Below are 113,292 nucleotides of genomic sequence, written 5' to 3'. Positions count from 1 at the left end.
CGGGCTCGAAGGGTTTCGCCAGAAAGGCATCCACCCCCAGCGCCCGCCCCCGGTCCACCTCCACCTGCGTACACGCACTGATCATCGCGACCGGCAACTGCCGGGTCCGCGCATCAGCACGCAACCTGGACGCCGTCTGCAGCCCATCCAGTCTGGGCATCACGACATCGAGAGTGATCACATCGGGTGCCACCTGGTGAACGATCTCCAGGCACTCGGCACCATCGGCCGCGGTCACGACCTCGAAGCCCTCCAGCTCGAGGTTGACCCTGATCAGCTGCCGGATGACCTTGTTGTCGTCGACGACAAGGACCCGGCCGGACAAGCCAGGCACACCCTGAAGAGTAGGCGCGCCCCCGCCCCCGCGTCCGCGTTTTGCCCACTTCCACCCCGTGCGAGGGACCTTTCCCCCACTCCCCTGCGCCCCACCCTCCACATGCGGTATACCCCCCTCCGCTCTCACCCCGCCCTTCCCTCGCGCCTCTCCCGATAACCGTTCATGACCACCCTCCACGAACTGGTAGTGTTCTACCCGTCGCCGCAAGACAGCAGCGACAGGCGCAAGCCCCCGTAGCTCAGGGGATAGAGCAACGGCCTCCGGAGCCGTGTGCGCAGGTTCGAATCCTGCCGGGGGCACCTCGCAAAAGGTGCCAGCAGACCCCGCCATCAGCCGCAGCCGCTGAGTGCGGGGTCTTCGCGTATGCGCAGTCGAACGTCCCCACGGCGGCGTGCACCAGGTCGCGCAGGGTCTCCAGACCTCCTGCGCCTCCCTGTGGAAGCGGAATACTGACAGCCGCTCGAGGGAAGCGGGTGGGGAGCTCTTCCCGCCTCCCCCGAGCAGGCCCCATGGCTACCCTGGGAACATGACCACACGGGAAGAGCTTCACGAGCTCATCGACCGCGTGCGCGATGACGACCTCGACGCCGTGGTACAGACCCTGCGGCCGTTCCTAGGGCCCGCGTCTCGCCCGGCACGGCCCTCGTTCATCGGCATGGGTCGGTCCGGGCACTCCGACACGTCCGCCCGCGCGGATGAGATTCTGCGGGAGACAGGGTTCGGCGAGTGATGTGGTCGACACGGGCCCGCTCGTGGCCCTCGCGGACGCTGACGACGCCCACCACACGGCGTGCGCTCGCTGGTACGACAGCGTCCACCCCCGCAACCTCGTAATCCCTGCGCCGGTCCCATCGCGGAAGCCTGCCATCTGATCGGCACACGCTGTGGAGCCCAGGTGGAGGCCGCGTTCCTGGACGCGCTCGCGGCCGGACAGCTCGGCACCGTCACGGGCGTCATGCCCGACGACGTCGAGCGCATGGCCCACCTCGTGCGTGAGTACGCCAGTCTGCCGCTCGGAGGCACGGACGCGTGCGTCGTTGCCATCGCGGAACGCTGGCAGGCGAAGCAGGTGGCCACCGTCGACCGGCGGCACTTCAGCGTCGTGCGGCCCAACCACGCGCCCGCGTTCGAGCTGTTGCCGTACGACCTGTAGCCTCCGCGCGAGGCCCGGCGTTGGCTGCTTCCTCCTGGCCGTCGATGCAGCCGTGACAGCACTCGGCAGGACTTGGAGGCCCCCGCTACGCGGCCAGGCGGCGGATTCCCGCCCGGCCCGGAGGCACCGCCGTGGCCTGGATCCCGACGACCTCGACGGCGACGCCCCACGCCTCAAGCATCTTGGCCGTCTGCACGAGGGTGACCTGGGAGAACGGGAACAGCGTGTCGGCGGTGAGGTCGGTGCCGTCCTTCAGCAGGATCGCGAAGACGACCTTCGACGGCCGGAACCCCTCCGGCAGAGGCCGACCAGGCCGGGCCGCGGCCACCTTCCGGGCGAACCCGTCCCCGGCCTCCGGCGAGTGCAGCAGGGTCTGTACGGCGACCACGGCCTGGCCGAACAAATGGCTCAGCGCGTCGGAGCCCTTGGCCCGCTTCACCATCACCAGGACGTCGTCCGGGCTCAACAGGTCGCAGATCTCCACACCGTTGCCCCGGTGCAGAGCGCTCCGGACGTTGTCACGGTCGAAGCAGACGTACCCGGGCCGCAGGTCGGGCACCGACTCGTTGTAGTCCCGCTCCTTGTCCCCGAGCACCCAGGCGGGAAGGTCGACCGAGGGCGTGCCGGTGATGAGCCGCGCCACCTGAGAACGAATCGCCTCAAGGTACGCCTCACCGATCTCGTACCACCGCCCGTCCAGCAGGAAGAACCGGCGGGCACCGAGCACCACCTCCGCCTCGATCCACCGCAGCACGCTCGACGTCCAGATGACGTCGCCCTTCTCCGCCCGGGTATGCGCGTAGAGGGTGACGGTGCCGTCCCGGAGCGCGGCGAAGCGCGTTCCCGCCCTGTGCACGCGGGCCCGGTTGAGGACGTACTCCAGGCTGAAGTCGTCAGTGAAGTAGGCCTCCGAGCGGTTGACCTTGGTGGCGAACGCCTGGGCGGCGGCGTAGTCGTCCCAGTGCTCGGACGGGACGGCAACCGCGATACGTCCGTCCGGCACCTCGCCCAGCATGTCGTCGAGCCGCCCCTCCAGCCGCGTGACGAGGTCGGCGTCCTTGACCGGGACGATGTGCTCGACGAACTCCAGCTCCGGAGCCGGCGTCTCGTCCCGAAGGACACGGGCGATGGCCCGGATGTCCGCGACCAGGTCCGGAGCGTCGATACCGAGGCGCATCCGCAGCCCGGTACCGCCCTCGACACTGGTGATCTTCGTACGGTCGTCCTGAGCGATCGTCAGCTGGATCCCGTCCAGCCGACCGCCCAGCCGCCGCACGATCTGCGCGTGCTCCTGGACACCCAGGCTCCAGACCGGAGCGCCGCCGGGCACGAGGGTGATGTCGGTCCGGCCGCCGCCCGGCGTGTGGGAGACCAGGTCACGGATCTGGGCGGGGTCCACCCTGCGAATCACGAAACTCAGCCCGAAGCGCCGGTCCTTGGCCCAGTCGGGCACCAGGCGGAAGCCCTGGTCGTACCCGATGGCGTACACCTCTCCGTCGACCGCGAGCATCAGCAGCCCGGCCGACCGGCTCACCGGCCGCGCCACCTCGCACCCGGTCGTGCGGTTGATCTCGCCGCACCAGCTCGCCACCGGCTGCTCGAAGCTGCCGGTGACCAGCAGCGCCGGAACGCCCAACCACTCCTCGGCACGTGCAGTTCCGCGCCGACAGCGTCAGTCGCACGGGGTCGAGGACGCCGATCATCTCGTCGACCGTGGGGGCGACGCCCGTGAGCCGGTACAGGGTGCTCCGAACCTCGACAGACAGGAATTGTCAGGAAATCATTCCACAACTGGCAGTCTGCGTGCGAGACTCAGCCGGGATCTGACGACCTGAGGAGTTCAAGGCATGACAACGGGGGCCCACGACGGACCGGTTCCGGAAGCAGACTTACGTGGGCAGCGGGCACTGGACCTCCTGGACAAGGCAATCGACATCCAGAGCCCACTGGTGCGCAAGAACATCGCACGGGCCCGCCAGCGGAACCCCGAGGCGACGCCGGCGCGGGTAATCCGAAACCTGGAGCGGATGTACGTCAGCGCCTTGACCGGGACGGGTGCCGCAGTGGGAGGAACCGCGGCCGCGCCCGGCGTCGGTACGGGAGTCGCACTGGCGCTGTCGGCGGGCGAAGCTCTGTCATCTCTTGAGCTGACCGCCCTCTTCGCGCTCTCCATCGCTGAAGTCCACGGAGTCCCCATCGACGAGCTCGAGCGCCGCCGAACGATCGTCATGGGAATCATGCTCGGCGGAACCGGATCCACCACCATTACCAAGATCGCCGAGCGGACGGGGCAACACTGGGGACGTCAGATTGTCGCCAAGGTGCCCCTTGAGACGCTGCGTCAGATCAACAAGGTCCTGGGGAAGAACTTCGTCACGAAGTACGGGACCAAGCAGGGAATCATCGTTCTCGGTCGAGTGGCACCGTTCGGGATCGGCGCTGTGATTGGCGGCGGCGCCAACGCGGCCCTCGCCACTCTGGCCGTGCGAGCCGGCCGTCGCGCATTTGGCCCACCCCCGACGTCGTGGCCCTACCTGACGCACAACGCACCGCCAGCGTCCGAGAACTCACATCGCTGACCTTCGGTGCACTGAAGGGTGTCGAGCGCCCAGCCTCCGTCACCGGAGTCGACTACGGCACCGTGCAGTCAGGCTCCGGGCCATCTGGGCGAGTTAACACGGAACATCCCGTTCGAGTAGCCGACGAGGTGAATGACCGAGGCCGGCGGGGTATTGCAGCGCATACAGGAGACATCAGCGCAACCACGGGGGGATCTGTGGGTGGCGGAAGCATCAGCAGTACGTGTGTGAAGTGCCGCAGCTTCATCAAGGTCGACCAGGACGGCCGCGTGGTCGCCCATGAGAGGCCGCTGAGCCATCTCCTCTGCCATGCCTCCGGCCAGCTCGCCACCCTCGTGTCGGTCGAGTGGGGGCCCGGGCCTCGACACAGCCGGCGGATTGCGGGTGGGGGCAGACGCAGGCGTGACCAGCGGAAGAGGACCGAGTACCTCAAGCCCCCTGAGTGGTTACCGAAGTATCAGGGTGGGCACCTGCCGACGATCGGCTTGCCCGCCAATGGGTGGTTCAGTGTCTGGTTCCCGGCTCACACGTTGTGGGAGCACGAGCGGAAACTGTCCGGCTGGCTCGGAAGCGATCGATCGTTCCGGTGGGACGGCCACGACGGATGCTGGACGGTTGCCAGCGCTCACTTCCCTCGCATGAGCCGGACGCTGCTACGCAGGTACCCGAGCGTCCTCATCGGCCGCGAGTACAACCCGCGTGAAAGGTGCAACTCTTCCTGCCAGAACGCCCAGGGCTTTCTGTGTACCTGCTCCTGCCGTGCCAAGTATCACGGCCGTGGTCAATGGCGAAGCGGGTGGAGGACCCTCGGCGAGTTCAACGGCCGGCGCGCGGGGAGGCCGTGGCACTGGATGGCCGTTGCCAGCTGATCGCCGCGGCACTCGCTCGCGAAGCGAGTCTGCGCAGGGCCCAGCCCCACGCCCCGCACCTGCCGACGGAGCTCGTTCACCGCCCTGCGCGGCCATCTGGACGGGGCGGGGGGAGGAACTCTGGTCGTCAGACAGCGACCACGTGCACGTCCGTCGGCGCGAGGACCGTCAGGTAGGCGTGGATGTCGTCCGGGTCGGTGGTGAAGATCACCGCGCTGCCGTGCCGGGCCGCTGCCAGGGCCACCCAGGCGTCCACCGCGTCCGGCCGCTTCTTCGTCGGCAGGGCCGCCTGCCCCAGAGCGGTACCGATGCGCCGCCAGTCCGCGAGCTCCGGGCCCGTCGCACAGGCCAGACACTCAGGACGGCCTGCCTTCGTCTCGCGCACGGGCGGCTCGGACGTACGGGCCTGCGGGACCGTGCAGTCCTTCAGGACGCCGGACAGGGCGTGCACCAGCGCCGGCTGGGGGCGCCACACCTGGGCGAGCACCGGGCCGAGCACCAGCGCGCGGTGCGGGACCGTGCGCAGCCCCTCGTGGAGAGCCACCGCCTTCGCCTTGCGGTCGGCGAGTGCGATGAGCATGCCGGTGTCGTAGACCGGCACCCGTGCGCTCACGCGGCGTGTCCCGGATGGCGGCCTTGCCGGTCCCGGCCGTGGACGAGGCCCAGGGCCTCCTCGACCTCGCGGCGTTCCTGCTCCGTCAAGTCCGCGGCCGGTTCCGGGGCGGGTTCGGCGGGCAGCCCGTCCGCCGCCTGCTCTGCGCGGGCGATCAGTGCGTCCACCTCGGCGAACTGTTCCTCTATGGCGTCGCTCTCGGCCATCTGGCGCGTTGCGGCATGCACGAGGTATGCCGAGACGTCCATGCCCGCCCGTTCCGCGTGTTGTCTGATGCGTTCGGCCTGGTCCTGCTCCAAGCTGATGGTGATGCGCGTCCTTGCCACGAAGGCATCGTAATACGCGTATGACGACAGTGCTAGTGCGGTCGAGGCGGGCAATCGGCTCGCCCCTCTCCCCAGCACCCCCGTTCCGTATCACCCCCACCGGTATCCGCCGCCCGCCCCGCGCCGTGGACCTGTGATCCGACCACACCCATAGGTGAGAGGGGCGCTTCCTCGGTCGTCACGTGGAGGGTCAATACCAGGAGCGACGACTCCAACGGCGGCAAGGGAGAACGTGCGGCAGCGCCACACCACAGCAGGCGGTCCGCGCCATGCGATGGCCGCCCACCCCCGGCTCGTTCCGGCCCCGGCTCCGGCTCCGGCCGTACAGGCGCGGCTTCCGGGGCCGGTTGTGGGTTCACAAGCCGTGCTGGTCGAGGAGCCGCATCAGGTTTCGTTTGCGCTTCTGGTCGGCGCGCAGGGCGGTCAGGTACGTGGTGAACTCGTCCTGGGTGCCCAGGCGGCGGTGGCAGTCGCGGATGCTCAGCAGCAGGCTGGTCAGCTGCTCATAGATCGCGTTGCCCGTCTCCTTCGTGAGGGGTTCGGCCAGCCGGTGGTAGACGCGGAGCGCGTCGGCGGGGCGGGTGGGGCGGGCCTGGTCGGCGAGAGTGAGCCATTGTTCGTCGTGGGCACCGGTCTCGGTGGCGGCCTCCCAGGCGGCGTCGACGTCCTTGTCGTCGAGCAGGGCGTCGACCAGGACGGAGCTGACGTACCGGGACGGTTGGCGCTGCTCCGCGTCGGCACCCAGCAGGGTCAGCGCCCCGTCGCGTTCAGTCGGCCAGCAGTCCGCGGCCCGTGCGGCGGCTCGTAGTTGCTGGTACGCGAGCAGGGTGCGGCGGGCGCCGAAGTGGTCGCGGCGCAGGGCGACGGCATCGGGGAGCCGGTCCGCCTGGGTGTAGCGGTCGCAGAGGTAGTCGACGAGGGCCGTGTCGACGGCGGCGAGGTCGCGGGCGTCCTGGATGCCGCGTTCCGCCCAGCGCAGGGCCTCGTCGGGGCGCCGGGCGGTGTCCAGTTCGTGGGCGATGACCAGGTGGGTGTGGCCGTTCGGTGACAGGTCGGCCGCGTGCACGGCGATCACCGCGTCGACGTCGCCTCCCGCCTTGGCCACACGCTCCATCAGGTACTTCTCCGCCCAGCCGCGGCGGTTGCCCCGCCACGCCTCGACCGCCGACTTCCGCAGGACGGTCATGCCCTCTTCGCCGAGGATGTCCTCGTAGTCGAGCGGATCGATGTCCGTGAGGCCGTCGTCCACGTCGCCGAGCGCATGACCGACCAGCCAGCGCGCGAGCTCCTCGGGATCGGGGCGTGCCGCACGGCACGCTTCGAGGTGGGCGTCGGCGAGGTCTGTACCGACCTGCCCGAGCCAGCCGTCGGAGTCGTCGACCATCTCCACCGCGTCGGCGAGTGGCTTCATCGCCTCCCGTGCCAGGGTGATCGCGTCGTCAGCCCGGCCCGAACCGGTGAGCGCGCCGATCGCGGACACCGCCTGCCCGGCCTGGTCGGCGTAGGCGCGGGCGTCGGCGTACTCGACGTAGCCGTACTGCGCGAACGGTGAGATGTCCAGCAGATCGCGGATACGGGCGCGGACCGCGGCGAGGTCTCCGCGAGCGCTCGCGGCCCGAAGCTCCAGGCGGCGCCGCAACTGCCGGTCCTCGCCGACCTGTTCCCGCATCAGGGCGAGCAACTCGTCCTTGGACAGGGCGGACAGCCACCCGTCGAGGTCCTGCGCACGGGTCTGGGCCGCCTTCCGCTGCCGCGGCAGGCTCTCCCGCTGGGCGAGCACGCTCAGGCCGAGGGCGACCAGGTGCTTGCAGAAGTTGCCCTCCATGCCGTACGGGCAGTCGCACTCACCGGACAGCCCACCTGGCCCGTCCAGCGTCAGCTCCACCTCGTACCGCTCCGTCCCGTGGACGCTCGCGGTGACCCAGCCGTCACCGACCTCGACCCCGGACACCGCGTCCAAGTAGCCGAGCCCACGCTCGTATGAACGCGGACCGGCCAGCATCTTGAGGTTCGCCTCGGTGAGGCTGCGCATGATACTTCCGATCTGTCGTGGTTGTGCCCTTGATGCTTCGCCAGCCCAGGGAAGGCCAACGCCGCCGCGTACGCTTTCGGTAAGTGGCCGGTGGCAGTAATCCAGCCGCACCACACTCGGCGCGATACCCGGTGCTCCGGGGCTCACGCCCAGCCCTTGAGGTCCTCGACGAAGTCCGTGTAGGAGTCGTTTCTGCCCTCCGGAGCGGAGATCAGGCCGCGCTCCAGCGCCTTACGCGCGACCAGAGGGCCGTCGCTCTCACGAAAGGGCGGTGAGCCGAGCCGTCCTTTGAGCGCTTCCTTGGGATCTCTGATCCGGCCCGTGTCCTTGCCGCGCAACCGAGCCGGAACTTTCCACCTCGGACGTACGTGAGGGAAAGCGTCCGGGAAGAGGAGGAGCCAGCCCTCGGATTCCCAAGCGGCGAGCGCGAGAGCGGTGTGGTGCAACCCGTCGCACTGCCGGCCGAATTCCTCCGTGACCGCGGTACGGACTCTTCTGTAGTCCGGATCGGTGAAACCATCCACGTCCTCGTGGACCACAAACCCGAGAAGCTCTGCCTTCTGCTGGAGCGCCTTGGCCCGCGCCTTTCCGGTAAGTGCCTTCACCGCCGCTGTCAGGTCAGGGCCGGACTTTTTGCGCAGTCGCACGGGGTCGTTGATACGGACCAGCTTGGCGGCCGCGCCTAAGTCGGGACGGTGCGCGCGTATCAAAGCGGCCATGATCTCGCAGTCGTTCTGATCCTCACCGGCGAGGACGATGACTCGGTCCGGCGTACCGCCGCGCCGGCCACCTCCCCGACCTCTGCTGGTCACAACGCGCCCCCGGTGAGGTCGCCGCCGAGCACGCCCGCGAACCACAGTTCGCCGAGTGGCTGGTCGCCGGATTCCTCCACGATCGCTTCGACTTCGCTCACCGTCAGCGCCGGAATGATCGACGCGCCGTCGTCGTCCCGATCGCAGACGACGAACTCGCCGGGACGAAGCCGGTTCACGAGGGCGGGCGAGTGAGTGGCGACGATGAATTGGGTGCGTTCGGATGCTTCCCGAAGCCGCTGCACCACGAGCTCCAGCGCCTGCGGGTGCAACCCATGATCGATTTCCTCGATACAGGTGAAGGCCGGCGGATGCGGGTCGTAGAGAAGGGCGAGCAGCCCGAGCAGCCGGACCGTGCCGTAGGAGGCATCGGCCAGCGGGGTCAGGCGGCGCAGACTGCGCTCGCGCAGGACGACGGTGAGTTGATCGATCGAACCGCCGGCTTCTTCGAATTCGATGTTCTCCAGTTGCGGGAGAACCAGCCGGGCGTCCTCGACCAGATTCTCCCAGATGTCATCCCGACCGCTGAGGCTGATCAGGAACGCGGCAAGGTTCTCGGCGTGGGGCGCCAGCGTCGTCATGTCCGCGGCACGCAACTGAGTGGGCATCCGGGCGGCAGCCACGTCCACATCGAAGACCCGGAAGGAGGAGAGGCGGTCCGCGACGCGGGTCACCTCGTCACCACCGTCTGAGGGGCCGAGCCTGGGGAGTGTGGACAAGCCACTGCTCAGTCTGCGGATACCGAAACTGCTTTTTCGGCCCTCCTGCCTGCCGGCACGTTTGTCGACCACCCTCGCTTCCTCACCGGAGATGGTGATGCGCCGCCCCCGCCCCTGCGTTCGCTTGAATACGAAGCTCTCTTCGCGGGACAGGGTGTAGGCGGCTCGACTGCTGTCCCGGTTCGCGGGAAGGGATCGGCGCCGGATCGTGAGGCTGTATTCGTCGGGCGCGTTGAGTGTGGAGTTGCTCGTCCAGGTCGCCTTCAGCTGCACGCGCATGAAGGTGGGTGGCTTCACGCCACCCCAGAAGGCGGCCTCGTCGAACCCGCCCCGCGCGTCGAGCGCGGGCTGGAGGTCCGTGCGAATGATGTCGGCAAGGAAGTCGAAAACCTTCAGCACGTTCGATTTGCCCACGCCGTTCGGTCCCACCAGCACGGTCAGCGGACCGAGCGGGATGGTCACGTCGCGCAGGCTTCGGAAGTTCTCGACGTGGAGTTCGAGGAGGCGGCTGGGCATGGGATGAACCTATCCGGTGGGCGATCTCGGCAAAGGCAGATCCCGCATCAGTTCAGCCTTCACCGCGCATCGCCCTCACCCCTGAGCGTGGCGGGGGTCGTGCCGCGTTCGCCGCGGTTGTCAGTGGGGCGCCGTACGGTTTTCTTCGTGGCCGGTGACGTCCCTGGCGGCGGAGCCGGCCGCCGACGCGGTACGTCGCGTCGTCGTGCTCTCGGTGGGGGGTCAGTGTGGTGACACGTAAGCGGCAGGGCGTCCTGTCAAGCCCCGCGGCGGGGATTTCCGCCCTGGCGCGGGCGTCGGGAAGAATGCCGGGACGATGACGTCACCAGCTTCCGGCCCGGGCGACATCGGGCACGCGCCGTTCACCCATCTGACCGTGCGGAACGCGGTTTTGTACCGACAGGTGATGCGGGCGTTCCTCGCGGCGAAGGAGCGGTTCGCGGTGCATCTGCGGCCCGAGGACGTGCACGCCTCGCTGCCCCCGGAGCACCGGCCGCCGGAGCTGGACGCGGTGGTGAAGGCCCTGGACAGCCTCGTGGAGTGGGGCAATCTGCGGGCGGATCCGGACACCTCCCGGGTCACCGCGGTCGAGGACTTCTACCGCAAGCGGTTCATCTACCAGCTCACGCAGGCCGGGGAGGCCGCCGAGCAGGCGTTGTCGGTGTACGACGAGGCGCTGGGGCGGCGCGGTGCGCTGCAGGCGGTGGCGCTGCACGACATCGTCACGCAGCTGCGGGCGCTGCTCGTGATCGCCGCCGAGCGGGAGGGGGACGGGCCGGACGCGGCGAAGGCGCACCTGGCGCTGTCGGCGCTGACGGGCCGGTTCGAGGCGCTGGCGGAGAACGCGCGGGCGTTCATGGGGTCGCTGCAGCGCACCATGGATCTGCACGGTGTGGAGGTCGAGGTGTTCCTCGCCTACAAGGACCGGCTGATCCAGTACCTGGAGCGGTTCATCCAGGACCTGATCACGCTGGGCGGGCGGATCGCGGTGCTCATCGGCGAGCTGGAGCAGGACGAGCGGGCCGGTGTGCTGCTGCGGCTGGCGGCGGCCCGTGAGGCGGCCGACGCCGCGCCCGAGGACGCCGAAAGCGCCGAGGAACAGGCGTACGAGCGGTGGACGGCGAAGTGGTCGGGGCTCACCGCCTGGTTCGTCTCGGCGGACGGCCGTGAGTCGCAGGCCCGGCTGCTGCGCGGGCGGGCCCTCGGGGCGATCCCGCAGCTCCTCGCGGTGGTCAGGCAGTTGAACGAGCGGCGGGCCGGGCGTTCGGACCGGTCCGCGGACTTCCGTACCCTGGCCCGCTGGTTCGCCGAGGCCCCGGACGACGAGGCGCGGCACCGGCTGTGGCGCGCCGCCTTCGGCCTGTACTCCGCGCGTCATCTGACCGTGGACGCCGATACGCTGGCCGAGCACACGGCCCACCCGGTGCCCGCGTCCACGCCGTGGGCCGATGCCGAACCGCTGCGCATCAGCCCCCAACTGCGCCGTACCGGCAGCTACGAGCGCCGCGGCCGGGCCCGCCGGGTGCGGGACCGCTCCGAGCAGCGACACCGGCTCGCCGAGATCGCCGCCAGGCAGGCCGAGGAGATCGCCGCCGCCCGGGCCCGGCTCGCGACGGACGGCACCACACGACTGTCCGCGCTGGGAGAGCTCGACCCGGTGGCCTTCGGGCTGTTCCTCCAGCTGCTCGGCGATGCCCTGGCCACGTGGCGGCCCGGTATGACGAGCACCGTGGCGACCAGCAACGACGGCTCGATGGAGATCCGGCTGACGGCGCTCGCCGACGGGACGACGGCCGACATCCGCACGGCGGGCGGGACCTTCCGCGGCCCCGACCACCTGGTCGACATCGCCGACCTCACCGCCCCGGCCGCGCGGGACGGCCACACACCGGCAAAGACGATCGAGGGGGAGCTATGACCACGCCCCTGGGCGAGGTGCTGGACGGCCGGCGCACGGCCGAGGTGCACAAGGCGGCCCGGACGCTGTTGAAGGAGCCGCTGTTGCTGGCGCGGGGCCCGCACGCGGACGAGTTCCGGCTGGTGCGGCAGCACGCCTCCGAGCTGCGCGACTGGTTCGACCGCAACACCGGCTGGTCGCTGCGGGTGGACGCGGAGGCCGCCCGGCTGGCCCGGATGCCCGGCACCTTGGGCGATCCCACCCATCCGGCGCGCGAGGCGTCCCGTGGCCGCGCCGCGTTCACGCGCCGCCGGTATGTGCTGCTGTGTCTGGCCCTGGCCGCGCTGGAGCGGGGTGAGGCGCAGATCGCCCTGGGCCGGCTGGCCGAGCAGGTGGTGCTGGACGCCGCCGATCCCCATCTGGCCGCCGCCGGGGTGCAGTTCACGATGGAGCGCCGCGACGAACGCCTGGACCTGGCGGCGGTCGTGCGGCTGCTGCTGCGCCATGGGGTGCTGCGGCGGGTTGCCGGCGAGGAGGAGGCGTACGTCAGCGGCAGCGGCGACGTGCTCTACGACGTGCAGCGGCGCGTCCTGGCCGGACTGCTGGCCGCCCGCCGGGGCCCGTCGACGATCATCGCCGAGGACTTCGAGGACCGGCTGGCCGAGCTGACCGCCGAGAGCGCGCTGGACAGCGACGAGCTCCGATTCCGCGCGATCCGCCAGCGGCTGACCCGGAGGCTGCTGGACGACCCGGTGCTGTATTACGACGAGCTGACCGACGAGGAACTCGCCTACCTGACCCGCCAGCGTGCCTTCCTCACCGCTCGCATCACCGAGCTGACCGGCCTGGTCGCCGAAGTGCGGGCCGAGGGCATCGCCATGGTCGACCCGCACGACGATCTGACCGACATACGGATGCCGGAGCAGGGCACGCACGGCCACGTCACCCTGCTGCTCGCCGAACACCTGGCGGCCACGGACGGCGAGGTGAGCCGCGCCGGCCTCGAAGGCAAGGTTCGGGAGATGGCCACCGAACACGGTGCGTTCTGGTCCAAGAGCGCCAAGCAGCCCGGCGCGGAGGCGGAGCTGGTCGGCCAGGCGCTGGAGAGGCTCACCGCGCTCGGCCTGGTCGCCGCCACCCCGGGAGGCGTCGTGCCACTGCCCGCGCTCGCGCGGTACGCGGTCGGTGAGACCGTCGTGACGGAGCCGGGACAGGCATCCTCCGGCACACCGCGTGCTCCTCGCACACCCCGCGCCCCCAAGCGAAAGGCACCGCAGTCGTGACCGCCCTGCCCGACCCGACACCCGGCCGGTGGCAGCCGCTGCGCATCGGCCTGGTCGACCTCTTCCACTACGACGCGGAGGAGTTCTGGTTCCGCGACGGCCGCCTCCTGCTGCGCGGCAACAACGGCACCGGCAAGTCCAAGGTGCTCGCCCTGACCCTGCCCTTCCTCCTGGACGGTGACCTGTCCGCGCGCCGGGTGGAACCCGACGCCGACCCGGGCAAGCGCATGGAGTGGAACCTGCTGCTCGGCGGCCGGCACCCGCACCCGGAGCGGCTCGGCTACACCTGGATCGAATTCGGCCGCCGCGACCAGGACTCGGGCCGGGCGCACTTCCGCACACTGCTGTGCGGGCTGAAGGCGGTGACGGGCCGCGGCATCGCCCGCCACTGGTACGCGGTCACCGACCAGCGCGTCGGCGAGGAGCTGACCCTGCTCGACGCCACCGGCACCGCGCTGTCGCGGGACCGCCTGGCCGAGGCCGTCGCCGGCCGCGGCATGGTCCACGACCAGGCGAAGGCGTACCGCAGGGCGGTCGACGAGGCGCTGTTCGGGCTCGGCGAGCGACGCTACGCCGCCCTGGTCGACCTGCTCATCCAGCTGCGCCAGCCCCAGCTGTCCAAGCGCCCCAACGAGACGGCGCTGTCCCGCGCGCTGACCGAGGCGCTGCCGCCCATGGACCAGGCGGTGATCGCCGATGTGGCGGAGGCGTTCCGCTCCCTGGACGAGGAGAAGGAGGAACTGCGAGCGGCCAGTGAGGCCGAACGGGCCGCCTCTGCCTTCCTCGACCACTACCGCCGCTACGCCCGCGTGGCCACTCGCCGGCGGGCCCGGCTGCCGCGCAGCGAACACGCCCGCTACGAACAGCTGCACCGTGACCTGTCCCAGGCGCGGACCGAGCGGGAAGAGGCCGAGCGGCAGCGGGACGAGGCCGCGGAGCGGATCGCCCGGCTGGAAGAGACGGCCGTGCGGCTGACGGCTCAGGACACCGCGCTGCGCGCGGGGCCGGAGATGCGCAGCGCCCGGGAGCTGGAGCAGGCCGCGGCCGATGCGCGGCGCACCGCCGACGAGCGTGCCCGGGCAGAGGCGGACCGGGACCAGGCCGCCCAGGCGAACTCCCGCGTCCTCGGCCGCCTGACGAGCGCCGAAGGGCGGCTGGCGGCGGCCGGGCAGCAGGTCGAGTACACCCTGCGCCAGGCGCGGGAGACGGCCCGGGCGGCCCGGCTCGACGACGTACTGGGGCCCCACGAGGCGGTCCCGGAGGCGGAACTGCGCCACGCGGCGGAGGAGTCGGTGGCACGCCGGAGGCGCACCCTCGACCACGTGGAGGAGCTGGCCGGGCAAGCCGAACAGGCCGCCGGCGAACGGCGGGCCGCCGCCCGCCGCCTGGACGAGGCCCAGACCGAGGCCGCCCACACCGCCGAACGCCGGGCCCAGGCGGAGGCCTCCGCCGCCCAGGCGGGCCGGGACCTGGTGAGCGCCGTACGCGAACATCTCGACCGGTGCACGGAGTTGAGCCTTCCCGACCCGACGGGGCTCCTGGACGCCTTGCACGACTGGGCCACGCATCTGCACGGCCCCGGCCCCGCCCGGGAACAGGCCGCGGCGGCTCACCGCGGGCAGGCCGCGGACCTGGCCGACCGGGCCGCCGCACTCGGCCAGCGGCTGGCCGAGTTGGCCGAGCGGCGCACCGCGGCGAGCAGGGAGCTGGCGGACCTGGAGGCCGGTGGTCAGCATGGGCCGGAGGCACCCCACACGCGTACCCCGGGCCTGCGCGACCGGACTCCCGGATCCCCTCTGTGGAGGCTGGTCGACTTCCACGACCACGTCACTCCGGACGAACGGGCGGGGCTGGAAGCCGCGCTGGAGGCGTCCGGGCTCCTGGACGCATGGGTGTGCCCGGACGGCACCGTTCTGGAGGCGAGCGGGCACGACGTGCTGCTGTCCCCGCTGCCTTCGCAGGCGTCGCCGGCCGGCTCCGTGCTCGCCGACGCGCTGCGGCCCGCCGTCGACCACGGCGATCCCCGGGCCGCGCAGGTCGGTGAACCCGCCGTATCCGCTCTCCTGGCGGCCATCGGTCTCGGGGACACCGGTACGCCCGGCACCTGGGTGGCGGCGGACGGCCGCTTCCGCGTCGGCGCGCTGACCGGCGGCTGGTCGAAGGAAGCGGCCGTGTACGTGGGCGAAGGCGCCCGCGAGGAAGCACGCCGCGCCCGGATCGCCACCCTGCGCGGCGAACTGGACGCCCTGGCCGACAGCACGGCACGCCATGAAGCCGAACGCGCCACGGTGGCCGCGCGCCGGCGCACCCTGGACGCCGAACTCGCCGCCGTCCCCGACGACGCTCCCCTGCGCCACGCCCACGCGGTGGCCGCCGCGGCGGCGGACGCCGCCCACCGGGCCCGTACCCGCGAGGAGGAGCGCGCGGCCGAACTCACCGAGGCGGCCCACCGCGAGGCCGAAGCGGTCACCGCGCTGACCGAGACGGCCGACGCCGTGAACCTGCCCGCCGACCGGCCGTCCCTCACGGCCGTCCGCCAGTCCCTGGCCGACCACACAGCCGCCCTCGCCGCCCTGTGGCCGTCCCTGCGCGACCGCGCCGAGGCGCGACGCGCCGTCGCCGACGAGCGGGCGGAAGCCGACCGGACCGGGGAGCGGGTGACCGAACTGGACCAGCGCATGGCCGAGGCGGCCCGGCTCGCCGCCGCCGCGGACGAACACCACACCACGCTCCGCTCGACCGTCGGCGCGGCCGTCGCCGACCTGGAGCGCCGTCTGACCGAAACCGCGGATGCCCTCGCGTCATGCGAGCGGGACCAGAAGCAGGCCCGTGACGCGTACTCCGCCGCGGACCGCCGGGCCGGCCGTGCCGAGGGCCGCATCGAGCAGTTGGACAAGGACGTCCATGAAGCGGCGGCCACGCGCGCCGAGGCCATCGCCGCGCTCCAGCGGTTCGCGGCCACCGGCCTGCTGACCGTCGCCCTGCCCGAGGCTCCCGTGCCACCGCTGGACGGCGGCGTCTGGGCCGCCACCCCGGCGATCGCGCTCGCCCGGGCGATCGAGGCGGCCCTGTCCGGCACGGACGACTCCGACGGCGCCTGGGAACGCGTGCAGAAGCGGCTCAGCGAGGAGTACAAGAAGCTCCAGGACGTCCTCTCCCGGGGCGGCCACCGCGCCACGGCGCGCATGACCGAGGACGGGATGATCGTCGACCTCGTCTACCAGGGCCGCGAGCGGGCGGTGCCCGAACTGGCCGGGGCCCTGGCCACCGAGGTCGAGGAACTGTCCCGCATTCTGTCGGCGCACGAACGCGAAATCCTGGAGACCCACCTGCTGACCGAGGTCGCCGGCACCCTGCAAGAGCTGATCGGCACCGCCGAGCGCCAGGTACACGCCATGAACACCGAACTTGAGCAGCGGCCCACCTCCACCGGCATGAAGCTGCGGCTGATGTGGCGGCCCTCCCGCAAGGCACCGGCCGGCCTGGCACAGGCGCGGACACGGCTGCGCCAGTCCGCCGACGCCTGGGCGGCCGAGGACCGGGCGGCGGTCGGCGAGTTCCTGCAGGCCCAGATCGCCCGCGCGCAGGCCGAGAACGCCACGGGCAGCTGGCTGGAAGTGCTCACCACCGCGCTCGACTACCGTGCCTGGCACGAATTCGGCATCGAACGCCACCAGCACGGTGCCTGGGTGCCCGCCACCGGTCCGGCCTCCGGTGGCGAACGCGTCCTGGCGGTCTCCGTACCCCTGTTCGCCGCCGCCTCCGCTCACTACGCCACCGCCGCTCCCCACGCCCCGCGCCTGGTCACCCTGGACGAAGCCTTCGCCGGCGTCGACGACGACTCCCGCGCCAAGTGCCTGGGCCTGCTCCACGCCTTCGACCTGGATGTGGTGATGACCAGCGAACGTGAATGGGCCTGCTACCCGCAAGTGCCCGGCATCGCCATCGCCCAGCTCTCCCGCGTCGACGACATCGACGCGGTCCTGGTGACCCGCTGGCAGTGGGACGGCGCCGAGCGGGCACGGGCCCCCGAACCCGACCGCCGCACGGCGACCGTCCCCGCACCGGCACACTCGCCGGGGGGACCCGGCCCGGCCCCCGCCGAGGCCCCCGCCGAGGCCCCCGCGTCCGGCCAGAACGCCCTGTGGGCCTGAGGCTGGGAAGCGGGACCGGCCGTGAAAAGGAAGGACCGACCGTGGCGAGGAAGGGGGACGACCTCCACATGAGCGCATCCGATGCCCCCGCCGGGCGCGTCGACCGCGACCGCCTCACCCGCCTCCTCGGCGACCCGGGCTGTGCCTGGCTGCTGGACCGGATACGCCGCCGCCTGGAACGTGCCGAGCCACTCACCGGCCCGGTCACCCTGGCCGCGCCCACCGACGGCGAGCGCGCCGCCGCCGAACGCCTGCTGGGCCGGGCCCCCGGCGGCGGGCGCTCGCTGAGCGTCCGGCTCGACGCCGTCGACGCCGTTCTGCGCCGCTCCGGCGTCAGTCCCGACGGCCTCGCCGCCGCCGTCATCGCCCTCACCGGGCCCGTCACCCTGCTCAGCGACGTACGCCAACGGGAGGCGGACGCCTGGCAGGACGCGTACACGCCGCTCACCGACGTGTGCTCCGAGCGGCCCGGACTGGCCGACTGGGGCGAGCACCTACGCGCGAGCGGCCTCGTCCGCCGCCTCGCACGCGGCCCGGGGACCGCCCGGTCCCTGCTCGCCTCCACCGCGACGGCGCTGCGGGCCCTGCCCACGGATCCGGCCGTCTCCCTCCCCGCGTTCGCCGCCCGCACCCTCGGCAACGCCCACGCCCTGGACGACGGCACTCCGCTCGCCACCCTCGTCCACTCCGGCATCCGCGCCCTGACCGGCTTCCCCGACGGCACCGGAGCCGAGTGGCGCCGCGAGGCATGGGCCTCCGCGGGACTCCTCAAGGACGCCCTGTCCTCCACCGTCCTGACCCTGGGCCTGCGCGGCACACCCGCGCTCGACTGGGCGGCCGGCACCGGGGAACCGACCGTGCTCACCCTGCGCCAGCTCACCCGCACCCCTCCCCGAGCAACGCCCCCGGTGGTGCGCGTCTGCGAGAACCCGACCGTGCTCGCCACCGCGGCCGACGCCTACGGCCCCGCCTGCCCGCCCCTGATCTGTCTCCAGGGCCAGCCCTCGGCCGCCGCCCTCACCCTCCTGCGCCACCTGCACTCGCACCGGGCGCATCTGCTCTACCACGGCGACTTCGACTGGGGCGGCGTACGCATCGCCGCCGCCCTGCTGCGACGCGTCCCCTGGCGCCCCTGGCGTTACACCGCCGCCGACTACCGCGCAGCCGCCGGCAGAAGCCCCCTGGCACCATCCCTGACGGGCACACCCGCCACCACTCCCTGGGACCCGGACCTGCGGGCCGCCCTCGGCGAACTCGGCGTACGCGTCGAGGAGGAGACCGTCCTCGACGATCTCCTGACCGACCTCGCACCCTGACACCTCAACGGGACCGCCAAGCGCCGCCACCCTCGTGGAAGTGGTCCACGCCCACGTACGCCATCGACGCCATGCTCAGCGCCACCGCGCTCGCCGCCCCCGGACCCGCAACAGTGCTCACCTCCGACCCGGAGGACCTCACGGCGCTGTGCGGCGGACGCGTCACCGTCATCAAGATCTGACGGCGCCCTCGTCGCGCACTGCCGGGCGGGCCCGATACGCACGGCGAAAGCAGCGCGGCCCTTCTCGCACATCGAGCATCTTGGCCGTCTGCACGAGGGTGCCCCGGGAGAACGGGAACAGCGTGTCGGCGGCCACCCTGCGGTGCGTCTTCGCCTGGTCGTCGGCCATGCCGCGACCGGTGATGCCGGCCGGCGCGGGGCATCGGTCATCCGCCGCCCAGCGCGCACGCGAGGCGCGCTGCCGTCGTCGCCCACAGAGCCACCCTGCCCTGGTCATTTCCTTGGCGGTCACGCCCGACAGCCTCCGCGGGACCCGCCGGGCTGTGCCTCAGGTCTGGCTGGACGACCAGGGCCGCATCCGCCGTCAGCAGATCACCATGAACGTGAAGCCCACGGAACGGTCGGACAAATCCGCCGTCCCGCGGAAGATGACAGTGCGCACGCTGATCGAGTTCTCCGACGTCGGCACCGAGGTCGACCCGGAGGTTCCGTCGGCGGGACAGACCACCGACATGACGGGCAAGACCGGCAAGCAGCAGAGCTGAGCGGGCTCAGGGAGAGGCGAGCAGCAGCATCGCCATCGTCAGCTGAGCGAGCCACTGCAACTTGACCGCCCAGGAACGGGCGGTGGAGAACGGCAGCCGCTGCTGGGGGCAGCTTGCGGCGAAGAGGCCCAGCGCCGCCGACACGAGGAACGCGCCGAAGATCACCGGGCCAGGGATGGCGGAGCATTGGTTGCCGTTCGTGATGCAATCGGCGGCGCGCTCCGTCATCAGGGAGAGCACGATGCTGATGATGGCGGTGGGGATCAGCAGGCCGACGCCGACCTTCGCCGCTGTGCGGAGCCTTCGGTCGTGTCCCGCGTCGGGCGTGTCGGCGGCGCTCGGTTCGGCGGAAGCTGTCTCGTTCATCCGTCCACTCAACCGCGGGCGGGGCGGGGACGGATCGCGCCGGGTACTCAGTTCCCGTAGGTAGGCGGACTCAGCTGGGGGCAGCGGAGGTCCGGGGTCGAGGAGTTCGGGGAGCACGTCACCACGGCCAGGGAGAGGAAGGACGTGCGGCCTACGTAGAAGCCCAGGGAGATGTCGCCGCCCTCGGACAGACGGTCCGTGGCCGTGGCCACCAGGCGGGACAGGCGGGCGGTGTCGGCTTCCTGGCGGGAGTGGAAGCCGGGGGCGTGTTCGGTGAGCTGTTGGCCCAGCCAGGTGGCGGCGTCCTTGGGTTCGTGGAAGGTGGCGCGGATGAGGGCGGGGGTTTTGAGGAGCCAGTACGCCGTTTCCATGGGCGGTAGCTCGGAGCGGCGGAAGGTGTCCAGTTGGGTGCGGTAGTGCTCCTCGTCCTCCGGCGTCACGGGGGGCAGGGGGCGGTCGGGGAGGCGGCGGAGGATCTCGTGGTCGAACAGGTCCTTCTCGCCCAGCCAGGAGTACGCGTGGAGGTGCACGCGTCAGCCGTTCCCCGTGAGGGGTTCGGGGAAGGCCCCTGATGGGGTGATGGGGCCTTCCCCCCAAGCCTTACGACACGGTGATCTCGGCTACCGAGTCGTAGAACGACAGGTGGTTCTTGATCTCCGGCACCGCGTCGATCGGCTGCGGGTACGCCCAGACCACGTCGGGGCGCAGTTCGGCTCCGCTGTCCGGGCCGATGTACGTCCAGTACGCCGCCTCGCCCTTGAAGGGGCAGGTGGTGCGGGTGTCGGTGGGCTCGAACAGGGTCAGGTCCACGTCCTCCGGCGGGAGGTAGTAGCGCACGGGCAGGCCCGTCTCGTGGAGCAGCAGCGGGCGGTCCGTCTCGGCGACGACCTGGCCGTCGATGGTGACCTTGACGTGCTGCGTGCCGCGGGTCACGTCCACGCGGTGGCCCGCTCCCGAGCCGGTGTGGGGATGGGGGGTGTGGGTGGACATCGTGTCGTCCTCCTCGGATGGGGTCCGTGCTCAGGTCAACGCTTGCCCTCGGCCGGGGATTCCGTGGTCTCCTCGCGGGGCCAGGGGCGGCCGTCGTGGGCTTCGACCTCGCGGTTGAAGCGGGTCAGGACCTCGCCGAAGCGGGAGAGATCTTCTGGCGTCCAGTCCTCCAGGAGCCGGGCCAGGCTGGTGCGGCGGCGGTCGCGTTCGGCGGTGAGGCGTTCGGTGCCCAGGGCGGTGACGCGGAGTTTGCGGGCGAGGCCGCCGTCGGGGTCGGGGATGCGCTCGACCAGGCCGCCGCGCAGCAGGGTGCCGGTCTGGCGGTTGACGGTGGAGACGTCCAGCTGGAACGCGTCGGCGAGCTGGCCGATCGACATCGCGCCCTCCGCGTCCAGGCGGGAGAGGACGAGGTAGGCGGAGCGGTCCAGGCGGTCGGCGCACGACTCGTCACCGGACGCCTTGCGGTCCCGGGGTGTCAGTACGTGGCACCTGGCGACCAGCATCAATTCGCGTTCCAGCAGTTCCAGCCGCTCCAGCACGCTTCCTCCTCGTCGCCCCCGCTCCATGCAAACAGAAGTGTGCACGATACACATCATGTGTAGGATGCACATCTCCCACTCATCCCTGTTGTACCGCTTGGAGGCCGCATCCGCATGCCCCAGTCAGCCCCACCCCGCGTCGAGGAGCCCTTGAGTGAGGCGCCGACCACCGGCCCGTCGCTCCCGCAGCGCGAGGTCGGTGGCGGTTTCGTGGCGGTGCTCGCGTTCTGCGGCATCGCCGTCTCGGTGATGCAGACGCTGGTCGTCCCGCTCGTGAGCGAGCTGCCGCAGCTGCTGCACACCACCAGCTCGAACGCGTCCTGGGTGGTCACCGCGACCCTGCTCGCGGGCGCCGTCTCGACTCCCGTCATGGGGCGGCTCGGGGACATGTTCGGCAAGCGCCGGATGCTGATGGTCGCGCTGACGCTGCTCGTCGTCGGCTCGCTGACCTGCGCCGTCACCTCCGAGCTGGTGGTGATGGTGGTCGGCCGGGCCATCCAGGGCGGGGCGATGGGCGCCATTCCGCTGGGCATCAGCATCATGCGGGACGAGCTGCCGCCGCAGAAGCTGGGCTCGGCGATGGCCCTGATGAGCTCGTCGCTCGGCATCGGCGGTGCGCTGGGGCTGCCCGCGGCCGCGTTCGTCGCGCAGCACACCAGCTGGCACGTGCTGTTCTACGGGGCCGCCGGGCTGGGCGCGATAGCGATCGCGCTGGTGCTGGCCGTCGTCCCGGAGTCCGCCGTACGCACCCCGAGCCGCTTCGACCTGCTCGGCATGATCGGGCTGACGGCCGGGCTCGTCTGTCTGCTGCTGCCCATCACCAAGGGCGGCGACTGGGGCTGGGCGAGCGGTACGACGCTCGGGCTGTTCGGCGCGGCCGCGGTGATCCTGGCCCTGTGGGGCCTGTTCGAGCTGCGCACCGCCGAGCCGCTGGTCGACCTGCGGACCACCGCACGGCGCCAGGTGCTGCTGACCAACCTCGCCTCGATCATGGTCGGCTTCTCGTTCTACGCGATGTCGCTGATCCTCCCGCAGCTGCTCCAGCTGCCGGAGGCCACCGGTTACGGGCTCGGCCAGTCGATGGTCATGGCGGGGCTGTACTTCGCCCCGATGGGCGTGGCGATGATGCTGGTCTCACCGCTGTCCGCGCGCATCAACGCGGCCCGCGGCCCCAAGGTCTCGCTGATCAGCGGCATCATCGTGATCGGTGCGACGTACGGCGCGGGCCTGGTGATGATCGACCACATCTGGCAGATCGTGGTGCTGTCCACCGCGCTCGGCATCGGCATCGGCATCGCGTACTCGGCCATGCCGACCCTGATCGTCAGCGCCGTACCGGCCCGGGAGACGGGCGCGGCGAACGGTCTGAACACCCTGATGCGGTCCATCGGCATGTCCACCTCCAGCGCGGTGGTGGGGGTGATCCTGGCCCGTCAGACGACGGACTTCGGCGGGGTCGCGCTGCCGAGCAAGGACGGCTTCCAGATGTCGTTCATGGTGGCGTGCGCGGCCTCGGTCGTCGGGCTGGTGATCGCCTTCTGTCTGCCGGGGCAGCGGCGCCCCTCGGAAAGGATCTCGTCCGCGCCGACTGCGAGCGCCCCGGCTCCGACCACACCGGAGGAGCCCGTCGCCGAGAAGGACGTCGCGGAGGACGTGGCCCCCGCCCTCACCGGCAGCGTCATCCACGGCCGGGTCCTCGGTTCCGACGGCGCCCCGCTGGCCGACGCCGCCGTCACCCTGATCGACACCGGTGGCCGCCAGCTCGGCCGTACGGTCAGCGGGCGCGACGGCGGCTACACCGTGGCCGCGCCCGGCGGCGCGAGCGTCGTCCTCATCGGCTCGGCCCCCGGCCACCGGCCGCAGGCCGCCACGCTGCTGGTGTCGGACGTCCCGGTCGCCTGCGATCTGCGGCTCGCCGGTGGCGGCGGGCTGACCGGGTCCGTACGGGCCGAGGGCGGCGGGCCGCTGGTTGGGGCCACCGCCACCGCGACCGGCGCGGACGGCGAGGTGGCGGGCTCGGCGACGGCGGACGAGAAGGGTGAGTTCGCGCTTCCGGAGCTGGCCTCCGGCGCGTACACGCTCACCCTCAGCGCCGACGGACACCGTCCGCACGCCACCCAGGTCGAGCTGACCGCCGGTGAGCCGGTGCGGGTCGACGTGGCGCTGCGGCCCGCGGCCCGGGTCCGGGGCACCGTACGCGACCAGGGCGGACAGCCGCTGGGGGACGCCCGCGTGGCGCTGCTGGACGCCTCCGGCGACGTCGTCGGGCAGTCCATCACGGGCGCGGACGGGACCTTCGGCTTCGAGGGGCTGACCGGTGAGCACTACACGGTGGTCGCCAGTGGTTACGCACCGGCCACCCGGCCCGTCACGGTCGGCGGCGATGCGTCGGAGGCCCGGGACGTGGACTTCCTGCTCAGCCACGGATGAGTGGATCAGCCGTCAGCCCGGTCCGTGGTGACGGGCCGGGCTGACGGCTGTCAGCGGTCGTGAGCATGCGTGAGTCCGAGTACGGGGCGCAGCGGGCGCAGCTCGGACCCGCCCCCGGCGGTGCTGCTCCCGGTCATTCCTCGGGCAGGCTCTCCCACGCCTCGCCCTTGCGGAACAGCTCGTATCCCTCCGCGTCCGCGATCGACTCCGCCTCCGCGCGGCTGCGCACCGAGATCTCGTAGGTGTGGCTGTCGACCGTCGCGTGGACGCCCTTGCCGTCGGTGATCGTTTCGATCGAGTGCGTCTCGTAGATGACGCGCCCCGGCTCGGTCTTGCTCCAGACCACGTGCATGCTCACTGCCATCGGACCACTCCCGAAGACGAGCCCCCTGAATTCAGGGTCTCACGGCACGCGGCTACCGCCTTCCGAAGATCGCCACATGCGCGAGCGCCAGGACCGCGAGCGCTCCCCCGAACCACATGACGCCGACCAGCGCGATCCCGTCCGCCGCCCGGCCGCCGAGCAGCGCGCCCAGCGATATGGCGATGTTGAAGACGCAGACGAACAGCGCCGAGGCCGCCTCCCGCGTGTCCGGCGCCGCGTGCAGCACCCAGGTCTGCGAGGTCACCGAGACCCCGCCGTACGCCAGTCCCCACAGCACCAGCAGCGTGACCGCCCCGCCGAGGGTGCCGCCCGCTACGGGTACGAGCAGGACCGCGGTGGCCAGGACGGTGAAGATGACCATGAGGGTGCGGCGCGGGTCGCGGTGGGCGGTGGCGCCCGCGAGGAAGTTCCCGGCGATGCCCGCCACGCCGTACGCCAGCAGCAGGGTGCTGATCAGCCCCGCCCGTACGCCGGAGACGTCCTCCAGCACCGGGCGTACGTAGGTGTACGCGCCGAAGTGGCCGGTGACCAGCAGCAGCGTGGTGATCAGCCCGACCCGCAGCCGGGCGTTGCGGAACAGCCCCGGCACCTCGCGCAGCCGGATCGTCTCGGTGGCGGGCAGCGGCGGCAGGGTGACGGCGAGGGCCACGGCGATCGCCAGCGCCAGCGCGCCCATCCCGGCGAACGCGGCGCGCCAGTGGACCAGGTCCCCGATGAGCGTCCCGACCGGTACGCCCAGGACGGAGGCGACGGCGATCCCACTGAAGACCAACGAGGTGGCGGGACCCGCCGACTTCTCCGGTACCAGCCGTACGGCAAGCCCCGCGGCCAGGGACCACACCCCGCCGATGCACACCCCGACCAGCACCCGGGACAGCAGCAACACGGCGAAATCAGGGGCGAGGGCGGAGGCCAGGTTGGCCGCCGCGAGGAGTCCCATCAGGCCGCACAGCACCAGTCGGCGGTCGAGGCGGGCGACGGTGACCGCCAGGAGGGGCGCGGCGACCGCGGCGACCAGCCCCGGCACGGTCATGGCCAGGCCCGCCGTACCGGGCGAGACCCGCAGCGCGGAGCCGATGGAGGTGAGCAGGCCGACCGGGAGCATCTCGGTGGTGACGACGGAGAAGGTGCCGAACGCCACGGCGACGACGGCGAGCCAGGCTCTGAGCGGCGAATGCGGCGAATGCGCGGGCGCGGCTGACCCGGATGCGCCTGCCGGAGCGGTGAGTTCCGTGGTAGGGGGCGTGGAATTCGACATGACTCAAATGAACCGCCGCCCCCGGCCGGGAACAACGCCGAAGTCTTCAGTCTTCTATGAGCGAGACTCATGGATCAGTGGAGTGGGTCAGTGGAGTGGATCAGTGGAGGGAGGCCGGTGTCCGGGCTGGAGATGCGCGAACTGGAGTGTTTTCTCGCGCTCAGCGAGGAGTTGCACTTCGGCCGCGCGGCGGAGCGGCTGTACGTGTCGCAGAGCAGGGTCAGCCAGTTGCTGCGCGCGCTGGAGGGGCGGATCGGCGCCCGGCTGCTGGACCGCACCAGCCGACGGGTGCGGCTGACCCCGCTCGGTGAGCGGTTCCTGGCCGACCTGCGGCCCGCGTACGACGCGCTGTCCGGGGCGGTCGAGGGGGCCCGGGGCGCGGCGCGCGGTCTCACGGGCGTGCTGCGCGTCGGCTTCCAAGGGGCCGCCGACGAGCGGGTGATGGCGGCGCTGGCGGCCGTCCGGGAGCGGCATCCCGGCTGCGAACCGGAGACCGTGGAGATCCCGATGGCCGATCCGTTCGGCGCGGTGCGGGACGGCGAGGTGGACGCGGCGATCGTCTGTCTGCCCGTCGAGGAACCGGACCTGGTCCTCGGCCCGGTCTTCTCCCGGCAGCCGCAGACGCTGGTGGTCCGCGCCGGGCACCGGCTGGCGAAGCGAGGGCCGGGGCCGGAGCGGGGCGCGGTGGACGCCGAGGAGCTGGCCGACTGCCCGCTCGTCGCCCCGTCCGACCCCGCCCCGCGCTACTGGCGGGAGTTCATGGCCCCGCCCGTCACCCCCGGCGGCCGCCCGATCCCCCGCGGCCCGCGGGTGCGCACCCTCCAGGAGGGGCTGACGGCGGTCGCGGCGGGCCGGGGCGGGATGCTGCTGTGCGCGCCGACCGCCGAGTACCACGGGCGCCGCGACATCACGCCGCTCCCGGTGGCGGGACTGCCCGACTCGATGCTGGGCCTGGTGTGGCGGCGGGGCGGTGAGACGGCGCGGATACGGGCGCTGCGGCGGGCCGTGGACGAGGAGTGCGGGGCCGGACTGTGAGGCGCCCCCATCAGGCCGTCCAGATCCGCTGGAGCGCCCGGTAGTCGACCACGGCGATGCCCTCCTCACGGAGGATGTCGCGGGCCTGCGGTGACGTCAGGAAGGCGTGGTCGGTGCTGCGGACCTGCCAGCCGCCGGGGTCGGACGCCCGGGCGTGCGCGTCGTCCAGCCCCGGGTGCACGGCCCATTCGCTGAGCCCGGGCGGCAGGTTATGCAGCAGCCGCGCGTAGTGGGCCGCCTTGCCGTCGAGGTCGAGGCTGAAGCTGTCCAGGAACGGGTGGTCGAGGGCGGGGAGCCCGCGCCGCCGCAGCGCGCGCCGCGCGGGTTCGCGCCAGATCCGTGCCGCCAGGCCGTACTCGGCGGCCAGTGTGAGCGTCAGATCGCGGATGTCCTCGCGGCCGCCGTCGGCGAGACAGTGCCAGTCCAGGTGGGCGGGGGCGAGCCCCGCGTCCCGTACGGCGTCGATCTGGGCGCGGAACTCGCGCTCGACCTCCGCCGGGCGGGCCCGGGCCAGCAGCTCCGGGATCCCGGCGTGGTCGTACAGCTCGCCCGCCCCGTTCAGCAGCGAGGGCACCCGCTCCTTCGGCGACAGCGGCCCCCAGGGGAGGCGGGGCAGGTCGCGGACGAGGGTGAGATGGACGCCGAACGGGAGGTGCGGCCGCTCGCGCAGCAGTCGCATCGCGTGCGGCGCCGCCGGGCACGGCACCATCAGGCTGCACGACGCCGCGATGCCGTGCTCGATGGACTCGATGACGGCGGTGTTGACGGCCGGGTACATCCCGAAGTCGTCGGCGTTGAGGAGCAGCGCGCGGGCGTCGGCGGGCAGGCCCAGCAGCTCGGTGGACGTGGCCATCAGAGGGTGTCCCTGCGCATGCACACCCGGGGCCATCGGTCCAGCCCGTGCCCGGCCTCACTGCGCCGAATCTGCCACAGCCCGGGGGTCAGTTCGTCCTCCGTCAGGGTCCGGAAGCCGCAACGGGCCGCGTAGTAGGGGGCGTTCCACGCCACGTCCACGAAGGTGGTCAGGGTGAGCGCGGGGACGCGGTCAGCGGCGGCCCGGGCCGCGACGTGCTCGATCAGCGCCCGGCCCACTCCGCGGCGGGCACTGTCCGGATGCACCGAGATCTGCTCGATGTGCGTGTTCCCGTCGACGGGGTCGGTGATCACGTAGGCCATGGCCCGGTCCCCGTCGTCCACCGCGACCCAGGCCCGCCCGGCGCGCTGGTAGCGCCCCAGCTCCGCCAGGGTCAGCGGCTCGTCGTCGGCGATCTCGTCCATCCCGATGTCCCGGAAGCACCGCCCGGCGGCGCGCTCTATCTCCTGGAGATGGGGAAGTTCCTCGATGGTGCTCGTTCGAATCCGCACCCCACCATCATCCTCCGGATTCCACGGACAAAGGGGTGCCCCCCACCGCCGTGGAGAGCACCCTTTGGCCGTTCTTTCACACGACCGCCCCCGGCCCGGGCCATCCCCACATGACCTCGGCAATTCCGGTGGCGGTGATCAAAAACTTAGCAAGCCATCGGTAACGGGTCGGTGGTGGAATGGTGATCATTGTGGTCCGACTCAACTTCTCCCCGTACGCCGGGCGTCAGACGTCCGTGAAGGGTCGGGGCGGTACCGGCTGTTCGGGTAGGGGCGGGGTTCCGTATAGGGGGGAGCCCGAGGTGGGCCATCACCCATGCCAGGGCTTCAATGGTTGACGCAGGAAACCACTGCGGATCCCCCCACGTGAAAGGCCCCGTTCCACCATGAGCGCGATCCCCCGCGATCCGGCCATGCCCATTCCTCCCGAGGACACCGACCGCACCCTGCACTTCGCGGGGCCCGCCACGTTCGGGCGGGTGCCACGGCTGGATCAGGTCGGCACGACGGATATCGCCGTGGTCGGGGTGCCGTTCGACGCCGGTGTGTCGTACCGGCCGGGCGCCCGGTTCGGCGGGAACGCGATCCGGGAGGCGTCGCGGCTGCTGCGCCCGTACAACCCGGCGCAGGACGCGTACCCGTTCCACTACGTCCAGGTCGCGGACGCCGGTGACATCACCGCCAATCCGCACCACCTCGGCGAGGCCGTCGACGCCATCGAGGCGGGCGCGGAGGAGCTGTTGTGTACCGGCGCCCAGCTGATGACGCTGGGCGGCGATCACACCATCGCGCTGCCGGTCCTGCGGGCGGTGGCCCGCAAGCACGGTCCGGTGGCGCTGCTGCACTTCGACGCGCACCTGGACACCTGGGACACGTACTTCGGCGCCGAATACACCCACGGAACGCCGTTCCGCCGGGCGGTCGAGGAGGGCATCCTCGACACCGCCGCCCTCTCGCACGTCGGCACCCGCGGACCGCTGTACCGCAAGGAGGACCTGGACGAGGACACCAGGCTGGGCTTCGGGATCGTCACCTCCGCCGATGTGATGCGGCGCGGGGTCGACGAGGTGGTGCAGCAGCTCAAGGAGCGGATCGGCAAGCGGCCGCTCTACATCTCGGTGGACATCGACGTCCTGGACCCCTCGCACGCCCCCGGCACCGGCACCCCCGAGGCGGGCGGCCTCACCTCCCGCGAGCTGCTGGAGATCGTGCGCGGGCTGGCCGACTGCCATCTGGTCTCCGCCGACCTGGTGGAGGTCGCCCCGGCGTACGACCACGCCGACATCACCTCCGTGGCCGCCTCGCACACCGCGTACGAGCTGGTCACCCTCATGTCCCGGCAGATCGCCTTCCTGCGGTGGGTGGAGGAGCAGAAGCAGGCGCAGCCGGGGAGGGCTTCCCCGCGGCCCTGGAACTGATCGGCGACCCCGCGGCCGAGGACGTGTCCTGGGACGAACTCGCCATACGGTCCTGCGGGGCCGACGACTCCGGCGACCTCTCCCCCGCCGAGGCGGAATCCCGCTGGCGCTGCCCCCGCTCCCTCGCCGGATTCGCGTCGGCGGCCGCGGAAGCCATCCGTCCGACCGCCTGACGCGCAGGCCGGCCCCTCAGTCCTCCGCCGCGCCCTGCGCGATGGCCTCCTCGACCTCGCCGGTCCGGGCGGCCTCCTCGGCGGCGAAGCGCTGGGCGTCCAGGTGCTGGGCGATCTCCTCGTCCTGGTTCATCAGCAGGTCCAGGTTGCTGTCGCCGAGTTCCAGGACGCCCATGTCGACGTACGCGCGCTGGAGGCGTTCGCCCCACAGGCCGATGTCCTTCACGCACGGCACGATGCGGCTGAACAGCAGCTTGCGGAACATGTGCAGATACGGGGAGCGCTCCGCGTACTCCTCGGCCTCGGCCTTCGGGATGCCCAGGTTCTCCAGGACCTCGACGCCGCGGATCCGGTCGCGCATGAGGTAGCAGCCCTCGATGACGAACTCCTCGCGCTCGCGCAGCTCCGCGTCGGTCAGGTCGCGGTAGTAGTCGCGCAGCGCCATCCGGCCGAACGCCACGTGGCGGGCCTCGTCCTGCATGACGTAGGCGAGGAGCTGCCGCGGCAGGGGCTTGTCGGTGGTGTCGCGGATGAGGCCGAACGCGGCGAGGGCCAGGCCCTCGATGAGGACCTGCATGCCCAGGTAGGCCATGTCCCAGCGGGAGTCGCGGAGGGTGTCGCCCAGCAGCGCCTGGAGGTTGTCGTTGATCGGGTAGACCATGCCGATCTTGTCGTGCAGGAAGCGGCCGTACAGCTCGGCGTGGCGGGCCTCGTCCATGGTCTGGGTGGCGGAGTAGAACTTGGCGTCCAGGTCGGGCGCCGACTCGACGATGCGGGCGGCGCACACCATCGCGCCCTGTTCGCCGTGCAGGAACTGGCTGAACTGCCAGGAGGCGGCGTGGCGGCGCAGTTCGGCCCGCTCCCGGTCCGACATCCGGTCCCAGTGGGGCGTGCCGTAGAGGGCGAGGGACTCGTCGGGGGTGCCGAGCGGGTCGTACGGGTCGACCTCCAGGTCCCAGTCGATCCGCTTCGTCGCGTCCCACTGCTTGTCCTTGCCCTTCTGGTACAGGGCGAGCAATCGGGCCCGGTGGTCGTCGTACTCCCAAGCGAACCGGGCGGCGCCGGCGGCGGGCACCTGCCACATCGGGTCGCCGGGGTCCATGGCGTAGAGGTCCTGTGTCGACACGGCGTCTCCTTCGCCTCGCTGCGCACCAAACATATCCGCGGGGATTGACGAGCTTGCTGACACAGAGTCTCATAAGGGATGTCCAGCCGCGACCATTCCTCCGAGGTGTCTCCAGCGATGACGACCGCGACCGAATCAGCCGCGCCCCGGGACGCGCTCGGGCTCCTCAGGGACCGCGAACGGGTCGCTGAGCGGCTGCTGCTGGCCTCCGCCCGGCACTCGTTCGACCCCGACACCGAGCTGGACTGGGACGCGCCGCACGAGCCGGACAAGTGGTTCTGGCCGCCGGAGCTGGTCTCCCTCTACGGCACCCCGATGTGGCGGCGGATGTCCGAGGAGCAGCGGATGCTGCTGTCGCGGCACGAGGCGGCGGCGCTGGCCTCGCTCGGCATCTGGTTCGAGATCATCCTGATCCAGCTGCTCACCCGGCACATCTACGACAAGTCCCCGACCAGCGCCCACGTCCGCTACGCGCTCACCGAAATCGCCGACGAGTGCCGCCACTCCAAGATGTTCGCCCGGCTCATCGAGAAGGGCGGCACCCCCGCGTATCCGGTGTCCCGGCTCCACCAGAACCTGGGCCGGTTCTTCAAGACGTTCTCCACCACTCCGGGTTCGTTCACCGCCACCCTGCTCGGCGAGGAGGTGCTGGACTGGATGCAGCGGCTGACGTTCCCCGATGAGCGGGTCCAGCCGCTGGTGCGCGGGGTGACCCGGATCCATGTGGTGGAGGAGGCGCGCCACGTGCGGTACGCCCGGGAGGAGTTGCGCCGCCAGATGGTGCGGGCGCCGCGCTGGGAGAAGGAGCTGACCCGCGTCGGCTCGGGCGAGTTCGCCCGGGTGTTCTCGCTCGCCTTCGTCAACCCCCAGGTGTACACGGACGTCGGCCTCGACCGGCGGGCGGCCGTCGCCCAGGTGCGGGCGAGCGGTCACCGCCGCGAGGTGATGCGCAGCGGCGCCCGGCGGCTGACCGAATTCCTCGACGACGTCGGGGTGCTGCGCGGCGCGGGCCGCAAGCTGTGGCAGAGCAGCGGCCTGCTCTAGCGGGTGTCTTGGACCCCGCGGTCAACGGGCCGCTCCTCGGCAGCTTCCCCAGGGCGGTTACGCTGCCAGGCATGACGACGAGCAGTGGCACCGCCCCGGCGGACGCGGACCGGGCGACCGCCGCGCCCCCGGCCACCGTGCGCCGCGGGGCGTACCGCAGGCTCAGCGTCGAGGCGCGGCGCGCCGAACTGATCGCCGCCGCGCTCGGCCTGTTCGCCCACCGCGCGCCCGAGGACGTGTCGCTGGACGACGTCGCCTCGGCCGCCGACGCCTCCCGGCCGCTCGTCTACCGCTACTTCCCCGGCGGCAAGCAGCAGTTGTACGAGGCGGCGCTGCGCAGCGCCGCCGACGAGCTGGAGGGGTGCTTCGAGGAGCCGCGGACCGGCCCGCTCAGCGGTCGGCTGGGCAACGTACTGGACCGCTATCTCACCTTCGTGGACGAGCACGACGCGGGGTTCAGCGCGCTGCTGCACGGCGGCAGCGTGGCCGAGACCTCGCGGACGAGCGCCATCGTGGACGAGGTGCGGCGGGCCGCGGCCGAGCAGATCCTGCTGCATCTGACGGCCGGGGAGCCCGCCGAGGAACCCGGTGCCCGGCTGCGGATGATGGTGCGCACCTGGATCACGGCGGTCGAGGCGGCCTCGCTGATCTGGCTGGACGAGAACAAGCAGCCGTCGGCCCGGGAGCTGCGGGACTGGCTGGTGGACCACTTCGTGGCGCTGCTGACCGCCACCGCGGCCACCGATCCGCAGGCGGCGCGGGTGATGCGGGCGGCGCTCGCCACGGAGCCCGCGCAGGGCCCGGTCGGCACGCTGGTGCGGCGCGTGGCGCCAGTGCTCGGCCAGGCGCGGCACCTGCTGTGAGGGCCATGAGGGCGGCGCGGCGGAAGGTGGCGCGGTGAGGAGCGAGGAGACGCCGTTCGTCGGCGGGCCGCTGGACGGCCGGGTGCTGTCGGTGCTCGTCGGCGCCACGGGGCAGCCGCCGAAGACGTACGAGGTGCCGGTCCCGGACGAGGCCGGTGGACCGCCGACCGTGTACGTCTACCGCCGCGTCCCGGCGGGCACGACGCGGCGGCTGGGGCTGATCCGGGGCTGGCGGTACGAGTACGACCCGGAGGGCAGGCCGGGCGGCGGGCCGAAGTGGCCGTGGTCCCGTTCTTCCTGAACGGTTCACCTCTCTTCGAAGGCTCGGTTCGCCTCCGGGGCGCCACCAGCCGTCCCCCAGCTACCGCTGGGAGGTGCCCCCGCACGGTCGACCGTGCTCGGTCGCTCGTACCTCGCTCCCTGCGCGCGCTTCCCTTTCGACACCGGCGCGCCCCTTCGGCTCACTCGCCACTGCACTCCGCCAGCCGTGACGAGCCCTCCGGACGGGTGACCGTGTTGGGCCGACTCGCCCATCATTCTCCCGAAAGTACGACTGTCACGCCGCGTTCCTGCTGAGGTGGTCGTCGGACCCCTTTCCCGCAGCCGGAGGTGTGAGCCCGTGTCAGGACGGATCGTAGGCTCGGTCTGCGCGGCGGCGATCACCGCGGCCGCGGCGCTCGTGCCGCCCGTACCGGCGGCCACGGCCGCCCCTGCCCAGCCCTCCGCCCGGCCCGCCGACCGGTCCGTCGCCGGGCTGCTCACCCAGCTCAAGACGCTGTACCGGAAGGCGGAGGAGGCGACCGAGGCGTACAACGCGACCGAGGAGAAGCTGCGCAGACAGCGGGCCAAGACCCGGGACCTGACCGAGGACCTCGCCCGCAGCCGCACCGACCTGGCAGCCAGCCGGGAGGACGCGGGGCGGCTGGCCCGCCAGCAGTACCAGGGCCACACCCAGCTCTCCACGTACACCTTCCTGCTGACGCTGCTCACCCCGCACCCGGAGAAGGCCGCCGACCAGGCGCGCGAGCTGGACCGGGCGGCGGTGCGGGAGGCCGCCGTCGTGGAGCGGCTGACCAAGGGCGAGCGGCACGCCGACGCGCTCGCCACCCGGGCCAGGGCCGCCCTGGACAAGCAGCTGTCGCTGAGCGCGAAGAAGAAGAAACAGCGCGACAAGGTCAAGAAGCGGCTCACGAAGATCGAGAAGATGCTCGCCTCGCTGACCACCCGCCAGATCACCCAGGTGGCGGAGAAGGAGCGCGAGGAGACCGACAAGGCGCAGCGCAAACTGATCGCCTCCGGGGTGTTGGGCAACGGCCGGGCCCAGAGCGCCGCCCCGCCGCCGCCCACCCCGGACCCCGGTGCCCAGGGCACGGGCACGGACCCGGGCGGCGGCCAGGACACCGGCGGCGGTCAGGGCTCGGGCGCCGCCCAGACCCCGAGCCGCCCGGCCAGGGGAACGGGCGGCGGCACGGGCGGCGGCACGGGCAACACCGCCACGGTGCCGAAGACCCCCGGGCGCCTCCCGATGGCCTCGGCGTCGGCCGGGCAGCGGGCGCTGCGGTGGGCGCTCAACCAGATCGGCAAGCCGTATGTGTGGGGCGCCGAGGGGCCGAACGCCTTCGACTGCTCGGGGCTGACCTCCCAGGCGTGGGCGCACGCCGGGCGGGTCATCCCGCGCACCAGCCAGGAGCAGTGGCGACGGCTGCCGAGGATCCCGCTCAGCCAGATCCGCCCGGGCGACCTGGTGATCTACAACAAGGGCGCGAGCCATGTGGCGATCTACGCGGGCGCCGGCCAGGTGGTGCAGGCGCCCCGGCCCGGCACCACCGTGCGGCTCTCCCCGCTCGCGTCCAACCCGGTGCAGGGCGTGGTCCGTCCGGGCGCGGGCGGGCGCTAGGAGATGTCCGCCAGGCGCTAGGCTCCGCCCACCGAGGCCAGATAAGCGGCCGCCTTCTCCGGCTCGTAGAAGAAGTGCTCGAAGTCGGACGGGTCGTCGAAGCCGTTGGCGATCCGGTCGGCCACCGGCGGCAGGCCGCCCGCCGCGCCCAGCAGTTCCACGATGTGCTCCGGCGGCGGGGCGAGCATCGCGTTCGTCCACTTGGTGACGTGCTGCGCGGTCGCCCAGTAGCGGTCGAAGGTGTCCCGCATCCACGCGGCGTCGAACGGCCGGTCGCCGTGGGCGACGATGCTGTCCAGGTAGGACGCGGCGCACTTGGCGGCCGAGTTGGAGCCCTGGCCGGTGATCGGGTCGTTGGCGACCACGACGTCGGCGACGCCGAGCACCAGGCCGCCGCCGGGCAGTTCGCCGATCGGGTGGCGTACGGTCGGGGCGTACCGCCCGGCGAGCGTGCCGCCCGCGTCGGTCAGCTCGACCTTGGTGGCCCGCGCGTACTCCCACGGGGTGAACCGCTCCATCAGCTCCAGCGTGGTGGCCAGGTGTTCGGACGGGTCGGTGACGCCCTGGAACGCGTCGACCGGACCGCCCGGGACGCCCTCCCAGAAGAGGATGTCGGCGCGCCCGCTGGTGGTGAGGGTCGGCATGACGAACAGCTCGCCGACGCCGGGGACCAGGTTGCAGCGCACCGCGTCGTAGTCCGGGTGCTCGGGGCGCGGGCCGAGACCGTGCACGTACGAGACGGCCAGCGCGCGCTGCGGGGTGTCGTACGGGGAGCGGGCGGCGTCGCGGCCGAAGAGCGAGACCAGTTCGCCCTTGCCCGCGGCCACCAGCACCAGATCGTGGCTCTGGGTGAAGAAGTCCAGGTCGGAGACGGACACACCGTGGATGACCAGTTGGCCGCCGCGCTGTTCGAACAGCTCCATCCAGCCCGCCATCTTGATCCGCTGGTCGACGGACTGGGCGTACCCGTCGAGCCGTCCGACCCAGTCGATGGCACGGGTGTGCGGCCCCTCGGGCGTCGGCGGCCCGGCGACGGACACACCGAGGCCCTCGATGCGCGGCGCCCGCTCCTCCCAGAAGTTGAGCTTCAGGTCGCGCTCGTGCTGGAGCGCGGTGTGGAACATGCACTGCGTGGACATGACGCGCCCGGAGCGGATCTCCTCAGCCGTGCGGTTGGCCATCAAGGTGACCTCGTAGCCCTCGGCCTGGAGTCCGAGGGCGAGTTGGAGACCGGACTGTCCGGCTCCGACGATGAGTATTTTCCGCATGGCTGTAGCTCTCTCTCAGGCTCAGGACAGGAAGAGGAACGGGGCATTCCATTCCGCGAGCGGAGCTGAGGTTAGTTCACCCGGGTGAGACGTCAACCGCGTGGCCCACCAGGGCGAGCAGCGCGTCCACCACCGTGACCCGCTGCCGCGCGTCCATGGTCACCACCGGTACCCCGGGCGATACGGAGAGCGCGTCCCGGACGTCCTCGGGACCGTAGAGCGGGGTCCCCTCGAAGTGGTTGACCGCCACCACGTACGGCAGGCCGAGAGTCTCGAAGTAGTCCAGCGCCGGGAAGCTGTCCTCCAGCCGCCGGGTGTCGGCCATCACGACCGCCCCGATCGCCCCGCGCATCAGGTCGTCCCACATGAACCAGAACCGCTGCTGGCCCGGGGTGCCGAAGAGGTAGAGCACCAGATCGGATTCGAGCGTGATCCGCCCGAAGTCCATCGCGACGGTCGTGGTCAGCTTCTCGGGCGTCGCGCCGAGGTCGTCCACGTCCTCGCTGGCCTGCGTCATCAGGGCCTCGGTCTGAAGCGGAGTGATCTCCGAGACCGAGCCCACGAACGTCGTCTTCCCGACGCCGAAACCCCCCGCTATCACTATCTTGGTGGCGATCGGTGCCCGCGAACGGTCTGTCTGCCAGCTCTGAAGTTTCTCTTCGGCGCCGGGCATACCGGCACCGGGTATCTCCGACACATGCGGCGGCGTCACCGTCATCGTCTCAGAGTCTGCGAAGTCCAACGAGCACCCTTTCGAGCAACGCGCGATCCGGCTGTCCCGGGCCCCGCCCGGTGCCGTACACACGGATCTTTCCCTGGTCGGCGAGGTCGCTGAGCAGGACGCGTACCACGCCCAGCGGAATCTTGAGCATCGCGGAGACCTCCGCGACCGAACGCATCCTGCGGCACAGCTCGATGATGGCCCGTATCTCCGGCAGCATCCGCGGCCCGGGAGTACCGGCCGTCGGCACCGGGTCACCCGGCCCGTCCACCGGCCCGTCGGCGGGCTCCAGCGACGCCACGAACGTCTCCACCAGCAGCACGTGTCCCGAGCGGGTGCGGCCACCGGTGAGCGAGTACGGACGCACCCGGGCCGGTCTGCGCGCGCCCCGGCCGGACGACTCTGCCGTCACTGCGTCGACTCCAGCGACCTCCGTAGTTCGGAGCGCAGTTCGGGGGTGAGCACATGCCCGGCCCGGCCCACGAACAGCGCCATGTGGTACGCGACGACGGCCATGTCGCAGTCCGGGGTGGCGTGCACCCCCAGCAGCGAACCGTCGCTGATCGCCATGACGAAGAGACTGCCATCGTCCATCGCCACCACCGTCTGCTTGACGCTACCGCCGTCCATCAGCTTCGCCGCGCCGAGCGTCAGACTGCCCAGCCCCGACACGATCGTCGCGAGGTCCGCGGTGGAGCCCTTCGGGCCGTCCTGGGTGGTCGGGGCCGCGGGGGCGGCGGTGTGCCGCGCGTCGGAGGACAGCAGCATCAGCCCGTCGGACGAGACGACGGCCACCGAGCGGACGCCGGGCACCTCCTCGACCAGGCTCGACAGCAGCCAGTGCAGATTACGGGCCTCGGAACTCAACCCGTAGGTACTACTGGGCGCATTCACCCGCGTGCCTCCTCAACCGTGCCGCCCCCGTCCTGCGCCCCCGTTTGCGCCGTGCCCCGCTGCCCGGCCGTGCGCTGCTCTGCGGCCGTGCCCCGCTCTCCGGCCGTGCCCTGCTGCCCGGACGCCGTGCCCTGCTCTCCGGCCGTGTCACGTGCGGCGATCTCGGCCTCCGCGTCCCGTCGGCCGTCCCGCGCACCGCGCTGAAACCCGCCCAGCCTACGCCGCAATTCCTCCGCGTTCACCGACCCCGTCCGCTCCTGCGGGTCGGGGTCGCGGCGGGCCACGTTCCGCGGTGTCCGCTTGGGAAGTCCCTTGTCCGTGCGGCGCAGTTCGCCGGTCGGCTCCGGGGCGCGGGAGTGCTGGTCGGGGCCGATCGCGTACGGGTCGACCGGATCGGCCGGATCCGCCGCGCCGGACGGCTCCGCCGGGCCCCAGGCGTCCGCACCGGCGGGCCGTACGGCGCGGCTGTCGAACGGCGGCTCGCCGCCGGGCACGGTCAGCTCCATCGTGCGTTCGGCGGCGGGCACGGTGGGCTCGGCGGGCGCGGCAGGATCCGTGGCCCCGGGCGTCTGCGCCTTCGGGGTGCGCTTCGGCAGGACCGGCAGCTCCTCCCCCGTGCCGGGGGCCGGGTGCCCGCGCGGCGGCGTCGGCTCCATGCGGTACGGATCCTCGTCCGCGGCGCCCGCCCAGGCCTCGCCGGGTGCCGCCCACGACACCGGCTCGGGGCCCGCGTCCTGCGCGGCGGGCGGCTCCTCGGGGGTCGGCTCGGGACGGCGCTGGCCCGGCACGCCGGTGCCGCCGAGCGGCATGGTCGCCGTGTCACCGGGCACGTCCGCCGCGGCGTCGCCCGGCTCGTCCGCACCGGCCGCGGCGCTTCCGGAAGCCGCGGCGGGGACAGGCGCCCCCGGACGGTCCTGGGACGGGAGGGTGTTGCCGTTGGCCTCGGCCGCGGCGCCCGGGAAGCCCGGGAAGGCGGTCAGGCCGGTGCCGGTCGTGGCGGCGGGCGGGGCGGGCGGGAGCCCGGCGCCGGGCGGGCCCGCCGGGAGGATCCTGGTGGGCAGGACGACGACGGCGGCGATCCCGCCCGGCTGCTGCTCGCGCAGCGACACCCGTACGCCGTGCCGCGCGGCGAGCCGGGTCACCACGTACAGGCCGAGCCCCAGCGGATCGTCCGGCTGCGGGCCCTGGCAGTACTCGGGGACCTTGTCGGCGAGCCGTTCGTTCAGCTCGGCGAGGCGCTCGGGCGTCATGCCGATGCCCTCGTCCTGGACGGAGAGCATGACCTCGCCGCTCTCCAGCAGCCAGCCGGACACCTGCACCGGTACGTCCGGGGGCGAGAACGCCGTGGCGTTCTCCAGCAGTTCCGCGATCAGATGGCTGATGCTGTCCGCGGCGAACCCGGCGACCTGGGCGTGCGGCGGCAGCGACTGGAGGTGCACCCGGTCGTACCGCTCGACCTCGCTGATCGAGGCGCGCAGCACGTCCAGCAGCGGCACCGGGCCGGGGTGGTTCGCCTGGTGCTCGGAGCCCGCGACGATCAGCAGGTTCTCGCCGTAGCGGCGCATGCCGGTGGCGAGGTGGTCGAGCTGGAAGAGCGTTTCGAGCCGGTCGGGGTCCTGCTCCTGCTCCTCCATGGACTCGATGATCGCCAGTTGGCGTTCGATCAGGCCGAGGCTGCGCAGCGCCAGGTTGACGAAGCTGCTGTGGACCCGGGCGCGCAGCCCCTCCAGCCGGGTGGCAACCGCGTCCCGTTCGGCGCGCAGCCCGTCCGCCTCGTCGGCCAGCCGCTGCCGCTCACCGATCAGCCGGGTGCGGTCGCCGTCGAGCCGGGTCAGGCGCTCGTGGTGGCGCAGCGCGGCCTGGTGGAGCTCGTTGACGGCCCGTACGGCGTCGGCGAACTCGTCGTCGCGCCCCTTGAAGGCGATCGGCTCCTCGGCGGCCGGGTCGGCGGCGACCCGGCGGGCGCCGAGCCGCAGCGCGGCCAGCGGGCGGGTCATCGAGCGGGCGCTGTGGATGCTGGTGCCGAGGGCGAGCAGCAGACATGCACCGGCCAGGGCGATGCTCACCTCGAGGGCGGTGACGTCGTCGTCGCGCAGCTGCCCGAGCCGGGTGACCTCGGCGGAGGCGAGCGCGGACTCGGCGCCGCGCATCCGGTCGATGCGGGCGGTCAGGGCGGTTTCGAGGCGGCTCTTGTCGACGAACAGGTCCTGGCCGGAGAGCCGGGGCTGATCGGTGAGCCGGGCGAGGTAGCGCTCGGCGGTGGTGACCTCGGTGCCGTTGACGGTGCGGCCGTAGGCGTCGCGCGCGGAGTCCGGGGCGAGCTGCTGGAAGTCGGCGAGCGCGGACTGCTCCCGCACCTCGGTGCGCTGGGCGGCCGCGGTCAGCCGGTTCCGTCCGCCGTGGTCGGCGAGCGCGGCGAGCAGCAGCCCCCGGGTGGCGGACGCCTGCTCCACGGCGCGGCCGAGCGGGGCGAGCGCGGGGGCCGGGCCGGTGTCGGCGTCGGCCGGGAGCTTGCGGGCGAGGGCGTCGGCGACCCGGTTCAGCGCCTGGACGGCCTCGGTGTACGCGTCGAAGACGTCGAGGGACGATCCCTTGCCGGTCAGGGCCTGCTGACGGATCTCGGGGAGGGTGTCCAGTAACGCGCCGAGGGCGGCCGGGACCCGTCCGCGCACCTCCTCGACCTGCCGGTCGACGCGGGCCCGCTGGTCCTCGGAGACGCCACCCCCGGCGGAGGTGGTGCGGCCCGCGGCGACGAACGCCGTCATCGCGTCGCGCTCGTCGGCGAGGGAGTGGGCGAGGGCCACCGTGCCGCGGTTGGTCTCGGCGAGGTCGACCAGCTCCTGGGCCTCGGTGGCGTCGTCGAGGGCGCCGAGGACGGCGGGGGCACCGGCGGCGAGGACGGCGACGGAGACGAGGGCGACGGACGCGGTCAGCCGGTTGCGGACGCGCGCGGTGCGCCCGCGCGGGGGCTGGGGCTCCGGAGCCTCGGGAACGGGCCCGGCCGCCGGAGGGGTCCCTTCGGCAGACCCCCGCTCGTGCTGATCGCGGGGCTCACTGATGTGCTCGCGCTTGGTGCCCCGAAGCCGCTTCTTCCGCACCGGTGCTCACCATCTTTTCTCGCCCGACCGCTGTGGTTCCAGACCGCTGTGGTTCAGAGGTGACGACGGATCAACTCTTGTGAATCCCCACCCCTGGTGGGGATTCCGACCCTTGCAGGGACGACTCCGGGGCGGATATGCATCACCCACCCGGCCCACCCGAACGAGTGAACCGCATTGCGTAGTTGAGCACCAACTTCCGTCACGGACCATACCCGGCGGCCGAAATTCCCGGGCTGGAAAACGCTTGTCCGTCCTGGCAGGATGCGCATCCCCCTGCCCACCTTCCGCGGCCGCGCCCCGGAACGGGAGCCACCGGTGAGCCACCGGCGGCCGTCCGGCAGACTGACGGCATGCGCATCGAACTGGCGACCGCCCCCGGCGACCCGCGGCGCCCCAACGAGGACTACGCGTCGGTAGCCCTGCCCGCGTCGGGACAGGGCGGCGCGCTCGTGGTGCTGGACGGGGTGACCCCGCCCGAGGGCGACGCCGGATGCGCCCACGGCGTGCCCTGGTACACCACCCGGCTCGGCGGCGCGCTGCTGGAGCTGGCCGGTTCACGGCGGGACGCGTCGCTGGCCGACTGCCTCGCGTACGCGATCGGGCGCACCGCAGAGGCACATAGTTCAACTTGTGACCTTTCTCACCCTCTGACCCCTCAGGCCACCGTGGTCGCGGCGCGCTGGGACGGGGACCGGGTCGAGTACCTGGTGCTCTCCGACTCCGTCCTGCTCATCGAGCGGACCGGGGGCGCAGTGACGGCCGTGCTCGACGACCGCATCGACCGGCTGCGCGCCGAGGGGCGGCGGGTGGGCCCGCTGCGCAACGTCGAGGGCGGCTTCTTCACCGCCGCGGCCGATCCGGCGGTGACCGCCAAGGCGGTCACCGGCAGCCTGCCGCGCACGGAGGTACGGGCGCTGGCGGCCCTCACCGACGGGGCGTCGCGCTGGGTCGAGGTGTTCCACGAGGGCGACTGGGCCGCCTGCCTCGGGCTGCTGCGCAAGGAGGGTCCGCAGGCGCTGATCGACCGGGTGCGGGCGGCGGAGCAGGCCGACCCGGACCGGACGGCCTTCCCCCGGGGCAAGGCCCACGATGACGCGGCGGCCGTCCTCGTCGAGCCGTAGCGGCCCGCGCTCGCGCGACGGTCCGCCCGGTCGGGCCGCGGACGGCGCCACTCGCGGATCCCGGACCACGGCCTGAGCGGCCGCGCCTGTGACGGCCGTCCCCGCAGAGCCGCGGCGCCCGACCCTGCCGGGCCTTCAGCGGCCGCACTCGTGTCACGTGCCCCTGCCGGGCCCTCAGCGGGCACCGGATGCCGCAGCCTTCAGGGGCCGGGTACCGCAGTCTTGAGGCCCGGGTACCGCAGTCGCCACACTCACGTCGCCGGATCCGCGCGGCTCGCGGATCCTGACGTACATGAGCGCCCTACTGCTCCCCCTCCGCGCGGGCCGTCTGCCCGGGCTCGTCGGCTTCCTGCGTACTGTTCAACCGGTGCAGCAGCCGCGCGAGTTCGGCGACCTCGCTGCGCTCCCAGGCGGCGAGCCGGCGGGCGTACCGCGCGCGGCGGGCGATCCGGACCCGTCGGAAGCGGGCCCGGCCCTCGTCCGTCAGCTGCACCAGGAAGGCCCGGCCGTCCGCCGGGTCGGGCGCCCGGGTCACCAGCCCGAGCCCCTCCAGCGCGCGCAGCTGACGGCTCATCGTCGCCTTGCCCACACCGATGTAGGCCGCGAGGTCCGTCGCACGCTGCTCCCCCGCGTCCTCCAGGCGCATCAGCAGCCCGTACGCGGCGGATTCCAGGTCGGGGTGGACCTCGCGGGCCAATTCGCCCGAGGAGGCGCGGGCGCGGCGGAGGAAGACCGCCAATTCGCGCTCCAGCGCCAGGAACGCGTGGTCCACACCAATTCCACCCACGGTGCCGCCCTCGCCCTCCTCGGGGGGCGTTGCCCCGTTGTTGTGCACGTCAGAGCCCTCTCCGCGTTTTCACATCGTGAAAGTTTCTTGCACGCACGGCTGTTACCGCAGCTCCATCAGTATTTCGCAGGATTAGACCAACGGCAGCCCGCCCCGAGTCTTCCCCGTTGCTATCTACGCCCGTAGCGTCATTTATGACATGGCCATCCCAACCGCATGTGTTCCCCGCTCCCCCCACCGAGGCTTCGGAGGCACGCCATGCCTGTGCACAGACCCGGCCCCACCCGGCGCACCCCCAGCGCGCTGATCGGCCTGCTCGCCGCCCTCCTCTCCGCTCTCCTCACCGCGTCCTTCGCGCTGTCCGGCTCCGCGTTCGCCGACAGCGCCGACGACGAGCCGACCGTGAACGGCGGCACGAAGACCATCCCCCACCCCGAGGACGACTGGGCGGGTTCGCAGATCCTCAAACACGAGGGCGGTTCCACGACCGGCGAGACGCCGTCGCCGGCCGACCTGCTCGCCACCGTCGAAGGCGTCGATGTCAGCAGCCACCAGGGCAACGTCGCCTGGTCGACCCTCTGGAGCAGCGGGGTCAAGTTCGCCTACGTCAAGGCGACCGAGGGCACCAGCTACACCAATCCGTACTTCGCCCAGCAGTACAACGGCTCGTACGACGTCGGCATGATCCGCGGCGCGTACCACTTCGCGCTGCCGGACAACTCCTCCGGCGCCGCCCAGGCCAACTACTTCGTGGACCACGGCGGCGGCTGGAGCAAGGACGGCAAGACGCTGCCGGGCGCGCTGGACATGGAGTACAACCCCTACGGCGCCACCTGTTACGGCAAGAGCGCCAGCGGGATGGTCAGCTGGATCAAGGACTTCACCAGCACCTACAAGTCGCGCACCGGCCGCGACCCGGTGATCTACACCTCTACCAGCTGGTGGAAGAGCTGCACCGGCAACTCCAGCGCCTTCGGCAGCATCAATCCGCTGTGGATCCCGCGGTACGGCTCCTCCGTCGGTGAGCTGCCGGCGGGCTGGGGCTTCCACACCATCTGGCAGTACACCTCCTCCGGCCCGACGGTCGGCGACCACAACCTGTTCAACGGCGCGATCGACCGGCTGAAGGCGCTCGCCAACGGCTGAGCCGGGCCCAGCCACACCCCACACACGGGTGCTCCTCGCCCTCCGGTGCACGGACAGGTCTGTCTGTACGCTGGAGGGCACCGGCCGTACCTTCCGGCCCGCCCCTTGCCCCACCCGAGGAGCATGACCATGAGCAGCACCCGGCGGCCCTCCGCCCGCGACCGGATCCTGTCCACCGCGACCGAGCTGTTCGACGCCCACGGCGTGCGGGGCGTCGGAGTGGACCGGATCATCGCCGAGTCGGGCGTGGCCAAGGCGACGCTGTACTCCCACTTCCGCGGCAAGGACGAACTCGTCCAGGCCTATCTGCGCGCGACGGACACCCATTGGCGCGGGGCGCTGACCGAGGCCGCCGCGGCGGCCGGGCCCGATCCGCGCGACCAGCTGACCGGCCTCTTCGACGCGCTGGTCGCGGCGACCGTGCGGGACGGCTTCCGGGGCTGCGCGTTCGTCAGGACCGGGAGCGAGTCGGAGCCGGGCACCGACACGCACGCCGCGACGGCCGAGCACAAGCAGGCCGTACGGGACTGGCTGACCGGGCTGGCCCGGGCGGCCGGGGCCGCCGACCCCGCGCGGCTCGCCCTCCGGATCTCCCTCCTCGTCGACGGCGCGATGGCCGCGGCGGCGCTGGAGCCCAGGCCGGAGTTCGCGGAGGCGGCGCGGGAGGCGGCGCGGGCGCTGGTCGCGGAGGCGTGCCCGGCGCGGGTGTAGGTCCACAAGCACGGACAAGGGCCCGGTCGCACTACATGCGACCGGGCCCTTTCCCTGAACGTCACGCGACTGCGAGGTCCTTCTCGCTCGGCGCCCCGGCCGCCAGCAGCGCGCGGTAGCGCTCCTGGTGTGCGGCGAGCGCCGCGTCGTCCAGCCGATGCGTGCCGTGGACGACGAACGGCTCCTCGTAGCGCATTCCGGTGATGTTCGCGGTCGCGTCGAAGGGCTTGAGCAGCTCGGCGACCGTGAAGCGCTTGAACCCCTCGGGCCGGTACATCTCCTCCGCGGCGCCCGCCGAGGTGGCGACGACCAGCGTCTTGCCGCGCAGGGAGGTGCCGTTCGAGCCGTACGCGAAGCCGTACAGGAACACCTCGTCCAGCCACTTCTTCAGCAGCGGCGGCGCCGAGTACCAGTAGAAGGGGAACTGGAGCACGATCCGGTCGTGCTCCAGCAGCAGCCGCTGCTCCCGCTCGACGTCTATCCGCAGGTCCGGATAGACGGCGTACAGGTCGTGCAGCGTGACGCCGTCCACCGGCCGGGCAGCATCGGCGAGGGCGGCGTTGACGCGCGAGGCGGCGAGGTCGGGGTGGGCGAGGACGACAAGGGTGCGCACGGGTTTCCTCCGCGATGGCGACATGCGAACAGACAGGTCTGTCTGGTGCATCGCACGACGCTACCAGACAGACCTGTCTGCCTACCAAATGAGGGTCAGCCCCGGGGGAATTCGTCGGTCTTCAGCGTCAGCCCGACGACGGTGTCGGTCAGATCGAGTTCCCTGCCGAAGGGCACCGTCAACCGGGTCAGGTAGTCGCCGTCCTTGGGCTCGGTGAAGACGTGACACCTGCCGGTGTAGGGGTCCGCGATCAGACAGACGGGGATCTCAGCCGCCGCGTAAGCCGCCTTCTTGGGGCCGTAGTCGTTCGCGGCCGTACTTTTCGAGATCACCTCGGCGACGAACTCGACGTCCTGACAGCGATACAGCCCCTTGGAGTCCGTGGCCGCACCCTCCGCGATCAGAGTCACATCGGTCGCGAAGCCGTTCAGATGGCCGGGGTAATCGATACGGACATCCGACATGATCCGCTTGCGCGGGTATTCCGTCCGCAGCTGATCGTAGATATTGGCGATGATGTCCCAGTGGGTGGGCCGCTGCGGCGACATGAAGATGTGTCCCTCGACAATCTCAACCTTGATTCCCTCGGGGACGGGCATCTGCTCGAGCCACTCGAACATCATGTCCAAGGTCCGCTCGTCGCTGCTGTCGGCCATCTCGATCCTGTCAGTGTCGATCTGGTCAATCTCCATGACGGTCACCGTGCCGCTCCTCCCCGCCGCATACCGAACGAATGCGGCCGGTTGGTCCAACGATACGCACAGCACACAGGTCACGCGTGGCCCGGAACCCCGTTCGACACGGGATTCCGGGCCACGGCCACCGGCAGCGTCCGTCACGCCGCCACCGGGACCTCCGGGGCGCTCGCCGAGGCGGGCTGGAGGGCCAGCTCCAGGACCTGGCGGACGTCCGAGACCGGGTGGACGTCGAGCTTCTCCAGGACCTCGGCGGGCACGTCGTCCAGGTCCGGCTCGTTCCGCTTGGGGATGATCACGGTGGTCACCCCGGCCCGGTGCGCCGCCAGCAGCTTCTGCTTGACGCCGCCGATCGGCAGCACCCGCCCGGTCAGCGAGACCTCGCCCGTCATCGCCACGTCCGGCCGCACCTGACGGCCCGAGAGCAGCGAGGCCAGGGCGGTGGTCATGGTGATGCCCGCGCTCGGGCCGTCCTTGGGCACCGCGCCCGCCGGTACGTGGAGGTGGATGCCGCGTTCCTTCAGGTCGGCGACCGGCAGCTCCAGCTCCGCGCCGTGGGAGCGCAGGAAGGACAGGGCGATCTGGGCGGACTCCTTCATGACGTCGCCCAGCTGGCCGGTCAGGGCCAGCCCTGCGCCGCCCGTCTCGGGGTCCGCGAGCGACGCCTCCACGTACAGCACGTCGCCGCCCGCGCCCGTCACCGCGAGCCCGGTCGCCACGCCCGGCACGGAGGTGCGGCGCTCGGCCGGGTCCTGCGCGGACTCCGGGGTGTGGTGCGGCCGCCCGATCAGCGGACGCAGCTCCTCCACCCCCACCGTGAAGGGCAGGTCGCGCTTCCCCAGCTCGTGCTGGGCCGCCACCTTGCGCAGCAGCCGCGCGATCGAGCGCTCCAGGGTCCGTACGCCCGCCTCGCGGGTGTACTCCCCGGCGAGCTTGCGCAGCGCCTCGTCCGCCACGTCGACCTCACCCGGCTCCAGACCGGCGCGCTCCAGCTGCCGGGGCAGCAGGTGGTCGCGGGCGATGGTGACCTTCTCGTCCTCGGTGTACCCGTCGAGCCGCACCAGCTCCATGCGGTCCAGCAGCGCCTCCGGGATGGCCTCCAGGACGTTGGCCGTGGCCAGGAAGACCACGTCGGAGAGGTCGAGTTCGACCTCCAGGTAGTGGTCGCGGAAGGTGTGGTTCTGCGCCGGGTCCAGGACCTCCAGCAGGGCCGCGGCCGGGTCGCCGCGGAAGTCGGAGCCGACCTTGTCGATCTCGTCCAGGAGGACCACCGGGTTCATCGAGCCCGCCTCCTTGATGGCCCGTACGACCCGGCCGGGCAGCGCGCCCACGTACGTACGCCGGTGGCCGCGGATCTCCGCCTCGTCGCGGACGCCGCCGAGCGCGACCCGGACGAACTTCCGCCCCATCGCGCGGGCCACGCTCTCGCCGAGGCTGGTCTTCCCGACGCCGGGCGGGCCGACGAGCGCCAGCACGGCCCCGCCGCGCCGCCCGCCGACGACTCCGAGGCCGCGGTCGGCGCGGCGCTTGCGCACCGCCAGGTACTCGGTGATCCGCTCCTTCACGTCCGCCAGGCCCGCGTGGTCGGCGTCGAGCACCGCCTGGGCGCCCGGGATGTCGTACGCGTCCTCGGTGCGCTCGTTCCACGGCAGCTCCAGGACGGTGTCCAGCCAGGTGCGGATCCAGCTGCCCTCGGGGCTCTGGTCGCTGGCCCGCTCCAGCTTGTCGACCTCCTTCAGCGCCGCCTCGCGCACCTTCTCGGGCAGCTCGGCGGCCTCGACCCGGGCCCGGTAGTCGTCGGACTCGTCCTCGGGATCGCCGTTCAGCTCGGCCAGCTCCTTGCGCACGGCCTCCAGCTGCCGCCGCAGCAGGAACTCGCGCTGCTGCTTGTCGACGCCCTCCTGGACGTCCTTGGCGATCGACTCGGCCACGTCCTGCTCGGCCATGTGGTCGCTCAGCCAGGTCACGGCCAGCTTGAGCCGCGCCACCGGGTCGGCGGTCTCCAGCAGCTCCACGCGCTGGGCGACGCTGAGGAACGGCGAGTATCCGGAGTTGTCGGCGAGCTGCGAGACGTCGTCGATCTGCTGCACCCGGTCCACGACCTGCCAGGCGCCGCGCTTGCGCAGCCAGCTGGTGGCCAGCGCCTTGTACTCCTTCATCAGTTCGGTGACGGCACCGGGCAGCGGATCGGGCACGATCTCCTCGACCGCGGTGCCCTCGATCCACAGCGCGGCCCCGGGCCCGGTCGTCCCGGCCCCGACCCGCACCCGCCGCACCCCGCGGATGAGCGCCCCGGGATCCCCGTCGGACAGCCGGCCCACCTGCTCGACGGTGCCGAGCGTGCCGATGCCCGCGTACGTCCCGTCGATACGCGGCACCAGCAGCACCCGTGGTTTCCCGCCATCGGACCGGGCGGCGGCCTGCGCGGCCTCCACCGCGGCGCGTACATCGGTATCGGAAAGGTCCAGCGGTACCACCATGCCGGGCAGCACGACCTCGTCATCGAGCGGCAGGACGGGCAGGGTGAGCGGTGTGGACAGCGAAGCCATGATCTCCCCTTCGGCAGGCAAGTTGAGCTATGCAGACTCAATGCCTGGGCGGCCCCAGGTGTTCCCGAGTCCGTGTTCGCTGTGAGCGATCGCTTGTCCTGGATGCCGTGAACCGCCGCGGGGCTCCCGAGCGATAGAGGAAGCGTGAGACCGTTACGCCCCCTGGGGGCCCATCCGAGCGACGCGGAGCTGCTGCGCGCCGTCGCGCGGGGCGACGCCGACGCGCTCGCCACGCTGTACGACCGGCACGGCGGCTGGCTGCACGCCCGGCTCACCCGGCGCTGCGCCGACCCCGAGACCGTCCAGGAAGTCCTCCAGGACACCTTCGTCACCGTCTGGCGGTCCGCCGCCTCGCACCGCGGCGGCGAGGCGGGCGGCTGGTTGTGGACCATCGCGGCCCGCCGCCTCGTCGACGCCCGGCGCACCGCCGTCCGCACCGCCGAGGCGCAGTCCGCCCACGCCCGCCACGACCCCGACGCGGCGCGTGCGACCACGCCGTCGGCGGAGGACCGGGTGCTCGACGCGCTGGAGTACGGCACCGTCGGCACCGCCCTGGACCGGCTCTCCCCCGAGCTGCGCGCCGTCCTGCGCGCCACGGTGGTGGACGGACTCACCACGCGCGAGGCGGCACAGCTCCTCGGCATCCCCGAGGGCACCGTCAAGTCGCGAGCCCGCCGCGCCCGCCGCGAACTGCGCTCCGTACTCGCCCAGCTGTCCCCGCTGCCCGCGCCGCACCCGCTGGGAGGCACCCCATGACCCCTGCCTGGCATGTGACCCCGGCCCAGGCGGCGTCGTACGCCGACGGCTCGCTGCCGGAGCTGGACGCCTGGTCGGTCGACAAGCACCTGGAGGCGTGCACGCCCTGCGCCGCCCGCGTCTCCGCCGCGGCCCGCGAGGGCACGGCGGCCCCCGCCCTGGCGGCGGTACGGGCCGCCCTGCTGGCCACCGCGGCGCAGGAGGCCGCAAGGGTCGGCGACAGCCCCGGGCACGGCGGCGGCGCACCGGAGCCCGGCGCCCGGCACACCGGCCCGGCTGGCGGGGTGCGCCGGTGGGTCCCCCGTGGGCGGCTCGTCTGGGCCGCGGGGCCCGCGTTGCGGGGACCGTGGCTGGTCTCGTTGCTGGTCATCGCCGTCGGGGCGGTGTGTGCCGCGCGGGCCACCGGGTTCGACGGGGTACGGCCGCTCCTGCTGCTGCTCGCCCCCGTCCTGCCGACGCTCGGCGTCGCCGTGTCGTACGGGCGGCACGCCGACCCGATGCACGAAATCGTCGCCTCCACGCCGTCCGGCGGGCTGCGGCTACTGCTGACCCGTACGGCCGCGGTGCTGGCGGTGTCCGTACCGCTGCTCACCCTCGCCGGACTGCTGCTGCCCGCCACCGCCGGGGGGCCCGGGCCCGCGGCCTGGCTGCTGCCGGGGCTCGCGCTCACGCTCGCCGCGCTCGCCCTCGGCTCGTACGTCGGCTGCCGCGCCGCCACCGGCGCGGTCTCCACCGGCTGGCTGCTGGCCGTCGGCGCACCGGCGGCCGCGGCGCCCGGCGGTGCGCCTCATCTCCTGCCCACCGACGCCCTGGCCGGGTCCCTCGCATCCGTCCTGTCCGGCCCCGCCGCGCAGGGCTGCTGGGTCGCCGCCGCGGCCGGATGCGCGGGACTGCTGGTGCTGCGCCGCACCTCCTTCGACCGTCTGGAGCGCATATGACGACCACCGTGTCCGTCGGCGGGCTGACGGTCCGGCACCGCCGGACCACCGCCCTCGACGCCGTCGACCTCGACTTCGCCACCGGGGTGCACGGCCTGCTCGGCCCCAACGGCGCGGGCAAGACCTCCCTGATCCGCGTGCTGGCGACCGTCGCCGCGCCCACCGCGGGGCGGGTGCAGTTGCTCGGCCACGACGTGGCCGGACACGCGGGCCGCACCGCCGTACGGCGCCGGCTCGGCTATCTGCCGCAGGAGTTCGGGTTCTACCCGGGCTTCACGGTGCGCGAGTTCGTCGGATACGTGGCCTGGCTGAAGGAGATGTCCACCGCGGACGCCGCGTCCGCGGTGGAGCGGGCCGTCGCCCGGGTCGGGCTCGCCGACCGCATCGACACCAAGGTGCGGCGCCTGTCCGGCGGCATGGTGCGGCGCGTCGGCATCGCCCAGGCCATCGTCAACGCACCGGACGTGCTGCTGCTCGACGAGCCCACGGCCGGGCTCGACCCCGAGCAGCGGGTGGACTTCCGGGCCCTGTTGCGGGAGCTGGGCACCACCTCCACGGTCATCGTCTCCACCCACCTGGTGGAGGACGTCGCCGCGGCGTGTACCGAGGTGACGCTGATGGAGTCCGGCCGGGTGGCCTACCGGGGCACCCCCGCCTCGCTGGCGGAGCTGGGCGATGCGGCGGAAGCGGAGGACATCGGCGACAACCCCATCGAACGCGGCTACGCCACGGTCCTGCGGCGCCACCGCGCCGGGGCAGGGGACGGGCGCGACACGGCGGCCGGGCCCGGGTCGGCGGTGGCCCGATGACCGGCCGGGAGCGGCAGGAGGCGTCCGCCGTACGGGGGTCGGCGGACCCACAGGCCGAGGCGGACGGCCCGGCGCGGCGGCCGCGCCCCTTCCGTGGTCCGCTGCGGGTCGAACTCACCCGCTGGTTCGGGCCCGTAGTGGGCGCGACCGTGCTGGTCACGCTGTTGCTCGCCATGGCCGACAAAGCGGACCGCTGGCTCATCGCCTGGATCTCCACCACCGACCACCTGCGAACGGCCGGGTTACTGCTCGGCGGCCCGCTGACGGCCGCCGCCGCGTGCTGGCAGGGCGGGCGGGAGCGGCGGCGGGGGACCGCGGACCTGCTCGCCACCATGCCTCGTACGCCCCTGCGCCGGGCCCTGCTCGCCGCCGCGCCGACCGTCCTGTGGCCGGTCGCCGGGTATCTGCTCACTGCGGCCATCTGCCTGGTCGCGACCTGGCGGTACGCAAGCTACGGCAGCCCGTGGGTGTCCCTGATCGCGGCGGACGCGACGGCGCTCGGTGCCCTCGGAGTGCTCGGCTTCCTCGCGGGCCGCATCGTCCCGTGGCGGCTCGCTCCGCCTCTGGTGGCCGTGAGCACGTATCTCGCCCTGGGTCTGCCCGGGTACTCCGAATCCGCTGTCACCTGGCTGTCCCCCGTGCTCGACGAATTTTTCTTCACGGACCGCCCGCTGTGGTGGTGCGCCCCGGTCTCCATGATGTGGACGGCCGGGCTGGCGGGGGCGGCCCTGCTGGCGTACGCCGCCCGCCGCCGTGTCGTCGCGCTCGTACCGCTCGCCGCTGCCGCCACCGCCGCGGCGCTGCTGATGCAGCTGGGTACCGAGGGCCCGTGGCGGCCCGACCCAGCCGCTGCCGCGCTCGTGTGCGACGACGGAACGCCCCAGGTGTGCGCGTCGCGGGTACACGCCCGGATGCTGCCCGGCGCGTCGGCGGCGCTGGCGGGCCTGTCGGCGAAGCTGCGGGGCGTACCGAACGCGCCCGTTCGCGTCGTCGAGAACGAGACCTGGGCGGCCCGCAAGACCGACGCGCGGGTGTCCGGTTGGGACACCTTCTTCCACCGCAACCGGATCACCGAGCCGGAGCTGTTCGCGCACAACGCTGCCGCGGACGCGGCGGCTCCCACCTCCTGCCCGGACCCCGAGGCCCGCTCCCGGTCCGACGACATTGGTTCGGCCGTCGTCGACTGGCTGGCGCCGATGCCGGGGTGGGACGACCCGGTCTTCGGGCCGCCCCCACCGCTCTACACCCGCACCCTCACCAGGCTGCGGACCATGCCCGAACAGGAGCGCACCCGATGGCTCGGCGACTACCTGGCCGCCGCACGCTCCTGCCGCCTCGAACGGGTGACGGCCCCATGAGCGTGCTGTCGTACGCACGGTCGCGGGCCCTGCCGCTGACCGCCGCCGCCCTGGCCGCGGCCGCCGCGGTGAGTGCTTGGTGCGCCGACTGGCTGAAGTCCCAACCCGAGTTCGGCGCGCAGGCGCGGCTGCCGGTCGTCGTCCTCGCGCCGCTGCTCGCCTCGGCCGCGATCGGGGCGAGCCTGTACACCCACTCCGAGGAGCTGGACCGCACCGCCGTGCGCCCCTGGTGGCCCCGTCGCCTCTGTCAGCTGCTGCTGCTCACGGCGCTGGCGGCGGCACTGCTCGCCGCGGGGGTGCGGGGCCACCCGGAGCAGTTCGGGGTACCGGCGATGGTCCGCAACACCATGGCCGCGACGGGGGTGACGGCCCTCGCCGCTGCTCTGATCGGCGCGCGACTGAGTTGGCTGCCGGTACTGGCGCACACCAGTGCGATCTACCTGACGGCGGGACGCGATCCGGGTGGCTGGCGCGCTGTCTGGGCCTGGTCGGTGCAGCCGGGCCCCGAGCGGGCGGCGTGGTGGACGGCGGGCGTGGTGTTCGCCGTCGGCACGGCCGTCTACGTGGTGCGGGGCGCCCGCGCGGAGGGTCCGGCGCCGCGCCGTTGAGCCACCCGGCGGATGTGGCGCCAGCAGGCGACGCCGATCAGGAGGGCGAGGGCGTGGCCCCAGTCGGTGAGGGGGTCGAAGTGCATCAGGCTTCCGGCGATCAGCGCCGCGCCGATCCCGCCGGTCAGCGCCCAGCGTGGCCGGGGCGGGAGCAGTCCGGCGAGGGCTCCGGCGCAGGCGATCAGGCCGTAGCTGACGCCGTAGTCGAGGCGGCGCAGCGAGCTGTCGGGGAGGTGGCCGACGGCGACGGACGCGGCGACCGGGATCTCGGTGAGCAGCGTGGCGAGGACGTGACCGAGCAGGAACACCCCGGCCGTGCGCAGTCCGCCGACGCGGCGCTCCAGCGCGCCGAGCACGAGGAGGAAGAGGACGAGATACGGCGAGGTGATGCCGCCGACCACCCACAGTGCGCTGGCCAGCAGGGTCAGCAGCGGCCGCTGGGACAGGTTGGAGACATCGGTGCTGGAGACGGTGAGCAGGTCGTGGACGGTGCGGGGGTCGCCGAGGTGGGCGTAGAGGCCGGTGCCGAGGAGGATCAGGGAGTAGGAGAGGGAGAAGGGCATCCCGGTGGGCACCTTAAGGAGCGCGGTCCACCCGGGGACGCGGGGCACGCCGGGCCGTTCCACCGATGCCGTCACCACGGGCCCCCTTCCCTCGCCGCGCGCGCACGCGGCGCATATCCGCGCTGAACGCTCAACAACCACCGGCCCGTGAGTCATCTCACCGGTCCCGCGATGTGAAGGCCGCCACATCTGCCGACTCATCTATCGGTTGGACCGGCGGGTCGCCGCGGCGCGAGGATGAGACCGTCAGCCCACGCGAAGAAGCCGAGGAAGCCCGGGAGGACCCGCCCCATGCAGCCGCCGTACGACATCGCCGACGACCGGCCGGTCACCGTCGACCGCCGGGAGGGTCCGTACGGCGAGGTGGTTCTGCGGCGGCGAGGAGAGGGCGGCGGGAACGGCGGCCGCGGGGACGGTGCCGTCTTCGAGATCATCGCCAACGGGTGCTTCCTCATGGACACCTCCGACGGCCGCTCCGAGCGCCTGCTGATCCGTGCCGCGCTCGGCGCGCTACCGGACGACCGCCCCTCCCCCGCGCTGCTGATCGGTGGCCTGGGCGTGGGGTTTTCGCTGGTCGAGGCGGTGTCCGAGCCGCGTTGGGGGCGGATCGCGGTGGTCGAGCGGGAGGCGGCGGTGATCGACTGGCATCGGGACGGGCCGCTGGCGGCGGTGTCCGGCGAGGCGCTCGCCGATCCGCGCGCGGAGATCGTCCACGCCGATCTGGTCGCCCATCTGAGCGACGCCGGAGAGGGCGCGGAGCCCTACGACGCACTGTGTCTGGACATCGACAACGGACCCGACTGGACCGTCACCGAGGACAACGGCGGGCTGTACTCCCCCGCCGGGCTCGCCGCCTGCGCGGCCCGCCTCGCCCCCGGCGGAGTGCTGGCCGTCTGGTCGGCCCAGCCGTCGCCCGCGTTCGAGCGGGCTCTCCGGAATGCCGGGTTCACGGGGGTGCGTACGGAAGAGATCACCGTTGCCCGGGGTGTGCCCGACGTGGTGCATCTCGGGATTCGAGGCGCGTAGCCGAGCCGCGTAGGCTGCCCTTACGCTTGCTTGCCTACGAAAAGTGGCCGGTTCATGACCAGACGCGGAAGACGTGGGTTTCGGCACACGCGTGACGGTAGGCGGCCGCGGATTCATGGGAACGACGCAGGGGCGGGCGTATGGAGCAAATGCACAACGGCCACAACGGGGGCGCCACGACCACCCCGGGCGCACAACGCCGGATCCTCGTCGTCGAGGATGACCCGACCATAGTGGACGCCATCGCGGCCCGTTTGCGGGCCGAAGGATTTCAGGTACAGACGGCCGCGGACGGTCCGGCGGCCGTGGACACGGCCGAGGCGTGGCAGCCGGATCTGCTCGTCCTCGACGTGATGCTGCCGGGCTTCGACGGCCTGGAGGTCTGCCGCCGCGTGCAGGCGCGGCGGCCGGTGCCGGTCCTGATGCTGACCGCCCGGGACGACGAGACCGACATGCTGGTCGGGCTCGGGGTCGGCGCCGACGACTACATGACCAAGCCGTTCTCGATGCGCGAGGTGGCGGCCCGGGTGCACGTACTGCTGCGCCGGGTCGAACGGGCGGCGCTGGCCGCGAACACCCCGCGCAGCGGGATCCTGCGGCTGGGCGAGCTGGAGATCGACCACGCCCAGCGCCGGGTGCGGGTGCGCGGCTCGGACGTCCATCTGACGCCGACCGAGTTCGACCTGCTGGTCTGTCTGGCGAACAGCCCGCGCGCGGTGCTCTCGCGGGAGCAGCTGCTGGCCGAGGTGTGGGACTGGGCGGACGCCTCCGGCACCCGGACCGTGGACAGCCACATCAAGGCGCTGCGCCGCAAGATCGGCGCGGAACGGATCCGTACGGTGCACGGCGTCGGCTACGCCCTGGAGACGCCCGCGGCATGAGGAAGCCTCCCGGGACACCGTGGGCTCTGGACCGGCATCTGCGGCGGGTCCGGAGCCTGCCCCGGAGCGAGCGGATCCGCACCACCTGGAGCCGGGTGTGGAAGGCGCTGCGGCCGTTCGACCCGTACCGCTCGGTCAAGGCGGCGCTGGGCGCGCTGGTCATCGGGTCGGTCATCATCACGACCCTGCTGGTGTTCGCGGCCATGCACTCGGACACCGAACTGCGCGTGATCACGGTCTTCTCGATCATCGCCTCGCTGCTGATCACCCAGTTCGTGGCGCACGGGCTGACCGCCCCGCTGGACGAGATGACCTTGGTGACCAAGGCGATGGCGCACGGCGACTACACCCAGCGGGTGCGGGCGGCCCAGCGCCGGGACGAGTTCGGCGACCTGGCCAGTTCGTTCAATCGGATGGCGGCCGACCTGGAGGCGGTGGACACCCACCGCAAGGAGCTGGTCGCCAACGTCTCGCACGAGCTGCGCACGCCGATCGCGGCGCTGCGCGCGGTGCTGGAGAACGTCGTGGACGGGGTCTCGGAGGCGGACCCGGAGACGATGCGGGTCGCGCTGCGCCAGACCGAGCGGCTGGGGCGGCTGGTCGAACAGCTGCTGGACCTGTCGCGGCTGGACAACGGCGTGGTGCCGCTGCACGCGCGCACCTTCGAGGTCTGGCCGTATCTGGCCGGGATCCTCAAGGAGGCCAGCATGGCCAAGGGCGCCGACGCGGGCTCGGGCAAGCACACCCGTAAGGACGTCCACCTCGACCTCGACGTCTCGCCGCCGGAGCTGACCGCGTACGCGGACGCCGAGCGGCTGCACCAGGTCATGGCCAACCTGATCGACAACGCGATGAAGCACAGCCCGGCGCACGGCCGGGTCAGCGTGCGGGCGCGGTGCGGTGAGGAGCCGGGGAGCCTGGAGCTGGAGGTGCAGGACGAGGGCCCGGGCATCCCGGAGGCGGAGCGCCACCGGGTGTTCGAACGCTTCAACCGGGGCAGCCTCTCGCCGAACCCGGCGGGCCCGGCAGGTCCGGCGCCCGGCGCCCGTCCGCGGCCCGGTCAGGGCAGCGACGGGGGGACCGGTCTGGGGCTGGCCATCGCGCGCTGGGCGGTTGATCTGCACGGCGGACGCATCGGAGTGGCTGAATCCCCTCGGGGCTGCCGGATCAAAGTCACCCTTCCGGGGGACGTCCAGAGATCAAAATTGACGTAAAGTCGGTGTTGGAAGCGCACATCTGAGCGGTGTGGCTGCGCTTTTGCGTGTCCACATGCTGGACGGTTACAGCGGAACCACGTGTGTTTCCCGCCACGCCATGCGCTGAAACCCGCCGATGAGTGTGACTTAGACGACGATGACCAGTGCGGCCTGCACGTAAGGGGTCAAGAGGCGTAGCCTTTATTCCCGCTGTCCACCACCTTGTGAAGCGGAAGAGGGCGGTTACCGCCGTGTCGCCACAGTCCCCCAACACCTCGAGCGTCTCGACCGACGAGCAGGACGGGCAGGGAAGTAGCCCTGCCGCTGCCTTCGGCCCCAATGAGTGGCTCGTCGACGAGATCTACCAGCAGTACCTCCAGGACCCGAACTCGGTCGACCGAGCCTGGTGGGACTTCTTCGCCGACTACAAGCCGGGCCAGGACACCGGTTCCGCGGTGGCCGCGCCACCACAGGGAGTGACCGGAGGCGCTGCCCCGGCTCCCGCCGCGAAGGCCCCGGCCCCGGCCAAGCCCGCGGACGCGGCCCCGGCCGCGAAGCCCGCGGACGCCCAGCCCGCGGCTGCCCGGCCCGCCGCCGCTGCTCCGGCGCCCGCGAAGCCCGCCGCGGCCCCCGCGGCGAAGGCTCCGGCCCCGGCCAGGCCCGCGCCGGCCAAGCCGACCCCCGCCGAGCCCACGGTCTCCGCGAAGCCCGCGAAGGCCGAGCCGGCCGCCGGTCCCGAGCTGGTCACGCTGCGCGGCCCGTCCGCCGCCGTCGCGAAGAACATGAACGCGTCGCTGGAGCTGCCGACGGCCACCTCGGTCCGCGCGGTTCCGGTCAAGCTGCTGTTCGACCAGCGCATCGTGATCAACAACCACCTCAAGCGCGCCCGCGGCGGCAAGGTGTCCTTCACGCACCTCATCGGCTACGCCATGGTGCAGGCGCTGAAGGCGATGCCCTCGATGAACTACTCGTTCACCGAGAAGGACGGCAAGCCGACCCTGGTCAAGCCGGAGCACATCAACCTCGGCCTCGCCATCGACCTGGTCAAGCCCAACGGCGACCGCCAGCTCGTCGTCGCGGCGATCAAGAAGGCCGAGACGCTGAACTTCTTCGAGTTCTGGCAGGCCTACGAGGACATCGTCCGCCGCGCCCGCGCGAACAAGCTGACGATGGAGGACTTCACCGGCGTCACCGCCTCCCTCACCAACCCCGGCGGCATCGGCACCGTGCACTCCGTGCCGCGGCTGATGCCCGGCCAGGGCCTGATCGTGGGCGTCGGCGCGATGGAGTACCCCGCCGAGTTCCAGGGCACCTCCCAGGACACCCTGAACAAGCTGGGCGTCTCCAAGGTCATGACGCTGACCAGCACCTATGACCACCGGGTGATCCAGGGCGCCGCCTCCGGCGAGTTCCTGCGGATCATGAACCAGCTGCTGCTCGGCGAGAACGACTTCTACGACGAGATCTTCAAGGCGCTGCGCATCCCCTACGAGCCGGTCCGCTGGCTCAAGGACATCGACGTCAGCCACGACGACGACGTCACCAAGGCGGCCCGGGTCTTCGACCTGATCCACGCCTACCGGGTCCGCGGCCACGTCATGGCCGACACCGACCCGCTGGAGTACCGCCAGCGCAAGCACCCCGACCTCGACATCATCGAGCACGGGCTCACCTTGTGGGACCTGGAGCGCGAGTTCGCGGTCGGCGGCTTCGCGGGCAAGTCCATGATGAAGCTGCGCGACATCCTGGGCGTGCTGCGCGACTCGTACTGCCGCACCACCGGCATCGAGTTCATGCACATCCAGGACCCGAAGCAGCGCAAGTGGATCCAGGACCGCGTCGAGCGCAGCCACGACAAGCCGGAGCGCGAGGAGCAGCTGCGCATCCTGCGGCGGCTCAACGCGGCCGAGGCGTTCGAGACCTTCCTCCAGACGAAGTACGTCGGCCAGAAGCGGTTCTCCCTGGAGGGCGGCGAGTCCGTCATCCCGCTGCTGGACGCGGTGCTGGACGCGGCCGCCGAGTCGCGCCTGGACGAGGTCGTCATCGGCATGGCCCACCGCGGCCGCCTCAACGTCCTCGCCAACATCGTCGGCAAGTCGTACGCGCAGATCTTCCGCGAGTTCGAGGGCAACCTCGACCCGAAGTCGATGCACGGCTCCGGCGACGTCAAGTACCACCTGGGCGCCGAGGGCACCTTCACCGGCCTCGACGGCGAGCAGATCCAGGTCTCGCTGACCGCCAACCCCTCCCACCTGGAGGCGGTGGACCCGGTCCTGGAGGGCGTCGCCCGCGCCAAGCAGGACATCATCGGCAAGGCCGGCACGGACTTCACCGTCCTGCCCGTCGCCCTCCACGGCGACGCCGCCTTCGCCGGTCAGGGCGTGGTCGCCGAGACGCTGAACATGTCGCAGCTGCGCGGCTACCGCACCGGCGGCACCGTGCACATCGTCATCAACAACCAGGTCGGCTTCACCGCCGCCCCGGCCGCGTCCCGCTCCTCGATGTACGCCACCGACGTGGCGCGCATGATCGAGGCACCGATCTTCCACGTCAACGGCGACGACCCCGAGGCCGTCGTCCGCGTCGCCCGGCTGGCCTTCGAGTTCCGCCAGGCGTTCAACAAGGACGTGGTCATCGACCTCATCTGCTACCGCCGCCGCGGCCACAACGAGACCGACAACCCCGGTTTCACCCAGCCGCTGATGTACGACCTGATCGACAAGAAGCGCTCGGTGCGCAAGCTCTACACCGAGTCGCTGATCGGGCGCGGCGACATCACCCTGGAAGAGGCCGAGCAGGCGCTCCAGGACTTCCAGGGCCAGCTGGAGAAGGTCTTCACCGAGGTCCGCGACGCGGTCTCGACCCCGGCCCAGCCCGAGGTCCCCGAACCGCGGCCGGAGTTCCCGGTCGCGGTGCAGACGGCGGTCTCCCAGGAGGTCGTCAAGCGGATCGCCGAGTCCCAGGTCAACACCCCCGACCGGATCACCGTCCACCCGCGGCTGCTCCCGCAGCTCCAGCGGCGCGCGGCGATGATCGAGGACGACACGATCGACTGGGGCATGGGCGAGACCCTCGCCATCGGCTCGCTGCTCATGGAGGGCACCCCGGTCCGGCTCGCCGGACAGGACTCCCGCCGCGGCACCTTCGGCCAGCGCCACGCGGTGCTCGTCGACCGCGAGACCGGCGACGACTACACCCCGCTGCTCTACCTCTCCGAGGACCAGGCCCGCTACAACGTCTACGACTCGCTGCTCAGCGAGTACGCGGCGATGGGCTTCGAGTACGGCTACTCGCTGGCCCGCCCGGAGTCGCTGGTCCTGTGGGAGGCGCAGTTCGGTGACTTCGTCAACGGCGCGCAGACCATCGTCGACGAGTTCATCTCGTCCGCCGAGCAGAAGTGGGGCCAGACGTCCGGCGTCACGCTGCTGCTGCCGCACGGCTACGAGGGCCAGGGGCCGGACCACTCGTCGGCCCGGATCGAGCGCTTCCTCCAGCTGTGCGCGCAGAACAACATGACGGTCGCCATGCCGACGCTGCCGTCGAACTACTTCCACCTGCTGCGCTGGCAGGTCCACAACCCGCACCACAGGCCGCTGGTCGTCTTCACCCCGAAGTCGATGCTGCGCCTGAAGGCCGCGGCGTCGAAGACCGAGGAGTTCACCTCCGGCGCCTTCCGCCCCGTCATCGGCGACGAGACGGTGGACCCGGCGGGCGTCCGCAAGGTGATCTTCTGCTCCGGCAAGGTCTACTACGACCTGGACGCGGAGCGTCAGAAGCGCGGTGCGCAGGACACGGCCATCATCCGGCTGGAGCGGCTCTACCCGCTGCCGGGCGCCGAGGTCCAGGCCGAGATCGCCAAGTTCTCGGGCGTCGAGAAGTTCGTCTGGGCGCAGGAGGAACCGGCCAACCAGGGCGGCTGGCCGTTCATGGCGCTCAACCTGATCGACCACCTGGAGCTGGCGGTCGGCGAGGACGTCCCGGCGGCCGAGCGGCTGGTCCGCGTGTCGCGTCCGCACTCGTCCTCGCCCGCGGTGGGGTCGAACAAGCGGCACCAGACGGAGCAGCAGGCGCTGGTGAACGAGGCCTTCGAGATCTGAGGGTCCCTGTACGCACCGGAAGGCCCGGCTCCCGCGCATCGCGGGGCCGGGCCTTCCGGCGTACGGCGTTGCTAGATCGGCAGCGGCTCGAAGTCCCAAAGGGGCCGGATGCGGTCACGGGCCGCCACGGTCTCGGGATGGTCCGGCCCCAAAACGGTGTTCAACCCGCGCACGGCCACCTCCTCGACCACATCCGCCTCGTCCCGTCCGCCGCGGATCGCGCGCAGGTCCGCGGCCAGCGCGACCTGGGCCAGCAGGGTCAGCGGATGCCGCTCCCCCAGCACCTTGGCGGCCCGGTGTGCGGTCTCCCGGCTCATCGCGCAGGCGTCTGTGGGTGACTGGATCGCCGAGGCGTTGAGCGCGATGCCCAGCGTCCAGGGGTGGCGGGGCCCGAGCGCGGTAGTCATGTCCGCCAGGGTCTCTTCCAGCGCCCGCGCCCTGTCGTCCGCTCCCATGAGGACCAGCGCGCGGTTCGCCCGCGCTCCGATGGTGTAGGGATGCCGGGCCCCCAGCCATCCGTCGTAACGGGCCGCCAGGCGCTCGCTGATCTCCGCCGCTTGCCCCAGGTTCCCGGTTCGCCGCAGGTTGCGGGCGAGACCCGAGGCGATCACAAGGGATGCCGGGGCCTCTGCGCCGAGTACACGCTCCGCGCGCCGGCACACGTCGCGGATCCGGCGCAGGCCGGTTTTCGTGGCGCCATACGACCACTCGCACAATCCGCGGTGATACGCGGCGACCAGCGTCCACGGGTGCTCATCACCCAGGACCTCGCGATGCCGCTTGCCACTGGCCTTCTGGAGGAGCAGGGCGTCCTCGTAGCGGCCGGAAAGCCGTAGATCGTAGGCGAGGTCGGTCTCGGCCGACAGAGTCGGCAGCGCCCCCGGGCCCAACTCGTCCCGTAGGCCCTCCAAGACGATTCCGGAGATCTCCGCGGCCTCGGCGCAGCGGCCGAGCATCCGCAGCGAACGTGCCACGCTCCGGTGGCCGAGCCACGCATCCAAGCCGCCGTCCGGGAAGCGCACGGCACACAGGTCGCGTTGCTGGCAGGCCAGCTGGTGGGCCTCGTCATAGCGGCCCAGCCCCCGCAGATCACCGGCGAGCCGGGCCATGGCCAGCGGTGCGCCCGGCGCATCGGCCTCGACGAGGTCCACCAGCACCGACCGGTCCAGCGCCTCGGCCTTGGCGTAGTCGCCGGTCTCGCGCAGCAGCGTGGCGCGGCACACCGTCAGGTCGTGAGCGTCGCCCCCGACGCGTTCGGCGAGACGCATGCCCCTCTCGTAGTCGCCGCTCAGGGTCAGATACCGCACGAACCCGAGGACGGTCCCGCGCGACGTGGTGTCCGAGGACTCCAGATGCGGGAGGAGTTCGGCGTACCGCGGCCAAGTGGTGGGGTCATCGGGGCGGCCCGGGTCCGCCATGGCGAGTGCCCTGCGCACCAACCGGGCATTCCTGGGCGCCCGCCGCACCGCGTCCCGTACGAAGCGGCTCATCCACACGGCGTCGTCCGCCACCCGCACCACGGACCGCTGCACCAGCTTGCCCATGGCCAGATCCAGTTGGCTCGGATTCTCCAGCAGCGCCGCCACCGCCGGGGAGACCTGGTCCGCCGGGACGGCGCGCAGCAGGGCGAGCGGGACCGGGCCGGGGTCGAAGAGGGCGCACAGGTTCAGCAGTTCGGCCGCGGCCTTGGTGGTCTCCCGCAGCCGGGTGATCAGGTCCTTGAAGGTGGAGGGGTACGGCATCGGGTAGTCCGCCGCGGCCCGCACCGGGTTCGGCTCGCCGTCGCTCACCATGCGGACGTACTCCGCCACCGGTGTCGTCGAGCCGTCCAGCCAGCCCGCCGTCTGGTCCAGCGGCAGCGGCAGGTCCTCGACGGCCGCCGCCAGCAGGTCCGCGTCCTCCGCGCCGATGCGGGGCGCCCGGCGGCGTACGAACGCGACGCTCTCCTCCCGGCTCAGCGGCGGGACGTCCAGCAGCTCGGCGTAGTGGTCGGCCCAGGCCCGGTTGCGCGAGGTGAGCAGCACATGGCCGCGCCCGGCGGGCAGCAGGTCGGCGATGGCCTCCGGGTCGTCGGCACCGTCGAGGACCAGCAGCCAGCGTTCGTACGGATCGCCCCGGCGCAGGGCGTCCAGCGCGGCCCGGACGGAATCACCGTCCGGGGCGAGCGTGGCGAGCCGCCCCTCCAGCATGGGCCGGTCATGCCCGGAGGCCCACCACACCATGTCGTACCGGCCCGCGAAACGGTGGGCGTACTCGGCGGCGAGCTGCGTCTTGCCGATGCCCGGCAGCCCGACGAGCGCGACCACCGCGGTGTCGGCGGGGGCGGCCTCCAGACGGTCGTGCACCGCGACGAGCAGCGCGTCGCGCCCGGTGAAGCGCGGGTTGCGGCGCGGCACTCCGTCCCAGACGTCGGGCACGCTGCCGGGGAAGCGGGGCCCGTGGGTGGCGGTCCCGGGCCAGGCGGGCATTGACACCACCTCCAGCCTGCTCAGCAGGGCATACTCCGCCGCGACCGCCCCCAGCCGCCGCAGATCGAGGGGTGCCAGCGGAACCACGGCGGACGGCAGCGCGCAGTCTCCCACCACGACGGCCGTCGGCAGGTGGGCGGCGCGTCGCATCGTGACGACGTTCTCCTCCCAGTCGATACCCGAGCGGGTTCCGGCGGCGAAGAAGCGGTCGCTGAACAACAGGATCTGGGTGACCTCATCGGTGGAGCGCTTCTCCAGCGCCCCAGGAAGCGCGGGGTCCCAGCGTCGCGCCGCCACCCGCTGGCCATTCCCTCGCAGTACATGGGTGATCCAGTCCGCCCAGGGCCGGTCCTCGTCCGCGTGGACGACGGCGAATGCACGGGGAGCCCGCGAAGGCAGGGCCCCGGAACGGGCACCTTCCTGCCGGGCCCGTAACGCCGTCAGCTCCCGCTCCAGCTCCCGCGCCCAGGCATACGCGTACTGTGCCGGATCCTCGGCCTCGGCCTGCTCCCCGGCCGCCTCCTCCTCCGTCTGCAACTGATGCTCCAGCGCCTCACACCGCCGCTCGGCCTCCAGCGCCTGCCGCCTGGCCTGCGTCAGCTCTCCCTGCAAGCGGGCGACTTCCTCGCGCAGCCGGTCACGTTCCGTGCGTAACCCCTCGTGCTCCCCGCGCAGCCGGTCGACCTCCGCCTCCCGCTCGTTACGCTCCATCGAGGCCGACACCGCTCTCTGCCGCTGCTCGACCTCCATCTCGGCGATGCGCTGTTGCCGTACCAGCAACGCCTCCGACAGCGCCTCCGCCCGCACCTCGGCCTGTTGCCTCTGCCGGTCGGCGTCGGCGAGCTGGTCACGGAGCCGCTGGAGCTCCCAGCCCACCCTGTTGGTGACCTGCAACGCCCGCCGTTGCAGGGCGTGCACATGGGCCGTCACCTCCGGCGAGGAGGCCCGCCCGGTGGCCTTGGCCGCGTGGGTGAGCAGCTGGTCCACGAATTCGGCGGGCGGTACGACGGTCCCGTTGAGATAGCGCGAGACGGTCCCGGCGTCGTAGCGCACCCGTACGGCGAAGACCCGCAGCGAGACCCCCACCGCCCCGAACAGCTCCCGCAGGCTCAGGGCCAGCTCCCGGCACTCCGGCTTCACCTTGTCGGGGATCGGCTTGAGGTCCCCGATCCGCCGCTCCGGCACCAGTTCCCCGCTGGCTACCTCGTCCGTCATGGGCGCCCCTCCCCCGTTGCGGCCGTCTGCAACACGTGCGGTCTGCCGCAACACCCCAGGCCCCGCACATCGTGAACGTACTCCCCGGCGCCCTCGCCGGTCTCACGAAAGCAGGACGAAGATGCCGAACCGCCGCCCCACCGCCCTCCTCACCCTGACCGCAGCCGCCCTCACCGGCGCCGTCCGCGCGGTGGTGTCCTGGCTGCTCAGCCGGACGACGGAATGACCGCGCCGGAGCTGCCGAGCCACGCGGTCTGGCCGTCGGCGGTGACGGTGAGGCCGAAGTCGTACAGCTCGGGCGAACCGGCCTCCCGCCACCACTCGTACGCCCGCTCCAGCTCGCCGAACAGGTCACGCGGGCCCCACTGCTGGACGTGCCCGTCCCGGACGTACGCCCACGAATCGGTGGTGGCGAGCCATCCGTCGCTGGCCCAGTGCACTCCGGGAAGCCGGAGCCCCAGCGCGAAGCGGGCGTGGAAGTCGGTATCGAGGAACGACGGATCGAGTGCGGTCCGGCTGTCGCGGCTCTCCTCCCAGGACGCGGGGGTGTACACCTCATGGAGCGGGTTGTCCGGCCGCCGCTGGCCGCGCAGATCCATGAACGACATCGGCTGATCGAAGTGGCCGCTCGCCGAGGCGCCGTCGTCCGCGACGTGGAGGCGCACCATCCCGTGCGGCTGGAGCGTCGTCTTCCACGGCGTGACGACGAGCCCGCCGGGGCGGGTCTGCTCCACCCAGGCGAAGGGGACACGCTGGAGCGAGGCCGTGCACAGCACCCGGTCGTACGGGGCCCCGGGCGCCCAGCCGCCCTCCCCGTCCGCGACGACCACGCGCGGGCGGTACCCGGCCTCGGCCAGCCGCCGCGTGGCCGCCTCCGCGAGCCCTGCGTCGACCTCCACCGACGTCACGTTCGCCGCACCGGCCCGTTCGCACAGCAGGGCGGCGTTGTAGCCCGTGCCGGTGCCGATCTCCAACACCCGTATACCGGGGCGCACATCCGCGGCGGCGAGCATCGTGAACACGGCGTCGGGGGCGCTGATGGAGCTGGTCGGCAGCGTGCCCTCGGTCCCGGCCGCCCCGTCGTCGACCTGAGTGACGACGGACGCCAGCGGATCGTGGACCAGCGCGGCCCAGGCGCCGGGGTCATCGGCGGCGCGCAGCGGACGGTAGGCGTCGTCTCGCCACACCCACACCGTGTCGGGGAGGAAGGCGTGGCGCGGCACCTTGAGAAACGCCTCCCGCATCCACGGCTCGGCAAATCCCTCCAGGCCGTCGAGTGCCTCGGCGGCCTGGACCCGAAGCGCGTCGTGGCTCATCCGCGATGCGTCCCGCCTCCGGGCCTCGACACATCCGGATGCTGACCGTCGCTGTCCCGTGGCGACGGCTGCGGAGGCTGCGGGTTCGGCGCCGGCGGCTTCCCGTGATCACCCATGGAATTGGTCCCTTCGATTGCCCGTATCACCAGCGTGCCGCTCCGGGGAAGCTCCCGATTCCCCATCAGAGGTATCCCCATGATGGGTACAATCCGGCTTGAGACTGCTGATATCCCCTTCTCGCCACCGGAACTCGGGAATCACATGTCCAACTACCTCTCACCCGCCGCACTTCCTCCCCACGTCCTCGATCGCTCCGACGTACGGAGGGCGCTGGAGCGCCATGATTTCGGGACCGTCTTCAAGCTGGCCCGGCAATGGGGCGGGATCAACTTCTCGAAGATCGCGGACGCCTGCGGCATCAAGCCGGAGCGCGTGGGCAAGGCCCGGGGCGAGGGCTCGATCACGACGTACGAAAAGATCACGCAGATCGCCGACGCATTACGCATCCCAGGCCACCTGGTGGGCCTCAGCCCCCGCCCCTGGGAAAGCGACCAGCCACGAGCGGCCGCTGACGAAACGGCCCCCATCGCATCGCTCGAGCTGCCGTCCCTCGCCCCGGATCCCGATCTGCTCGATCGGTTGACGAAGACCGTACGGGGCGACGCCCGCGCCGACAGCGCGACCCTCGACTGGCTCGACCGCCTGCTCGCCGAGCACCGTAAGGCGGAGGACGACATCGGTTCGCGCCCGCTCGTCGGGATCATGCGGCAGCAGTTGACCACCGTGGTCGGCCTCCACGACGCGTCCACGGGGAGCGTGGCCACCCGCGTCGTACGGCTCGCCTCCGAGCACGCGCAGTTCCTCGCGTGGATGGCGCAGGACCAGGGGATCTCATCGGCCGCTCTGGCCTGGTACGACCGTTCCCACGATTGGGCCATGGAAGCGGGTGACGCCGACATGGCGGCCACGACGCTCAGTATGAAGGCACACCTGGCCTGGTCGGCGGGCGACGGCCGCCGCTGCGCCCGACTGGCGCAGGCCGCCCGCTGGGCCTCCCCCGGGACCTCACGGGGCGTCCAGGGCATGGCGGCCCAGATGGAGGCCCGCGGACACGCGCTGAACGGGGAAGCCGACGCGGCGCATCGTCTCCTCGACGAGGCGCAGCACCTCATCGCCCGCGCCGCCGAGCGGCCGGAGGACGAGCCGCCCTGGATGTACTTCTACGGCGAGAACTGGTTCACCCTTCAGCGCGGCATGGCCGAGATGCATCTGCACCGCTGGGACACCGCCGTCGATCTGCTGCGCACCGGCGTTGACGCGCTTTCCACCCAGTACCGACGCGATCGAGCCTGGTTCAGCGCGTGCCTCGCGCACGCGCTCGCAGCCGCCGGTCAAGCCGACGCGGCCGCGGACACCGCGCTCGGCTGCACCGCCGACGCCTCGGACGTGGGGCGGCCGCACGCCTGGAACGAGTTGAACACCACCGCCGTGCTGCTCCTCCGGCGCGGGGCGCCCCAGGCGCGGGGCCTGATCGACGCACTGGCCGACTGCGGCTGAGTGTCCGGGCGGGGCCGCATATCCTGGGCCGGTAGGTCCACCACACCCACCCCGGAGCGAACCCTTGTACTTCACCGACCGCGGCATCGAGGAGCTGGAGCAGCGACGCGGCGACGAGCAGGTCACCTTCGAGTGGCTCGCCGAGCAGCTGCGGACGTTCGTCGACCTGAACCCGGACTTCGAAGTGCCGGTGGAGCGGCTGGCGACCTGGCTGGCGCGGCTCGAGGACGAGGACGACGACATCTGAGGACGTCGCCGGAGCCGGGGGCACCGGCGTCGGCGCAAGCGCAGGCGTAGGCGTTACGCCACTACCGGGCCGCGGCCCGGGGTGCCCGCCTCGTGGTCGAGGCGGGGGTCGGAGACCAGGACGGCCTGCTGGAGGCGCTGGAGCTTGGCGGAGGGCTCCAGTCCCAGTTCCTCGGTCATGGTCATGCGCAGCCGCTGGTAGACGCCGAGGGCGCGGGTGCGCTGGCCGGAGCGGTGGAGGGCCAGCATGTACTGGCTGTGCAGGCCCTCGTGGAAGCGGTGTTCGACGACGAGCGAGGCGAGGTCGCTGAGCACTTCGAGATGGCTGCCGAGCCGCAGCCGGGTCTCGATGCCGCGCTCGATGACGGTGAGCCGGGACTGCTCCAGCCGGGCGACCTCGGCCTGGAGCGGGCGGCCGTGCGGGGTGACGTCGACCAGGGCGGGGCCCTGCCAGAGGGCGAGGGCCTGCCGGAAGGCGGTGTCGGCGGCGCGTTCGTCGCCGACCTCCAGGGCGCATTCGGCCTGGGCGACGAGGGCGCGGTAGTCGTGGACGTCGAGCTGGTTGGGGCGCAAAACTAACGCATAGCCGCCGGGCCTGGTCTGGAGGACGTCACGGGTGACCGCGGCGGAGGACGTGCCGAGCACCTGGGCGAGCAGTTTGCGCAGGTGCAGGATGTACGTCTGGAGCGTGGTGAGCCCGGTGCGCGGCGGCTGGTCGCCCCACAGCTCTGTCATCAGCGACTGCACCGGCACCATGCGGCCGTCGCTGAGCAGCAGCAAGGACAGGACTTTGCGCGGTTTCATCGCGCTGGGGACTCCGGACAGAGCGCCGTGGCGCAGGGTCAGCGGTCCGAGAACGTTCGCACGCATGGGTGCCACCTCCTCGCACGTCATGTGCGGTACGCGCGGACAATCAGGTCGGCGGCCTTCTCGCAGATGGCCGTGGCATCGACGGCGGCGATCGGGCGGGTGCCGTACATCGACTGGTACAGGCCCTGCTGGACGACCAGGGCCACGAACTGCTGGGCGGCGGAGGCGGGGTCGGGGACGTCCAGCTCGCCCCGGTCGGTGCGGCGGCCGAGCATTTCGGCCAGGTACTTCACCATTTGCTGGGGCTCGCCCTCGGCGCAGGCCGGGCGCAGCGCGGGGTGGCGGGCGACTTCGGCGATGATCAGGCGGCGCAGCGCGGAGGCACGTTCGTCGAGGAGTACGTCGAGGACGCGGTGGCCGAAGGCGGTGAGTGCCGCGCGGACGTCCCGCTCGTCGTCCTGCGCGGAGGGGGCGCTGAGCGACGCGGGGGCGAAGCCCGCGGCGACCCGCTCCCGTTCACCGTCGACGGCGGCGAGGAACAGCCGCTCCTTGTCGCCGAAGTGGTTGTAGACGGTCTGCTTGGAGACCCTGGCCTGGTCCGCTATGACGTCGACACCGGCCCGTGTGTAGCCCTCGCGCAGGAAGACGGCGACGGCCGCCTCCAATATCGCCTGGCGCTTGGCGGGTTGCGGGCCCGCCGGCCGTCCCGCGGCACCGCGCCGCGGACCGTTGTCCGTCCGCAACGGTCCAACCTCCTCGCTGTCAGCCGGCCTTGCCCTCGATGGACCTGTGAGTCTAGCCTTCCATCACTGCGATGGACTAGCCCGTCCAGTCCATTTAATTCACCATCGCGTACGCACCCTGAGGAGAAGCTCCATGAGCGCACCGGAGAACAGCGATGCCCTGCGGCACCTCACCCTCGCGCCGGAGGCGCAGAACCAGCTGTTCCTGGAGGCCCGTACGGCCAACACCTTCACCGACGAGCCGGTGACCGAGGACCAGGTCCGCGCCATCTACGAGCTGACGAAGTACGCGCCCACCTCGATGAACCAGCAGCCGCTGCGCATCGTCATGGTGCGGTCGGAGGAGGCCCGCGGACGGCTGGTGACGCACATGACGGGGCGTAACCAGGAGAAGACGGCGAAGGCGCCGCTGGTGGCCGTCCTCGCCGCGGACCTGGACTTCCACGAGGAGCTGCCGCGGCTCGTGCCGTTCATGGAGAACCCGCAGGCCATCTTCGCGGACCCGGGCATGCGGGAGGGGTCCGCGCGGTTCAACGCCGCGCTCCAGGTGGGCTACTTCATCCTCGGCGTGCGCGCCGCCGGGCTGGCCGCCGGACCCATGATCGGCTTCGATGCCGCCGCCGTGTCGAAGGAGTTCTTCAGCGACGGCCGCCACCGGGCGATCTGCGTCGTCAACATCGGCAAGCCGGGCCCGGACGCCTGGATGGGCCGTCTGCCGCGGCTGGAGTACGACGAGGTCGTCACCACCGTCTGACCCACGATCGGTTCCCCCCACAGGCGGGCCGCCCGCCCTCGCGGCAACGAGGGCGGGCGGCCTGAGTCCGTGGAGAAGCGGTCGTCGTCAGCTTTCGATCAGGTCGTGGAACGCCACGGTGTCGAAGATGTCCTCCATCCTCGTCGCCTTGCCGTCCCGCATCGTCCACGAGTGGACGAAGTCCAGGGTCACGGTTCTGCCGCCGCGCGACGTCACGTCCCGGGTGCCGAACACCACGACCCGGTCGCCCTGCTCGATGAACTCCTCCGGCGCGAGCGTCATCCCGCCCAGCACGCTCGGGACGTGCGCCAGGAACTCCTTGATCCCCGCGTGGCCCAGCTTGGTGCCGCCGAGGCCGTACTTCGCCATCCCGGCCGGGTGGACCCACTCGACGTCCGGGTGCATGGCCGACAGGATCCCCTCGATGTCGCGGTCCCGGAATCCCGCGTAGGCGGCACGGATGGCCTCGATGTTTCGTGATGCCACGGTCTTCGTCCTCCTCAGGCGGCGTACTGCGGCTTGATGTGCTCGGGGTACAGGGCGTGGAGCGTGCGGCGTACGCCCTCGCGCCACGGCACCCGGCACGGCCCGGTGATCTCCCGGCGGCGCGCGGGGGCGAACTGGTACGTCTCCCTCGTCACCTCGCTCGGGACGAGCCGCGCCTCGATCCCGCTCAGCTCCTCCAGGTACCGCACCAGATCGGTCATCCCGACCGGCTCGTCGCCGCCCCAGTTGACGAGGGTGGCCGGGGACGCCGCGGCCGCCCACAGCGCGGGGACCTGGGCGACCAGGTCGTCGGTGTGCAGCAGCGAGCACCAGTTCTGGCCCTCGACGGGCACCGGGATCGGCTCGCCCGCGAGCATCCGCTTGAAGTACAGCATCGGCACCCCGCCGTAGCCGCCCGGGCCGTACGCGATGTTGAGCCGGGCGATGGTGGTCGGCAGGTTCAGCACCCCGGCGAACGCGCGCGCCGTGCCCTCGGCGGCGATCTTGCCCACGGGGTAGCAGGGCAGCCAGTCGGCCACGCCGTCGATGGGGTCGTCCTCGGCATACGGGTGGTCGAGGGTCTGCCGCTTGTAGAGCGCGCCGGTCGAGACGAACAGGAACGATTCGGCGGTGCGGCAGTGGGTCATCAGCCGTCCGGTGGCGATGGAGTTGACCTCGACGGCGGCGTTGTAGTCGCCGTCCTCGCCGCGCCGCACCGCAGAGTGGAAGACATGGGTGAAGTCGTCCGGCAGCCCCTCGTACCCCGACTCCCCCAGGTCGTTCATGTCCCAGCGGAAGGTGGTGATGCCGCGGGCGCGCAGTTCCTCCTCGACGCCGGGGGTGCCGAACCGGCCCAGGCACCACACCTCGTTGTGTGCCGCCAGCGCCTCGGCCACCGGCCGGGCGACCTGCCCGGTGGCGCCGGTGACCAGGATCTTCTTGCCTTCCACCGTGCTCTTCTCCTCTGTTGTGCCTACCGTGCCGCGGTCCGCGGTGGCTCCGGTCATCCGTCGCCCAGCGCGCGGTCCAGCTCCTTGCGGAGGATGGCCTGGAAGGCCGCGACGTGCTGGGGACCCATGAGGGTGTAGTGCTCACCGGGTACGTCGATGTACCGGTTCGGCTCCGTGGTGTGCTCGTCCCATCTGCGGAGCTCGTTGTTCAGCCAGTCCTCCTTGGTGCCGCGCAGCGGGATGGCGTAGAAGACCGTCATGGACCGGGTGGTGCCGCTGGGCTGGTAGGTGCGGCCCAGGCCGGTGAGCCCGTGGGCCAGCTCCGCCCAGGCGGAGAACTTGTCCAGGTCCAGGTCGAGTTCGGCCAGCCGCCGCTGCGGGGCGATCCCCAGCAGATGCGCGAGCTGTTCCCGCCGGGGCAGGGCGCGCAGCTCGCCCGGGAGGTCGAGGGACTGCTTCTTGTTGATCAGGTCGAGGAAGAAGGCCAGGTTGGCGGCGGTCTCGACGAAGTCGAGTTCGTCCATGCGGTACTTGATGTGCGGCGGCAGGTTGAAGCTGCCGGTGAAGTCGACGCGCTCGCCTTCCGCCTCCAGCGCCTTGGCGATCTCGAAGGCCACGGCGCCGCCGTACGAATACCCGGCGATCGCGTACGGGCCGTGCGGCTGCCGGGCGCGGATGGCCCGCACATAGCAGTCCACCATCTCCTGGAAGCTCTCGAAGGGCCTCTCCCCCTCGTTGAACCCGCGGGCGCGCAGCGCGTAGAACGGCCGGTCGCCGACGAAGTACTTGGCGAGGTTGACGAAGACCAGGACCTCGCCGACGCCCGGGTGCACACAGAACAGCGGGGTCTTCGCGCCGCCCGTCTGGAGCGGCACGATCGGGTCGTACGCCTCGGCATCGGGCGTGCCGCCCCCGGTCAGCCGGGCGGCGAGCTGCCGCACCGAGGGCGCCGTGAGCACGGTGATGATCGGCAGATCCGCCACCCCGAGCCGCCGGGTGACCTGGTGCCGCAGCCGCAGGATGTCCAGTGAGGTGCCGCCGAGGTCGAAGAAGCTCGCCGTCGCGCTGATGCCCTCCGGGTCGGTGTCGAACATCTCGGCGTAGATCTCGGCGAGGATCCGTTCCGTCTCGCCCTCGGGCGGGGTGTAACCGCCCAGGCGCCGGGTGGTCAGCTCCGCCACCCGCGCGATGACGTCGTCGAAGCCGCCGGACTCCAGCCGCTTCCGCATCCGCCGGCGCAGCGTCTTGCCCAGACTGGTCTTGGGGAACGCGTCCTTGGGCAGCGGCAGGATGAGGAACGGGCGGAAGCCCCAGTGGATCACCACGGTGGAGCGCACCGCGGTGATCAGGCGGTGCAGTCCCGGCTCGTCGTCATCCGCGAGTTCGGGGTGGACCGCGATCACCAACTGCTCGGTGTCGCTGCCCGGGCGGCGGGTGGGGAACGCCGCGACATAGCCGCCCGCCACCCCGTCGAGCTGCTCCAGCGCGGCCTCGATCTCGTGGCTGAAGTAGTTGACGCCGTTGACGATGATGCTGTCCTTGCTGCGTCCGACGAGGGTCAGCCGACCGTTGTCGATGCGGCCGAGGTCGCCGCTGCGGAACCAGCCGTCGGGGGTGAAGGCCTCCTTGGTGGCGGCCTCGTCGCGGTAGTAGCCGCCGGTGATCATCGGCCCGCTGAGCTGGAGCTCCCCGACCTCGCCCGCGGGCAGCGGCCGGTGGTCGTCGTCGGCGACCCGGATGCTCAGCCCCTCGACGGGGGTGCCGAGGTTGGCGAACTCCTGGCCCACGTCGGTGACGGGAAAGGCACGGTTGTACACGGACCCGGCGCAGGTCTCGGTCATCCCGAAGGCGGGCCAGAGGGCGGAGGGCCGCAGGCCGTACGGGGCGTAGTGGGCGAGGAACGCCTCGCCGGTGGCGACGACGTTGGCCTCGCCGCCGCTCACGATATGCCGCAGCGAGCTCAGGTCGAGCGCTTCGCCGCCCGCCGCTATCTCCTCGGGCAGATCCCGCACCGATGTATTCAGCGGGCCGAGGAGAAAATTCGGGGTGAAGGTCATCGTGACCTTGTGACGGGAGATGATGCGGAGGAAATTGAGCGGTTCCTCAAGGACGACCGACGCTTCCGCATGCAATTGTTCGGCGCCGACGTACAGCGGCAGCATATGCGCTTCCAGCAGCGCGGCGACATGGTCGTAGGAAATCCAGTTGAAGGTGGTATCGGCCTCCGTGAGCCGCTGCTTCCCGGCCTTTCCCGCCATGGATGCGAGAAGGTTTCCGTGGGTGAGCATGACCGCTTTGGAATTCCCGGTGGAGCCGGAGGTCAGCACCAGCAGGGCGAGATCCTCCGGTGCCGCGAGGTGCACCTCGGGCGACGATCCGCCGCCGGCGGCGGGTGCGTCCTCCGCGTCCCGCAGGTGCTCCACCGTGGTCACGGCGAGCCCGGGCACGTCCGGCAGCTCGGCGCTCATCGCCTCGGTGGTGACCAGCAGCGGGCGGTCCAACAGCTGGTTGACATGGGAAAGCTGTGCGGACCAGCGAGCCGGGTCGCCGGAGATCGGCACCATCGGGCACGGCACGAACCCGCCCAGCAGGCAGGCCCAGAGGACCGTCAGGAATTCCCGCTGGCCGTCCAGCAGCAGGGCCACCGTGTCGCCCGGCCGCAGCCCGTGCCCGCGGAGCGGTGCGAGGAGTTGCAGCGAGGATTGCAGAAGTTCCGGATAGGACTGGCGTGTTGCGTCGCGCCCCGCCTCGGCGGTCACGTAACGTACCCCGGAATCGGGGTGGTGATGCGCTGCCCGCAAGAGCAACTGGGCAACGGAGCGCAGATCCTGAGAATCGTTTGGTACCGAGTATTTCAAGGGTTGTGACGCCATTACCTTCACTGCCCTCTTCCTTCCCGATTTCTGAAGGCACGAAGGTAACAGCCTCGAACATTCGTATTCCATGACGCTCCACCAGCGCTCTAGTGATGCTCTAGCGGTAATCCCTGGAGCAGCATTGGCCTTGGCACCGGGCGATTTATGTCACATGGAAACCACCGCCGTACTTCACACGGGATACATACCTGCGGTAATGAGCGCCCGGGCCCGGGAGCCTCCACCCCTGCCCGCGAGGGGCTTGACTCCAGCGATCCACGATATATCGTGTCTATCGAGACACGATATGTTGCGTGACCGCATCCAGCCAGGGAGGCCAGGGGATGTCAGCCCGGTCAGAGTGGTCGTTCGGCGAACCACAGAAGCTCACCTTCGACGAGCCCGTCTCCGCGCTTCACGTCCGCATCGTGGAGGGCACGGTCAACGTCGTCGGGACCGACGGGGGCCCGGCACGCCTGGAGCTCTCCGAGATCGAGGGCCCACCGCTGAAGGTGACCCTGGAGGACGGCACCCTGAGCGTCGCGTATGACGACCTCCCCTGGAAGGGCCTGCTCAAGTGGCTCGACCGCAAGGGCTTCCACCGCACCGTCCATGTCACCCTCGCCGTGCCCACCGGCACCGCCGCCTCGATCGGGGTGGTCAACGCCTCCGCCGTCGCCTCCGGGCTGAGCGGCCGGACGGATCTGCGCGGCGTATCGGGCGACGCCACCCTCGTCGGGCTGACCGGTCCGGTGCGCGCGGACACCGTCTCCGGCCGGGTCGAGGCCCAGGCCGTCACCGGCGATCTGCGCTTCAACTCGGTCTCCGGCGACCTCACCGTGATCGAGGGCTCGGGCCCGGTCGTGAAGGCCGACTCCGTCAGCGGCAACATGGTGCTCGACCTCGCCCCCACCGCCCAGCACGCGGACATCAGCCTCACCACCGTCTCCGGTGAGATCGCCATCCGGCTGCCGCACCCCGCCGACGCCAGGATCGAGGCCAACACCGCGAGCGGGCCCGTCTCCAACGCCTTCGAGGACCTGCGCGTCACCGGCCAGTGGGGCGCCAAGCGGATCACCGGGAACCTGGGCTCGGGCCGGGGCAGGCTCAAGGCCACCACCGTCTCCGGCGCGATCGCGCTGTTGCGGCGCCCGCCCACCGACGAGGACGGCGACGACAGCACCGGCGGCTCCGGCGGCACTGACAGCGCTGACAGCACCGGCTTCACCGGCGGCACCGGCACCACCGGCGGCTCCCAGGGAAAGGTCCTCTGATGCCCCCCGTATTCGCCCACGGCCGACTCCGCCTGTACCTGCTCAAGCTGCTCGACGAGGCCCCGCGCCATGGGTACGAGGTCATCCGGCTGCTGGAGGAGCGCTTCCAGGGGCTGTACGCGCCCTCCGCCGGCACCGTCTATCCGCGCCTGGCCAAGATGGAGGCCGAGGGCCTGGTCACCCACACCACCGAAGGCGGCCGCAAGGTCTACTCCATCACCGACGCCGGACGCGCCGAACTGGCCGACCGCAGCGGCGAGCTGGCCGACCTGGAGCTGGAGATCCGCGAATCGGTGGCCGAACTCGCCGCCGAGATCCGCGAGGACGTGCGCGGCTCCGCCGACGACCTGCGGCGGGAGATGCGGGAGGCCGCCCAGCAGGCCCGCACCTCCGGCGGCGAGGGCAAACACGCTCCCTGGGAAGGGGGTTCGTGGGACAACAGCGAGGGCTGGCGGCAGGCGAAGGAGGAGCTGCGGCGGGCGAAGGACGAGTGGAAGGAGCAGGCCCGCCGCGCGAAGGAGGAGAGCCGCCGCGCCCGGCAGGACGCCCAGCGCGCCCGTAAGCAGGCGAAGGACGCACAGGAGTTCGCGATCGAGGAGGTCCAGCGGGTCGCCCGGCGCGTCCAGGAGCAGACCCAGGAGCACATCCGGGCGGGCGACTGGCAGCGGGCGGTGCGGGACGGGCTGGCCGAGGTGTCGCGCAGCATGGGCCGCCTCTCCCGGCAGGGCACGTCCCCCTCGGGGTGGACGGACGCGGACGAGGGAACGAAGACCACCGCCCCGCGCGCGGAGGCACCGCAACCGGGCCCCGACGCCGCCCCGCAGGACGCCACCGGCGCCGCCACCGAGGGCGGCGGCGAGGGCGGCGCGCCGGCCGAGCCCGCATGGGCCGGGGAATTCACCCCGTCAGGCAACCCCGCCCGCGACCTGGACCGGCTGCTCGACCGCTTCCGCGACGACATCCGCGACACCGCCCGGGACCACGGGGTGACCGATGCCCACCTGGCCGACGCTCACCGTCAGCTGGCGGCGACGGCGGCCCGGATCACTCGTCTGCTGCGCGGCCCGGCCAAGGAGTAGACCCGGGCGCGCCCGGCGGCGCTTCGTCCGGCGACGCGTTGCCCGGCGGCGCGTTGCCCGGCGGCGCGTTGCCCGGCGGCGCTTCGTCCGGCCACGGGACGGAGCGCCGCAGTAGCCTCGCCGGTATGCGACTGGAGACCCCCGAGGCGCGGCGGCGCTTCGCCCGCGCCCGGGTGCTGCGGCTGGCCACCACGGACGAGGACGGCCGACCGCATCTCGTGCCCGCCACCTTCGCGCTCACCGCCCCGGACGGCGCCGATGGCATGGACACCGTGGTCACCGCCGTGGACCACAAACCCAAGCGCCACCAGGACCTGAAGCGGCTGCGCAACATCCACACCAACCCGGCGGTCTCCCTCCTGGTCGACCACTACGACGAGGACTGGCGGCAGCTGTGGTGGGTGCGGGCCGACGGCCGGGCCCGGATCGTCCCGGCCGAGGCGGCGGCCGAACGGGAGGACCCGGTGCGGCGACTGGTCGACAAGTACCCGCAGTACGCCGACCGGCCGCCGCGCGGACCGGTGATCGCCATCGAGGTCACCCGGTGGTCGGGCTGGGCATTCGCCGAGGAACAGCCGGACCGCTGATCAGTCGTCGCCCCTCCCCTTGTCGCGGTCCCCTTCGTCTCAGTCGTCGTCCCCCTTGCCGTCCCCGTCGTCCTCCTGGTCGCGCGGACAGTCGAACGCACTCCTGGGGCCCCAGGTCTTCGCCTCGTCCCCGCTGTCGCGTATCCCGCACTCCAGCGCGATCTCCGGCGACCCGCCCCTGGTGTCGTGCAGGATCAGCAGCCGCTTGTTGACAGGCACCTTGGCGCCCTCGCCGTAGATCAGCGAACCGGTGGCCCCGCGCAGCCCCTCCGCTCCGCCCGCCCCTCGCTCCAGCGCCGACTGCACTCCGCCCCGCCCGAAGGGCGCCGTGCCCGCGCTCTGGTACGCCGCGTTGATCCCCTCGGACAGCACACCGAGCGCGTCCGAGGCGAGCGGCACCCGGGCGTCGTTGCTCCACAGGTCGCTCCCGTAGGCGTCGTGGTACCTCCGGCGGAACTCATCGCCCTTCACATTGGGCGAGCTGCCCTTCGCCAGGGCCTGCGCCGCGTAGTACAGCCGCAGCCTGAGGTGCTTCTCGCTGGGACGCTGCTGCTCGACCACCGCGTTGTCGAGGTCGTTGCCGCCGAGCACGGTCGATTGGCCGTTGCAGCCGGTGCGCCGGTCGAAGTCATCGAGAAAATTCTCGAATTCATGGGCGCGGGCCGCCCAGTACACCACCGTGCGCGGTTCCTCCTTGAGCCTCCGGCATATGCTGTCGGCCATCTGCGAGGTATGGGAGACCCATTCGCCCCCTTGGCCTTTGCGTTTCGGGGGCGGCGCGGCGGACGGGCGCTGGACCGGATACCAGATGCGGTGGACGTCCTCGAATTCCTCGGCGAACCGGTCGCTCAGATTCGCGCTGTAGATGTCGGTCGGATCTCCGATCACCACCGCCTTCTTGGCGGGGGCACAGGTCCCGGGCGCGGTCTGCACGATATTGGCGTGCCGCGCGAAGTTCGCCGCGATCCGCGCCTCCCGGTGGTTGTCGGGGGCGACCTGGCGGTACATCGGCGAGCGCTGCATCTCCTCGGCCGTCGCGGCGGTGCCGATCATGGGCAGTCCGGCCCCGGCGAGGATGTTCCGCGCGCTCAGCGTGCCCGGGCGGCTCTGGCCGAGGCCGACCACGCCCAGGAACTGCTCACCGTTCCCGGCGCGCTCGGCCTCCGCGACCTCCTTCGCCAGTGCTCTGGCCGCCGCGGGCGCCCGGGTGAAGCGCTCGCCCGCGTCCATCAGACGGACCTTCAGCCAGACCTTGCTGCTCTTCTGCTGATCCGCCTGTTCGTTGATCTCCTCCTGGGCCAGCGCGATGCCGCGCACCTCGGGGATGGCGCCGCTGTACTTGGCCTCGTCCCAGCCGTCCGCGGTCACCGGCACCCCCAGATAGCCGACCGTCCGGACCATGTCGCCGGAGCGGGCCGCCTTGTCGGCCCGCTTGTTCTGCCGGGTGATGGCGGCCACCGCGTCGCCGTAGACGGCCCGCGGACTCCGGTTCGGCGGGCGGCTCCGCCCATCGCCCTTGCCACCGGACGCAGACACGGACGCAGACGCGGACGCGGTAGGGACCGGGGCCGGGGTCGCCGAGGCGCCGCTGCCCCCGAGGCAGGCGGTGTCGCTGCGCGCTGTCAGCCAGGCCACGCCATAGCCGCCGAGCAGCCCGAGCACGGTGATACCCGCCACCGCCGCGACCGCGGCCTCCACCCGCGGCGCCGCGTCGGAACGGCTTCTGCCGACGGCGATCTCCGGATAGCGGCCGAGCCAGCGGGCCGCGTCCTCGTCGTCCGCATGCGGTTCGACGCCCACCCGGACCACCCGGGCGCCGCCCGCACCGGTGGTCCCGATCCAGGACTTCAGCGTGATGGCGGCTTCGGCGAAGGTCTCGGTGCGCTCCCGGCCCGGGGACACCGCGGCCATCAGCATGACCCCGGTGCATCCCGTGTGCTCGACCGCCTGGGGGAACTGCTCCAGCAGCCGCCCGGTGTCGTCACCGATGGCCGGGGGCTGCGGGAAGACGAGGACCACGCGATGGCGGCGACGCCGCCCCCACGGCGAGAGCCGGGGATGGCGGAAGGCCCGCTCCAGGTCGGCGAGCAGCGCCCGCAGCAGCACATCGACGATCGGCTCGCGCCGCGCGGCGCCGGGCGCGCCCACGGTCAGCCGACAGGCGTCGGCGAAGAAGCCGGGCCCGCCCTCGGGCAGTTCGGCCCAGGTGCGGTACCAGCTGCCCTTGCGGGTCATCCGGCGGCCATGGCGCCGCCCGTACCACCAGCGCGGCAGCAGGCCGAACAGCGGTCGGCGCAGCCAGTACCAGGCGGTGCCCGGGATGCTCGGCGGCGGCTCCTCCCCGCCGCTCACGGCTTGGAGGGCGCGCAGGAAGACCGAGCGGGCGCAGTGCGCCTCGTAGCTCCGGTTGCGCAACTCCGTGGCCTGGGTGCCGGACGGGCATCCGGCGAGGTCGGCCTCGACGATGCCGCACATCAGCCGGAACTGCGGCAGCCGCAGTCGGCCGAAGCCACCGGGCCGGTTGCGCAGCAGCTCCTCCTCGATCTTCTGGAACGTCACCCCCACGTGCTCCTGACGCGGGGCCTCGGCCTCGCCCGCCACCTGGGCGAACGGAACGCGGGCGCGGCCGCCCGCGCTGAAGCGCGCGCACAGGCCGTCCGCGATCCGCCCGGCCTCGGGTCCCTCGGTCAGCTGGGTGAGCAGGATCTGCGGCGCCGGACCGCGGCGGCCCGGCGGCAGGGTGACGAGCTGTTCGAGCGCGTCGATCAGCAACTCGATTTTCGGCAACGGTGGTACTGAAGTAGTCATGTGCATCCCCCCGGGCACGATTATCCGCGCCGACTTCGGAGAGCACCAGACCCTTCACCGAGAGTGATGGCAATACATCACTCTTGACCGCGAAAGATCGAACAAGGGTGCAATATCCGCCACATATGACCGTCGGTCAGGCCCGCGGAGCCAGTCAGCCCTCAGACCGTCAGCACGACCTTGCCGAACAGGTCGCCGCCCGCCATCTTCTCGAACCCCTCGCGCGCCCGGTCCAGCGGCAGCACCGAGTCGATCACCGGCCGCACCCCGCGCGCCGCGCAGAAGCTCAGCAGGTCCTCCAGCTCGTCCTTGCCGCCCATCGTGGACCCGACGACCTTCAGCTCCAGGAAGAAGATCCTGTTCAGCTCGGTGGCCTGCGGGTTGGGGCCGCTGGTGGCGCCCGAGATGACGAGCGTGCCGCCCGGCTTGAGGGACTTCACCGAATGCGACCAGGTCGCGGCGCCGACCGTCTCGATCACCGCGTCCACCCGCCGCGGCAGCCGCTCGCCCGGCTCGTACGCCCCCTCGGCGCCGAGTTCGACCGCGCGCTTGCGCTTGGCCTCGTCCCGGCTGGTGGCGAGCATCCGCAGCCCGGCGGCGGCACCCAGCACGATCGCGGCGGTGGCCACGCCGCCGCCCGCGCCCTGCACGAGCACGCTGTCGCCGGGCCGTACGCCCGCGTTGGTGAACAGCATGCGGTAGGCGGTCAGCCAGGCCGTCGGGAGGCACGCGGCCTCCTCGAAGGACAGCTCCTTCGGCTTGGGCAGCAGATTCCAGGTGGGGACGGTGACCTTCTCCGCGAAGGTGCCCTGGTAGCGCTCGGTGAGGATGGTGCGGGGCTCACGCGGTCCGACGCCGTGACCGCTCTGGCCGATGACCGAGTGGAGGACGACCTCGTTGCCGTCCTCGTCGATCCCGGCGGCGTCACAGCCGAGGATCATGGGCAGCGACTCCTCGCCGAGTCCCACCCCGCGCAGCGACCACAGGTCGTGGTGGTTGAGCGAGGCGGCCTTGACGCTGACGGTCGTCCAGCCGGGGCGTGCCTCCGGCTCGGGGCGCTCGCCCAGTTCGAGGCCGCTGAGCGGCTGGTCGCGGTCGATACGTGCGGCGTAGGCAGCGAACATGATCCCGACCATAGGCCGCGGCGGAAGACGACGGAACCACGCCGCGATGTGAGTCACACCGCCCCGGGCGCCGCCCGAGCGCCGCCCGGGCACCGCACCGGAGCCGAACGGCGGGGCCGGGCCGCCCCGTGGACGACCCGGCCCCGCGCGCCGGTCGGCGGTCGGCGGACCGTGTGGCTCAGCGGCGCGCCACGCCCTCCGCGCGGGCGGCGGCGGCCACGGCCGCGGTCACGGCCGGGGCGACCCGCTCGTCGAACGGCGAGGGGATGACCTTGTCCGCGCTCAGCTCGTCGGCCACGACGGAGGCCAGTGCCTCGGCGGCGGCGAGCTTCATGCCCTCGGTGATCCGGGAGGCCCGGACCTGGAGGGCACCGGCGAAGATGCCGGGGAAGGCGAGCACGTTGTTGATCTGGTTCGGGAAGTCGCTGCGCCCGGTGGCGACCACGGCCGCGTGCTGGTGGGCGACCTCGGGGTGGATCTCCGGGTTGGGGTTGGCCATCGCGAAGATGAAGGCGCCGGGCGCCATCTTCGCCACGGCCTCCTCCGCCACCGTGCCGCCGCTGACGCCGATGAAGACGTCGGCGCCGTCCATCGCGGCCTCCAGCGAACCGGTGAGCCCCGCCTTGTTGGTGAAGCCGGCCAGCTCGCGCTTGACCTCGGTGAGGTCCTCGCGGTCCGGGGAGACGACGCCCTTGCGGTCGCAGACCGCGACGTCTCCGATGCCCGCCTCGGTGAGGATCCGGGCGATGGCCACACCGGCAGCGCCCGCTCCGGAGATGACGGCGCGCAGCTGGCCGAGGGAGCGGTCCGTCAGCTTGGCCGCGTTGCGCAGCGCGGCCAGGGTGACGACCGCCGTGCCGTGCTGGTCGTCGTGGAAGATCGGGATGTCGACGCGCTCCTGGAGCTTGCGCTCGATCTCGAAGCAGCGGGGCGCGGAGATGTCCTCCAGATTGACGCCGCCGAACGAGGGCGCGAACCGGACGACGGTCTCGACGATCTCGTCCACGTCCCGGCAGTCGAGCGCGATGGGCACCGCGTCCACGCCGCCGAACTGCTTGAAGAGGATCGCCTTGCCCTCCATCACCGGCAGGGATGCCTCCGGGCCGATGTCGCCGAGCCCGAGCACCGCGCTGCCGTCCGTCACGACGGCCACGACCTGGGACTTCCAGGTGTAGTCATGGACGAGTTCGGGCTGTTCGGCGATTGCGCTGCACACCTTGGCGACGCCCGGCGTGTAGGCGAGGGACAGGTCGTCCCGGTCGCGCACGGGCACGGTCGCCTGGACGGCCATCTTGCCGCCGCGGTGCAGCGCGAAAGCGGGATCGAAGGGCTCTCCGTCGGTCACTCCGTCGGCTCCTTCGCCGCTGTCGCTTGCGTTGTCGCTGCGAGGATTCACCATCTCCGCTGCCACTTTTAGACCCCTTTGTCGTTTTTCTGTCGAGGGTAGCCGCCCCGGGTTGGGAGCGGGCGGGCACCGCGTCCGGTGCCGCGGGGCAGTTACCTGCCACGCGGAGTCAGATACGGACGCCGGACGCGTCGCACTCGCGTCCTGAGCCCCGGATGAGGGGGGTAGCCGTCTGTTCTACCGGAAGCGCGCGCCCAGAACGAGCGGGTTCCGTTGCGGTGGTGTTCGGAAACTTCTCAAAACCGTCGGAAGCGGTCGAAGCAGCCTCGAATATGCATGCTGCCGTCACGCGTCATTCGCCGCATGATCACAATTTCGTACCGCTCCTCGCACCTGGGCTGTCCAGCCCGGTGTCCGTTTCCTGTGCACCACGGGGATCGCCCGTTATCCGATTTTGACATGGATCGCCGTACGGGCGTGCCCGTCCAGATGGCAAGATGCCCCAATCACACGAGATCGCGACACCCATACGCGTGTTCCCGACCCTCGGACACCCTCTCACCCTGCCGGAGGAACCAGCATGACCGCCAGCTTCACGCGTCGCCGGGTCACCACGAAGTCCCGGACGGCCGCTGTCGGCGCCGTCGTGGTCGTGGGCGCCCTGCTGCTGACGGGCTGTGGCGACCAGACCAACAAGGCGAAGCAGGGTAATTCCAGCAACGCCGCCGACAAGGGTCCGCTCTTCAGCAAGCTGCCGCAGAAGATCCAGGACGCGGGTGTGATCAAGGTCGGCTCCGACATCAATTACCCGCCGGTCGAGTTCAAGAAGAACGGCAAGGTCATGGGGCTCGACCCGGACCTGGCGAACGCGCTCGGCAAGGAGCTCGGCGTCACCTTCGAGTTCAACAACGCCACGTTCGACACCCTGCTGTCCGGTCTGCGGTCGCAGCGCTACGACATCGCCATGTCGGCCATGACCGACAACAAGGGCCGTCAGGACGGCGTCGACCCCGACACCGGCAAGAAGGCCGGCGAGGGCGTCGACTTCGTCGACTACTTCACCGCCGGGGTCTCGATCTACACCAAGAAGGGCGCCGACCAGGGCATCAAGACCTGGGACGACCTCTGCGGCAAGAAGATCGTCGTGCAGCGCGGCACCGTCTCGCACGATCTGGCCAAGGCGGAGTCGAAGAAGTGCGACAAGAGCGGCAAGGGGAAGATCGCGGTCGAGGCGTTCGGCAATGACACCGAGGCCCAGACCCGGCTGCGCGGCGGGGGCGCCGCAGCGGGGTCCAGCGACTTCCCGGTGGCCGCGTACGCGGTGAAGACCTCGGGTGGCGGCAAGGACTTCCAGCTGGTCGGCGATCAGGTGGACGCCGCCCCGTACGGCATCGCCGTCTCCAAGGACAACACCGAGCTGCGCGACGCCCTCCAGCAGGCGCTCGCCCTCATCATCGCGAACGGCGAATACGACAAGATCGTCGCGAAGTGGGGCGTCAAGGACGGCGCGGTCACCAAGGCCATCATCAACGGCGGCAAGTGACCCCGGCCCGACCCTGAAGCTCGCGCGCTCGCGCTGAAAGGCACTCACCCGTGACAACGAAGATCGACAAGACGGGGCCCGTCGGCACCCCGTCTCCCGCACCGGAGAACATCAAGGCCATCCCGGTGCGGCACTACGGCCGCTGGGTCTCCGCGGTCGTCGCCATCGCCGTGCTGGCGATGCTCGTCTACGCCTTCGCCAAGGGCGACGTGAACTGGGCCGCCATCCCGGACTACTTCTTCGACGGCGAAGTCCTCAAGGGTGTCCGCAACACCATCTGGATCACCATCCTCTCGATGGTGCTCGGCGTGGCCCTCGGCATCGTCCTGGCCGTGATGCGGCTCTCGAAGAACCCGGTGACGTCCTCCATCGCCTGGGGCTACATCTGGTTCTTCCGCGGCACCCCGGTCTATGTGCAGCTGCTGGTGTGGTTCAACCTGGGGCTGGTCTTCAAGTACATCAACATCATGCCGATCTACAAGGACGAGTGGTCGGACTTCATGACCCCGTTCCTGGCCGCCCTGCTGGGCCTCGGGCTGAACGAGGCCGCGTACATGGCGGAGATCTGCCGGGCGGGCATCCAGTCCGTCGACGAGGGCCAGACCGAGGCCGCCCAGGCGCTGGGCATGAGCCACGCCAAGACGCTGCGCCGGGTCGTCCTGCCGCAGGCCATGCGGGTGATCGTGCCGCCGACCGGCAACGAGTTCATCAACATGCTCAAGACCACCTCGCTGGTGATCGCGGTCCAGTACTGGGACCTGCTCCAGGCCACCTCGGAGGTCGGCCAGAACTCCGGCGCCACCGCCGAGATGCTCTTCCTCGCCGCCGCCTGGTACCTGATCCTCACCTCGGTGCTCAGCGTGGGCCAGTACTACCTGGAGCGCTACTACGCGCGCGGCACCTCCCGGAACCTGCCCGCGACGCCGTTGCAGCGCATCCGGGTCAACCTGCTGTCCGGCTCCAACCGCCAGGGAGGCGTGAGCGCATGAACGCCATGGTGAAGGCCGAGGGCGTCCACAAGTCCTTCGGCGCCGTACAGGTCCTCAAGGGGATCGACCTCGAGGTCGCCCCGCGCGAGGTGTTCTGTCTGATCGGCCCGTCCGGATCCGGGAAGTCCACGTTCCTGCGCTGCATCAACCACCTGGAGAAGATCAACTCCGGGCGGCTGTACGTGGACGGCGACCTGGTCGGCTACCGGCAGAAGGGCGACAAGCTCTTCGAGCTGAAGGACCGCGAGGTCGCCGCCAAGCGCCGCGACATCGGCATGGTCTTCCAGCGCTTCAACCTCTTCCCGCACATGACCGCGCTGGAGAACGTGATCGAGGCGCCGGTGCAGGTCAAACGCGAGACCAAGGCGGTCGCCCGGGAGCGCGCGCTGAAGCTGCTGGACCGGGTGGGCCTCGCCGACAAGGCGGGCAACTACCCCTCGCAGCTCTCCGGCGGCCAGCAGCAGCGGGTCGCGATCGCGCGGGCGCTGGCCATGGAGCCGAAGCTGATGCTCTTCGACGAGCCGACCTCGGCGCTCGACCCGGAGCTGGTCGGGGACGTCCTCGATGTGATGCGGGGGCTCGCGGAGGACGGCATGACGATGATCGTCGTCACCCATGAGATGGGCTTCGCCCGGGAGGTCGGCGACTCGGTCGTCTTCATGGACGACGGCGTGGTCGTGGAGTCCGGGGTTCCGCGTGAGGTGCTGACGAACCCGCAGCACGAGCGGACGAAGTCCTTCCTGTCGAAGGTGCTCTAGGAATACGACGCGAGGGCGGTACGGGGCATGAGGCTCCGTACCGCCCTCGGCCGTCACTTGAGCCCGAGCACCATCGCGTCCGAGACCGAGCACCACACGGGCCGCGCCTCGGCGAACCCCGCCTCGCGCAGCGCGTCCGCGTGCCAGCCCGCGGACTGCACCTCGCCGTCCGCGTGGTCGCCGTCCGCCGGGTTGCCGAAGATCGTGAACCGCTCCGCGACGGGCTCCGCCAGCACCGGGTCCGCGGCGGCGGCGCCCCACCAGTCCACCCAGTCCTGGGCGCCCTCGGCCTTGGCCCGGGCCTGCCGCTCCTTGCGGTACGTACGGTCGGCGTCGTTGAGCCGGGGGGTGTCCGGGTCCGGCATGTGGTCGGCGTTCAGGAACACCCCGCCGTCCCGCAGCACCCCCGCCACCTGGCCGTACAGCGTCCGGAGTTCATCGGAGCGCAGCCAGTGGAGGGCGGTGGCGGTGAGCACCGCGTCGTACGTGGGGTGCGGCAGCCGCCCCGTCCACCCGGGGTCGCGCAGGTCCACGCTGACGAAGGTGATGCGGCCGTCCCCCGCGAAGTACCCGCGCGCGATGGCCAGCAGCGCGGGGTCCAGATCGACGCCGGTGCCGGTGGCGCCGGGGAAGCGGCGCAGGGCCCGATCCGAGATACTGCCCGTGCCGCACGCGAGGTCGAGGATTCTCGGCTCCGGACCGACCAGCGCCTCGACCGCGTCGAGCATCGCCCGGAACCGCTCCTCACGATCGGGGAGGTACCACTCCTGCTGCCGGTCCCAGCTCCGTTGCCACGCCCGCCAGTCCGCCGCGGCGAGGGTCTCGGTCATCGCGTTCCTCCAAGCCGTCGTAGTCCGTAATACCCTGGCGCCTAGAGCGCCCATTACCCGACCTGACCGAACCGACCCTAGACCGCCTCCGTAAGGACCACAAGTGGAACTGGCTTATTACTCAGATCTCGCCGTGCGTCTGGTCAACAGCGAGGAGCCCGCACGGGGCACCGACGCGCTCACCTCGGTCGACGCCGTACGGACCCTCTTCGGCGAGAGCCAGCAGGCGACCCGGCGCGCGACGGACGCCGACGTCACCCGGCTGCGGTCGGTCCGGGCCCGGCTGCGCGCGGTCTTCGAGGCGGCGGCGGACGGTGACGAGGTCCTGGCGGTGGACCTGCTCAACGCGCTGCTCATCGAGTTCCCGGTGAGCCCGCAGATCTCCGGGCACGAGCTGCGGGACGAGGACGGCCGCCCCAACTGGCACATGCACATCGCCGACTACGCCGCCAACGCCAGCGCCGGTTTCGCCGCGACCGCCTCCATGGGGCTCGCGTTCCACCTCACCGAACTGGGCGCGGACCGGCTCGGCATCTGCGAGGCCCCGCCCTGTCGTAACGCCTACCTCGACACATCGACAAATCGATCCCGGCGCTACTGCTCGGACCGCTGCGCCACCCGCGCCAACGTCGCCGCCTACCGCGCCCGTAAACGCCTCGACGCGGGCCGCTCGGCCGACCCCGCACCCGCACCCCTGGCGCGCGACCGCGACCGCACCGGCCGCACCGCCGACACCGCCCACGACAGCAGCCCCGCCATCGACCGCTGACCCCGGGCCCCGGCCCGCCCCGGCAGCGGCCGCACCCGCACCCACGCCCGCGCCACCACCAGCTCGTCCGGCACGACGCCGAACTCCCGGCTGTCGTTCTCCACGTCCGGGTTGTCCCCCATCACCCACCAGCCGCCGTCGCGGCGCTCCACCGCGCGCTTGACGATGAGCAGGTCCTGCCGGAAGGGATGCCGGAGCACCACCACGTCCCCCGGCCGCACGGGCACCCCGTACCGCACCACCAACTGGTCACCCGGGTACAGCGACGGCTGCATCGACGGGTTGTACACCTCGGCCAGCCCCATCCGCAGCAGTCCGTGCTGCTCGCGGCCCTTCTCCTGCCCGCGATCGTGCAGCTGCTCCTGCATCACGGCACCTCCGGTCCGTACGCCACCATCCGCCCACACCATCCCAGGTCACACCCTCAAGGCTCCCGGACTGTCACCGGACTTTTGACCTAAGCCCCCCGGCCCGCCCGAGAAAAGCCTTCCCACACGGAGTAATCTCGCACCTGAGAAGACGATCACGAATGGAAGGACAGCTCTATGCTCTCCCGCCTGTTCGCCCCCAAGGTTCAGGTCAGCGCGCACTGCGACCTGCCGTGCGGCGTGTACGACCCGGCCCAGGCCCGCATCGAGGCCGAGTCCGTCAAGGCCATCCAGGAGAAGTTCCAGGCCAACGAGGACCCGCACTTCCGTGCCCGCGCCACCACCATCAAGGAGGAGCGCGCGGAGCTGGCGAAGCACCACGTCTCGGTGCTGTGGAGCGACTACTTCAAGCCCCCGCACTTCGAGAAGTACCCGGAGCTGCACCAGCTGGTCAACGAGACCCTGAAGGCGCTCAGCGCCGCCAAGGGCTCGACCGACCCGGCCACGGGTCAGAAGGCCCTGGACTACATCGCCCAGATCGACAAGATCTTCTGGGAGACCAAGAAGGCCTGACCCGGCCCCGGGGCCGACACGCCCCCTGCCCGCACCCGGCCCGCCACCGCGGCCGGGTGCGGTCTTCTTTTAACGGCCATACTGGAACACGTGGACCAAGCGGGCGCGGCGCGGGTCACCGTCAGCGGTGATGCCACGGTGACCGGCTGGAACGACGGCGCCCGGCGGCTGCTCGGATATCCGCCGTCGGAGGTGGTGGGGCGGTCTGCCGCGGCGCTGCTCGCCGAGCCGGTCGACGGCGTGGTGGAACGCGCCCGGGCGGTGCGGATGCGCTGGCGCGGCACGCTGGCGGTGCGCCACCACGACGGGCACCGGGTGGAGGTGGCGCTGCTGGCCCACCGCACCGGGGACGGCTGGCTGCTGGTCGCCCCGCTGCCCTCCGAGGATGCCGCGGCACCCTCCGACGTAACGCTCCTGACCTGGGCGTACGCCCAGTCGCCCTGCCCCATGGCGATCTACGACACCGATCTGCGGCTGCGCAAGGTGAACGCCGAGATGGCGCGCGTCATCGGCCTGCCCGCGGACGACCTCCAGGGGCTGCGGCTCGCGGACATCTCCGGGAAGCTGCGCAGCGAGGGGCTCGAAGCGCTGATGCGGCACGTGCTGCGCACCGGCGAACGACGCCATATGGAGACGTATCCGCGCACCGGCGGCGAGCAGCGCGAGCACGCCTGGTCGGCCCACTTCGCGCCGCTGAAGACCAAGGACGGCCAGGTACACGGCGTCTGCCTGGCGGCGCACGACATCACCGAGCAGTACCGGGCCCGGCAGCGGCTGCTGCTGCTGAGCGAGGCCAGCGTACGAATCGGCAGCACCCTCGACATCACCCGCACCGCGCAGGAGCTGGCCGAGGTGTGCGTACCGCGGCTGGCCGACTTCGTGACCGTCGATCTGCTGGACCGGCTCGACCAGGACGAGGAGCTGCCGCCAGGACCGCTCACCGGTCCGATCGTGCTGCGCCGCGCCGCCCATCAGTCGATTCACGAGGGGACCCGCGAGGCGGTGATCGCGCCGGGGCAGGTGGACACCTATCCGGAGGTCTCGCCGATGGCCGAGTGCCTGGTGGCGGGGCGGCCCATCATCTACACCACCGACGATCCCGTCATCACGGCGTGGGCCGCCCTCAAGCCGGCCCGCGGCGCCATGTTCCAGGAGTACGGTGTCCATTCGATCATGTCGGTACCGATCCGGGCGAGGGGGACGACCCTCGGAGTGGCCGTGTTCAACCGCCACCGCCGCCCCGAACCGTTCGCCCAGGACGATGTGCTGCTGGCCGAGGAGATCACCACGCGGGCCGCGGTCTGTGTGGACAACGCCCGCCGCTTCACCCGGGAGCGCGACACCGCGCTGGCCCTCCAGCACAGCCTGCTGCCGCAGGCGGTGCTCCGGCCGTCGGCGGTGGAGGTGGCGTCCCGCTATCTGCCCGCCGGGCCGTACACGGCGGCGGGCGGGGACTGGTTCGATGTGATTCCGCTGTCCGGGGCGCGGGTCGCCCTGGTGGTGGGCGATGTGGTCGGCCACGGCATCCAGGCGTCGGCCACCATGGGGCGGCTGCGCACCGCGGTGCGGACCCTCGCCGATGTGGACCTGCCGCCGGACGAACTCCTCACCCATCTCGACGACCTGGTGATCCATCTGTCCGCGGAGGCCGGGGACGAGGAGACCGCCGGGGACGTCGGCGCCACCTGCCTGTACGCGGTCTACGACCCGGTGACGCACCACTGCGCCATGGCCGCGGCCGGACATCCCGCACCGGCCGTGGTCACCCCCGGCGGCCCGGTGGAGTTCGTACCGCTGCCGGTGGGTCCGCCGCTGGGAGTCGGCGGGCTGCCGTTCGAGGTGATGGACCTCGAACTGCCCGAGGACACCGTGCTCGCCCTCTACACCGACGGCCTGCTGGGCGGCTGGGACCGGGACGTGGACGAGGGGCGCGTGCTGCTGGCCGATGCGCTGACCCGCCCCGCCGCCTCGCTGGAGGGCACGTGCGACTCCGTTCTGCGCGCTCTGCTGCCCGAGCAGGGCGTGCTGGACGACGTCGCCCTGCTCCTCGCCCGCACCCACGCCCTGGACGCGGCGCACGTGGCCACCTGGGACGTGCCCGCCGACCCCGCCTGTGTCGCCCGGTCCCGCCGGGACGTCACCGAGCGGCTGACCGACTGGGGTCTGGACGACGCCGTGTTCACCACCGAACTGGTCGTCAGCGAGCTGGTCACCAACGCCATCCGGCACGCGCTGCCGCCCATCCAGCTGCGCCTGATCCACGACCACTCGCTGATCTGCGAGGTGTCCGACGCCAGCAACACCGCCCCGCATCTGCGCCGCGCCCGCACCTTCGACGAGGGCGGCCGCGGGCTGCTGCTGGTCGCCCAGCTCAGCCGCCGCTGGGGCAGTCGGCAGACCGCGGACGGGAAGACCATCTGGGCGGAGCAGCCACTGCCCGGCGCACGGCCCGACCTGGGCTGATCCGCCACCTGTCGGCCACTGATGTTGCTGTCGCCGTGAAGATTCCCACACACGGCCCGATGAGTTCCGGCCCACCGCGCGGTCCCCCTTACCCGAGCCCTCACCGGGCACTCTCACGGACGAATGGGGACCGCACATGAACGCCGGAGGATTCTCGACCGCGCGACTGGGCCGGATGCACGACGTGCTGGCCCGCCATGTCGACCGGGGCGAGGCGCCCGGGCTGATCACGGCGCTCAGCAGGCGCGGTGAGACGCATGTCGATGTGATCGGTACGAAGGCGTTCGGCGGCGCGGACCCGATGCGCCGGGACACGATCTTCCGGATCGCCTCGATGACCAAGCCGGTGATCGCGGTCGCGGCGATGATCCTGGTCGAGGAGTGCGTGCTGCGGCTGGACGACCCGGTGGACGCGCTGCTGCCCGAGCTGGCCGACCGGCGGGTGCTCCGCCGGATCGACGGACCGCTGGAGGACACCGTTCCGGCGGTCCGCCCGATCACCGTGCGCGATCTGCTGACGTTCCGGCTGGGCCACGGCATGCTGATGGGCCCGCAGGACGCTCCCATGGCGCGCGCGGTCCAGGAGCTGGGGGTGGGGCCGGGGATGCCGGACCCCACCGCGGCGCCGGACCCCGATGAGTGGATGCGGCGCCTGGGCACCCTGCCGCTGATGCACCAGCCGGGCGAGAAGTGGCTGTACCACACCGGCTCCCAGGTACTGGGCGTGGCTCTGGCGCGGGCGACCGGCCGCCCGCTGGAGGACTTTCTGCGGGAGCGCATCTTCGAACCGCTGGGCATGGCGGACACCGGCTTCCACGTACCGCGGGAGAAGCTCGGCCGGCTGGCCACCTCATACGTCGCCGGCCCCGGAACGGGGAAGCCCGAACCGTACGACGGGGTCGAGGACAGCCGGTGGGCCGCGCCGCCCGCGTTCCCGGACGGCGGCGGGGGCCTGGTCTCCACGGTGGACGACTTCCTGGCGTTCGGCCGGATGATGCTGGACCGGGGCCGGTACGACGGTGGCGGGCGCATCCTGTCCCGGCCGTCCGTGGAGCTGATGACGACCGATCAGCTGACGCCCGCCCAGAAGGCGGTGTCCGGCCTCCTCCCGGGGGCGTGGGACAACCTGGGCTGGGGGTTCGGGGTTTCGGTGGTCACCGGGCGGGACGGGGTCGCCGCGGTGCCGGGGCGGTTCGGCTGGGACGGCGGGCTCGGCACGTCCTGGGCCTCGGATCCCGCGGAGCAGATGGTGGCGGTGCTGCTGACCCAGCGCGCGCAGTTCCCGCAGTTCTCGCCGGTGTACCTCGACTTCTGGACGCTGGCCTACCAGGCGATCGACGACTGAGGCAGCGGCGCCCGGCAGGCGCTACGCGCCGTCCGACGGGCCCGCGAGGCCGATGTCGGCCAGCGGGACCGGCGTACGGGCGTCGCGGATCCGCACCAGCGGGCTGTCGTTGCGCAGCAGCCACTGGCGGTAGGCGTCGCTCGCCCAGGCGATCTCCAGGTACGCGGTCTCCAGCTCGGCGAAGAGCGCGTCGACGTCGGCGGAGACGGCCGCGCCGCCCGCGTCCGGGGCATCCGCGTCCGGCGCGCGCGAGGCCAGGTACAGCCCGACCGTCAGCGGATCCCCGTGCAGCGGCCGCACCACCATGCCCGGACGCGACCGGGCCGTGGGCTGGCAGGGGGCGACCACCTCCCCGGAGGCGACCAGGTCGGCGGCGGTCAGATAGTCCCCGTACACCACGCGGGGGTTCAGCCCGGCGGCGGTGAGGACGCGGCGCAGGCCGGGCCCTTCGCCGTCCCCCGCGGGGTCGACCATCCACTGGTCGTCGGCGAGGTCCGTGAGCCGCACCACCGGTGCGTCGGCGGCCGGGTGCGTCTCGGCGAGGGCCACGAACTGTGGCTCGCGGGCCAGCAGCACCCGGCGCCGCACCCCTTCGGGGATCCGCAGCGGGGCGCCCTCGACCTCGTGGACGAAGGCGGCGTCGAGCTGCTGCGCGGCCACCATCTCCAGCAGCGCGTTCGCGGACACGTCCATGTGGATGGTGGTGTCGGTGTCCGGGAAGCGGGCACGGAGCCTGCGCAGCCACCCGACCACGGCCCTGCTGCCGGTGCTGCCGATGCGCAGGGCCTCGCCCGTGGCCTGCCCCACCTCCAACCGGACCTCGCTGACGAGGGCGTTCATGTCGGCCACGATGGGCCGGGCCCGGTTCAGCAGGGACCGTCCGAGCGGGGTGGGACGGCTGCCGGTGACCTCCCGCGAGAACAACCGGCCGCCGACGGTGTTCTCGATGCGCCGGAGCTGTGTCGTCAAAGAGGGCTGGCTCATGCCCAGCTGCCGCGCCGCCTTCCGTAGGCTGCCGGTGTCGGCGATGGCGCACAGCGCACGAAGGTGCCTCACCTCGAGCTCCACGGCGGGAGCATAACGGCGCTCTCGCGCGTCACACCAGACACTGAAACCGCGCCAATTCCCCTTTCTGCGGAGGCGAGTCGGCATTCACGACCCGTGGCGGGATATGCCATGGGACTATCGCCGGTTGGCATCTCTGCGCCACGCCGGATCTCCTCAAGACTCTGCGGCACCAAGAGTGCATCCCAGGGCTCCCACCGCCGCACCCCACACGGCGGCCGGGGCCCCAGGACGATGAGGAGCCCCCCACGTGACACTTCCCACGTTGGCGCTGTCCGCGACCCTCGGCCTCGGTCTGGCGGCGAGCCTCGCCGCCGTGCCCGCGTCGGCGGCCACGCCCGACCACACCCGGTCGGCCACGACCGGCACCACCGCCGCGTACGTCCCCGGCGCCGAGGAGAAGGCCGACACCGACGCCTTCATCCAGGCCGTCATGAAGTCGGCGCTGGCCAAGCGGGCGAAGGCGCCCGGCCTGGCCGCCGCGGTCACCGTCACCTACAGCGCCAGTTCGGCGCCGACCTTCAAGTCGGTGATAGCCCGCAGCACCCAGATATGGAACGCGTCGGTGAGCAACGTGAAGCTGAAGGAGGGCAGCAACCCCGACTTCACCTACCGCGAGGGCAACGACTCCAGAGGGTCGTACGCGAGCACCGACGGCCACGGCGGCGGCTACATCTTCCTGGACTACAAGCAGAACCAGCAGTACGACTCCACGCGGGTCACCGCGCACGAGACCGGCCATGTGCTCGGCCTGCCGGACCACTACTCGGGCCCGTGCAGCGAGCTGATGTCCGGTGGCGGCCCGGGGACGTCCTGCAAGAACTCGCAGCCCAACCAGGCCGAGATCAAGCGCGTGAACCAGTTGTGGGCCAACGGCCTGGCAGCCCTCCAGAAGAAGGACCTCGCCACGGCCCGCTGAACGCCTCCAGGTCACTGTGAGTCCCTGAGCCACTGATCAGGGCACGCCGCCCGCACCCGGTCCCCCGACGCCGGTGCGGGCGGCGGGTGGTTCCGGGAAGAGCCGCACGCGGGGCGCTCCCGCTTCCGGGCGGAGGTACGGTGTATTCACCAAGGTTTCGCGCATTTCTGCCGGAATTCCTCCAGGCCGGGGCCCGGCCCCAGGGAGTGAACACCATGGAGACCGTCGTCAACGTGGTCGTGATCCTGGCGATGATCGCCGTGGGCGTGCTGGTGATCCACCGCCTCAACGCCCAGACCGGCAACAAGATCGCGCCCGATCGCCACAGCGATCTCCCGGCCCGCCACCGCCACCGCCACCGCCGATGGGGCCGCGGGCGGCCGCACCGGGGCCACGGCGTGGCGCCGCCGCGCGTCTGACGCACCGCGCGTCTGACGGCACCGCGCGACGCCCGGACGTACCGCGCCTGCGATGCGCCACCCGTCCGACGTGTCACTCCTCGCCGATCGCGTCCTCCAGCGTGGCCACCGGACCGAGCGCATCGAGCAGCCCGCCCACCCGCAGGGTGCGCAGGATCAGCGGGTCGTCGCACACCAGCCGCAGCCGGCCGCCGCGCTCGGCCACCCTTCGCTGAGCGCGGCACAGCAGCCCCAGACCGGAGCAGTCGAAGAACGTCGTCGGCGTCAAGTCGACCACGACCTCGGGCGCCCGGGCGCCCGTGGCGGCGTCCAGTGCCGGGCCGACGCCCGCCAGTCCGGCGATGTCGATCTCACCGTGCAGGGCGACGACGGTGTATCCGCCGATGCGGGACGTACGGGCGTACGGGGCCGGGTCCGGGTGGTCCGGCAGGCGGCATAAGTCACCGGCGGCAGCGTCGGAGCCCGGCGCTGCGTCCGGCGTCGCGTGTGACGCCCCCTGCGGCATCGGTGCGCCACGGGGAGCGCCTTGCTGCGACATCACGAATTCCCCTCGGAACGGCACACTGCCCCCTTTCACCGTCCTCGGACTCCCGGAAGCGGGCAGAGTGGAGCATCGGGTGCAGTTCCGCCGGGCCCTGGGTGACGTGCAGGCGAGCGTAAGGGGGTGACCGCCGGTTACAGAGAGAGGGACGCGCCGTTCTCCGAGCGAAAAACGCTCGTTCGAGTGAAATTCTTTTCTTCCTATTGACGCCTGATCAGCCCGCGACCGCCGGTGTCAGATCCTCCAGCACCTCGAAGGCGTCCTCCAGCCGGACCATCCGCAGCAGTCGCAGGAACCGCGGATCGACGATGACCAGCCGCAACCGGCCCTCCCGCTCCAGCACACGGTTGCGCAGTCGGCACAGTAACGACAGCCCGGCGCAGTCCAGGAACGTGACGTGCCGCAGGTCCAGCACCAGATCCGGGCATCCCGTACGGGCCAGGGAATCGAGCCGTGCGGAGATCCGTCCCGCGGCGAAGATGTCCAGCTCTCCCGCGATCTCAGCGACCGTGACACCGCCCAGCACACGCACACGGACGCCGAAGGCGGGCCGATCATCGAACATGCAAGCCTCCTCGGCAGGGTGGAGGCGCGCGACACCGGAGCTCTGGAGGTGACACGACGTCCGGGCGGGGTGCGTGCACCGCCGGGGGTCCAGGCCGGCCCTTCAGTACATGACATACCCATCTATCGGCTGACCAGTCAATGAACGGCCCGGCACGTGTCGTTGACCTATTTCCGGCCCGCGAAGGCTTCTCCGCGCCAATCGTTACTCATCAGTAAACGCAGCGGCCTTCTCATGTCCACCGTCGAACGTGAACATGCCACTCGGGCACACAACACGACGACGAAGGGACGGAACCCATGACTCCAGCACGCGCGCGATCACGACGGCTCGGCATGACGACGGTGGTCTTAGGGCTCGCCATCGGCCTCGGCGGCACGGCCACGACGGCCACCGCCGCGACCACGTCGGCCGCCGCGCCGAGCGCAACGGGCACCGCCACCGGAACCGCCACCGCCGCCATAAGCGGAACCACCGCCGCCGCGAAGGTCGACTACGAGACCTGGAAGCGCGATGTGAAGGCCGTCATCGACCAGGCCCGGCCCTACGTCGAGCAGCGCACCCAGAACGCCGGGGACGAGAAGCAGGCCATCGTCCTCGACATCGACAACACCTCGCTGGAGTCGGACTTCACATTCGCCTTCCCGGCACCCCCCGTGGACCCGGTGCTCCACCTCGCGAAGTACGCGCACACCCGCGGCGTCGCCCTCTTCTTCGTCACGGCGCGCCCGGACATCCTCACCCTGCCCACCCGGTTCAACCTGGAGACCGTGGGCTACCCGGTGGCCGGGCTGTACGTACGCAGCCTCCCCGACCTCTTCGAGGAGGTCGCCGCGTACAAGACGGCCAAGCGCGCGGAGATCGAGAAGAAGGGCTACACGATCATCGCGAACATCGGCAACAGCCCCACCGACCTGGTCGGCGGCCACGCCGAGAAGACCTTCAAGCTCCCGGACTACGACGGCCGGCTCTCCTGACCGCACGGCCACGAACGCGGTGGCGGCCATGTACCGGAAGGCCGCCACCGACTGCTGGGAAGGCCGAAAGCTCCAGATCTCGGGGCCATACGTTGTCACCTGCCCGCGCACCGGACGGGCCCGCGGCCCCCAAGACTGGACGGATGACCGGATCACGCGTACTGGCGCTCGGCCACTACCAGCCCGCGAAGGTGCTCACCAACGACGACCTCGCCGCCATGGTCGACACCAGCGACGAGTGGATCCGCAGCCGGGTCGGGATCCGCACCCGCCATGTGGCGCGCTCCGACGAGACGGTGGACGAGATGGCCGCGGCGGCCGCCGCCAAGGCCCTCGCCCACAGCGGCCTCGCCCCCACCGGCATCGACATGGTGCTGGTCGCCACGTCCACCGCCATCGACCGCAGCCCCAACATGGCCGCCCGCGTCGCCGCCCGGCTGGGCCTGACCTGCCCCGTCGCCATGGACATCAACGTGGTGTGCGCCGGGTTCACCCACGCCCTGGCCACCGCCGACCACGCGATACGGGCCGGATCGGCCACCGCCGCGCTGGTCGTCGGCGCGGACAAGTTCACCGAGGCCGCGGACTGGACCGACCGCTCCACCTGCGTCCTGCTGGGCGACGGTGCGGGCGCGGCCGTGGTGACGGCGGCCGAGGAGCCGGGCATCGGGCCGGTGGTGTGGGGTTCGGTGCCCGAGATGGGCAACGCCGTCCGTATCGAGGGCACCCCGCCGCGCTTCGCGCAGGAGGGCCAGTCCGTGTACCGCTGGGCCACCACCCAACTGCCGCCCATAGCCCGCGAGGTGTGCGCCCGCGCCGGGATCGAACCGGCCGACCTGGCCGGTGTCGTGCTCCACCAGGCCAACCTGCGGATCATCGAACCGGTCGCCCGCAAGCTCGGCGCGGTCAACGCGGTGATCGCGCGCGATGTCGTGGACTCCGGGAACACCTCGGCGGCCAGCGTTCCACTCGCCCTGTCCAAGCTGGTCGAACGCGGCGAGATCCCCTCCGGAAGCCCGGTGCTGCTGTTCGGCTTCGGCGGCAACCTGTCGTACGGCGGCCAGGTCATCCGCTGCCCCTAGGGGGTGTCTCGTCGGAGTGTCCGATTCGTTCAAGACCGGCGGGTCGCGGGCTGCCTACGCTGCCCGCATGACACCACGATTCGACGCGATCGGGCTGGCCGTCGCGGACATGGCCGCCTCCCTCGCCTTCTACCGCATGCTCGGCCTGGACATCCCCGCCGAGGCCGACACCCAGCCACACGCCGAGGCCACCCTGCCGGGCGGCCTGCGCCTGATGTGGGACCGGGCCGAGACCCCGCCGCCCGGCGGGCCGGGACGGATGGAACTGGCCTTCCTGTGCGACAGCCCGGCCGAGGTGGACGCCGCGTACGCCAAGCTCACGGACGGCGGCGTACGGGGCTCCAAGGCGCCCTGGGACGCCTTCTGGGGCCAGCGCTACGCGGTCCTGCTGGACCCGGACGGCAACAACGTCGCCCTGTTCGCCCCACTGCCCGGCTGACGGCCCCGGCGAGGTGGTGCGGACCCAGGGGTGTCTCGCCGATCATGCCGGGCTCGCTGATCCGGCCTGATCGACAAGACACCCCCTACGGCCCCAGCAGCCCGCCCAGCGGTACGCCCGCCAGCCCCCGCACCTCCCGCGCCAGATGCGCCTGGTCCGCGTACCCGGCCACCGCCGCCACCTCCGCAAACGGCACCCCGCCGCGCGCCAGCTCCAGCGCCCGGTTCAGCCGCAGCACCCGGCCCAGCGTCTTCGGCCCGTACCCGAAGGCCGTCAGCGACCGCCGGTGCAGCTGCCGGGCGCCCAGGCCCACCGCCCGGGCCACCTCCGCCACGCTCCGCCCGCCCGCGAGCCCCGCGACGACCTCGCCCACCAGCGGATCGACGGGCGCCGCGCCCCGCATCCGGTCCAGCGCGGCGGCCTCCAGCACCCGCCCCACCTTCCCTTCGAAGGCCCGCTCCGCCAGCCTGCGCACCTCGGCCTCCGGCCACAGCGCGGCCAACGGCACCCGTTGATCACGCAGTTCGCAGGCCGGGGAACCCAGCACCGCGGGCCCCGCGCCCGGGGCGAAGCGCAGCCCCACGGCGCGCGCCCCCGCGGGCCCGCCGGTCAGATGGGCGTGGGTATCGGGCCCGGCGACCAGCAGCCTGCCGTCGATCCAGATCAGGTCCGTACAGCCGTCGGGCAGCACCCGCTGCGGCCCGGCCCCGACGGTGCGGGACCACACCACCGCGCCGCCGCCCAGCCGCGACGCCCGCTCCCGGTAGTCGCTCCCGCCGTCGCTCAAGGGACCTCGCGCAGATACATCGCGCCGCAGGAGTGGCAGAAGGGCCCGGAGTCGCCGGTGGCCCACAGGTCCGCGTCCTGGGTCTCGGCGTCCGGGGCCAGCTCACGGCCGCACATCGCGGTCGTGCCGTTGCCCCGGACCATGTGCCAGATCTTGACCGGCGCGCCCGCCACCCGCCCGGAGCTGCCCTCCTCGTACTCCGCGCGCATCTCGTGCTGCATGGCGCCACACCTCCTGCTACACCACCATGCTCCCGCCACCACCGGCGCGGCGCCACCCTGGAGGCCCACAGACGCTAGAACACCGACCACTCGGTCACCGTGGTGAAGTGGTCCAGCGCCGCCACCCCGGCCACCGAGTTGCCGCGGGCGTCCAGGCCGGGGCTCCACACGCACAGCGTGCACCGCCCCGGGATCACGGCGATGATCCCGCCGCCCACCCCGCTCTTGCCGGGCAGCCCGACGCGGTAGGCGAAGTCGCCCGCCGCGTCGTACGTCCCGCAGGTGAGCATGACCGCGTTGACCCGCTTCGCCTCGCGCCGCGACAGCAGCCGGGAGCCGTCCGCGCGCAGCCCGTGGCGGGCCAGGAAGCGGCCCGCGAGGGCCAGGTCGCGGCAGCTCATCTCGATCGAGCACTGCCAGAAGTAGTGCTCCAGGACGGTCGGTACGGGGTTGTCGAGGTTGCCGTAGCTCGCCATGAAGTGCGCGAGGGCGGCGTTGCGGTCGCCGTGGCCGGACTCGGACTCGGCGACGACCGGGTCGAAGCCCAGCTCGGGGTTGCCGCTCTCGGCGCGCAGGAAGTCCAGCATGGTGGTGCTGGCGTCGCCGGTGAGGCTGTGCAGCCGGTCGGTGACGACCAGCGCGCCGGCGTTGATGAACGGATTGCGCGGGATGCCGTTCTCGTGCTCCAGCTGCACCAGGGAGTTGAACGGGTTGCCCGAGGGCTCCCGGCCGACCCGCCGCCACAGCTTCTCCCCGTCCTGCGCGAGGACCAGCGCGAGGCCGAACGCCTTGGAGATCGACTGCACGGAGAAGGGGCGCTCCCAGTCGCCGACCCCGGTGACGTTGCCGTCGACGTCCGCGAGGGCGATGCCGAACTGATCCGGGTCGACCGCCGCCAGTGCGGGGATGTACTGGGCCACCTGCCCCCGGCCGATGTGGGGCGCCACATGGGCCGCGACCTCGTCGAGTACGTCCTGGTAGTGCATGGTGCGGTGGTTCTCCTGCGCGTCGTCGGGCGGATCAGACGCACCATAACGGCCGCTCTCAACCGCCCCTCAACCAGGAGTCAATGACCCACCGTGTTTTTGGGTATGCATACGGTGATACAGGCGGGCCGCGACGGGCGCCCGCCGGACGATCAGAACGGAGGCGGTCATGGCCTCACCCATGTCCGCGGGGGACTTCCTGGCGGCGTTGAAGAACGAGGGCCTGCGTGTGGTGCAGGTCGGCGACTGGCGGAACCACAACCGGAACCACAAGGGACCGTGGGGTGGAGTGCACGGTGTGATGATCCACCACACCGTCACCTCCGGCACCGACCTCACCGTCGAGATCTGCCGCGACGGCTACGAGGCGCTGCCCGGCCCGCTGTGCCACGGCGTGATCGCCAAGGACGGCGGGGTGCACCTCGTCGGCTACGGCCGCGCCAACCACGCGGGACTCGGCGACGACGAGGTCCTGCGCGCCGTGATCGCCGAAAAAGCGCTCCCGCCCGACAACGAGGCCAACACGGACGGCAATCGCGCGTTCTACGGCTTCGAATGCGAGAACCTCGGCGACGGGAACGACCCGTGGCCCGAGGCCCAACTGGACGCGATCGCCCGGGCAGCGGCGGCGATCTGCCGCCGGCACGGCTGGACCGAGCGATCCGTGATCGGCCACCTCGAATGGCAGCCGGGCAAGATCGACCCCCGGGGCTTCTCGATGAACTCGATGCGCGCGCGCATCCGTGAGCGGCTGAAGTAACAGCCCTCCGCGGTGGGCGGGCCCCGGCCGGAGACGGTCAGGGTCCGCCTTCCGCGGTCTCCTCGCGGTAGGCCGCCGCCTCCTCCAGGTCCAGGCGGCGCAGCAGCGTACGGAGCATCTCGTCGTCGATCCGGCGCGCGTCCCGCAGCTTCACGAACACCTCGCGCTCACTGCCGATCACCTCGCGTGCCAGCCTGCGGTAGGTGTCGTCCGCCGACTCCCCCGTCACCTCGTTGACCGTGCCGAGCCGTTCCCACACCGCGTTGCGGCGCCGCTCCAGCACCAGGCGCAGCCGGTTGGCCAGCGGCGGCGGCAGCGCGTTGCGCTCGTCGGCGAGGAGTTCCTCCAGCCGCTGCTCGGCGGCCCGCGACGCCTGCGCCTGCGCCTGTGCCTCGGCGAGCGTCTCGGCCTGGAGGTCGCGCCCCGGCATGCCCAGCGCCCGGATCAGGGCGGGCAGCGTGAGCCCCTGGACGACGAGCGTCCCGATGACGGTGGTGAAGGCCAGGAAGAGGATCAGGGTGCGGCCCGGGAAGGCGCCTCCGCCGTGCACGGTCTCCGGGATGGAGAAGGCGATGGCCAGGGACACCACCCCGCGCATCCCGGCCCAGCCGACGATGACGGGCGCCCGCCAGTCGACGCCGGGCTCCCGCTCCCGGATCCTGCGGGAGAGCTTGCGCGGCAGGAAGGTCGCCGGGAAGACCCAGACGAACCGTACGGCCACCACGGCCAGGAAGACGGCGACCGCGTACCAGGCCGCCTCGCCCGCCCCGTACTCCCCCAGGCCGCCCACCACGAACCGCAGTTGCAGCCCGATCAGCGCGAACACGGCCGATTCCAGGATGAAAGAGGTCATGTTCCACACGGCCGCCTCCTGGAGCCGGGTCGCGAAGTCGACCTGCCAGGAGCGGTGCCCGAGGTAGAGCGCGACCACCACGACCGCCAGCACGCCCGACGCATGGACCTGTTCGGCGGCCGCGTAGGCGGTGAAGGGGATCAGCAGCGAGAGGGTGTTCTGGAGCAGCGGATCGCGCAGCCGGGTGCGCAGCCAGTGCAGCGGCACCATCAGGACCAGGCCGACGCCGATGCCGCCCACCGCCGCGAGCACGAACTCCCCGGCGGCATGGGTCCAGGTGGCGCCCTCCCCCACCGCGGCGGCGAGCGCCACCCGGTAGGCGGTGATCGCGGTCGCGTCGTTGGCCAGGGACTCGCCCCGCAGGATGGTCGTCAGCCGGGAGGGCAGGCCGACCCGGCGGGCGATGGCGGTGGCGGCCACCGCGTCGGGCGGGGCGACGACGGCGCCCAGCACCAGGGCGACGGTCAGCGGCAGACCGGGCACCAGCAGGTAGGCGATCCAACCGACGGCGAGGGTGGCGAACAGCACATAGCCGAACGACAGCAGCGCCACCGGCCGCAGATTGGCGCGCAGGTCCAGATAGGAACTGTCGAGCGCGGCGGTGTGCAGCAGCGGCGGCAGCACCAGGGGGAGCACGATCTCCGGCTCCAGGGTGTAGTCCGGCACCCCCGGCAGATACGACGCCACCAGCCCGACCGCGACCAGCAGCAGCGGTGGCGGCACCGGGGTGCGCCGGGCCGCGCCGGCGACCGCCGCGCTGCCCGCGACCAGCATCAACAGCGGAGTTACGTCCATGCCCCGGCCCGTCCCGATTCATCGCCTTCGCCGGCTCGCCAGCGGTTCAGGGGGTGCGGCACCTCGCGGCCCCGCGCTCGTCGCACGCAGCGCCTCCCCCAGCTACCGCTGGGAGGTGCCCCCTGCGCTCTCCTCACGCGGGTTGCGAGCCTCCCCCAGCTACCGCTGGGAGGTGCCCCCTGACGCCGCTCGCTGATCCGGCCTGACCGGCAAGCCACCCCCTAGTCTGGCAATCATGAGGGAGTGCCCGCATATTCCGGCCCTGCCGCGCCCCGAACCGGAGCCGCAAGCCACCACCTGTCCGGAGTGCCTGACGCTCGGCAGCCATCCGGTGCAGCTGCGGATCTGTCTGGAGTGCGGCTATGTGGGGTGCTGCGATTCATCGACCTATCGACACTCCACCGAGCACTTCGAGAAGACCGGGCATCCGGTGATGCGCAGCTTCGAACCGGGCGACGACTGGCGCTGGTGCTACGTGGACCTGCTGATCGTCTAGGGGGTGTCTTGTCGATCAGGCCGGATCAGCGAGCGGCGTCAGGGGGCACCTCCCAGCGGTAGCTGGGGGAGGCGCTGCGTGCGACGAGCGCGGGGCCGCGAGGTGCCGTGCCAGGCGTCGGGAGCCCGGCATGATCGGCGAGACACCCCCTACTAGCGGGTGCGGCGCCGCGTGCGGTACCGCACGGCAGGGAATCCGCTGCCACGTTGTCGGTGCGGCGAGCTAGCCTTCACCACATGATCCGATCAGCGAAGCCGTCCGACGTCCCGGCCATCCTCGCGATGATCCGCGAGCTGGCCGCGTACGAGCGGGCACCGCAGGAGGCCAAGGCCACCGAGGAGCAGTTGCGCACGGCGCTCTTCGGCGAGCATCCGGCGGTGTTCGCGCTGATCGCCGAGGAAGTCGGCGACGGAGCGGCCGAGCCGGTCGGGTTCGCCCTGTGGTTCCGTAACTTCTCCACCTGGACGGGCACCCACGGGGTCTATCTGGAGGATCTGTACGTCACACCCCGGGCCCGCGGCGGCGGCCACGGCAAGGCGCTGCTGGCCGAGCTGGCACGGATCTGCGTGGAGCGGGGTTATGCCCGCTTCGAATGGTCGGTGCTGGACTGGAACGAACCGGCGATCGGCTTCTACGCGTCCCTGGGCGCGGAGCCGATGGACGAATGGACCGTGCGACGGCTGTCGGGAGAACCGCTGCGGGCACTGGCCGCGCAGGCTCCGGGCATAGCTTCGACCAGCGGTTCGTTGAGTGAGGCGACATCTCTTTCGAATTGAGACCGCAAACCCCTAGCCACGCTGCGTACTCATATGCTTACTATGAGTGATATCGGGAATGTTCATCTCGGGGGTTCACCCGTGACGGGGGCCGTGCTTCGTCCGGGCGACACCGAGTGGCAGATCGCGATAGCGTCGCAGCCGAACCACACATTGCGCCGGTCCGTTATCCCTCCACCATAAGGGCATATGGCCGACGCTCCAATCAGCTCAGCTCAAACAGCTTGTGTCACCTTGGAGGTGAGGGTGTCCCAGATCGCAGGCGAGCCCGGGACCCAGGACTTCGTGGAAGTCCGGCTGCCCGCTGCGGGGGCCTATCTGTCGGTGCTGCGTACGGCGACCGCCGGCCTGGCAGCCCGCTTGGACTTCACCCTCGACGAAATCGAGGATCTGCGCATCGCGGTCGACGAGGCCTGCGCGATCCTGCTCCAGCAAGCCGTCCCCGGCAGTGTGCTGAGCTGCGTCTTCCGTCTGATCGACGACGCACTACAGGTGACCGTGGCGGCTCCGACCACCGATGGCCGCGCCCCTGAGCGCGACACCTTCGCCTGGACGGTGCTCTCCGCACTGGCGGGCAAGGTGGATTCGACCGTCGCCGAGGACCGCACGGTCAGCATCAGCCTGTACAAGGAGCGCGGCGCCGGCCCCGGACAGCCGTGACGGACAAAGGGGGCTCCGTGAGCACTGCATCATCGCGGGGAGTACGCACCCCGGCCATCCCGCACCCGCCGGCCCGACCGCATCCCGCGGACTCGGAGGCGGCAGGAGACCGACCAGAGCGGGCGGACCACATGGATCAGCACGAGCAGGAGCAGGTGCACGAGCAGCACGATCCGCAGCCGCACGATCCGCACGACCGGAGCGGCGCGCGGGCGATGTTCGTCGAGCTGCGGGGGCTCCCCGAGGGCTCGACGGAGCGGGCCGAGCTGCGCAACAACCTCGTGCGCATGCACCTGCCCCTGGTCGAGCACCTGGCCCGGCGCTTCCGCAACCGCGGCGAGCCGCTGGACGACCTGACCCAGGTGGCCACCATCGGACTGATCAAGTCCGTGGACCGGTTCGACCCGGACCGCGGTGTGGAGTTCTCGACCTACGCGACCCCCACGGTCGTCGGCGAGATCAAGCGGCACTTCCGCGACAAGGGCTGGGCGGTGCGGGTGCCGCGCAGGCTCCAGGAGCTGCGGCTCTCGCTGACCACGGCCACCGCCGAGCTGTCCCAGCGGCACGGGCGCGCCCCGACCGTCCACGAGCTGGCCGAGCATCTGGCCATCTCCGAGGAAGAGGTGCTGGAGGGCCTGGAGTCCGCCAACGCGTACAGCACGCTGTCGCTGGACGTACCGGACACGGACGACGAGTCCCCGGCGGTGGCGGACACCCTCGGCGCGGAGGACGAGGCGCTGGAAGGCGTCGAGTACCGCGAATCCCTCAAGCCGCTGCTGGAGGATCTGCCGCCGCGCGAGAAGAAGATCCTGCTGCTGCGGTTCTTCGGGAACATGACGCAGTCGCAGATCGCGCAGGAGGTCGGCATCTCCCAGATGCACGTCTCACGGCTGCTGGCGCGCACCCTCGCCCAGCTGCGGGACAGGCTGCTGGTCGAGGAGTAGCGAGCGGTGCCCGGGACGAGCCCCGGGCACGCCCCTGCCCACACGGCCAGCCTCTCCAGCTGAGGAACGGGGAACTTCTAGGCGTCGCGCGGGCCGATGCCCAGCGCCTCGGTCGCGGTCGGGTTGATCAGCATGCCCAGGGCGGTGACGGCCGCGATGGCGGTCAGCACACCGATGATGATCAGCCCGCCACCGTTCTGCACCAGCGTCCAGGCCACCGGCAGCGCCATCAGCTGAGTGATCATCGCCGGGCCGCGGCTCCAGCGGCGCCGCAGCCACAGCCCGCGCGCCGCCAGCAGCGGCAGCAGGGCCAGGGCGAGCACGGTGACCCCGAGCGTCTCCGCCTGCTGCGGGCTCTCCGGGTCCCCGGCCAGACCCATGATCAGGACGTAGACCCCGAACCCCACGAGCACCAGCCCCTCGACGGCGGCCAGCGCCGCGGCCACGGTCAGCCGGACCGGCCGCGGCCCCCCGGGCCCCGCGTCGGCGGCCGCGGGCGCCTCGGCGGCGGGGGCGGCCTTCGTGGCGGGCTTGGTGGCCTTGGCCTTGGGAGTGCCGGTCCTGGGCGCCTTGGCGGGCTTCTTCCTGCTCACGCCAGCAGCCTAGGGCATGTCCACACGCGCGTCGGGTCAGCCCGCGGCGTCAGGGGGCACCTCCCGGCGGTAGCCGGGTGCGCGTGCGATGAGTCCGGGGGCGGGCCTACTCGGACGGGCCCGACAACGCAGCGAGAGGGGGCACCTCCCAGCGGTAGCTGGGGGAGCGTGCCAGGCGTCGCGGGCCCGGCGCGACTGTGCGGACGTGCCCTGGGCCGCGCACGGGCCCGGTGGGCGCCCCCGGGGGGCGGGGAGCGTTCCGGCGGGTCGGTAGGCTGGCGGCCATGCGCGCACTCCTCGTGGTCAATCCGGCAGCAACCACCACCAGTGCCCGCACCCGTGACGTCCTGATCCACGCGCTCGCCAGCGATCTGAAACTCGACGTGGCGACCACGGAGTACCGGGGGCATGCACGCGATCTGGCCCGTCGCGCGGTCGACGGCGGCACCCATGAGCTGGTCGTGGCGCTGGGCGGCGACGGCACCGTCAACGAGGTCGTCAACGGGCTGCTGCACAACGGCCCCGCGCCGGGCGAACTGCCGCGCCTCGCGGTGGTCCCCGGCGGTTCCACCAATGTGTTCGCCCGCGCCCTCGGCCTGCCCAACGACGCCGTCGAGGCGACCGGCGCCCTGCTGGACGCGCTGCGGGACGGCACCGAGCGCACCGTGGGCCTCGGGCTCGCGGGCGGCACCCCGGGCACCGCGGACGAGTCGGTGCCCGACCGCTGGTTCACCTTCTGCGCGGGCTTCGGCTTCGACGCGAGCGTGATCGGCCGGGTCGAGCAGCAGCGCGAACGCGGCAAGCGTTCGACCCATGCCCTCTACATACGGCAGATGGTGCGCCAGTTCTTCGGGGAGCCGAACCGGCGGCAGGGCACCATCACCATCCGGCAGCCAGGGCAGGACCCCATCCAGGACCTGGCGCTGTCCATAGTCTGCAACACCTCCCCGTGGACCTATCTGGGCAACCGCCCGGTCTACGCGGCGCCGCGCGCCTCCTTCGACACCGCCCTTGACGTGCTGGGACTCGCCAAACTGTCGGCGCCCGCGATGACCCGCTACGCGACCCAGCTGCTGATGTCGTCCCCCGAGCGGGGCCCGCACGGCAAGCACGCGGTGGGGCTCCACGATCTGACGGACTTCACCTTGCAATCCCAGGCGCCACTGCCGTTCCAGATGGACGGAGACCATCTAGGACTGCGGACGAGCGTGACGTTCACAGGCGTACGCCGTGCACTGCGTGTGATTGTGTGAGTCAGACCCCGTAAAGTCCTTCTAGTCGAACGTTTAGGCTGGGATCCACCCCCCGGAAGTACGGCTGTGATACAGCCGACACCAAGGAATCAAAAAAAACTTTCCGGAAGGGGTTGTATCCGCCGCCGAGGTTTGCGAATCTCTTCTTGGCGATCGGGACGGCCTGACGGAAGGCCCCCTTGAGAGCCCGAACCCCCTCCTCAATCCCACGGGACCGCACCAGCGCCCAAACTGGCGGCGTCCCTGTCCTTGTCAGGGGATTCGTGAAAGCGTTCACATTCACAAGCAACAAGCCCGCAATACGAGGAGATGGAGCAGCCATGGACTGGCGTCACAACGCCGTTTGCCGCGAGGAAGACCCCGAGCTGTTCTTCCCCATCGGCAACACCGGTCCTGCGCTGCTGCAGATCGAGGAAGCCAAGGCCGTCTGCCGCCGCTGCCCCGTCATGGAGCAGTGCCTGCAGTGGGCGCTTGAGTCCGGCCAGGACTCCGGCGTCTGGGGTGGACTCAGCGAGGACGAGCGCCGCGCCATGAAGCGCCGTGCCGCTCGGAACCGGGCGCGGAACGCCAGCGCCTGACCCTGATACGCCCCGTGGCCCCCGAGCCGCAGCGCGCAGTAGCCCCGATGCGCACAGCAACGTGAGCTTTTGAGCCCCGGACCATCCCGGTCCGGGGCTCAGTGCGTTGCCCGCCGTATGAGCCGCGTCGCCCACCGGCGTGAACCCGCCCCGGTGAAAGGGCCGTGAAGATTCTCAGTGCTTCTCGGCACGCACCGGCAGGTCGAGGACCACACGCGTGCCGCGCTCCGGAGCGGGCACCATGTCGAAGGTGCCGCCCAGTTCGCCCTCGACCAGGGTGCGGACGATCTGGAGGCCGAGATTTCCGGCGCGCTGGGGGTCGAACCCCTCGGGCAGCCCGCGCCCGTCGTCCTGGATGATCACCATCAGCCGGCCCTCCTCGCCGGCGCCGCCGCGCACCGCCGAGACCTCGACCGTGCCCTGCTCCCCCGGACCGAAGCCGTGCTCCAGCGCGTTCTGGAGCACTTCGGTGAGGACCATGGACAGCGGGGTGGCCACGTCGGCGTCGAGGATGCCGAACCGTCCGGTGCGGCTGCCGGTGACCTTGCCGGGCGATATCTCGGCCACCATCGCCAGCACCCGGTCGGCTATGTCGTCGAACTCGACCCGCTCGTCGAGCGTCTGGGACAGGGTCTCGTGGACGATCGCGATCGAACCGACCCGGCGCACCGCCTCGTTGAGCGCCTCCCGCCCCTGGGCGGAGTCCATCCGGCGGGCCTGGAGCCGCAGCAGCGCGGCCACCGTCTGGAGGTTGTTCTTCACCCGGTGGTGGATCTCCCGGATGGTGGCGTCCTTGGTGATCAGCTCCCGCTCACGGCGGCGCAGTTCGGTGACGTCCCGCAGCAGGACGAGCGAGCCGATGTGCACGCCCTTGGGCTTGAGCGGGATGGCCCGCAGCTGGATGACGCCGTTCTCGCCGCTCTCGACCTCGAATTCGCGGGGCGCCCAGCCGCTGGCGAGCTTGACCAGCGCCTCGTCCACCGGGCCGCGCGCGGGGGCCAGTTCGGCGGTGGTCTCGCCCAGGTGGTGGCCGACGAGGTCGGCGGCGAGCCCGAGCCGGTGGTAGGCGGAGAGCGCGTTGGGGCTGGCGTACTGGACCACGCCGTCCGCGTCGAGCCTGATCAGCCCGTCGCCGACGCGCGGCGAGGCGTCCATGTCGACCTGCTGGCCGGGGAACGGAAACGCCCCGGCCGCGATCATCTGGGCCAGGTCGGACGCGCTCTGGAGATAGGTCAACTCCAGGCGGCTGGGGGTCCGTACGGTCAGCAGATTGGTGTTGCGGGCGATGACGCCCAGGACCCGGCTCTCCCTCCGGACCGGGATGGATTCCACCCGGACCGGGACCTCTTCGCGCCACTCGGGATCGCCCTCGCGGACGATCCGGCCCTCGTCCAGCGCCGCATCGAGCATGGGACGGCGGCCACGGGGAACGAGATGGCCGACCATGTCGTCCTGATAGGAGGTGGGCCCGGTGTTGGGCCGCATCTGCGCGACCGAGACATAGCGGGTGCCGTCGCTGGTGGGCACCCAGAGGACAAGATCAGCGAAGGAGAGGTCGGAGAGCAGCTGCCACTCCGATACCAGCAGGTGAAGCCACTCGAGATCGGATTCGTCGAGGGCCGTGTGCTGGTGTACGAGATCGTTCATGGAGGGCACATGGCGAGCCTACCCGGACGAGGGATGAGCCGATTCGCACATAAGCGTGGACAGACGGCACTGGTCTAGTCCAGAATGGCCAGCGATGCGATCTTCCGCCCTCCCCGCACAGGAGGGTGGATCGGAGGCACACGGCGCGCTCTGCCCTGACCGCTCCGTACGCCTCTTGAGGTCGGCTGCTCGGCCGACGAGCTCCGGGCTGCGGTGCCGGGTGGGTTGAGGGTCCCGCCCCGGCGCCGCGGCCCGCGGGTGTTTTCAGGAGCCTCTCAGCGGGTCTCGGTGACCTTGGCCAGCGCGCGCGGCGCGTCCGGGTCCTGCCCGCGGGCGATGGTGACCTCGTACGCCAGCATCTGGAGCGGCAGGATCTCCAGGATCGGCTGGACCTCCTCGGCGACCCCCTCGGTGGGCAGGGCGAAACCGGCGGACGCCCGGTCGACCTCGGCCCGGCTGCCGATCACCACGAGATCCGCGCCGCGGCCGCGCAGCCGCTCCAGGACGGGCTGGAGTGCCTGGCCGCCCTTGCCCTCGGTGACGATCGCGATCACCGGCGAGATGTTGTCGACCATGGCGAGCGGGCCGTGCAGCAGATCGGCGCCGGAGTAGGAGAGGGCCGGGATGTAGCTGGTCTCCATCAGCTTCAGGGCCGCTTCCTTCGCGGTGGGGTAGCCGTAGCCCCGGGAGGTGAGGACCATCCGCTCGGCGAACCGGTAGCGGCCCGCGAGCTGCCTCACCTCGCCCTGGCGGTCCAGGATCTGCTGGGCGAGGTCGGGCAGCGCCTTGGCGGCCGCGCCGTCGCCGCCGCGCAGCCCTTCGACGAAGAGGTAGAGGGCGAGGAGTTCGGCCGTGTAGGTCTTGGTGGCGGGCAGCGCCTTCTCGGGCCCGGCCAGCACGTCGATGTGGAATTCGGAGACCGCGGCGAGCGGTGAGTCGGCGTTGTTGGTCACCGCGAGGGTGATCGCCCCGGCCGCCCGGGCGGCCTCGGTGGAGGCGACCAGGTCCGGGGAGCCGCCGGACTGGCTGACGGTGATCACCAGCACGTCGGTGAGGTCCTGCCGGGCGCCGTACGCGGTGGTGGTGGACATGGAGGTCAGCCCGCACGGCTTGCCCAGCAGCACCTCGAGCAGGTACTTGGCGTACAGCGCCGCGTTGTCGGAGGTGCCCCGCGCGGTGAGCAGGACGAAGCGCGGTGCGCGCGCGGCGATCCGCTCGGCGGTCTCACGGATCTTCGGAGCGCCCTGGTCGAGGATGCGGCGCAGCACCGCGGGCTGCTCGTTCATCTCGCCGGACATGATCCGGCCCGGCTGATCGCTGCGCGGGGCCGTCGTCGTGGCGGACATTTCGGGTGCCTCCCGTGGGCTGTGCCGGTGGTGCGTGGGGTGTCAGTGCCCGGCTTCCTTGCCGGTGCCGACGTCGGCGGTGACGCCGGTGATGACTTCCGCGGCCGCCCGCCCGCAGACCCGGGCGGCGCCGCGGGTCGCGATGTGCAGGGCACCGCCGGGAGGTGCCTGGGGCACCCCCATCTCGACGACGACGGTGTCCGGCCGGGCGGCGAGCAGGGCGTCCAGGACGCCCGCCATCCAGCCGTGGCGGTGGACGTCGCGGACCACAGCGACGATCCTACGGTCCGCCGCGGCGTCGAGCATCTGTGTGACCACGGCGGACGCGCCCCGGGCCGCGATGTCCTCGGGGCCGTGGGCGGCGGTCGTGGTGCCGGGGAGCAGCCGGGACAGCTCGGCGGCGACGCCCCAGGGGGTCTCGTCGCCGACAGCGATACCGGCCACCGGGGTGAGGGCGGCGACGAAGACGGGTCCGGTCGGCGGCCGGTACGCGGGGGCGCCGTCGGCCGGGGTGATCCGCAGGGCGCGGCGGGCGGCGGTGAGCCCCACCTCCGGGGCCGGCGCGATCCGCCGCGCCGCGTCGGGCCCTCCAGCGGTCTTCGCCCACTCCCCCAGGGCCCGGACCCGGGCCGCGGCGTCGGCCAGCCGCGCCTCGGGGAGCCGCCCGTCCGTCACGGCCGTGACCAGCGCGTCCCGCAGCCGCAGCACGGTGTCCTCGTCGGCGAGGCCGCCGCCGACGCAGATCGCGTCGGCGCCGGCGGCGATCGCCAGGACGCTGCCCCGCTCGATGCCGTACGTGTCGGCCACGGCGCGCATCTCGATGCCGTCGGTGACGATCAGGCCGTCGAAGCCGAGCCCGCCGTCGGCGACGGGGGCGCGCAGCAGTCCGTGCAGGGCGGCGGGGCTGAGGGTGGCGGGCAGGGCCGGGTCGAGCGCGGGCAGCAGGATGTGCGCGCTCATCACGGCCCTGGTTCCGGCGGCGATGGCCGCCCGGAAGGGCACCAGTTCGCGGGCGGCCAGGGTCTCGGGGTCGGCATCGATGCACGGCAGGGCGTGGTGGGAGTCGACGGCGGTGTCGCCGTGCCCGGGGAAGTGCTTGGTGCAGGCGGCGACCCCGGCGCCCTGGAGGCCCTCGATCCAGGCGGCGGTGTGCCGGGCGACGAGCTGGGGTGTGGCGCCGAAGGAGCGGACGCCGATGACCGGATTGTCCGGGTTGGAGTTGACGTCGGCGGAGGGCGCCCAGTTGAGGTTGACGCCGCAGGCGGCGAGCCGGCGGCCGAGTTCGCGGGCGACGGCACGGGTCAGCTCGGTGTCGTCGACCGCGCCGAGGGCCAGATTGCCGGGGAAGGAGGAACCGCCGCGTACCTCCAGACGGGTGACGTCGCCACCCTCCTCGTCGATCGCCACCAGCACGTCGTCCCGTTCGGCGCGCAGCTGGGCGGAGAGCGCGGCGAGCTGCTCGGGCGAGGCGATGTTGCGGCCGAACAGCCCGACGGAGGCCAGCCCCTCGCCGAGGCGGCGCAGCAGCCAGTCGGGGGCGGAGGTGCCGGTGAAGCCGGGCTGGAGGACGGTGAGGGCGTTCCGGGTGAGGGTGGCCGAGTCGTGCGCGAGCGTCGTCATGGACGTGGATCTTCCCTTCGCCGCGCCGGAAGCGAGCGCACCGACACCGGCCTTGCCGCGACACCCGTCGCCCCCATCGGGTCACACTTCACGGCGCCCTACTCCCCACATCGCCGAATGAGAGGTTTAATGGTTTAGACCACTTCATGCAGAGCGTGTCTCTCGACCTATAGGGGTGTCAAGAGTGGACAACGCCGCTTCCGGCTCCGTTACCGGACCGACATCTCTCGACATCCGGGCAGGGCAGCCACCCCGGGGCCAGGGCGTGCCACGATGTGAGCCGCCGGAATCATCAGAGGCCGGTGACGGCAGCAGACCCGACGTCGGAAAGGGCGCGATGGAGACCGAGGGGGCAATGGCGGCGACGGCCACGACGGCCACCGCCGAGAGCGGCAACAGCTCCGGCGGAACGCGCACCGCGCGCGTCCCGAAGTACTACCGCCTCAAGCGGCACTTGCTGGAGATGACCGAGACCCTGCCGCCCGGCACCCCGGTCCCCCCGGAGCGCACCCTGGCCGCCGAGTTCGACACCTCCCGCACCACCGTGCGGCAGGCGCTCCAGGAACTGGTCGTCGAGGGACGGCTGGAGCGGATCCAGGGCAAGGGCACCTTCGTCGCCAAGCCCAAGGTCTCGCAGGCCCTGCAACTCACCTCGTACACGGAGGACATGCGCGCCCAGGGCCTCGAACCCACCTCCCAGCTGCTGGACATCGGCTACGTCACCGCCGACGACCGGCTCTCGGCGCTGCTGGACATCGCGACCGGCGGCCGGGTGCTGCGCATCGAGCGGCTGCGCCTGGCCAGCGGCGAGCCGATGGCGATCGAGACCACGCACCTGTCGGCCAAGCGCTTCCCCGCGCTGCGCCGCAGCCTGGTCAAGTACACCTCGCTCTACACGGCCCTGGCCGAGGTGTACGACGTGCACCTGGCCGAGGCCGAGGAGACCATCGAGACCTCCCTGGCCACCCCGCGCGAGGCCGGGCTGCTGGGCACCGACGTCGGCCTGCCGATGCTGATGCTCTCGCGCCACTCGCTGGACGCGGCGGGCGAGCCGGTGGAGTGGGTGCGTTCGGTCTACCGCGGTGACCGCTACAAGTTCGTGGCCCGGCTCCAGCGCCCGAACGGCTGACATACGACGCCGGACTCCGCTTCTTTCTCATACCGATATGCGGACGGGTAGTGACGACTGCCGGTCCACGGGCTTAGATTCCTGCGCACTGCACAAATGATCAGCACCGGTGCTCAGCACCGATGGTCAGCACGGATGCGCCGAGGGGACGGGAGCCCGCCGCCATGTCAGACACGTCCACGGACAGGAGACCGGTCGTCACGCCCTCGCGTGTCGTGGCCGCGCTCTGTCTCATCGCGCCCTTCGTGGCGATGCTGTGGGTCGGCTCGTACGCGAAGGTCGAGCCCACCTTCATCGGCATCCCGTTCTTCTACTGGTACCAGATGGCGTGGGTGCCCATCTCGGCCGTGCTGACGACGACCGCGTTCATCCTGGTCCGCCGTGAGCAGCGGGCGCGCAGGGGAGGCGGTTCCGCATGAACGGCGGTGTGAACGGCGTCGCGCTCGCCGTCTTCGTCTTCTTCTTCCTCGCCGTGACGGTGATGGGCTTCCTCGCCGCCCGCTGGCGGGCCGCCGAGAACGCCGAC

Annotated in this window: 105 protein-coding genes, 1 tRNA gene and 2 pseudogenes (2 of these 108 only partly in view); 58 read left to right on the top strand and 50 right to left on the bottom strand. The window is 71.8% G+C overall.

Features of this window, described 5'->3' with window-relative positions; translation table 11 throughout:
• Positions 1–334, bottom strand: the 5' portion of a protein-coding gene (locus LCH29_RS17920; protein ID WP_257232225.1) for a response regulator. 98 nt of this gene lie to the left of the window's left edge; the window shows 334 of its 432 coding nt (coding positions 1–334); its start codon is at positions 332–334; the stop codon falls past the left edge of the window.
• A gap of 230 nt (positions 335–564) precedes the next feature.
• Between LCH29_RS17920 and LCH29_RS17915 the strand changes: the two genes are divergently transcribed.
• The 3 genes from LCH29_RS17915 (at position 565) to LCH29_RS17905 (ending at position 1,490) form a co-directional block, all read left to right on the top strand.
• Positions 565–636: transfer RNA gene (locus LCH29_RS17915), tRNA-Arg, on the top strand.
• A gap of 227 nt (positions 637–863) precedes the next feature.
• Positions 864–1,067: a hypothetical protein gene (locus LCH29_RS17910; protein WP_446462720.1), complete on the top strand. Its 204-nt coding sequence runs from the start codon at positions 864–866 to the stop codon at positions 1,065–1,067.
• A gap of 165 nt (positions 1,068–1,232) precedes the next feature.
• Complete coding sequence (locus LCH29_RS17905) at positions 1,233–1,490, top strand: hypothetical protein (RefSeq protein WP_446462719.1); 258 nt, start codon at positions 1,233–1,235, stop codon at positions 1,488–1,490.
• An 85-nt stretch (positions 1,491–1,575) separates the two neighbouring features.
• Here the strand turns inward: LCH29_RS17905 and LCH29_RS17900 are convergent, their stop codons facing one another.
• Positions 1,576–3,126 (bottom strand): TIGR04141 family sporadically distributed protein, encoded by a 1,551-nt coding sequence (locus LCH29_RS17900; RefSeq protein WP_446462718.1) that lies wholly within the window; start codon positions 3,124–3,126, stop codon positions 1,576–1,578.
• A gap of 211 nt (positions 3,127–3,337) precedes the next feature.
• Between LCH29_RS17900 and LCH29_RS17895 the strand changes: the two genes are divergently transcribed.
• Positions 3,338–4,069 (top strand): hypothetical protein, encoded by a 732-nt coding sequence (locus LCH29_RS17895; protein WP_446462717.1) that lies wholly within the window; start codon positions 3,338–3,340, stop codon positions 4,067–4,069.
• Between the two features lie 996 nt (positions 4,070–5,065).
• Here the strand turns inward: LCH29_RS17895 and LCH29_RS17890 are convergent.
• From LCH29_RS17890 to LCH29_RS17870, 5 genes are all read right to left on the bottom strand, one after another.
• The gene (locus tag LCH29_RS17890) at positions 5,066–5,551 is read right to left on the bottom strand and encodes a hypothetical protein (RefSeq protein WP_446462716.1); all 486 of its coding nucleotides are present in this window, start codon (positions 5,549–5,551) and stop codon (positions 5,066–5,068) included.
• Positions 5,548–5,877: a plasmid mobilization protein gene (locus LCH29_RS17885; protein ID WP_446462715.1), complete on the bottom strand. Its 330-nt coding sequence runs from the start codon at positions 5,875–5,877 to the stop codon at positions 5,548–5,550. Before LCH29_RS17885 ends, LCH29_RS17890 begins: the two co-directional genes overlap by 4 nt.
• A 355-nt stretch (positions 5,878–6,232) precedes the next feature.
• The gene (locus LCH29_RS17880) at positions 6,233–7,909 is read right to left on the bottom strand and encodes an SWIM zinc finger family protein (RefSeq protein WP_446462714.1); all 1,677 of its coding nucleotides are present in this window, start codon (positions 7,907–7,909) and stop codon (positions 6,233–6,235) included.
• 143 nt (positions 7,910–8,052) lie between these two features.
• The gene (locus LCH29_RS17875) at positions 8,053–8,721 is read right to left on the bottom strand and encodes a hypothetical protein (protein WP_446462713.1); all 669 of its coding nucleotides are present in this window, start codon (positions 8,719–8,721) and stop codon (positions 8,053–8,055) included.
• Positions 8,718–9,956: an AAA family ATPase gene (locus LCH29_RS17870; protein ID WP_446462712.1), complete on the bottom strand. Its 1,239-nt coding sequence runs from the start codon at positions 9,954–9,956 to the stop codon at positions 8,718–8,720. Before LCH29_RS17870 ends, LCH29_RS17875 begins: the two co-directional genes overlap by 4 nt.
• Before the next feature lie 316 nt (positions 9,957–10,272).
• On the opposite strand from LCH29_RS17870, the gene LCH29_RS17865 reads away from it, so the two are divergent.
• From LCH29_RS17865 to LCH29_RS17845, 5 genes and pseudogenes are all read left to right on the top strand, one after another.
• Positions 10,273–11,874, top strand: a complete 1,602-nt coding sequence (locus tag LCH29_RS17865) for a TIGR02677 family protein (protein ID WP_446462711.1) — start codon at positions 10,273–10,275, stop codon at positions 11,872–11,874.
• Positions 11,871–13,136: a TIGR02678 family protein gene (locus LCH29_RS17860; protein ID WP_446462710.1), complete on the top strand. Its 1,266-nt coding sequence runs from the start codon at positions 11,871–11,873 to the stop codon at positions 13,134–13,136. The genes LCH29_RS17865 and LCH29_RS17860 overlap by 4 nt, the downstream gene beginning before the upstream one ends.
• Positions 13,133–17,290, top strand: coding sequence for a TIGR02680 family protein (locus LCH29_RS17855; RefSeq protein ID WP_446462709.1), 4,158 nt, complete (start codon positions 13,133–13,135; stop codon positions 17,288–17,290). Before LCH29_RS17860 ends, LCH29_RS17855 begins: the two co-directional genes overlap by 4 nt.
• Positions 17,291–17,358: 68 nt before the next feature.
• On the top strand, positions 17,359–18,606 hold the full coding sequence (locus tag LCH29_RS17850) for a TIGR02679 family protein (RefSeq protein WP_446462708.1): 1,248 nt from the start codon (positions 17,359–17,361) through the stop codon (positions 18,604–18,606).
• Positions 18,607–18,662: 56 nt separating this feature from the next.
• A pseudogene (locus LCH29_RS17845) lies at positions 18,663–18,788 on the top strand (DNA-binding protein); the annotation flags it as partial.
• Here the strand turns inward: LCH29_RS17845 and LCH29_RS17840 are convergent.
• On the bottom strand, positions 18,778–19,080 hold the full coding sequence (locus tag LCH29_RS17840; protein WP_446462707.1) for a hypothetical protein: 303 nt from the start codon (positions 19,078–19,080) through the stop codon (positions 18,778–18,780). The pseudogene LCH29_RS17845 and the gene LCH29_RS17840 sit on opposite strands and share 11 nt — an antisense overlap.
• 31 nt (positions 19,081–19,111) lie before the next feature.
• Between LCH29_RS17840 and LCH29_RS17835 the strand changes: the two genes are divergently transcribed.
• Positions 19,112–19,333, top strand: a complete 222-nt coding sequence (locus LCH29_RS17835; protein ID WP_446462706.1) for a hypothetical protein — start codon at positions 19,112–19,114, stop codon at positions 19,331–19,333.
• 6 nt (positions 19,334–19,339) lie between these two features.
• On the opposite strand, the gene LCH29_RS17830 is transcribed toward LCH29_RS17835, so the two are convergent.
• The 4 genes from LCH29_RS17830 to LCH29_RS17815 all read right to left on the bottom strand — a co-directional run bounded on the left by LCH29_RS17830 (position 19,340) and on the right by LCH29_RS17815 (position 21,192).
• Complete coding sequence (locus LCH29_RS17830) at positions 19,340–19,699, bottom strand: hypothetical protein (RefSeq protein WP_446462705.1); 360 nt, start codon at positions 19,697–19,699, stop codon at positions 19,340–19,342.
• Between the two features lie 47 nt (positions 19,700–19,746).
• Positions 19,747–20,229 (bottom strand): hypothetical protein, encoded by a 483-nt coding sequence (locus tag LCH29_RS17825; protein WP_446462704.1) that lies wholly within the window; start codon positions 20,227–20,229, stop codon positions 19,747–19,749.
• A gap of 70 nt (positions 20,230–20,299) precedes the next feature.
• Positions 20,300–20,689 (bottom strand): DUF427 domain-containing protein, encoded by a 390-nt coding sequence (locus tag LCH29_RS17820; RefSeq protein ID WP_446462703.1) that lies wholly within the window; start codon positions 20,687–20,689, stop codon positions 20,300–20,302.
• A gap of 35 nt (positions 20,690–20,724) precedes the next feature.
• Positions 20,725–21,192, bottom strand: coding sequence for a MarR family winged helix-turn-helix transcriptional regulator (locus tag LCH29_RS17815; protein ID WP_446462746.1), 468 nt, complete (start codon positions 21,190–21,192; stop codon positions 20,725–20,727).
• Between the two features lie 150 nt (positions 21,193–21,342).
• Here LCH29_RS17815 and LCH29_RS17810 point away from each other — a divergent pair, with 150 nt between their 5' ends.
• The gene (locus LCH29_RS17810) at positions 21,343–23,658 is read left to right on the top strand and encodes an MFS transporter (RefSeq protein ID WP_446462702.1); all 2,316 of its coding nucleotides are present in this window, start codon (positions 21,343–21,345) and stop codon (positions 23,656–23,658) included.
• A gap of 133 nt (positions 23,659–23,791) precedes the next feature.
• Here the strand turns inward: LCH29_RS17810 and LCH29_RS17805 are convergent, their stop codons facing one another.
• A complete protein-coding gene (locus LCH29_RS17805; RefSeq protein ID WP_009715083.1) occupies positions 23,792–24,022 on the bottom strand; it encodes a hypothetical protein in 231 nt (76 codons plus the stop codon).
• A gap of 52 nt (positions 24,023–24,074) precedes the next feature.
• Positions 24,075–25,301 carry an MFS transporter gene (locus LCH29_RS17800; protein WP_446462701.1) on the bottom strand — a complete coding sequence of 409 codons (1,227 nt, stop codon included), beginning with the start codon at positions 25,299–25,301 and terminating at the stop codon, positions 24,075–24,077.
• Between the two features lie 117 nt (positions 25,302–25,418).
• Here LCH29_RS17800 and LCH29_RS17795 point away from each other — a divergent pair, with 117 nt between their 5' ends.
• Positions 25,419–26,336 carry a LysR family transcriptional regulator gene (locus tag LCH29_RS17795; RefSeq protein ID WP_446462700.1) on the top strand — a complete coding sequence of 306 codons (918 nt, stop codon included), beginning with the start codon at positions 25,419–25,421 and terminating at the stop codon, positions 26,334–26,336.
• A gap of 10 nt (positions 26,337–26,346) precedes the next feature.
• Here LCH29_RS17795 and LCH29_RS17790 read toward each other — a convergent pair whose 3' ends face one another.
• Together LCH29_RS17790 and LCH29_RS17785 are read right to left on the bottom strand one after the other, a co-directional pair.
• Positions 26,347–27,189: a polysaccharide deacetylase family protein gene (locus tag LCH29_RS17790; protein ID WP_446462699.1), complete on the bottom strand. Its 843-nt coding sequence runs from the start codon at positions 27,187–27,189 to the stop codon at positions 26,347–26,349.
• A complete protein-coding gene (locus LCH29_RS17785) occupies positions 27,189–27,701 on the bottom strand; it encodes a GNAT family N-acetyltransferase (protein ID WP_446462698.1) in 513 nt (170 codons plus the stop codon). Before LCH29_RS17785 ends, LCH29_RS17790 begins: the two co-directional genes overlap by 1 nt.
• 413 nt (positions 27,702–28,114) lie before the next feature.
• Here LCH29_RS17785 and speB point away from each other — a divergent pair, with 413 nt between their 5' ends.
• The gene (speB, locus tag LCH29_RS17780; RefSeq protein WP_446462745.1) at positions 28,115–29,119 is read left to right on the top strand and encodes an agmatinase; all 1,005 of its coding nucleotides are present in this window, start codon (positions 28,115–28,117) and stop codon (positions 29,117–29,119) included.
• Entirely contained in the window at positions 29,059–29,292 is a 234-nt protein-coding gene (locus LCH29_RS17775; protein WP_446462749.1) for a hypothetical protein, read from the top strand. Before speB ends, LCH29_RS17775 begins: the two co-directional genes overlap by 61 nt.
• A gap of 16 nt (positions 29,293–29,308) precedes the next feature.
• Here LCH29_RS17775 and LCH29_RS17770 read toward each other — a convergent pair whose 3' ends face one another.
• Positions 29,309–30,418, bottom strand: a complete 1,110-nt coding sequence (locus tag LCH29_RS17770) for a ferritin-like domain-containing protein (RefSeq protein ID WP_446462697.1) — start codon at positions 30,416–30,418, stop codon at positions 29,309–29,311.
• Between the two features lie 117 nt (positions 30,419–30,535).
• Here LCH29_RS17770 and LCH29_RS17765 point away from each other — a divergent pair, with 117 nt between their 5' ends.
• From LCH29_RS17765 to LCH29_RS17750, 4 genes are all read left to right on the top strand, one after another.
• Complete coding sequence (locus LCH29_RS17765; RefSeq protein WP_446462696.1) at positions 30,536–31,462, top strand: AurF N-oxygenase family protein; 927 nt, start codon at positions 30,536–30,538, stop codon at positions 31,460–31,462.
• A gap of 71 nt (positions 31,463–31,533) precedes the next feature.
• Complete coding sequence (locus LCH29_RS17760) at positions 31,534–32,325, top strand: TetR/AcrR family transcriptional regulator (RefSeq protein ID WP_446462695.1); 792 nt, start codon at positions 31,534–31,536, stop codon at positions 32,323–32,325.
• 34 nt (positions 32,326–32,359) lie between these two features.
• A complete protein-coding gene (locus tag LCH29_RS17755; RefSeq protein ID WP_446462694.1) occupies positions 32,360–32,626 on the top strand; it encodes a hypothetical protein in 267 nt (88 codons plus the stop codon).
• A 318-nt stretch (positions 32,627–32,944) separates the two neighbouring features.
• On the top strand, positions 32,945–34,222 hold the full coding sequence (locus LCH29_RS17750) for a C40 family peptidase (RefSeq protein WP_446462693.1): 1,278 nt from the start codon (positions 32,945–32,947) through the stop codon (positions 34,220–34,222).
• A gap of 17 nt (positions 34,223–34,239) precedes the next feature.
• Here the strand turns inward: LCH29_RS17750 and LCH29_RS17745 are convergent, their stop codons facing one another.
• From LCH29_RS17745 to LCH29_RS17725, 5 genes are all read right to left on the bottom strand, one after another.
• A complete protein-coding gene (locus tag LCH29_RS17745) occupies positions 34,240–35,490 on the bottom strand; it encodes a styrene monooxygenase/indole monooxygenase family protein (RefSeq protein ID WP_446462692.1) in 1,251 nt (416 codons plus the stop codon).
• A 76-nt stretch (positions 35,491–35,566) separates the two neighbouring features.
• Positions 35,567–36,208 (bottom strand): GTP-binding protein, encoded by a 642-nt coding sequence (locus tag LCH29_RS17740; protein WP_446462691.1) that lies wholly within the window; start codon positions 36,206–36,208, stop codon positions 35,567–35,569.
• A 4-nt stretch (positions 36,209–36,212) separates the two neighbouring features.
• A complete protein-coding gene (locus LCH29_RS17735; protein WP_446462690.1) occupies positions 36,213–36,623 on the bottom strand; it encodes a DUF742 domain-containing protein in 411 nt (136 codons plus the stop codon).
• A complete protein-coding gene (locus LCH29_RS17730) occupies positions 36,620–37,105 on the bottom strand; it encodes a roadblock/LC7 domain-containing protein (RefSeq protein ID WP_446462689.1) in 486 nt (161 codons plus the stop codon). Before LCH29_RS17730 ends, LCH29_RS17735 begins: the two co-directional genes overlap by 4 nt.
• Entirely contained in the window at positions 37,102–40,203 is a 3,102-nt protein-coding gene (locus LCH29_RS17725; protein ID WP_446462688.1) for a nitrate- and nitrite sensing domain-containing protein, read from the bottom strand. The genes LCH29_RS17730 and LCH29_RS17725 overlap by 4 nt, the downstream gene beginning before the upstream one ends.
• 353 nt (positions 40,204–40,556) lie before the next feature.
• On the opposite strand from LCH29_RS17725, the gene LCH29_RS17720 reads away from it, so the two are divergent.
• Positions 40,557–41,327 carry a hypothetical protein gene (locus LCH29_RS17720; RefSeq protein ID WP_446462687.1) on the top strand — a complete coding sequence of 257 codons (771 nt, stop codon included), beginning with the start codon at positions 40,557–40,559 and terminating at the stop codon, positions 41,325–41,327.
• 301 nt (positions 41,328–41,628) lie between these two features.
• Here LCH29_RS17720 and LCH29_RS17715 read toward each other — a convergent pair whose 3' ends face one another.
• Positions 41,629–42,162: a MarR family winged helix-turn-helix transcriptional regulator gene (locus LCH29_RS17715; RefSeq protein WP_446462686.1), complete on the bottom strand. Its 534-nt coding sequence runs from the start codon at positions 42,160–42,162 to the stop codon at positions 41,629–41,631.
• A 210-nt stretch (positions 42,163–42,372) separates the two neighbouring features.
• On the opposite strand from LCH29_RS17715, the gene LCH29_RS17710 reads away from it, so the two are divergent.
• Both LCH29_RS17710 and LCH29_RS17705 read left to right on the top strand, forming a co-directional pair.
• The gene (locus LCH29_RS17710) at positions 42,373–43,260 is read left to right on the top strand and encodes a lysozyme (RefSeq protein ID WP_446462685.1); all 888 of its coding nucleotides are present in this window, start codon (positions 42,373–42,375) and stop codon (positions 43,258–43,260) included.
• Positions 43,261–43,389: 129 nt separating this feature from the next.
• A complete protein-coding gene (locus LCH29_RS17705) occupies positions 43,390–43,971 on the top strand; it encodes a TetR/AcrR family transcriptional regulator (protein ID WP_446462684.1) in 582 nt (193 codons plus the stop codon).
• Between the two features lie 61 nt (positions 43,972–44,032).
• Here LCH29_RS17705 and LCH29_RS17700 read toward each other — a convergent pair whose 3' ends face one another.
• From LCH29_RS17700 to lon, 3 genes are all read right to left on the bottom strand, one after another.
• On the bottom strand, positions 44,033–44,584 hold the full coding sequence (locus tag LCH29_RS17700; protein WP_446462683.1) for an NAD(P)H-dependent oxidoreductase: 552 nt from the start codon (positions 44,582–44,584) through the stop codon (positions 44,033–44,035).
• Between the two features lie 95 nt (positions 44,585–44,679).
• Complete coding sequence (locus LCH29_RS17695) at positions 44,680–45,285, bottom strand: Uma2 family endonuclease (RefSeq protein ID WP_446462682.1); 606 nt, start codon at positions 45,283–45,285, stop codon at positions 44,680–44,682.
• Positions 45,286–45,419: 134 nt separating this feature from the next.
• Positions 45,420–47,828 (bottom strand): endopeptidase La, encoded by a 2,409-nt coding sequence (gene lon / locus LCH29_RS17690; RefSeq protein ID WP_446462681.1) that lies wholly within the window; start codon positions 47,826–47,828, stop codon positions 45,420–45,422.
• Between the two features lie 144 nt (positions 47,829–47,972).
• Here lon and LCH29_RS17685 point away from each other — a divergent pair, with 144 nt between their 5' ends.
• Genes LCH29_RS17685 through LCH29_RS17665 form a run of 5 tightly spaced genes read left to right on the top strand, consistent with a single transcriptional unit; the run spans position 47,973 to position 52,297 of the window.
• On the top strand, positions 47,973–48,584 hold the full coding sequence (locus LCH29_RS17685) for an RNA polymerase sigma factor (RefSeq protein ID WP_446462680.1): 612 nt from the start codon (positions 47,973–47,975) through the stop codon (positions 48,582–48,584).
• Positions 48,581–49,522: a zf-HC2 domain-containing protein gene (locus LCH29_RS17680; RefSeq protein ID WP_446462679.1), complete on the top strand. Its 942-nt coding sequence runs from the start codon at positions 48,581–48,583 to the stop codon at positions 49,520–49,522. The genes LCH29_RS17685 and LCH29_RS17680 overlap by 4 nt, the downstream gene beginning before the upstream one ends.
• On the top strand, positions 49,519–50,331 hold the full coding sequence (locus LCH29_RS17675; protein WP_446462678.1) for an ABC transporter ATP-binding protein: 813 nt from the start codon (positions 49,519–49,521) through the stop codon (positions 50,329–50,331). Before LCH29_RS17680 ends, LCH29_RS17675 begins: the two co-directional genes overlap by 4 nt.
• A complete protein-coding gene (locus tag LCH29_RS17670; RefSeq protein ID WP_446462677.1) occupies positions 50,328–51,689 on the top strand; it encodes a hypothetical protein in 1,362 nt (453 codons plus the stop codon). The genes LCH29_RS17675 and LCH29_RS17670 overlap by 4 nt, the downstream gene beginning before the upstream one ends.
• Entirely contained in the window at positions 51,686–52,297 is a 612-nt protein-coding gene (locus LCH29_RS17665; protein WP_446462676.1) for a hypothetical protein, read from the top strand. Before LCH29_RS17670 ends, LCH29_RS17665 begins: the two co-directional genes overlap by 4 nt.
• Here the strand turns inward: LCH29_RS17665 and LCH29_RS17660 are convergent.
• Positions 52,249–52,935: a rhomboid-like protein gene (locus LCH29_RS17660; RefSeq protein WP_446462675.1), complete on the bottom strand. Its 687-nt coding sequence runs from the start codon at positions 52,933–52,935 to the stop codon at positions 52,249–52,251. The genes LCH29_RS17665 and LCH29_RS17660 overlap by 49 nt on opposite strands.
• Before the next feature lie 216 nt (positions 52,936–53,151).
• Between LCH29_RS17660 and LCH29_RS17655 the strand changes: the two genes are divergently transcribed.
• The 4 genes from LCH29_RS17655 (at position 53,152) to LCH29_RS17640 (ending at position 60,060) form a co-directional block, all read left to right on the top strand.
• Positions 53,152–53,886 (top strand): spermidine synthase, encoded by a 735-nt coding sequence (locus LCH29_RS17655; protein ID WP_446462674.1) that lies wholly within the window; start codon positions 53,152–53,154, stop codon positions 53,884–53,886.
• Positions 53,887–54,026: 140 nt separating this feature from the next.
• A complete protein-coding gene (locus tag LCH29_RS17650; RefSeq protein WP_009715109.1) occupies positions 54,027–54,767 on the top strand; it encodes a response regulator transcription factor in 741 nt (246 codons plus the stop codon).
• Positions 54,764–55,981: a sensor histidine kinase gene (locus tag LCH29_RS17645; RefSeq protein WP_446462673.1), complete on the top strand. Its 1,218-nt coding sequence runs from the start codon at positions 54,764–54,766 to the stop codon at positions 55,979–55,981. Before LCH29_RS17650 ends, LCH29_RS17645 begins: the two co-directional genes overlap by 4 nt.
• A gap of 233 nt (positions 55,982–56,214) precedes the next feature.
• Positions 56,215–60,060 (top strand): multifunctional oxoglutarate decarboxylase/oxoglutarate dehydrogenase thiamine pyrophosphate-binding subunit/dihydrolipoyllysine-residue succinyltransferase subunit, encoded by a 3,846-nt coding sequence (locus LCH29_RS17640; protein WP_446462672.1) that lies wholly within the window; start codon positions 56,215–56,217, stop codon positions 60,058–60,060.
• 71 nt (positions 60,061–60,131) lie between these two features.
• On the opposite strand, the gene fxsT is transcribed toward LCH29_RS17640, so the two are convergent.
• The gene (fxsT, locus tag LCH29_RS17635; protein ID WP_446462671.1) at positions 60,132–63,743 is read right to left on the bottom strand and encodes an FxSxx-COOH system tetratricopeptide repeat protein; all 3,612 of its coding nucleotides are present in this window, start codon (positions 63,741–63,743) and stop codon (positions 60,132–60,134) included.
• Between the two features lie 206 nt (positions 63,744–63,949).
• A complete protein-coding gene (locus tag LCH29_RS17630) occupies positions 63,950–65,059 on the bottom strand; it encodes a methyltransferase domain-containing protein (RefSeq protein ID WP_446462670.1) in 1,110 nt (369 codons plus the stop codon).
• A 261-nt stretch (positions 65,060–65,320) separates the two neighbouring features.
• Between LCH29_RS17630 and LCH29_RS17625 the strand changes: the two genes are divergently transcribed.
• Complete coding sequence (locus LCH29_RS17625; RefSeq protein WP_446462669.1) at positions 65,321–66,616, top strand: XRE family transcriptional regulator; 1,296 nt, start codon at positions 65,321–65,323, stop codon at positions 66,614–66,616.
• Between the two features lie 64 nt (positions 66,617–66,680).
• Positions 66,681–66,863, top strand: a complete 183-nt coding sequence (locus tag LCH29_RS17620; RefSeq protein ID WP_179936725.1) for a DUF6104 family protein — start codon at positions 66,681–66,683, stop codon at positions 66,861–66,863.
• Positions 66,864–66,916: 53 nt separating this feature from the next.
• Here LCH29_RS17620 and LCH29_RS17615 read toward each other — a convergent pair whose 3' ends face one another.
• Positions 66,917–67,732, bottom strand: coding sequence for an AfsR/SARP family transcriptional regulator (locus LCH29_RS17615; RefSeq protein WP_446462668.1), 816 nt, complete (start codon positions 67,730–67,732; stop codon positions 66,917–66,919).
• 20 nt (positions 67,733–67,752) lie between these two features.
• The gene (locus tag LCH29_RS17610; protein ID WP_446462667.1) at positions 67,753–68,415 is read right to left on the bottom strand and encodes a TetR/AcrR family transcriptional regulator; all 663 of its coding nucleotides are present in this window, start codon (positions 68,413–68,415) and stop codon (positions 67,753–67,755) included.
• A gap of 133 nt (positions 68,416–68,548) precedes the next feature.
• On the opposite strand from LCH29_RS17610, the gene LCH29_RS17605 reads away from it, so the two are divergent.
• Entirely contained in the window at positions 68,549–69,169 is a 621-nt protein-coding gene (locus LCH29_RS17605) for a malonic semialdehyde reductase (RefSeq protein WP_446462666.1), read from the top strand.
• A gap of 87 nt (positions 69,170–69,256) precedes the next feature.
• On the opposite strand, the gene LCH29_RS17600 is transcribed toward LCH29_RS17605, so the two are convergent.
• From LCH29_RS17600 to LCH29_RS17590, 3 genes are read right to left on the bottom strand one after another with little or no spacing between them, the layout of a single operon-like run.
• On the bottom strand, positions 69,257–69,655 hold the full coding sequence (locus LCH29_RS17600; protein WP_446462665.1) for a nuclear transport factor 2 family protein: 399 nt from the start codon (positions 69,653–69,655) through the stop codon (positions 69,257–69,259).
• Positions 69,656–69,669: 14 nt separating this feature from the next.
• A complete protein-coding gene (locus LCH29_RS17595; protein WP_446462664.1) occupies positions 69,670–70,605 on the bottom strand; it encodes an NAD-dependent epimerase/dehydratase family protein in 936 nt (311 codons plus the stop codon).
• A gap of 53 nt (positions 70,606–70,658) precedes the next feature.
• Complete coding sequence (locus LCH29_RS17590; RefSeq protein ID WP_446462663.1) at positions 70,659–73,478, bottom strand: AMP-binding protein; 2,820 nt, start codon at positions 73,476–73,478, stop codon at positions 70,659–70,661.
• Positions 73,479–73,804: 326 nt separating this feature from the next.
• Between LCH29_RS17590 and LCH29_RS17585 the strand changes: the two genes are divergently transcribed.
• From LCH29_RS17585 to LCH29_RS17575, 3 genes are all read left to right on the top strand, one after another.
• On the top strand, positions 73,805–74,734 hold the full coding sequence (locus tag LCH29_RS17585) for a DUF4097 family beta strand repeat-containing protein (protein ID WP_446462662.1): 930 nt from the start codon (positions 73,805–73,807) through the stop codon (positions 74,732–74,734).
• Complete coding sequence (locus tag LCH29_RS17580; protein WP_446462661.1) at positions 74,734–75,813, top strand: helix-turn-helix transcriptional regulator; 1,080 nt, start codon at positions 74,734–74,736, stop codon at positions 75,811–75,813. Before LCH29_RS17585 ends, LCH29_RS17580 begins: the two co-directional genes overlap by 1 nt.
• 125 nt (positions 75,814–75,938) lie before the next feature.
• Entirely contained in the window at positions 75,939–76,400 is a 462-nt protein-coding gene (locus LCH29_RS17575) for a TIGR03668 family PPOX class F420-dependent oxidoreductase (RefSeq protein WP_446462660.1), read from the top strand.
• A gap of 39 nt (positions 76,401–76,439) precedes the next feature.
• Here the strand turns inward: LCH29_RS17575 and LCH29_RS17570 are convergent, their stop codons facing one another.
• The 3 genes from LCH29_RS17570 to LCH29_RS17560 all read right to left on the bottom strand — a co-directional run bounded on the left by LCH29_RS17570 (position 76,440) and on the right by LCH29_RS17560 (position 81,743).
• Positions 76,440–79,208, bottom strand: coding sequence for a hypothetical protein (locus LCH29_RS17570; RefSeq protein WP_446462659.1), 2,769 nt, complete (start codon positions 79,206–79,208; stop codon positions 76,440–76,442).
• 161 nt (positions 79,209–79,369) lie between these two features.
• The gene (locus tag LCH29_RS17565) at positions 79,370–80,332 is read right to left on the bottom strand and encodes a zinc-binding dehydrogenase (RefSeq protein ID WP_446462658.1); all 963 of its coding nucleotides are present in this window, start codon (positions 80,330–80,332) and stop codon (positions 79,370–79,372) included.
• A 178-nt stretch (positions 80,333–80,510) separates the two neighbouring features.
• Complete coding sequence (locus LCH29_RS17560; protein WP_446462657.1) at positions 80,511–81,743, bottom strand: NAD(P)-dependent malic enzyme; 1,233 nt, start codon at positions 81,741–81,743, stop codon at positions 80,511–80,513.
• 514 nt (positions 81,744–82,257) lie between these two features.
• On the opposite strand from LCH29_RS17560, the gene LCH29_RS17555 reads away from it, so the two are divergent.
• Genes LCH29_RS17555 through LCH29_RS17545 form a run of 3 tightly spaced genes read left to right on the top strand, consistent with a single transcriptional unit; the run spans position 82,258 to position 84,967 of the window.
• Positions 82,258–83,220 (top strand): ABC transporter substrate-binding protein, encoded by a 963-nt coding sequence (locus tag LCH29_RS17555; RefSeq protein WP_446462656.1) that lies wholly within the window; start codon positions 82,258–82,260, stop codon positions 83,218–83,220.
• A gap of 50 nt (positions 83,221–83,270) precedes the next feature.
• Positions 83,271–84,209: an amino acid ABC transporter permease gene (locus LCH29_RS17550; protein ID WP_446462655.1), complete on the top strand. Its 939-nt coding sequence runs from the start codon at positions 83,271–83,273 to the stop codon at positions 84,207–84,209.
• Positions 84,206–84,967, top strand: a complete 762-nt coding sequence (locus LCH29_RS17545) for an amino acid ABC transporter ATP-binding protein (RefSeq protein ID WP_446462654.1) — start codon at positions 84,206–84,208, stop codon at positions 84,965–84,967. The genes LCH29_RS17550 and LCH29_RS17545 overlap by 4 nt, the downstream gene beginning before the upstream one ends.
• Positions 84,968–85,020: 53 nt before the next feature.
• On the opposite strand, the gene LCH29_RS17540 is transcribed toward LCH29_RS17545, so the two are convergent.
• Positions 85,021–85,797, bottom strand: coding sequence for a class I SAM-dependent methyltransferase (locus LCH29_RS17540; protein ID WP_446462653.1), 777 nt, complete (start codon positions 85,795–85,797; stop codon positions 85,021–85,023).
• Between the two features lie 103 nt (positions 85,798–85,900).
• On the opposite strand from LCH29_RS17540, the gene LCH29_RS17535 reads away from it, so the two are divergent.
• Complete coding sequence (locus LCH29_RS17535) at positions 85,901–86,566, top strand: CGNR zinc finger domain-containing protein (protein WP_446462652.1); 666 nt, start codon at positions 85,901–85,903, stop codon at positions 86,564–86,566.
• A gap of 107 nt (positions 86,567–86,673) precedes the next feature.
• Here the strand turns inward: LCH29_RS17535 and LCH29_RS17530 are convergent.
• Positions 86,674–86,841, bottom strand: a pseudogene (locus tag LCH29_RS17530) (S24 family peptidase); the annotation flags it as partial.
• A 270-nt stretch (positions 86,842–87,111) separates the two neighbouring features.
• On the opposite strand from LCH29_RS17530, the gene sodN reads away from it, so the two are divergent.
• The 3 genes from sodN to LCH29_RS17515 all read left to right on the top strand — a co-directional run bounded on the left by sodN (position 87,112) and on the right by LCH29_RS17515 (position 91,315).
• Positions 87,112–87,507 (top strand): superoxide dismutase, Ni, encoded by a 396-nt coding sequence (gene sodN, locus LCH29_RS17525; protein WP_055547886.1) that lies wholly within the window; start codon positions 87,112–87,114, stop codon positions 87,505–87,507.
• 81 nt (positions 87,508–87,588) lie between these two features.
• Entirely contained in the window at positions 87,589–89,970 is a 2,382-nt protein-coding gene (locus tag LCH29_RS17520; RefSeq protein ID WP_446462744.1) for a SpoIIE family protein phosphatase, read from the top strand.
• Positions 89,971–90,106: 136 nt separating this feature from the next.
• Positions 90,107–91,315: a serine hydrolase domain-containing protein gene (locus tag LCH29_RS17515; protein WP_446462651.1), complete on the top strand. Its 1,209-nt coding sequence runs from the start codon at positions 90,107–90,109 to the stop codon at positions 91,313–91,315.
• Between the two features lie 21 nt (positions 91,316–91,336).
• Here the strand turns inward: LCH29_RS17515 and LCH29_RS17510 are convergent, their stop codons facing one another.
• A complete protein-coding gene (locus LCH29_RS17510; protein ID WP_446462650.1) occupies positions 91,337–92,383 on the bottom strand; it encodes a LysR family transcriptional regulator in 1,047 nt (348 codons plus the stop codon).
• A gap of 247 nt (positions 92,384–92,630) precedes the next feature.
• Between LCH29_RS17510 and snpA the strand changes: the two genes are divergently transcribed.
• Entirely contained in the window at positions 92,631–93,299 is a 669-nt protein-coding gene (snpA, locus tag LCH29_RS17505) for a snapalysin (protein ID WP_446462649.1), read from the top strand.
• 215 nt (positions 93,300–93,514) lie between these two features.
• Positions 93,515–93,718, top strand: coding sequence for a hypothetical protein (locus LCH29_RS17500; RefSeq protein WP_446462648.1), 204 nt, complete (start codon positions 93,515–93,517; stop codon positions 93,716–93,718).
• A 73-nt stretch (positions 93,719–93,791) separates the two neighbouring features.
• Here LCH29_RS17500 and LCH29_RS17495 read toward each other — a convergent pair whose 3' ends face one another.
• On the bottom strand, positions 93,792–94,256 hold the full coding sequence (locus tag LCH29_RS17495; RefSeq protein ID WP_446462647.1) for an STAS domain-containing protein: 465 nt from the start codon (positions 94,254–94,256) through the stop codon (positions 93,792–93,794).
• Between the two features lie 217 nt (positions 94,257–94,473).
• Complete coding sequence (locus tag LCH29_RS17490; protein ID WP_446462646.1) at positions 94,474–94,824, bottom strand: STAS domain-containing protein; 351 nt, start codon at positions 94,822–94,824, stop codon at positions 94,474–94,476.
• Positions 94,825–95,123: 299 nt separating this feature from the next.
• On the opposite strand from LCH29_RS17490, the gene LCH29_RS17485 reads away from it, so the two are divergent.
• From LCH29_RS17485 to LCH29_RS17475, 3 genes are all read left to right on the top strand, one after another.
• Entirely contained in the window at positions 95,124–95,801 is a 678-nt protein-coding gene (locus LCH29_RS17485; RefSeq protein WP_446462645.1) for an HAD family acid phosphatase, read from the top strand.
• Positions 95,802–95,944: 143 nt separating this feature from the next.
• Positions 95,945–96,883, top strand: a complete 939-nt coding sequence (locus tag LCH29_RS17480; RefSeq protein ID WP_446462644.1) for a beta-ketoacyl-ACP synthase III — start codon at positions 95,945–95,947, stop codon at positions 96,881–96,883.
• A 67-nt stretch (positions 96,884–96,950) separates the two neighbouring features.
• Positions 96,951–97,322 carry a VOC family protein gene (locus tag LCH29_RS17475; protein WP_446462643.1) on the top strand — a complete coding sequence of 124 codons (372 nt, stop codon included), beginning with the start codon at positions 96,951–96,953 and terminating at the stop codon, positions 97,320–97,322.
• Positions 97,323–97,407: 85 nt separating this feature from the next.
• On the opposite strand, the gene LCH29_RS17470 is transcribed toward LCH29_RS17475, so the two are convergent.
• From LCH29_RS17470 to LCH29_RS17460, 3 genes are all read right to left on the bottom strand, one after another.
• A complete protein-coding gene (locus LCH29_RS17470; RefSeq protein WP_446462642.1) occupies positions 97,408–98,109 on the bottom strand; it encodes a helix-turn-helix domain-containing protein in 702 nt (233 codons plus the stop codon).
• Positions 98,106–98,330: a hypothetical protein gene (locus LCH29_RS17465; protein WP_063727663.1), complete on the bottom strand. Its 225-nt coding sequence runs from the start codon at positions 98,328–98,330 to the stop codon at positions 98,106–98,108. Before LCH29_RS17465 ends, LCH29_RS17470 begins: the two co-directional genes overlap by 4 nt.
• Before the next feature lie 74 nt (positions 98,331–98,404).
• Positions 98,405–99,316, bottom strand: coding sequence for a glutaminase (locus LCH29_RS17460; RefSeq protein WP_446462641.1), 912 nt, complete (start codon positions 99,314–99,316; stop codon positions 98,405–98,407).
• A gap of 169 nt (positions 99,317–99,485) precedes the next feature.
• Here LCH29_RS17460 and LCH29_RS17455 point away from each other — a divergent pair, with 169 nt between their 5' ends.
• Positions 99,486–100,076 carry an N-acetylmuramoyl-L-alanine amidase gene (locus LCH29_RS17455; RefSeq protein ID WP_446462640.1) on the top strand — a complete coding sequence of 197 codons (591 nt, stop codon included), beginning with the start codon at positions 99,486–99,488 and terminating at the stop codon, positions 100,074–100,076.
• Positions 100,077–100,113: 37 nt separating this feature from the next.
• Here the strand turns inward: LCH29_RS17455 and LCH29_RS17450 are convergent, their stop codons facing one another.
• On the bottom strand, positions 100,114–101,724 hold the full coding sequence (locus LCH29_RS17450) for a Na+/H+ antiporter (RefSeq protein WP_446462639.1): 1,611 nt from the start codon (positions 101,722–101,724) through the stop codon (positions 100,114–100,116).
• A 235-nt stretch (positions 101,725–101,959) separates the two neighbouring features.
• Between LCH29_RS17450 and LCH29_RS17445 the strand changes: the two genes are divergently transcribed.
• The 4 genes from LCH29_RS17445 (at position 101,960) to LCH29_RS17430 (ending at position 104,600) form a co-directional block, all read left to right on the top strand.
• Complete coding sequence (locus tag LCH29_RS17445) at positions 101,960–102,220, top strand: UBP-type zinc finger domain-containing protein (RefSeq protein ID WP_446462638.1); 261 nt, start codon at positions 101,960–101,962, stop codon at positions 102,218–102,220.
• A 236-nt stretch (positions 102,221–102,456) separates the two neighbouring features.
• Positions 102,457–102,996: an N-acetyltransferase family protein gene (locus LCH29_RS17440; protein WP_446462637.1), complete on the top strand. Its 540-nt coding sequence runs from the start codon at positions 102,457–102,459 to the stop codon at positions 102,994–102,996.
• A 246-nt stretch (positions 102,997–103,242) separates the two neighbouring features.
• Positions 103,243–103,656, top strand: coding sequence for an anti-sigma regulatory factor (locus tag LCH29_RS17435; RefSeq protein WP_009715155.1), 414 nt, complete (start codon positions 103,243–103,245; stop codon positions 103,654–103,656).
• 17 nt (positions 103,657–103,673) lie between these two features.
• The gene (locus LCH29_RS17430; RefSeq protein ID WP_446462636.1) at positions 103,674–104,600 is read left to right on the top strand and encodes an RNA polymerase sigma factor SigF; all 927 of its coding nucleotides are present in this window, start codon (positions 103,674–103,676) and stop codon (positions 104,598–104,600) included.
• A 77-nt stretch (positions 104,601–104,677) separates the two neighbouring features.
• On the opposite strand, the gene LCH29_RS17425 is transcribed toward LCH29_RS17430, so the two are convergent.
• Positions 104,678–105,193: a hypothetical protein gene (locus LCH29_RS17425; protein WP_446462635.1), complete on the bottom strand. Its 516-nt coding sequence runs from the start codon at positions 105,191–105,193 to the stop codon at positions 104,678–104,680.
• Between the two features lie 284 nt (positions 105,194–105,477).
• Here LCH29_RS17425 and LCH29_RS17420 point away from each other — a divergent pair, with 284 nt between their 5' ends.
• Together LCH29_RS17420 and LCH29_RS17415 are read left to right on the top strand one after the other, a co-directional pair.
• Positions 105,478–106,446, top strand: coding sequence for a diacylglycerol/lipid kinase family protein (locus LCH29_RS17420; protein WP_446462634.1), 969 nt, complete (start codon positions 105,478–105,480; stop codon positions 106,444–106,446).
• A 320-nt stretch (positions 106,447–106,766) separates the two neighbouring features.
• Positions 106,767–107,024: a WhiB family transcriptional regulator gene (locus LCH29_RS17415; protein ID WP_003953983.1), complete on the top strand. Its 258-nt coding sequence runs from the start codon at positions 106,767–106,769 to the stop codon at positions 107,022–107,024.
• A gap of 174 nt (positions 107,025–107,198) precedes the next feature.
• Here LCH29_RS17415 and LCH29_RS17410 read toward each other — a convergent pair whose 3' ends face one another.
• The 3 genes from LCH29_RS17410 to LCH29_RS17400 all read right to left on the bottom strand — a co-directional run bounded on the left by LCH29_RS17410 (position 107,199) and on the right by LCH29_RS17400 (position 111,637).
• Complete coding sequence (locus tag LCH29_RS17410) at positions 107,199–108,671, bottom strand: sensor histidine kinase (RefSeq protein WP_446462633.1); 1,473 nt, start codon at positions 108,669–108,671, stop codon at positions 107,199–107,201.
• A gap of 275 nt (positions 108,672–108,946) precedes the next feature.
• Positions 108,947–110,017, bottom strand: coding sequence for an SIS domain-containing protein (locus tag LCH29_RS17405; RefSeq protein WP_446462632.1), 1,071 nt, complete (start codon positions 110,015–110,017; stop codon positions 108,947–108,949).
• 42 nt (positions 110,018–110,059) lie between these two features.
• A complete protein-coding gene (locus LCH29_RS17400) occupies positions 110,060–111,637 on the bottom strand; it encodes a glycoside hydrolase family 3 protein (protein ID WP_446462631.1) in 1,578 nt (525 codons plus the stop codon).
• A gap of 355 nt (positions 111,638–111,992) precedes the next feature.
• Here LCH29_RS17400 and LCH29_RS17395 point away from each other — a divergent pair, with 355 nt between their 5' ends.
• The 3 genes from LCH29_RS17395 to mctP all read left to right on the top strand — a co-directional run.
• Positions 111,993–112,766 (top strand): GntR family transcriptional regulator, encoded by a 774-nt coding sequence (locus LCH29_RS17395; RefSeq protein ID WP_009715163.1) that lies wholly within the window; start codon positions 111,993–111,995, stop codon positions 112,764–112,766.
• Positions 112,767–112,930: 164 nt separating this feature from the next.
• Positions 112,931–113,185 (top strand): DUF3311 domain-containing protein, encoded by a 255-nt coding sequence (locus LCH29_RS17390; RefSeq protein WP_446462630.1) that lies wholly within the window; start codon positions 112,931–112,933, stop codon positions 113,183–113,185.
• Positions 113,182–113,292: the start of a monocarboxylate uptake permease MctP gene (gene mctP, locus LCH29_RS17385; RefSeq protein WP_446462629.1), read on the top strand. It continues 1,524 nt past the right edge of the window; the window shows 111 of its 1,635 coding nt (coding positions 1–111); it begins with the start codon at positions 113,182–113,184; the stop codon falls past the right edge of the window. The genes LCH29_RS17390 and mctP overlap by 4 nt, the downstream gene beginning before the upstream one ends.

The sequence above is a fragment of the Streptomyces sp. BRA346 genome (assembly GCF_052851135.1).
Note: the sequence above shows the minus strand (reverse complement) of the source record. Positions and strands in the feature narration are given on the sequence as shown.

Coding starts and splice junctions, on each gene's coding strand:
- LCH29_RS17910 (WP_446462720.1), top strand. CDS start 864: ATGACCACACGGGAAGAGCTTCACGAGCTCATCGACCGCGTGCGCGAT.
- LCH29_RS17895 (WP_446462717.1), top strand. CDS start 3,338: ATGACAACGGGGGCCCACGACGGACCGGTTCCGGAAGCAGACTTACGT.
- LCH29_RS17880 (WP_446462714.1), bottom strand. CDS start 7,909: ATGCGCAGCCTCACCGAGGCGAACCTCAAGATGCTGGCCGGTCCGCGT.
- LCH29_RS17870 (WP_446462712.1), bottom strand. CDS start 9,956: ATGCCCAGCCGCCTCCTCGAACTCCACGTCGAGAACTTCCGAAGCCTG.
- LCH29_RS17865 (WP_446462711.1), top strand. CDS start 10,273: ATGACGTCACCAGCTTCCGGCCCGGGCGACATCGGGCACGCGCCGTTC.
- LCH29_RS17860 (WP_446462710.1), top strand. CDS start 11,871: ATGACCACGCCCCTGGGCGAGGTGCTGGACGGCCGGCGCACGGCCGAG.
- LCH29_RS17850 (WP_446462708.1), top strand. CDS start 17,359: ATGAGCGCATCCGATGCCCCCGCCGGGCGCGTCGACCGCGACCGCCTC.
- LCH29_RS17830 (WP_446462705.1), bottom strand. CDS start 19,699: ATGAACGAGACAGCTTCCGCCGAACCGAGCGCCGCCGACACGCCCGAC.
- LCH29_RS17820 (WP_446462703.1), bottom strand. CDS start 20,689: ATGTCCACCCACACCCCCCATCCCCACACCGGCTCGGGAGCGGGCCAC.
- LCH29_RS17815 (WP_446462746.1), bottom strand. CDS start 21,192: ATGCTGGTCGCCAGGTGCCACGTACTGACACCCCGGGACCGCAAGGCG.
- LCH29_RS17810 (WP_446462702.1), top strand. CDS start 21,343: ATGCCCCAGTCAGCCCCACCCCGCGTCGAGGAGCCCTTGAGTGAGGCG.
- LCH29_RS17805 (WP_009715083.1), bottom strand. CDS start 24,022: ATGGCAGTGAGCATGCACGTGGTCTGGAGCAAGACCGAGCCGGGGCGC.
- LCH29_RS17800 (WP_446462701.1), bottom strand. CDS start 25,301: ATGTCGAATTCCACGCCCCCTACCACGGAACTCACCGCTCCGGCAGGC.
- LCH29_RS17790 (WP_446462699.1), bottom strand. CDS start 27,189: ATGGCCACGTCCACCGAGCTGCTGGGCCTGCCCGCCGACGCCCGCGCG.
- speB (WP_446462745.1), top strand. CDS start 28,115: ATGCCCATTCCTCCCGAGGACACCGACCGCACCCTGCACTTCGCGGGG.
- LCH29_RS17765 (WP_446462696.1), top strand. CDS start 30,536: ATGACGACCGCGACCGAATCAGCCGCGCCCCGGGACGCGCTCGGGCTC.
- LCH29_RS17760 (WP_446462695.1), top strand. CDS start 31,534: ATGACGACGAGCAGTGGCACCGCCCCGGCGGACGCGGACCGGGCGACC.
- LCH29_RS17745 (WP_446462692.1), bottom strand. CDS start 35,490: ATGCGGAAAATACTCATCGTCGGAGCCGGACAGTCCGGTCTCCAACTC.
- LCH29_RS17740 (WP_446462691.1), bottom strand. CDS start 36,208: ATGACGGTGACGCCGCCGCATGTGTCGGAGATACCCGGTGCCGGTATG.
- LCH29_RS17720 (WP_446462687.1), top strand. CDS start 40,557: ATGCGCATCGAACTGGCGACCGCCCCCGGCGACCCGCGGCGCCCCAAC.
- LCH29_RS17710 (WP_446462685.1), top strand. CDS start 42,373: ATGCCTGTGCACAGACCCGGCCCCACCCGGCGCACCCCCAGCGCGCTG.
- LCH29_RS17705 (WP_446462684.1), top strand. CDS start 43,390: ATGAGCAGCACCCGGCGGCCCTCCGCCCGCGACCGGATCCTGTCCACC.
- lon (WP_446462681.1), bottom strand. CDS start 47,828: ATGGCTTCGCTGTCCACACCGCTCACCCTGCCCGTCCTGCCGCTCGAT.
- LCH29_RS17680 (WP_446462679.1), top strand. CDS start 48,581: ATGACCCCTGCCTGGCATGTGACCCCGGCCCAGGCGGCGTCGTACGCC.
- LCH29_RS17675 (WP_446462678.1), top strand. CDS start 49,519: ATGACGACCACCGTGTCCGTCGGCGGGCTGACGGTCCGGCACCGCCGG.
- LCH29_RS17670 (WP_446462677.1), top strand. CDS start 50,328: ATGACCGGCCGGGAGCGGCAGGAGGCGTCCGCCGTACGGGGGTCGGCG.
- LCH29_RS17665 (WP_446462676.1), top strand. CDS start 51,686: ATGAGCGTGCTGTCGTACGCACGGTCGCGGGCCCTGCCGCTGACCGCC.
- LCH29_RS17655 (WP_446462674.1), top strand. CDS start 53,152: ATGCAGCCGCCGTACGACATCGCCGACGACCGGCCGGTCACCGTCGAC.
- LCH29_RS17650 (WP_009715109.1), top strand. CDS start 54,027: ATGGAGCAAATGCACAACGGCCACAACGGGGGCGCCACGACCACCCCG.
- LCH29_RS17645 (WP_446462673.1), top strand. CDS start 54,764: ATGAGGAAGCCTCCCGGGACACCGTGGGCTCTGGACCGGCATCTGCGG.
- fxsT (WP_446462671.1), bottom strand. CDS start 63,743: ATGACGGACGAGGTAGCCAGCGGGGAACTGGTGCCGGAGCGGCGGATC.
- LCH29_RS17630 (WP_446462670.1), bottom strand. CDS start 65,059: ATGAGCCACGACGCGCTTCGGGTCCAGGCCGCCGAGGCACTCGACGGC.
- LCH29_RS17625 (WP_446462669.1), top strand. CDS start 65,321: ATGTCCAACTACCTCTCACCCGCCGCACTTCCTCCCCACGTCCTCGAT.
- LCH29_RS17615 (WP_446462668.1), bottom strand. CDS start 67,732: ATGCGTGCGAACGTTCTCGGACCGCTGACCCTGCGCCACGGCGCTCTG.
- LCH29_RS17605 (WP_446462666.1), top strand. CDS start 68,549: ATGAGCGCACCGGAGAACAGCGATGCCCTGCGGCACCTCACCCTCGCG.
- LCH29_RS17590 (WP_446462663.1), bottom strand. CDS start 73,478: ATGGCGTCACAACCCTTGAAATACTCGGTACCAAACGATTCTCAGGAT.
- LCH29_RS17585 (WP_446462662.1), top strand. CDS start 73,805: ATGTCAGCCCGGTCAGAGTGGTCGTTCGGCGAACCACAGAAGCTCACC.
- LCH29_RS17580 (WP_446462661.1), top strand. CDS start 74,734: ATGCCCCCCGTATTCGCCCACGGCCGACTCCGCCTGTACCTGCTCAAG.
- LCH29_RS17575 (WP_446462660.1), top strand. CDS start 75,939: ATGCGACTGGAGACCCCCGAGGCGCGGCGGCGCTTCGCCCGCGCCCGG.
- LCH29_RS17570 (WP_446462659.1), bottom strand. CDS start 79,208: ATGACTACTTCAGTACCACCGTTGCCGAAAATCGAGTTGCTGATCGAC.
- LCH29_RS17565 (WP_446462658.1), bottom strand. CDS start 80,332: ATGTTCGCTGCCTACGCCGCACGTATCGACCGCGACCAGCCGCTCAGC.
- LCH29_RS17555 (WP_446462656.1), top strand. CDS start 82,258: ATGACCGCCAGCTTCACGCGTCGCCGGGTCACCACGAAGTCCCGGACG.
- LCH29_RS17545 (WP_446462654.1), top strand. CDS start 84,206: ATGAACGCCATGGTGAAGGCCGAGGGCGTCCACAAGTCCTTCGGCGCC.
- LCH29_RS17540 (WP_446462653.1), bottom strand. CDS start 85,797: ATGACCGAGACCCTCGCCGCGGCGGACTGGCGGGCGTGGCAACGGAGC.
- sodN (WP_055547886.1), top strand. CDS start 87,112: ATGCTCTCCCGCCTGTTCGCCCCCAAGGTTCAGGTCAGCGCGCACTGC.
- LCH29_RS17515 (WP_446462651.1), top strand. CDS start 90,107: ATGAACGCCGGAGGATTCTCGACCGCGCGACTGGGCCGGATGCACGAC.
- LCH29_RS17500 (WP_446462648.1), top strand. CDS start 93,515: ATGGAGACCGTCGTCAACGTGGTCGTGATCCTGGCGATGATCGCCGTG.
- LCH29_RS17495 (WP_446462647.1), bottom strand. CDS start 94,256: ATGTCGCAGCAAGGCGCTCCCCGTGGCGCACCGATGCCGCAGGGGGCG.
- LCH29_RS17490 (WP_446462646.1), bottom strand. CDS start 94,824: ATGTTCGATGATCGGCCCGCCTTCGGCGTCCGTGTGCGTGTGCTGGGC.
- LCH29_RS17485 (WP_446462645.1), top strand. CDS start 95,124: ATGACTCCAGCACGCGCGCGATCACGACGGCTCGGCATGACGACGGTG.
- LCH29_RS17480 (WP_446462644.1), top strand. CDS start 95,945: ATGACCGGATCACGCGTACTGGCGCTCGGCCACTACCAGCCCGCGAAG.
- LCH29_RS17475 (WP_446462643.1), top strand. CDS start 96,951: ATGACACCACGATTCGACGCGATCGGGCTGGCCGTCGCGGACATGGCC.
- LCH29_RS17465 (WP_063727663.1), bottom strand. CDS start 98,330: ATGCAGCACGAGATGCGCGCGGAGTACGAGGAGGGCAGCTCCGGGCGG.
- LCH29_RS17460 (WP_446462641.1), bottom strand. CDS start 99,316: ATGCACTACCAGGACGTACTCGACGAGGTCGCGGCCCATGTGGCGCCC.
- LCH29_RS17455 (WP_446462640.1), top strand. CDS start 99,486: ATGGCCTCACCCATGTCCGCGGGGGACTTCCTGGCGGCGTTGAAGAAC.
- LCH29_RS17450 (WP_446462639.1), bottom strand. CDS start 101,724: ATGGACGTAACTCCGCTGTTGATGCTGGTCGCGGGCAGCGCGGCGGTC.
- LCH29_RS17445 (WP_446462638.1), top strand. CDS start 101,960: ATGAGGGAGTGCCCGCATATTCCGGCCCTGCCGCGCCCCGAACCGGAG.
- LCH29_RS17440 (WP_446462637.1), top strand. CDS start 102,457: ATGATCCGATCAGCGAAGCCGTCCGACGTCCCGGCCATCCTCGCGATG.
- LCH29_RS17420 (WP_446462634.1), top strand. CDS start 105,478: ATGCGCGCACTCCTCGTGGTCAATCCGGCAGCAACCACCACCAGTGCC.
- LCH29_RS17415 (WP_003953983.1), top strand. CDS start 106,767: ATGGACTGGCGTCACAACGCCGTTTGCCGCGAGGAAGACCCCGAGCTG.
- LCH29_RS17410 (WP_446462633.1), bottom strand. CDS start 108,671: ATGAACGATCTCGTACACCAGCACACGGCCCTCGACGAATCCGATCTC.
- LCH29_RS17405 (WP_446462632.1), bottom strand. CDS start 110,017: ATGTCCGCCACGACGACGGCCCCGCGCAGCGATCAGCCGGGCCGGATC.
- LCH29_RS17400 (WP_446462631.1), bottom strand. CDS start 111,637: ATGACGACGCTCGCGCACGACTCGGCCACCCTCACCCGGAACGCCCTC.
- LCH29_RS17395 (WP_009715163.1), top strand. CDS start 111,993: ATGGCGGCGACGGCCACGACGGCCACCGCCGAGAGCGGCAACAGCTCC.
- LCH29_RS17390 (WP_446462630.1), top strand. CDS start 112,931: ATGTCAGACACGTCCACGGACAGGAGACCGGTCGTCACGCCCTCGCGT.